This window comes from Chitinophaga silvisoli, assembly GCF_003412465.1.
In the GTDB taxonomy this organism is placed as follows: Bacteria; Bacteroidota; Bacteroidia; order Chitinophagales; family Chitinophagaceae; genus Chitinophaga; species Chitinophaga silvisoli.
This window is the reverse complement of record NZ_QTJV01000001.1, coordinates 403,700-519,042: the sequence shown is the minus strand read 5'-3', so window position 1 is coordinate 519,042 and position 115,343 is coordinate 403,700. Positions and strand designations below refer to the sequence as shown.

At 46.8% G+C, this 115,343-nt stretch carries 85 protein-coding genes (2 of these 85 running past the window's edge); 10 read left to right on the top strand and 75 right to left on the bottom strand.

Going from position 1 to position 115,343, the window contains the following annotated elements:
- The 30 genes from DXN04_RS02205 to DXN04_RS02060 all read right to left on the bottom strand — a co-directional run.
- Positions 1–1,086, bottom strand: partial view of a phenylacetate--CoA ligase family protein gene (locus DXN04_RS02205; protein WP_116851666.1) — the 5' portion only. Its footprint begins 207 nt before the window's first position; 1,086 of the gene's 1,293 nt are visible here — the first part of the coding sequence; its start codon is at positions 1,084–1,086; the stop codon falls past the left edge of the window.
- 12 nt (positions 1,087–1,098) lie between these two features.
- Complete coding sequence (gene acpS, locus DXN04_RS02200; RefSeq protein WP_116851665.1) at positions 1,099–1,476, bottom strand: holo-ACP synthase; 378 nt, start codon at positions 1,474–1,476, stop codon at positions 1,099–1,101.
- Complete coding sequence (locus DXN04_RS02195) at positions 1,473–3,155, bottom strand: C45 family peptidase (RefSeq protein WP_116851664.1); 1,683 nt, start codon at positions 3,153–3,155, stop codon at positions 1,473–1,475. Before DXN04_RS02195 ends, acpS begins: the two co-directional genes overlap by 4 nt.
- 12 nt (positions 3,156–3,167) lie before the next feature.
- The gene (locus DXN04_RS02190; protein ID WP_116851663.1) at positions 3,168–4,676 is read right to left on the bottom strand and encodes a phytoene desaturase family protein; all 1,509 of its coding nucleotides are present in this window, start codon (positions 4,674–4,676) and stop codon (positions 3,168–3,170) included.
- Positions 4,663–8,520, bottom strand: a complete 3,858-nt coding sequence (locus DXN04_RS02185) for a trifunctional MMPL family transporter/lysophospholipid acyltransferase/class I SAM-dependent methyltransferase (protein WP_116851662.1) — start codon at positions 8,518–8,520, stop codon at positions 4,663–4,665. Before DXN04_RS02185 ends, DXN04_RS02190 begins: the two co-directional genes overlap by 14 nt.
- 15 nt (positions 8,521–8,535) lie before the next feature.
- Positions 8,536–9,741 carry a DUF2062 domain-containing protein gene (locus DXN04_RS02180; protein ID WP_116851661.1) on the bottom strand — a complete coding sequence of 402 codons (1,206 nt, stop codon included), beginning with the start codon at positions 9,739–9,741 and terminating at the stop codon, positions 8,536–8,538.
- Complete coding sequence (locus tag DXN04_RS02175; protein ID WP_116851660.1) at positions 9,738–10,109, bottom strand: 3-hydroxyacyl-ACP dehydratase; 372 nt, start codon at positions 10,107–10,109, stop codon at positions 9,738–9,740. Before DXN04_RS02175 ends, DXN04_RS02180 begins: the two co-directional genes overlap by 4 nt.
- A complete protein-coding gene (locus tag DXN04_RS02170) occupies positions 10,109–10,729 on the bottom strand; it encodes a hypothetical protein (RefSeq protein WP_147319817.1) in 621 nt (206 codons plus the stop codon). The genes DXN04_RS02175 and DXN04_RS02170 overlap by 1 nt, the downstream gene beginning before the upstream one ends.
- Entirely contained in the window at positions 10,707–11,345 is a 639-nt protein-coding gene (locus DXN04_RS02165; protein WP_116851658.1) for an outer membrane lipoprotein carrier protein LolA, read from the bottom strand. Before DXN04_RS02165 ends, DXN04_RS02170 begins: the two co-directional genes overlap by 23 nt.
- Positions 11,338–12,099 carry a polysaccharide deacetylase family protein gene (locus tag DXN04_RS02160; RefSeq protein ID WP_116851657.1) on the bottom strand — a complete coding sequence of 254 codons (762 nt, stop codon included), beginning with the start codon at positions 12,097–12,099 and terminating at the stop codon, positions 11,338–11,340. The genes DXN04_RS02165 and DXN04_RS02160 overlap by 8 nt, the downstream gene beginning before the upstream one ends.
- Positions 12,093–13,112, bottom strand: coding sequence for a beta-ketoacyl synthase chain length factor (locus tag DXN04_RS02155; protein ID WP_116851656.1), 1,020 nt, complete (start codon positions 13,110–13,112; stop codon positions 12,093–12,095). The genes DXN04_RS02160 and DXN04_RS02155 overlap by 7 nt, the downstream gene beginning before the upstream one ends.
- A gap of 5 nt (positions 13,113–13,117) precedes the next feature.
- Positions 13,118–14,326: a beta-ketoacyl-[acyl-carrier-protein] synthase family protein gene (locus DXN04_RS02150; RefSeq protein WP_116851655.1), complete on the bottom strand. Its 1,209-nt coding sequence runs from the start codon at positions 14,324–14,326 to the stop codon at positions 13,118–13,120.
- A gap of 3 nt (positions 14,327–14,329) precedes the next feature.
- Positions 14,330–14,593, bottom strand: a complete 264-nt coding sequence (locus DXN04_RS02145) for a phosphopantetheine-binding protein (RefSeq protein WP_116851654.1) — start codon at positions 14,591–14,593, stop codon at positions 14,330–14,332.
- Between the two features lie 47 nt (positions 14,594–14,640).
- Positions 14,641–15,168 (bottom strand): hypothetical protein, encoded by a 528-nt coding sequence (locus DXN04_RS02140; RefSeq protein ID WP_199414970.1) that lies wholly within the window; start codon positions 15,166–15,168, stop codon positions 14,641–14,643.
- 56 nt (positions 15,169–15,224) lie between these two features.
- The gene (locus DXN04_RS02135; protein ID WP_116851653.1) at positions 15,225–16,472 is read right to left on the bottom strand and encodes an NAD(P)/FAD-dependent oxidoreductase; all 1,248 of its coding nucleotides are present in this window, start codon (positions 16,470–16,472) and stop codon (positions 15,225–15,227) included.
- The gene (locus DXN04_RS02130; RefSeq protein ID WP_116851652.1) at positions 16,469–17,536 is read right to left on the bottom strand and encodes a methyltransferase; all 1,068 of its coding nucleotides are present in this window, start codon (positions 17,534–17,536) and stop codon (positions 16,469–16,471) included. The genes DXN04_RS02135 and DXN04_RS02130 overlap by 4 nt, the downstream gene beginning before the upstream one ends.
- Positions 17,537–17,549: 13 nt before the next feature.
- The gene (locus DXN04_RS02125; RefSeq protein WP_116851651.1) at positions 17,550–18,653 is read right to left on the bottom strand and encodes a beta-ketoacyl-[acyl-carrier-protein] synthase family protein; all 1,104 of its coding nucleotides are present in this window, start codon (positions 18,651–18,653) and stop codon (positions 17,550–17,552) included.
- A gap of 23 nt (positions 18,654–18,676) precedes the next feature.
- Positions 18,677–19,102 (bottom strand): acyl-CoA thioesterase, encoded by a 426-nt coding sequence (locus DXN04_RS02120; RefSeq protein ID WP_116851650.1) that lies wholly within the window; start codon positions 19,100–19,102, stop codon positions 18,677–18,679.
- 16 nt (positions 19,103–19,118) lie between these two features.
- Positions 19,119–19,847, bottom strand: a complete 729-nt coding sequence (locus DXN04_RS02115) for a hypothetical protein (protein ID WP_116851649.1) — start codon at positions 19,845–19,847, stop codon at positions 19,119–19,121.
- A gap of 20 nt (positions 19,848–19,867) precedes the next feature.
- The gene (locus DXN04_RS02110) at positions 19,868–20,287 is read right to left on the bottom strand and encodes a 3-hydroxyacyl-ACP dehydratase (protein WP_116851648.1); all 420 of its coding nucleotides are present in this window, start codon (positions 20,285–20,287) and stop codon (positions 19,868–19,870) included.
- Positions 20,288–20,295: 8 nt separating this feature from the next.
- On the bottom strand, positions 20,296–21,186 hold the full coding sequence (locus DXN04_RS02105; RefSeq protein ID WP_116851647.1) for an LpxL/LpxP family acyltransferase: 891 nt from the start codon (positions 21,184–21,186) through the stop codon (positions 20,296–20,298).
- Entirely contained in the window at positions 21,186–21,443 is a 258-nt protein-coding gene (locus DXN04_RS02100; protein WP_116851646.1) for an acyl carrier protein, read from the bottom strand. Before DXN04_RS02100 ends, DXN04_RS02105 begins: the two co-directional genes overlap by 1 nt.
- 183 nt (positions 21,444–21,626) lie before the next feature.
- The gene (locus tag DXN04_RS02095) at positions 21,627–22,853 is read right to left on the bottom strand and encodes a beta-ketoacyl-[acyl-carrier-protein] synthase family protein (RefSeq protein WP_116851645.1); all 1,227 of its coding nucleotides are present in this window, start codon (positions 22,851–22,853) and stop codon (positions 21,627–21,629) included.
- Between the two features lie 135 nt (positions 22,854–22,988).
- Positions 22,989–23,717 carry a 3-oxoacyl-ACP reductase FabG gene (fabG, locus tag DXN04_RS02090; RefSeq protein ID WP_116851644.1) on the bottom strand — a complete coding sequence of 243 codons (729 nt, stop codon included), beginning with the start codon at positions 23,715–23,717 and terminating at the stop codon, positions 22,989–22,991.
- Between the two features lie 38 nt (positions 23,718–23,755).
- The gene (locus DXN04_RS02085; RefSeq protein WP_116851643.1) at positions 23,756–25,294 is read right to left on the bottom strand and encodes an HAL/PAL/TAL family ammonia-lyase; all 1,539 of its coding nucleotides are present in this window, start codon (positions 25,292–25,294) and stop codon (positions 23,756–23,758) included.
- A gap of 107 nt (positions 25,295–25,401) precedes the next feature.
- Entirely contained in the window at positions 25,402–26,691 is a 1,290-nt protein-coding gene (locus DXN04_RS02080) for a hemolysin family protein (RefSeq protein ID WP_116851642.1), read from the bottom strand.
- 23 nt (positions 26,692–26,714) lie between these two features.
- Complete coding sequence (locus DXN04_RS02075; RefSeq protein WP_116851641.1) at positions 26,715–27,446, bottom strand: ZIP family metal transporter; 732 nt, start codon at positions 27,444–27,446, stop codon at positions 26,715–26,717.
- Positions 27,443–28,021 carry a phosphatase PAP2 family protein gene (locus tag DXN04_RS02070; protein WP_116851640.1) on the bottom strand — a complete coding sequence of 193 codons (579 nt, stop codon included), beginning with the start codon at positions 28,019–28,021 and terminating at the stop codon, positions 27,443–27,445. Before DXN04_RS02070 ends, DXN04_RS02075 begins: the two co-directional genes overlap by 4 nt.
- Positions 28,022–28,023: 2 nt before the next feature.
- Entirely contained in the window at positions 28,024–28,797 is a 774-nt protein-coding gene (locus DXN04_RS02065) for a class I SAM-dependent methyltransferase (protein WP_233525504.1), read from the bottom strand.
- A gap of 66 nt (positions 28,798–28,863) precedes the next feature.
- Positions 28,864–30,894 carry an LTA synthase family protein gene (locus tag DXN04_RS02060; protein ID WP_116851639.1) on the bottom strand — a complete coding sequence of 677 codons (2,031 nt, stop codon included), beginning with the start codon at positions 30,892–30,894 and terminating at the stop codon, positions 28,864–28,866.
- A 368-nt stretch (positions 30,895–31,262) separates the two neighbouring features.
- Between DXN04_RS02060 and glmM the strand changes: the two genes are divergently transcribed.
- Together glmM and DXN04_RS02050 are read left to right on the top strand one after the other, a co-directional pair.
- The gene (glmM, locus tag DXN04_RS02055; protein ID WP_116852401.1) at positions 31,263–32,645 is read left to right on the top strand and encodes a phosphoglucosamine mutase; all 1,383 of its coding nucleotides are present in this window, start codon (positions 31,263–31,265) and stop codon (positions 32,643–32,645) included.
- A gap of 171 nt (positions 32,646–32,816) precedes the next feature.
- Positions 32,817–33,944 carry a cysteine desulfurase family protein gene (locus tag DXN04_RS02050; protein WP_116851638.1) on the top strand — a complete coding sequence of 376 codons (1,128 nt, stop codon included), beginning with the start codon at positions 32,817–32,819 and terminating at the stop codon, positions 33,942–33,944.
- Between the two features lie 40 nt (positions 33,945–33,984).
- On the opposite strand, the gene DXN04_RS02045 is transcribed toward DXN04_RS02050, so the two are convergent.
- The 4 genes from DXN04_RS02045 to DXN04_RS02030 form a co-directional block, all read right to left on the bottom strand.
- Positions 33,985–34,695 carry a LytR/AlgR family response regulator transcription factor gene (locus tag DXN04_RS02045; protein WP_116851637.1) on the bottom strand — a complete coding sequence of 237 codons (711 nt, stop codon included), beginning with the start codon at positions 34,693–34,695 and terminating at the stop codon, positions 33,985–33,987.
- Positions 34,670–35,884: a sensor histidine kinase gene (locus DXN04_RS02040; protein WP_116851636.1), complete on the bottom strand. Its 1,215-nt coding sequence runs from the start codon at positions 35,882–35,884 to the stop codon at positions 34,670–34,672. The genes DXN04_RS02045 and DXN04_RS02040 overlap by 26 nt, the downstream gene beginning before the upstream one ends.
- Before the next feature lie 230 nt (positions 35,885–36,114).
- Positions 36,115–36,495: a DUF4907 domain-containing protein gene (locus DXN04_RS02035; protein ID WP_158568811.1), complete on the bottom strand. Its 381-nt coding sequence runs from the start codon at positions 36,493–36,495 to the stop codon at positions 36,115–36,117.
- Positions 36,485–37,519, bottom strand: a complete 1,035-nt coding sequence (locus DXN04_RS02030) for a Kelch repeat-containing protein (protein ID WP_116851634.1) — start codon at positions 37,517–37,519, stop codon at positions 36,485–36,487. Before DXN04_RS02030 ends, DXN04_RS02035 begins: the two co-directional genes overlap by 11 nt.
- A gap of 251 nt (positions 37,520–37,770) precedes the next feature.
- Between DXN04_RS02030 and DXN04_RS02025 the strand changes: the two genes are divergently transcribed.
- Together DXN04_RS02025 and DXN04_RS02020 are read left to right on the top strand one after the other, a co-directional pair.
- A complete protein-coding gene (locus tag DXN04_RS02025) occupies positions 37,771–39,123 on the top strand; it encodes a DUF4270 family protein (RefSeq protein ID WP_116851633.1) in 1,353 nt (450 codons plus the stop codon).
- Positions 39,124–39,143: 20 nt separating this feature from the next.
- Positions 39,144–40,379 (top strand): hypothetical protein, encoded by a 1,236-nt coding sequence (locus DXN04_RS02020; RefSeq protein WP_158568809.1) that lies wholly within the window; start codon positions 39,144–39,146, stop codon positions 40,377–40,379.
- 111 nt (positions 40,380–40,490) lie between these two features.
- Here DXN04_RS02020 and DXN04_RS02015 read toward each other — a convergent pair whose 3' ends face one another.
- The gene (locus DXN04_RS02015) at positions 40,491–41,849 is read right to left on the bottom strand and encodes a GH1 family beta-glucosidase (RefSeq protein ID WP_116851631.1); all 1,359 of its coding nucleotides are present in this window, start codon (positions 41,847–41,849) and stop codon (positions 40,491–40,493) included.
- A 156-nt stretch (positions 41,850–42,005) separates the two neighbouring features.
- On the opposite strand from DXN04_RS02015, the gene DXN04_RS02010 reads away from it, so the two are divergent.
- Complete coding sequence (locus DXN04_RS02010) at positions 42,006–43,046, top strand: formylglycine-generating enzyme family protein (protein WP_116851630.1); 1,041 nt, start codon at positions 42,006–42,008, stop codon at positions 43,044–43,046.
- Between the two features lie 70 nt (positions 43,047–43,116).
- On the opposite strand, the gene DXN04_RS02005 is transcribed toward DXN04_RS02010, so the two are convergent.
- From DXN04_RS02005 to DXN04_RS01890, 24 genes are all read right to left on the bottom strand, one after another.
- Positions 43,117–44,619 carry a M56 family metallopeptidase gene (locus tag DXN04_RS02005; RefSeq protein ID WP_116851629.1) on the bottom strand — a complete coding sequence of 501 codons (1,503 nt, stop codon included), beginning with the start codon at positions 44,617–44,619 and terminating at the stop codon, positions 43,117–43,119.
- A 2-nt stretch (positions 44,620–44,621) separates the two neighbouring features.
- Positions 44,622–44,981 (bottom strand): BlaI/MecI/CopY family transcriptional regulator, encoded by a 360-nt coding sequence (locus tag DXN04_RS02000; RefSeq protein WP_116851628.1) that lies wholly within the window; start codon positions 44,979–44,981, stop codon positions 44,622–44,624.
- Positions 44,982–45,133: 152 nt separating this feature from the next.
- Entirely contained in the window at positions 45,134–46,273 is a 1,140-nt protein-coding gene (locus DXN04_RS01995; protein ID WP_116851627.1) for a TlpA disulfide reductase family protein, read from the bottom strand.
- A 119-nt stretch (positions 46,274–46,392) separates the two neighbouring features.
- Entirely contained in the window at positions 46,393–47,481 is a 1,089-nt protein-coding gene (locus tag DXN04_RS01990; protein WP_116851626.1) for a TlpA disulfide reductase family protein, read from the bottom strand.
- 24 nt (positions 47,482–47,505) lie between these two features.
- Positions 47,506–48,111: a bifunctional phosphoribosyl-AMP cyclohydrolase/phosphoribosyl-ATP diphosphatase HisIE gene (gene hisIE / locus DXN04_RS01985; protein ID WP_116851625.1), complete on the bottom strand. Its 606-nt coding sequence runs from the start codon at positions 48,109–48,111 to the stop codon at positions 47,506–47,508.
- 93 nt (positions 48,112–48,204) lie between these two features.
- A complete protein-coding gene (gene hisF, locus DXN04_RS01980) occupies positions 48,205–48,960 on the bottom strand; it encodes an imidazole glycerol phosphate synthase subunit HisF (RefSeq protein ID WP_116851624.1) in 756 nt (251 codons plus the stop codon).
- Positions 48,961–48,972: 12 nt separating this feature from the next.
- Positions 48,973–50,115 carry a 1-(5-phosphoribosyl)-5-[(5-phosphoribosylamino)methylideneamino]imidazole-4-carboxamide isomerase gene (hisA, locus tag DXN04_RS01975; RefSeq protein ID WP_116851623.1) on the bottom strand — a complete coding sequence of 381 codons (1,143 nt, stop codon included), beginning with the start codon at positions 50,113–50,115 and terminating at the stop codon, positions 48,973–48,975.
- Positions 50,116–50,118: 3 nt separating this feature from the next.
- A complete protein-coding gene (hisH, locus tag DXN04_RS01970) occupies positions 50,119–50,715 on the bottom strand; it encodes an imidazole glycerol phosphate synthase subunit HisH (protein ID WP_116851622.1) in 597 nt (198 codons plus the stop codon).
- 5 nt (positions 50,716–50,720) lie between these two features.
- Complete coding sequence (trpA, locus tag DXN04_RS01965) at positions 50,721–51,491, bottom strand: tryptophan synthase subunit alpha (RefSeq protein WP_116851621.1); 771 nt, start codon at positions 51,489–51,491, stop codon at positions 50,721–50,723.
- A 9-nt stretch (positions 51,492–51,500) separates the two neighbouring features.
- A complete protein-coding gene (trpB, locus tag DXN04_RS01960; protein ID WP_116851620.1) occupies positions 51,501–52,712 on the bottom strand; it encodes a tryptophan synthase subunit beta in 1,212 nt (403 codons plus the stop codon).
- Between the two features lie 21 nt (positions 52,713–52,733).
- On the bottom strand, positions 52,734–53,354 hold the full coding sequence (locus DXN04_RS01955; protein WP_233525503.1) for a phosphoribosylanthranilate isomerase: 621 nt from the start codon (positions 53,352–53,354) through the stop codon (positions 52,734–52,736).
- Complete coding sequence (gene trpC, locus DXN04_RS01950; RefSeq protein WP_116851619.1) at positions 53,355–54,155, bottom strand: indole-3-glycerol phosphate synthase TrpC; 801 nt, start codon at positions 54,153–54,155, stop codon at positions 53,355–53,357.
- Positions 54,152–55,147 (bottom strand): anthranilate phosphoribosyltransferase, encoded by a 996-nt coding sequence (gene trpD / locus DXN04_RS01945; protein ID WP_116851618.1) that lies wholly within the window; start codon positions 55,145–55,147, stop codon positions 54,152–54,154. Before trpD ends, trpC begins: the two co-directional genes overlap by 4 nt.
- A gap of 11 nt (positions 55,148–55,158) precedes the next feature.
- Positions 55,159–55,728: an anthranilate synthase component II gene (locus tag DXN04_RS01940; RefSeq protein ID WP_116851617.1), complete on the bottom strand. Its 570-nt coding sequence runs from the start codon at positions 55,726–55,728 to the stop codon at positions 55,159–55,161.
- 1 nt (position 55,729) lies between these two features.
- Positions 55,730–57,136 (bottom strand): anthranilate synthase component I family protein, encoded by a 1,407-nt coding sequence (locus DXN04_RS01935; RefSeq protein ID WP_116851616.1) that lies wholly within the window; start codon positions 57,134–57,136, stop codon positions 55,730–55,732.
- A gap of 366 nt (positions 57,137–57,502) precedes the next feature.
- On the bottom strand, positions 57,503–58,639 hold the full coding sequence (hisB, locus tag DXN04_RS01930) for a bifunctional histidinol-phosphatase/imidazoleglycerol-phosphate dehydratase HisB (protein WP_116851615.1): 1,137 nt from the start codon (positions 58,637–58,639) through the stop codon (positions 57,503–57,505).
- Positions 58,639–59,688 (bottom strand): histidinol-phosphate transaminase, encoded by a 1,050-nt coding sequence (gene hisC / locus DXN04_RS01925; RefSeq protein WP_116851614.1) that lies wholly within the window; start codon positions 59,686–59,688, stop codon positions 58,639–58,641. The genes hisB and hisC overlap by 1 nt, the downstream gene beginning before the upstream one ends.
- 14 nt (positions 59,689–59,702) lie before the next feature.
- The gene (hisD, locus tag DXN04_RS01920) at positions 59,703–60,977 is read right to left on the bottom strand and encodes a histidinol dehydrogenase (protein WP_116851613.1); all 1,275 of its coding nucleotides are present in this window, start codon (positions 60,975–60,977) and stop codon (positions 59,703–59,705) included.
- Between the two features lie 11 nt (positions 60,978–60,988).
- Positions 60,989–61,843, bottom strand: a complete 855-nt coding sequence (gene hisG, locus DXN04_RS01915; RefSeq protein WP_116851612.1) for an ATP phosphoribosyltransferase — start codon at positions 61,841–61,843, stop codon at positions 60,989–60,991.
- 466 nt (positions 61,844–62,309) lie between these two features.
- Positions 62,310–63,209 carry an IS3 family transposase gene (locus DXN04_RS01910; protein ID WP_116851611.1) on the bottom strand — a complete coding sequence of 300 codons (900 nt, stop codon included), beginning with the start codon at positions 63,207–63,209 and terminating at the stop codon, positions 62,310–62,312.
- Positions 63,206–63,601: a hypothetical protein gene (locus DXN04_RS01905; RefSeq protein ID WP_147319816.1), complete on the bottom strand. Its 396-nt coding sequence runs from the start codon at positions 63,599–63,601 to the stop codon at positions 63,206–63,208. The genes DXN04_RS01910 and DXN04_RS01905 overlap by 4 nt, the downstream gene beginning before the upstream one ends.
- Before the next feature lie 151 nt (positions 63,602–63,752).
- A complete protein-coding gene (gene bglX / locus DXN04_RS01900; RefSeq protein WP_116851609.1) occupies positions 63,753–66,041 on the bottom strand; it encodes a beta-glucosidase BglX in 2,289 nt (762 codons plus the stop codon).
- Positions 66,042–66,132: 91 nt separating this feature from the next.
- Positions 66,133–67,629, bottom strand: a complete 1,497-nt coding sequence (locus tag DXN04_RS01895) for an MGH1-like glycoside hydrolase domain-containing protein (protein WP_147319815.1) — start codon at positions 67,627–67,629, stop codon at positions 66,133–66,135.
- Positions 67,605–68,579 (bottom strand): pectinesterase family protein, encoded by a 975-nt coding sequence (locus tag DXN04_RS01890; RefSeq protein WP_116851607.1) that lies wholly within the window; start codon positions 68,577–68,579, stop codon positions 67,605–67,607. The genes DXN04_RS01895 and DXN04_RS01890 overlap by 25 nt, the downstream gene beginning before the upstream one ends.
- A gap of 137 nt (positions 68,580–68,716) precedes the next feature.
- On the opposite strand from DXN04_RS01890, the gene DXN04_RS01885 reads away from it, so the two are divergent.
- From DXN04_RS01885 to DXN04_RS01865, 5 genes are all read left to right on the top strand, one after another.
- The gene (locus DXN04_RS01885) at positions 68,717–69,280 is read left to right on the top strand and encodes an RNA polymerase sigma factor (RefSeq protein ID WP_158568807.1); all 564 of its coding nucleotides are present in this window, start codon (positions 68,717–68,719) and stop codon (positions 69,278–69,280) included.
- 127 nt (positions 69,281–69,407) lie between these two features.
- Complete coding sequence (locus DXN04_RS01880; protein ID WP_116851605.1) at positions 69,408–70,592, top strand: FecR family protein; 1,185 nt, start codon at positions 69,408–69,410, stop codon at positions 70,590–70,592.
- Positions 70,593–70,827: 235 nt separating this feature from the next.
- Positions 70,828–74,184 carry a SusC/RagA family TonB-linked outer membrane protein gene (locus DXN04_RS01875; RefSeq protein ID WP_158568804.1) on the top strand — a complete coding sequence of 1,119 codons (3,357 nt, stop codon included), beginning with the start codon at positions 70,828–70,830 and terminating at the stop codon, positions 74,182–74,184.
- A gap of 20 nt (positions 74,185–74,204) precedes the next feature.
- Complete coding sequence (locus DXN04_RS01870; protein WP_116851603.1) at positions 74,205–75,584, top strand: RagB/SusD family nutrient uptake outer membrane protein; 1,380 nt, start codon at positions 74,205–74,207, stop codon at positions 75,582–75,584.
- A gap of 24 nt (positions 75,585–75,608) precedes the next feature.
- Positions 75,609–78,170: a zinc-dependent metalloprotease gene (locus DXN04_RS01865; RefSeq protein WP_233525502.1), complete on the top strand. Its 2,562-nt coding sequence runs from the start codon at positions 75,609–75,611 to the stop codon at positions 78,168–78,170.
- A 98-nt stretch (positions 78,171–78,268) separates the two neighbouring features.
- Here DXN04_RS01865 and DXN04_RS01860 read toward each other — a convergent pair whose 3' ends face one another.
- The 16 genes from DXN04_RS01860 to DXN04_RS34495 all read right to left on the bottom strand — a co-directional run.
- Positions 78,269–79,750: a RagB/SusD family nutrient uptake outer membrane protein gene (locus tag DXN04_RS01860; protein ID WP_199414969.1), complete on the bottom strand. Its 1,482-nt coding sequence runs from the start codon at positions 79,748–79,750 to the stop codon at positions 78,269–78,271.
- A 24-nt stretch (positions 79,751–79,774) separates the two neighbouring features.
- Positions 79,775–82,864, bottom strand: coding sequence for a SusC/RagA family TonB-linked outer membrane protein (locus DXN04_RS01855; protein WP_116851601.1), 3,090 nt, complete (start codon positions 82,862–82,864; stop codon positions 79,775–79,777).
- A gap of 330 nt (positions 82,865–83,194) precedes the next feature.
- Positions 83,195–87,724 carry a family 78 glycoside hydrolase catalytic domain gene (locus tag DXN04_RS35330; RefSeq protein WP_233525501.1) on the bottom strand — a complete coding sequence of 1,510 codons (4,530 nt, stop codon included), beginning with the start codon at positions 87,722–87,724 and terminating at the stop codon, positions 83,195–83,197.
- Between the two features lies 1 nt (position 87,725).
- A complete protein-coding gene (locus DXN04_RS01840) occupies positions 87,726–91,691 on the bottom strand; it encodes a glycosyl hydrolase (RefSeq protein WP_116851600.1) in 3,966 nt (1,321 codons plus the stop codon).
- On the bottom strand, positions 91,684–92,571 hold the full coding sequence (locus tag DXN04_RS01835; protein WP_116851599.1) for a sugar phosphate isomerase/epimerase family protein: 888 nt from the start codon (positions 92,569–92,571) through the stop codon (positions 91,684–91,686). The genes DXN04_RS01840 and DXN04_RS01835 overlap by 8 nt, the downstream gene beginning before the upstream one ends.
- Positions 92,544–96,089, bottom strand: a complete 3,546-nt coding sequence (locus DXN04_RS01830; RefSeq protein WP_116851598.1) for a family 78 glycoside hydrolase catalytic domain — start codon at positions 96,087–96,089, stop codon at positions 92,544–92,546. Before DXN04_RS01830 ends, DXN04_RS01835 begins: the two co-directional genes overlap by 28 nt.
- Positions 96,089–97,834: an exo-alpha-sialidase gene (locus DXN04_RS01825; protein WP_116852397.1), complete on the bottom strand. Its 1,746-nt coding sequence runs from the start codon at positions 97,832–97,834 to the stop codon at positions 96,089–96,091. Before DXN04_RS01825 ends, DXN04_RS01830 begins: the two co-directional genes overlap by 1 nt.
- Before the next feature lie 10 nt (positions 97,835–97,844).
- Entirely contained in the window at positions 97,845–99,548 is a 1,704-nt protein-coding gene (locus tag DXN04_RS01820; protein ID WP_158568802.1) for a RagB/SusD family nutrient uptake outer membrane protein, read from the bottom strand.
- A gap of 10 nt (positions 99,549–99,558) precedes the next feature.
- The gene (locus DXN04_RS01815; protein ID WP_116851596.1) at positions 99,559–102,363 is read right to left on the bottom strand and encodes a SusC/RagA family TonB-linked outer membrane protein; all 2,805 of its coding nucleotides are present in this window, start codon (positions 102,361–102,363) and stop codon (positions 99,559–99,561) included.
- 4 nt (positions 102,364–102,367) lie between these two features.
- Positions 102,368–103,207, bottom strand: a complete 840-nt coding sequence (locus DXN04_RS01810) for a glycoside hydrolase family 43 protein (protein ID WP_233525500.1) — start codon at positions 103,205–103,207, stop codon at positions 102,368–102,370.
- Between the two features lie 124 nt (positions 103,208–103,331).
- Positions 103,332–104,666: a glycoside hydrolase family 140 protein gene (locus tag DXN04_RS01805; RefSeq protein ID WP_116851594.1), complete on the bottom strand. Its 1,335-nt coding sequence runs from the start codon at positions 104,664–104,666 to the stop codon at positions 103,332–103,334.
- A gap of 7 nt (positions 104,667–104,673) precedes the next feature.
- Positions 104,674–107,688, bottom strand: coding sequence for a DUF6298 domain-containing protein (locus DXN04_RS01800; RefSeq protein WP_116851593.1), 3,015 nt, complete (start codon positions 107,686–107,688; stop codon positions 104,674–104,676).
- Entirely contained in the window at positions 107,678–109,774 is a 2,097-nt protein-coding gene (locus DXN04_RS01795) for a DUF3826 domain-containing protein (RefSeq protein WP_116851592.1), read from the bottom strand. The genes DXN04_RS01800 and DXN04_RS01795 overlap by 11 nt, the downstream gene beginning before the upstream one ends.
- An 18-nt stretch (positions 109,775–109,792) precedes the next feature.
- A complete protein-coding gene (locus tag DXN04_RS01790) occupies positions 109,793–111,562 on the bottom strand; it encodes a RagB/SusD family nutrient uptake outer membrane protein (protein WP_116851591.1) in 1,770 nt (589 codons plus the stop codon).
- 11 nt (positions 111,563–111,573) lie between these two features.
- Positions 111,574–114,726, bottom strand: a complete 3,153-nt coding sequence (locus DXN04_RS01785) for a SusC/RagA family TonB-linked outer membrane protein (protein WP_116851590.1) — start codon at positions 114,724–114,726, stop codon at positions 111,574–111,576.
- Between the two features lie 611 nt (positions 114,727–115,337).
- Positions 115,338–115,343: the final stretch of a hypothetical protein gene (locus DXN04_RS34495; protein WP_147319814.1), read on the bottom strand. The gene runs 243 nt beyond the window's last position; 6 of the gene's 249 nt are visible here — the last part of the coding sequence; the start codon falls outside the window, past its right edge; it ends in the stop codon at positions 115,338–115,340.

Here is a 115,343-nt window from a genome sequence, read left to right as displayed (position 1 = left end):
GAATACTTCAACTACAAACTCCTTCACTTCTTCCATATCGTTCAGCAGGTCAAACAGTGCCGGTGGATACAGGGTAGTCCCCTTGTATTTGATCATCTGCTTACGGCGGCCTATTACTGGTGATAAGCGCCGCGTTTGACGGCCACAGGAGCAGGGTTCCTCAAAGTAGCGGCAAATATCTCCGGTTTTGTATCGCAGCAGAGGCATGCCTTCTACACCCAGGGTGGTAATGGTTACTTCGCCATCCTGGCCCGGGCCTACCGGCTGATTATTCTCATCCAGCAATTCCACATAGAGCAGTTCAGGATGATGATGACCACCATGGCCTGCATTGCATTCTGTAAACGCGGTTTGCATTTCTGTACTGGCATAGGTTGAATAGAGCCTGATATCCCATTGCTCCGTGATCTTCTTCCCCAATACATTGTAGGTGAAATCAGCATTACGGATGTTCTCTCCTATGCACACTGCTTTCTTCACAGAAGAGGCGTTGATGTCGATATGATGTTCTTTTGCAAATGCGATCAGCTTCACAATGAATGAAGGTACCGCTACAATAGTAGTGGGCTGAATCCGTTGAATATTTTCCCATTGCAGTGATGGTACACCGGGGCCTACACGCAGTACACCTGCGCCTAATTTGCGGATGCCGTTGTAATACGCCATGCCTGCCATGAACTGCCTGTCCAGCGTGAGCATCAGCTGGTAAATATCATTCTCCGTACCATCTGCACAACAAAAAGAAATGTATTCATTGTACGCCAGGCGATCCTGGTCTTTTTGTGTCAGTGCTATGATCACAGGTCTGCCCAGGGTACCGGAGGTAGTGGTATATTCTGCAATCTTGCTCTTATCCACACACAGGAATTCCCAGTTCTGCTGTTGCAGGTGCTCCTTGGTAACAGGAGGAATACGCCAGAGGTCATCCAGCGACTTCACGTCCGAAGGCTGTATGCCATGTTCGGCAAACCAATTCCGGTAAAAGGGTGAAAACTCCCGCAGGTAGCCCAGCAGGTGAAGAACTTCTTTTTCCTGAAATGCCCTGATGGAAGAAGAGGGCTGCAATTCTATGTTGGGTATATACATGGTATCAGGTTTTCAGACTTCAATGATCACTGTCGCAACTGCTGTGGTATTGATATGTGACAATGAAACCAAAATCTGTTTGATCTGTAGCTGTTCATAGCGGGAGCTGGCATTGCCGGTGAGCTGTAGCAACGGCTTGCCGTTTGCATCATTGGTGATCTCTATTTCATTGAAATGAACGCCACCGTGCATAAAGCCGGTGCCCAATGCCTTTAACAGGGCCTCCTTGGCTGCAAATCGGGCGGCATAGTGCTCTTCGCTATGGACCTGCTGCTCGCAATAGCTTATCTCCTGAGGGCTGAACACAAGCTCCTTAAAGCCATTTCCTTTGGCGATTTTGGCTGCTATGCGTGCCACATCAACGATATCTGTGCCTAAGCCGTAGATCATGATTTTTTATTACACAATTCTATTTGTTTCCGGATATGGACCTCTTCTGATTTGTTTGCAATCTCTTTGGTGAGCGCCACTTCATAAAAGCCTTTTGCCTCCTCAAAATTACCGTGTTTGAAAGCATAATCACCTGCTACTACATATGCATGGTAAAACTCAGGATCCAGTGCCGGTATCAGTTTTGGATCTACCGGAGCGCCTTCCTGTGCGGCCTGCTTTAAAGAACGATATGCTTTGAAGTTGATAAAGGCTTTCGTTTGGATAAATGGATCAGGAGCAATCATACGGCTGCTGTCGTATACCTCATGATCTGTCTGCAAACCATGCATGCTGAAAATGGAATCCAGGTTATAGCACACATACTCACCCAGCTGCCATGGTGCTGTCGAGATCCATACGAGTTTCTGCTTAGGTTCAAACACTACGGAGTGATGGGCGATGAACTGGTTGATGGCTTTCTCATTGCCTACCCCGATATCCCTGCCACGCAGACCGAAACGGTCACGCAGAATGTCTACCGTATTTTGAACCGTATTAGGACCTTTCTCCTTCAGCAATTCGGTCAGGCGCTCAAAGCGGTAACCGGAAGCTGTTTCCTCTCTTTGTTTGATATTCTCAGGAGTAGCTTTGAAGTTTTCCCCCTGGAAGTGATTTGTACAGGTAATGAAGTTCTTTTTAGGATCATACAGTTCCATACTGTCCGGTGTCTTTTCGATGATGGCGGCACGGTTATCAAAAGCAGAACCTATCAGGAAAGACTCAGATACGAACATCGTATGCTTCTTTGCAATAGCATAGGCTTCGTCGATGCTCCTGGCATATTGCAGGATCTCTCTTGCAACCAGGGAGACAGGCGTAGCTGAACCGGTAGGAATTTTACTCTTATCAGCATTGATTGTCACTGTCAGGCCTGCCTGGTTCATACCTGATGTACAGCCGGTAAAACCAGCCCAGGTTACGATCATGAAATTGAAACCTTTGTCAGGATGATAGAAGGCAATCACCTTATCTTCTGCAAACTTATCGCCTACATAGAAGTCGAAGTTGCGGCCTATGATCAGGTTACTATCGGCAGAGGCATCATTCCAGGTGGCGAAGGATGTACAACCTACCAGTGCCATATTCTGCAATGCGTGACCAATGTCGTGCGCTGCATGGTAGTTGAGCAGGCGCTCATAGTTTGTACCAATGAAATCATATTTATCGGAAGCGGAGAAAGAGATACCGTATATTTCTTCCTTGTTCTCTTCTTCAATATTATCAGCCAGGTTACGATTGAAGAAACCTACAAAGTAGCGCAGGAATTTGAGGTAGGACTGCGAAGGGATCATCTTTTTGATCTGATCCGTGAAGTTATCTTCCTGTCTTTTCACCAGTTCAGCAGAGAGCTTACCATAGATCACCCCTCTTTCGAAAGGTTTTCCCTCCACATACATTTCATACAGGCCGCTATTGCTCTTACGGAACCAGTTATTACCAATGGTATAGGCAGATGAATCCAGTTGTTTGCGCTCCAGTTTGAGTGCGCTCTTGTCTGCAATATCAGGCGGGTTGATATAACCTACACTTACCACATATATAATCAGCGCTATCAGCACCAATAAGATACCGCCAAAAATAAATAACAGCGCTCTTCCCAATTTGCGCCATCCGCTTCGTTTTTTCCCCTTGTTCATATTATAAATGACTTAACTCCTGTTTATCTCTTCTACGATTGTTTCTAAGTCGACCAGCCCGGCACAGGTCAGCACCGCGCTCATCGTTACACCCAAAATACCATGTAAGTTCAGGTTTTGGCCTGTAAGATACAAATTCGGCAGCCTGGTAGCTGCAGGAATCATAGACTTTAACGGATCTCTTGCATCTTTAACAATTCCATACATGCTCCCTTCCGGAATATTCAGGTAGTCCCGGTAGGTCAGGGGCGTAGCTACATACATGGAATGAATACAGCTACGCAGCTGCGGATATTGCTGAGAGACCATGTCCAGCAGCTTCTCCGCCTTTTCTTTCTTAAATTCCTGGTAACTGGCATCCCGCTCATGTGGCTTGTCGTCAGTATTGAAGGTATCATGCCATTGCGCCACATCTTCGTAACGCATATAGGTCATAATAGACAGATTATCAGCATACTGCTCCTTACCGGTACCTGCCGATACAAACATTGCGTAGGTCTGCGGCCAGTTGTCCGCGGTATAATTAATGCCATCCCATGCATTGGAAGTGGCATGATGATAAATGTTATGATTCAGGTAGGGAAATGATCCCGGTTTGAGTACCACATTGATCATAAAGGTACCGGGTGTATTTTCCAGGGAGTTAATGCGGCTCTTATACGCATTGCGGAGGCCTTCTCCCTTTACCATACCGATAGTACGTGCAGGGTGTAAACCGGAAATGAAATATTTACCACCTACTTCCTGTCCGTTTTCCAGTACGATATGATCTACCCGGCCTTCGGACTCTACGATCGCTTTTACCTCCATATTCCGGATAATATCGCCCCCCTGTGCACGGATCGTTTTGCTCAGGCTACGGGCTATAACAGATCCACCATCTACACATTTCCAGGCACTTTCTATATAACTATGCTGCACCAGGGCATGTACATACAGGGGTGTTCTGTCAGGGTAACCTGCATAGAGCATATTATTTCCTGCCAGTACATTCTGCAGGCGTTCGTTGCTCGTAATGCTACGCAGGTATGCCGAGACCTCCTCCCCCATCACGCTCTCCTTTTCCGAAGCACTTCCTAATCTCATATTAAAGAGTGGGAACTTGCCACAGATTTCTTCCAGTTTATCCACATAAGCATGCAGGGCTTCCTTTTCTTTTGGAAAATCTGCTAACAGTTGCTGAATAAAATTGTCCCGTCCCTGTGCCATCCTGTACACATGCTGCTCATTGCCGAAAGAGATCTGATCGAAACCATCCATCTCCATACGCAGCAGCTTCATGTTTTTTATTATTCCCAGGTAACGGAATACTTTGTGCAGGGTTTGTCCTTCTTCCAGGCCACCAATGTAGTGCACACCGGAATCAATTATAGCTTTGTCGCGCGAATATGTTTGCAAACAACCACCTATCTGCCTGTTTTTTTCGAATAAACAGACACGATAACCATACTTGCCGAGGATGGCTCCGCAAACTAAACTGCCCAGGCCACTACCGATAATTATGACATCATATTGCTGCATCTTCAGGGGGTAACTTTTTGATGATAAAAATAACATTCGAGGTATAACGCGTGTTATCAATTTTCTCCATCACCGCTCCATTAGCTGCCACAATGCGGGCAATTGCTGATGAGGAGAAGAAAGACAAGGGTTTATCTTTTGTCTTGTTGAACCCGAGCAGTTTGGTAGAAAAGAATTCTGTAAGACGGGTACCTTCATGTCTTTCCTTGAGGTCACTGTCTCCATCCCTTACTATGATCACGCCACCCGGTTCCAGTTGATGGATGCACGCTGACAATACTTTCTCCTGCTCGTCCGCTTGCAGGTAATGCAATACATCTGTGATGATAAATGCATCGTACTTGTCAAATGTATAATTGGTTACGTCTACGCATTCAAATGACAGCTGCTCCCCTTTCAGGTAGCCATGCTGTGCAGTGATAATTTTGTCTTCATCATAATCGATTCCCTTCACTATCCTGTCAGCTGACATCCAGTGAAGCATATAGCTCAGGAATCCATATCCACACCCTACATCCAGTATCCGGCCTTTCTTAGGCAACAGCTCTTCGAAAAGCTCATAGTTGCCTTCCAGTTTTGTTTTGATACGCATGTACCACTCTAATACCGGGCCTTTGTAGATATAGTTATAAATCATCTGTTCACGGTAATAAGCCGGCGTTTCAATCGTCTGCCGCAGGGCCTCATGCTCTGCCTTGAAGTAACGGCTGATCTCCTTGGTGCGGGCAGCATAACTACCTCCTGGTGCGATTCGGGGCAGGTACTTCACCGTGATTTGACCGTCCTTGAGCAGGAAGTCATTCTTGCTCATTGTATAACCTGTACCATGAATGATGATAGGTAAGATGTCCAGTCCTAATTGTTCTGCGATATAGAAAGCGCCCTTGTGGAAACGTTTCATTTTGCCATCAGGAGAACGGGTGCCTTCAGGATAAACTACGATGGAGTATCCATTGTCTACCTGCTCCTTCAGTTTTTCAATACTACCTTCTGCACCTTCAGCCACAGGATAGTAGTCCGCCATCCTCACCACTGCCCCAAATACAGGTGAGTTCCATACCCACTCACTGGTAAGCAGCACCACGTTTGGATGCAGCATGGTAGACACCAGGATATCGAGGAATGACTGGTGATTGCTGATGATAACTGCTGGTTTATCCAGCTTTTCACCCAGCGGATTGATGATTTTCTTTTTCACATTGCCCATGATGTAGAGCACAGACCATGTGTATTTTGACAGCAGGCGATGATACAAGCGCTTGCCTACTTTCCTGTTGAAAGGATTGATACGGAGCAGGAACCATCCTATCACCGTCATGAGCAGACATCCAAAGGTGAAGTAAGTAAAGGAGAATACAGACTTCAGCCAGCCATGTAATGTCCATGGAGCTCTGCCCTTACTCACCCTGTTTGTAATGAGCCAGTTGAAAAGAAATGGAATCAGTACCTGTGATACTAATACGACCGAACTGATACCAATGATAGAAATCAAAGCCAGAGACTTCAGGGAAGGATGCTTAGCAAAGATCATCACACCCAGGCCGATGATAGTCGTGATGGCAGACAGGAAGATGGAAGAACGGAATGAGGAAAGATTTTCTTCCTTTCCGGTCCTGTATCGCTGCAATAAACCATCCATGGTAAAGATGCTGTAGTCATCGCCCAAACCAAAGATGAATGTGCTGAGAATGATATTCACGATATTGAACCTGATCCCAAACAGCCCCATTATACCCAGGATCCACACCCAGCTGATAGCCATAGGAATAAAGGTGATGATGGTAAGTTCTATCCGGCCATATGAGAGTAATAATGCAAAAAATACAAGCAATGAAGTCATCCAGGCGATGCTGCTGAACTCACTTTGTAATACCACTACCAGGCGGTTCGTTACATATTGTTTATCGAGGATGGCGGTGTTTGGATCATGTTCCAGCTTTTCGTAGACAGTCTTCTTCTGTGCAGGGTCTACTTTCAGCAGGGTTACGAGCGATACTTTTCCATGCTTCTCCGTAATAAAATCGCCCAATGTTCCTGTACGCAAATTGTGTAAGGTAGCATCAGGGATGTGATCAAAGTCTTGTGTGAGCCACTGTGCAAAAGCATCGAAGGCAGCCGGTTTAAAACCTACCGCAGGTCCGTGCTGCTGCAGATATGTGATCACCTGTTGTTTTTTCTCAGGTGTCCAGTAGGCATTCCATCTTTGTATACGGCGCTGTTGTTCCTGGTTGGAAAGTAGCAATACATTCACCCCTGCATACTTCTTCACAGCTCCCTGTTGTTGCAACTGGTTGACCTTTGGCAGCAGTGCCTCACTACGTTGTAAAGCGGTTTCCAGATCAGGAGCTTCTGTGATTAAGTATACGGATTGTGCGGTGTAAGCATTCACTTTATTAAGGGTAGCTTCGGCCTCTTTCAGCTCTGGACGCATAAAGTTCATACGCATCATATCGCTTTCGAAAGCCACATTCTTCATGGTGAAGAAGAAGATGACTGTCAATACAAGAATCCCCCCTACCAGCCATTTATTCTGTTCCGGTTTGTATGTAGAGATCTTATCTAACCAGGTATCATGATGAACTGTTACATTTTCTTTTTTCCCTAATACTATCAGGTGGGGTAAGAAGATAAGGGAGAACAAGGCTGCACCAATCAGACTAAAGGCCGCAAAGATTCCCACATCCTGTAGTATAGGTGATTCTATAAACTGCAGGCAAAGGAAACCTCCAATGGTTGTAAAACTCCCGATCGTCATTGGTGTAGCCAGGTCATTGATCACCTCACGGATGTCAGGAAAGTGGCGATAATGATTGAATACGTGCAGGGAATAATTAATTGCAATGCCCAATACTACAGCCCCTACACCTAATGCTATACCGGAAATGCTGCCCTGTACCAGCCAGATGCATGTCAGAGAAAACAATCCCCCAAATACCACTGGCAGCATCAACAACAGGGCTGCTCTCTTTTTTCTGAAATACAGGGGAATCAATATCACGAATACTACAATCGTAATGCTCAGTGTCAGGATCAGATCTTTCTTTAACTGTATCGCATTGCCTGCTGACACAGCTGTACCACCAAAATAAGAAGCCGTTGTAAAGGAATGATGCTGCTGCAATGAATCGATCTGGGCCTGTAATTCATCCAGGAACACGGTGTTTTTTCCCGTTGCACTGGGAGGGAATTTCGGTGTAATGAACATGAGAATGTGCTGATGGTCTTTCGTCATGATATAACCATCATACAGCTCAAAGTGATCGTCGTACTGTAAGTGCTGCAGTTTTTTGATTCCTATCCATGACATACCGGTAGGATCCACAGCGATCACCTTTTTCACCACCAGGCCCGCTGGTGAGATCAGGGTATTGTAATTGTTTTGCAGTGACTGCTGTAAGCGATCTGGTGTGATGAGAGAATCTATGCGTTTGTAATCCTGCTCTTCCAGGAATACGGGCAAATGCTCCTGCATCACCTGCATCATATCCAGCACTGTACTATCCTGTACCTGTGCCTGGATTTGGTTCATCCAGGGTGCCAGTCTTGCTTTTGCATTATCTGCCAGCTCACCTGCAAATGCGGTAAGACTATCCGGTTGGGCAACAGCCGTACTATCTCTCTGTGAAATAGTGATGACCAGCTTATCAGCAAAGTGTGAATCGTTGAACACCTGCTGCAGCTTATCGAGGGTTTTATCCTGTGGCAGAATACGGGTAATATCCTCTTCCAGCCTGATTTGCCAGGCACCTGCGCCTACCAGTACGAAACTGAAGAGCATGCAGGCCCAGCACCATGCTTTGTGACGATCAAAGAAATTGTATATGCCGACGAATAATTTGCCCATACTGATTATACTTAACTAAATTGGCTGGTCTTGTTTGACAGGATCGTTCCTGAATATAGAGAGTAATGCATACACAATCAATGCTGCCAGCAAGCCAGCCACGATCGAAAGCGTAATGCTACCATAGAGGTATTGTTCAAAGTTCATCTTCACCGTTTCAAAACTCAGTTGCTTGCTGAAGTTGATGGTCATACTGCCATTCTTCATCCAGAACTTACCTGTTGCAAAACTGGCAAAGATGATAAAAGGAATCATAGGGGGTACGCTGATATTACATGCTATCAGCACCAGCGCCTTGTTCAGTTTCAATCTCGCTGCCAGCAGGTAAGCGCTCAGCAGCTGGAAACCCCATATAGGTACAATGCCCAGGAATACGCCCAGGCCGATGGCTGCCGCTTTCCTGGCATTGGATTCATTTCTATTCAGAATATGATCATTCCAGATACTCTTCCAATTTTCCCTTTTGAAGAGGTAAAGGATAAAGTCGCGTGGCTTGATATACAAAAAGGTGATCAGCACCAGTACCGTATTTAATACGCTGATACGGGAAAAATCGCGCAGGGGACGGAAATGAGATACTCTTTCATCTGCCGGCGGATAATACACCTTTACAGGTACTGAATCGATGCCGATGCCCTTCCAGGCACAGCGCACCATGACTTCTATTTCAAATTCATACTTTGTACACCAGAAGTGCATCCCCTTCATAGCATATACCGGATACAGCCGGTAACCGGATTGTGTATCCGGCATTTTCAGGCCTGTTTCCACATAGAACCAGAAGTTGGAAAACTTATTGGCAAATGTATTTTTGCCCGGCATGTTTTCCTGTTGCAGGTTACGTGCACCAATCACAATAGATTTAGGATGTGTGCTCACTTTTTCCAGCATAAGCGGCAGGTCAGCAGCAAAATGCTGCCCGTCAGCATCCATGGTGATCACATAGTCATATCCCTGCTGTACAGCGTATTTAAAGCCTCTGCGCAGGGCAATTCCTTTCCCTTTGTTAGGGGTATATTCAACCCGCTGAATATGCGGGAATTCATCAAGAATAGCAGCGGTATGATCCGTACTGCCATCATTCACCACGATTACATGATGGGTATAGGACAATACATCATCCAGCACGCTTTTAAGCGTACCGGCATTATTGTAGGTTGGGATCAGTACGGCTACTTTGAGTGCCGAAAACTGATCGTTATATGTTGGCTGTTCCGTCATGAAGCGGCTACGAATGTTCCCTGAAATTTCATAAATGTGAGCTCCTCAAACTTCAGCGAGGCTGTCACTTTAATATCTCCTTCCTGTTCCTTGTGCTGTATTGTCACGTCTATATGCGGATTCGCATTCGGATCGATCATATTCAGGAACTTCATCTGGCTGGCTTTCTTCAGCACCACTTTCTGCTGTAATTTTCCTTCCAGCAGCTCCTGCACGGTTTGCATCATGGTCACACCAGGTACCACAGGGCGACCAGGAAAGTGGCCTTCAAATACAGGATGCTGCGCATTCAGCACGATACGATAAGTGGCGCTGTCTGCAGCCTCCTGTAAGGTCTGTTCCAGTGTATATAATTTTCCTGCTAGCATTATTTCTGTACGCGTTGTAATGAAATATTAAATTTGAATCCCTGATGCCTGATCAGGATTGTATCCGGCACACCGTTTTTATAGTCTGTGAGCCAGGCCTTCACTACCGGTTTGCGGGATGATGATTTCTCCACTCTTTCCAGCTTTGTACAGGCAGTGTCGGTGATATAATAATTGTTGCCTTTGGCCGTAGGCACCACTACATAGCGCAATGCCCCCGCTTGTTTCACTGTCGCCTTTGACAGATCAGGATGTAATAATACCAGCTCAAAATCTCCCCTCAGTGTCTTCACCACAGCCTTTTTATCCATCTTATCCATCATGTAGTGCTTGATGAACTGACCATCTTTGGTGAACTCAAAGTCGAAGAACTTAAAGCCCATCTCATTGGCAAATACCACGCGCTGGCTGCTATCAGGCATTTGCTTGAAGAACAGCAAGCCACTCAGGTGATGCTTCATGACATCTACCTGTGTGCTGTACAGCGTATTGTCAAACTGTGGTCTGAACTGTGTAATACAGCCAGGATCGCCAGCCGTTTGTTGCAGCCCTTTATACACATTGGTACAGCTGGTCAGTATGCATAAGAGCAACAGGCTATTTAGCAGCAAAAGTCGCATCCGGTATATTTACATTCAGTTGTTTGTGCAGGAAGCTGATAGTGGTATTGTCGCCACCCGCTTCGTACATCTCAATCTTATTCACAGTCAGATCCTTTCTGTCTACCAGCAGTACGATGGTTTTGAAGTACTGGGACAACTGTTTGTTCACAGGTGTCATTTCCAGCAGGTAACCTGCAGCGTTTTCAAGGATGGTTGTTTTGAAATCTGCATTGTCAACTACATTGCCCTGTACGCAATCCACGGTGATTTTGTTGATCTGCTCGAACAGTTTGTTGCCTTTGGCAGATACATGACTTTCTTTCTGACTATCTTTGGTTTTGATGTCTTTGCCATTCATCACCAGCAGGTAGTACGATGGAGTTGTATACTCCATTCTTACCTTATTCTCTTTCTTGAACCAGAATTTGCCTTTGGACGTAATCTTGTCTGCCAGCATGCTCAGGTTCTTTTCCTGCACAAAATCACATTGTATAGACTGTGTCTGACGGGAGGCTGTAGCAAACTGCTGTTTGAACCCTGCCAGGTCTGCTACCGGTTTGTATCCCGGATGCTGCTGTGCATTTGCCTGCACCACACCACACATCATTATCAATGCTATTATCCATCTACGCATATGCGGGTATATTTAGTAATTGATCAATTCTTTTGATAGTATATCCCTGTTCACGAATTTGCGCGATCAATACCGGCAGTATTTCTACTGTGAGGGGTATTGAATCGTGCATAAGAATGACAGCTCCCGGTTTCAGACCAGCCATAATCCTGTTCATCAGTTCATCTGCCTGTTTGGCAACTGTATCCAGTGAACGGATATTCCAGCCTACAGCCGTGTATTTTCCTCTCTGCACGGCCCTGCGTACATTCGGATTTGTTACTCCGTAGGGAGGACGGAAAAGGCGGGGCTTTTTGCCTGTCACCTGTTCGATGGCGGTATCCACCTGTTGCAATTCGGCCAGCATCTTCTTTGCCGGAAACAGGTCGAACCAGAAGTGATGCGAAAAGCTGTGATTGCCGATCACATGTCCTTCTGCATCTATTCTTTTCAGCAGTGCTTCCTGTCCGGCAATCCTGTTGCCTATGCAAAAGAAAGCAGCAGGTGCATTTGCTTTGTGCAGGATGTCGAGTATTTGTGGGGTAAATTCCGTGAGAGGCCCATCGTCAAATGTAAGGGCCACTACTTTCTCAGCAGTATCAGCTGCACATACTGCTTTCAGGAAAAAGCCTGACCGGATCTGCATGGCACCCCAAACGAGCGCGCCTGAATAAGGAATGAACAACAATACAAATGCCCACCATGGCAATGACAGCCATAGAAACAGTGCAATAAGTGCGATCAGGGCGATATTTGTATTCCGGTGTGTCAGCATATAGATAAGAGAATCATCGAGTGATGCGAGGCATCATGATGATTATACAATAAGACCTTTTTAATCGCCGAGGGTGCATTTCCTTTAAATAACACGGCAGGTGTAACTTCCTGGCTGGCAATGATCCTGCCTGCCATCCAGGTACCAAATGCACTGGCAGTTGGATATTCTCCACACAGATGTTTAAACCGTGCCACAGGCAAAGAAGGAAACACATTATTCTCCACATGCTCATACCATGCATCCCCGGCAGGATCACCGTTACGGCCTGTGATCACCAGGTCTATATCTTCCTGGCTGCAATTGTATGCAGCAAGGAACCCCACGATATCAGCAGCTACTTCTTCATAAGAGCCCGGTTTGTATAATACAGATACACCTTTCAGTTTGGCAACGGCATTAGGCCCTTTTTCTGTGCTCAGCACAAAACAGGCAGCGCCTTCACCGGCAGCGGTATGTTTAAATAAATTGAAGCGGGAGAGGATATTGAAGCTGTGATTGGTCAGCTCATCCATCGCTCCTGCCAATATATTGGAGATCTTTCCTTCGCGCAGCTGCATGATGCTGTCGATGAGCGTATGCTCGAAGGAAAAACCTTTGTGTACAAAGGTATTGTTGTAAGCATGACATTCCAGGAGGAGGGCGATCTGTCCAGCCACAGTATTGTGGGTAGACTGGATAAATGCGGTGGGTGTCAGCATTTCCTCTTGCTGGTTGATCATCTTGGTAAGGAATACACCTGTATCATCCAGGCAACCATAAGCAGTGCCTGTGATGATGCCTTCCGGCTTTTGGATACCGGCTTCCCGGAGGCTCAGTTGTGCTGCGGCTACGCCCATTTTTATGACACGGCTCATCCTGCGGATCATCTTAATGTCGATCCATTGTTTGTAATCAGGTTCTGCCGCTTTGAGACGAATATTATCATAAAGCGGCGCTGCCGATGGCAAACGTCCTTCTACCGCTGTCTCCAGCGGTGATACACAACCCGTTCCATTTATATAAATGTTCATAGTTCTTAACTAATTTCCTTCGAAAAGACCAGGCTGGAACAGTTTCCGCCGAATCCAAAAGAGTTTGACATGACATTGTTGATCACATTGCCTTCAGAAAATGTCGTAACCGGCGAGAAGCTGAGTTCCTTCATCTGGTGGCTGAATTGAGCATTCGGATAGAGGTAGCCCTCTTTCACTGCCAGTGCAGCAAATACGGCTTCTATACCACCACTGGCACCCAGGGTGTGGCCGGTGAATGATTTGGTACTGCTTACCGGAGGTACTGCATTCCCGAATAAACGCTGGATGGCGGTACCTTCTGACAAATCATTGTTCAGCGTACCTGTACCGTGCAGGTTGATATAACTCATATCCTCAGGGCCGATACCTGCCATTTCCATGGCCTGCTGCATCGCCAGGTAGTTACCTATCCCATCTGGAGAGGAAGCTGTCTGGTGATAAGCATCATTGGCATTTGCGTAGCCGGTGAGCTTACACCAGGGCTTTATATCCATTTTCTGTGCAATGGCATCACTGACCATTACGATGTAGCCTGCCCCTTCTCCTAAGTTCAGACCAGTGCGGGTATCGTCGAAGGGACGGCAGGCCTGCTGATCCAGGATCATGAGCGTATTAAACCCATTGAGGGTGAAGCGGGTCAGGGCATCAGTTCCACCTGCGATCACTACATCTACCAGGTTGTTTCTGAGCAACCTGGCTCCATACATAATAGCGTTTGCAGAAGAGGAACAGGCAGTGCTGATAGTAGATACATGATGGCGGATGCCCAGTGCATCGGCTACCAGTTCAGTGATGCTGCCGCATTCGTGGTTGACTACATCGCGCAATCTGCCGGATTGATTGTCCTGCAGGTATTCGGCGAAGAAGTCTTCCGTCTTGTCCATACCACCTACAGTATTGGCAGAGACGAGACCTACCCGGTATTCACGGATATTGCCAAGTTGCGCACTTTCCCATGCCTCCTTTGCAGCCACAGCACTGAGGAGTGCAGTTCTGCTGATGTGAGCAGGGAGCCCTGACTTTGCAGCCAGTGTAGCATTGTCCGCTTTTACTTCTACTACCGGAAAGCTGTCGCGATGTGTGGAGGACAGGTATTGCATGGTGGCCATTCCCGGCTTCATTTGCCGGAAAGAGGTAATGCATTCACGCACATTGTTACCAATACCGCAAATGACACCGCCACCTAATACCCATACATCGTTTCCGCTCATGGCCTATTTATTTTGTTGCTGATGCGCTGTGATAAAATCGGCGATTGTACGCACAGAATGAAAGATTTCAGGCCCTTTCTCAGGGTTGGCAATACGGATCTGGTAATGCTGTTGCAGCAAAACAATCAGTTCCAGTGCATCGATGGAATCCAGGCCCAGGCCATCTTTAAACAGGGGCATATCGTCACCGATATCCTCCGGTTTTACTTCCTGCAGGTTCAGTTGCTCTACGATCTGGGCTTTGAGTGTAGCCATCAAATTTTCCATGATATTATTTTTTATAGGTCGTGACTACTATGAGCCACGGATAGAAATTATTTTTCAACCTGGTGAAGGATCACTTCGTACGCACTTCCCATCACCTCTACCCATCCACATAATACGGCGCTGACAGCTCCTTCATACAGTAACTGTCTGGTATACCCCATTATCAGCCCCTCATCATAAGTATCCGAAGTAAAGAATGCATTCTCACCTTTAAATCCATGACGGATGCTGATCTCCCCCATTACTATATTCGCCAGCGTGTATACAAACAACGCCGGACTGGGAAAGTCCTTAATAGAATCAAAATAGCGCAGGTCTGTATCCAGACTGGCGCTACGATTGGCTAAAACCAATCCTACCTGCTCAGGCGCATAGCCGGTAAACGGTCGGTGCTGTAAAAGGACTTCTGCCGCCAGCCATCCCAGCTTACTGAGATGATCCATCTTATGAAACTTGGGATACTGTCCCGAAAAATGATCATATGCCGCCCGCAAAAAGTCAGGCAAAGACTGATCTTCCGGTGTCTCCCAGATCACCTCATTGTTCCTGTAGATCCGGTTGTTCCGGATCACCACACTTCCAGTTATATTTAGCCCGGTGCTATCCAAGTTGTACTTCCTCCTCTTTGATCTTATCTATTAAATTCGTCAATCTTTTCCATCAGTTCAATGGTACGTGCCAGCCGTTGCAGCCCTTTCTCATGGTTTTGTACATATGGGTTAGTTTCATCCCATACATAACCCGCCAGTACAGAACAGATCTGGTTCTTCACATCTTCCTGGATATTCTTTGCAAAGAAAATTTTATCCAGCGTACCCTCATACCATGCCATCACATAAGAGCGGAAGGTATTCACTCCCTGCATAGTGGGTTGCATGTATTCCTTTTCCCAATCCACATCTTCGCCTTTCAGCTTGCGGATCACCAGCTTAGATGCTGTCTGTGCAGACACACAGGCCAGTGTGACCCCTGATGAGAAAATAGGATCCAGGAACTCTGTTACATTCCCCGTCAGCACAAAACCTTCTCCATAGAACTTATCTGTTGTTGCAGACCAGGACTCCAGTATCCGTGGCTCAAATACCAGTTCTACATCTTTGAAACGCTCCCTGGTATAAGGCTCGGCAGCCAGCATAGCACGGAACTGCTCTTCCGGCGTACCTGGAAATTCATTGTGGAATGAAGGATCACTCACGAAACCTACCGAAGTATTGCCGGAACTGAATGGAATAATCCAGATCCAGGTACCCGGTCTGTGTACCACCGCTGTAATTCGGTTCGGCTCATCGTATTGCAGCCTGTTTACATCCACTGTGTGGGCAAACAAAGCCTTGCGTGGTTGTAAATTAGAGCTTTTCTCCAGGTTGAAGAGGCGCGGAATCACTCTTCCATACCCACTCCCATCTACTATAAAACGGGCCTCAATCTCATACTGCTTACCACCCGCCTCTTCTACTGTGGTCACAGAATCAGTGCCATTGAATTCAATATTGGTTACAGTAGTATTGTAGCATACCGGTACTCCCATCTCCTCTACCGCATCTGCCAGTGCTTTATCAAAATCAGCCCTGGTTACCTGCCAGGTCCAGTCCCAGCCTTTTGTATATTGTTCTTTAAAAGTAAAATCACAGATCTTATCGCCCTTTACGAACTTGGCTCCAAACTTCTGCTGGAAACCTTTCGCAGTAATCGCATCGATGAACTTTGCTTCAGACAAAGCTTCCATGCTACGGGGCAACAGACTCTCCCCGATCACAAAACGGGGAAATTGTAATTTCTCGACGATCTTCACAGAATAACCTGCCTGCCTGATGATAGAAGCAGCAACAGTTCCGGAAGGGCCGGCTCCTATGACCAGCACGTCTACTTTTTCTCTCATTTTTGACACTTTAAGAGGGTATAATTTAAGCCCATTTCGTTATTTTCTTCTACGATACGCAGACCCGCATCAGCAATGCATTTGAAGAAGTCGTCCGTGTGGTACATCTGACTGTTTCCATTAGCCATAGCAGTAAAGTAAAGGCTGGTTTGCTGCAGGCTAAATGCTGCTGACTTAAAGCGCTGTCTGTTCCAGAATGGCTCCAGGATATAGATCGTACCGTTTTCAGTCAGTGCTTCGCGGCAACGCTTCAGGATAGATACAATCTGCTCTTCGGAGAAACAGTCAAGGAACTGGCTCATCCAGATTGCATCGAATCCCTGTGGGAAAGGCAGACTTTCATCCAGGATATTCGCTTCGTGGAAAGATACACGATCCGCTACCCCCTCATCTTTCATCTTTTGCGCTGCAATTTCAATTTCACCTGGCAGGTCAAACATCGTTACCCGAACATCTGCATCGTGCTTTGTACATGCCAGCGTCCATTTCCCGGTGTTACCGCCAATGTCAAGCAGGGTGCGGGGTTTATTTGCAAATACGATCTGCAGCGCCTGTGGAAAGGCCAGATCAGAATAATAATGGTCAAATTCGAACCAGCTCTTGCCAATTTCAGGTGGCAGCAATGGTAAACCCGGGTAAATGGTATCCCATGGACCCAGTTCTTTCAGACCCGCAGGACGGCCTTCCTGCAGACTTTCCTTCAGGTGGTTCATACCCAGGTAACAGATGTCCTGGGAGAAATCCATGTTGATGCGGGTCAGCCTGTCATGCTGAATAAAGTAACCTGTTTTTGTCAGGGAATACTTCTTCTGCTCACTCACAATCAGTAATTCCATACCCAAACCAGCCTCCAGTAATACACGTACAGCGTAACGGGACAGCTTTACGTGCGCTAGTACTTCTTCAATCGTCAGCCCTTCAGGACCACTATTGCTGATCACTTCCAGAATACCAAAATCACGCAATGCGCGGGTAGCCTGAAATGCGATCGGTGCGAATGCCAGTCTCAGTGCTGCTTCCTGTGCCTGTAGGGCTGTCTTTGTTTCTTTACTAAAAAGCTCCATGCTGTGTGTATATCTATTTAGAAAATACCATCGCAGCATTACACCCTCCAAATCCCGACACTGTTTTCAGGAAATGCTGCATTGGTTTGTAGGTTATCTGATTATTGATTAATACCGGCTGACTTACACCCAGTGTTTCGAATCCCAATGTTGGGATCACAGTATCCTGCTGTAGTGCCCGCATGCCGATAATTGCTTCTATCAGGCCGGCGGCACCCAGGGTATGTCCATAGTATCCTTTCAGGCTATTCACAGGCCTGTCCAACAAACCTGCGAGGTGCAAGGCTTTGGACTCCATCTCATCATTGTACATGGTAGCTGTACCATGTGCGGATACAAATCCAATATCCGATGGGGTTAGACCAGTTCCTTTCAGCGCCTGCCGCATCGCATAACCCAGTTCCGCACCTGTACGGCTGGGACCAGATATGTGATTGGCATCGTTTGTAACGGCACCTGCGCCGACACGAATGCCAGCTTCCCTTGTAGTCAGCAGTACTGTAGCTGCACCTTCGCCCAATGTCACGCCCTTGCGTTCTGCATCAAAAGGCCTGCAGGGCTCAGGACTCACTGCCTGGAATGACTGGAAACCGGACAATACAAACTTAGTCAGTACATCCGCTCCCGTTACAATTGCCTGATCATACCTGCCTGACAGCATCAGTCTTCTGGCGGTAAGGATTGCCAGCAAACCTGAGATACAGGCATTGCTGACCACAATCGGGTCAGCTGTATAACCAAAGTGAGTAGCTACCTTGCGGGCAGTGTGGAAGAGTTCCATCTCTGCCATTGCAGGATTTCCCTGTTCTTCCAGCAATTCGATATTCCCCTTGGTAGTGGATACGATGAATGCAGTACGCCCATCGTTGATATCAATGTTGCCCTGGTCCAGTACCTGCTGTACAGAACGAATCAGCATCTGTTCAAAACGTGTAAAGGCAGTCATATTCAGCTGTCCGGGTGCAAACATGGCAGCATGAAAAGGACCCGGCGCAAAAGCCGGATCATCATGCAGGCGAATACCGCTCTGCCCATTACATACCTGTGCAAAATTTTCAGCTGTTGTACTACCCAGCGGAGAAAAGATATTATCTGCCGCTACATACACATTCCTCATGTCCGCTCATTTTTATTTAACTGCTACAGCTGCCCATGCTCCCTTTTCCATTTCTCGAAAAAGGGAGGCAGGGTCAGTTGCAATGAATTTGTCTCTATATCGAGAAATACCTGCATGGAACTTCCGTCAGCCACCAGTTCACCGGTGGCAGCATTGTATAACTTATACTCAAACTTAAGTTTGGCTGCCCGGGTATTTACATAGGTAGTTTCTACAATAACGCGGTCGCCATAACGTAAAGAGCGCTTGTAATTACAATCCACCTTTACAACCGGCACCGAATAACCATGATTATATATATCGAGATAACGGAACCCATACTTTTCTCCAAAGGCTTCGCGGCCATCTTCAAAATAGCGTATGTAGTGACCATGCCATACTATTCCCAGCGGATCTGCTTCGTTAAACTTTACCAGTATATTGGCCTTTTCCGTTAGTGTCGGGTACATATATTCCTCTGTTTTATCACACCGCCTTCTTGCCTTTTTTGGCTTTCGGCTTTGCGGTATCCGCTTTTGGCGCTTCCGCTACCTTTTCTTCAGGAGCTGATGCAGCTGCTTTTGCCCAGTCCTTATATTTATCGGTACTTATTGTGTGCAGTACTTTGTAAACGGTATATGCCCAGTAGTTACGGAAACCGAAACCCTGTGCCTTACCGGTGATTTTTTCTGAATTCAGCACTTTCTTTGTGCCCAGGTCCAGGAGCACCGCATACATAGATGCTTCCTTATTGGTCTTGCTCATGCCTTCCATTACGAATACCAACCCGATACCTGACTTGCCGCTCAGGTTGTAGGTCTTTACATGTTTGGCCACGTCCTCAGCAGTCAATGTACCCAGATCGCTGACATTGTCAGTCTTCATACCGGCCACATTGGCATTGTCATTTACCTTATTTACCGCATCGGGATAATTGATAACAGGCGCTGTTCTTTTGAAAGAGCCGGTTACGTCATATTTCTTTGCTTCAGTAATGATGACAGAATTAATAGGTTCAAACTTTTCTTTGATCTCCGTCGGCGTAGCCGTTTCTCCCTGGATCTTCGTCAATGAAAAGTCTACACCCAGGTAAGTGAGTGGAGTAGATGTGTTGGCGAAAAACTCTTTTAATGATTGTGCATAACCGCTTATGCTTGCGCTACATAACAGGAACAATGTCAGCAGAAGAAAATGTTGTTTTCTAACATGCGTCATAAAGAATGGTTTTTAAGTGATTAGGGGTTTATAAATATTTTGAGCTCACATTGAGCCATCACTTTTCCGTTTAACTGAACTTTAGCAGCCACCATGGTAGCATTGAATACCTGGCTCACAATCTCCGTGGTAGTTTCGATGAAAGAGCCTGCAGGCGGGAACGCAAACACTTCAAAATCTTTTACCGCACCGATAAACCCGATGGGCACAGGCGTTTTTTCCTGTTGGGCTACATACCCCACTCTTGCTGCGGCAGTCTGTGCCATATTTTCCAGCAGTCCTGGTGATTTAAACACGCCTTCCTCTACAAACAAATTATCCGGCGCTATCTGCAGGCCGGTTCGCGTAATATTATCTTTTACTTCCAGGATGCCACTGATCATTACGATCGGCGCACGCTGAGGAATATATGCTGTAATGTCGTCTGTATGGATGAACATCGTGTTTATTAATTGTTTTTAGGCTGTTCCCAGAAATCGTAATAATTAAACCATTGCTCAGGATACTTCCTGACCATACCTTCCAGTTCCTGCACAAAGTCCTGTACAGCCAGCTCTACCCCCTGCCTGCGCCTGCCATGGTATTCACGGGGTGGCGTAGCATAGAGGTGGTAATGGGTATTTGTCTCCTTAAATGCAAAAACCAGTGATACCGGTACCCTGAAGGTGGCGGCCAGCAGAAATGGTCCTGCCGGAAAACTGGCTTCCTGCCCCATAAAGGTAGCATTCACTGTTTTATTGCCAGCCAGAAACCGGTCCGCATGCATGCATACCAGCTCCTGATTGCTCAGCGCTTCATTGATGGCGTAAATGTGCGACAAATCATCCTTAATTACAATGATATTCACATTACGCTCTCCCGTTATACTGGATAAGTACTTTTTGATTCTCTCGTGCTCACCGTCGAACATCACAATATTAATGCGGGTCTGCAACCTGGTAAACAGGTGTCCCGCTACCTCCCAGTTTCCCAGGTGGGCACTCAGCATGATACCGCCCTTACCGGCAGCGGTGATCTCCCTGAGGTATTGCTCCCCCTCGAACTCAAAGGTAAATTTATTAGACAATCCGGACATGACAATGACCTTATCGATCAGTACCTGTCCGAATACATAATAATTCCTGTACACACTCCACAATGACTGCCACCAGCCATAGCCTACCTTCGTATGAAAATATTGAAAAATAGGGCGGGATGAACTATAGGAAAACAAGAAATAATATGCGGCTACAAACCTTAATAAAATGTAGGCAGGCAATACGCCTCCATAACGTAATGTCCCAATAAAGATGCTGTACCCCAGTTTATTCCCTTTGGACTTTCCCTCCCAGGAAGCCATTATACCAGTTCTTTTTGTTTAAGACGATTGGCTACATAGTCATAAAAATCCTGGAAGGTAGCGATCCCCTGGAAATCTTCAGGGTTTACCTTGAAGCCGAAATTGTTTTCAATCACAACCACCAGGTCGATATAGTCCAGGCTATCCAGGTCCAGGGTAGCTTTCAGGTTAGCATCAGGCGTCAGGGATGCCAAATCCGCCTCAAATTCCTCCACGAGGAATGCATTCGTCGTTTGTATAATCTCTTTCTTATCCATAATCAAGTGTAAACTAACTCAGATATAGGTTGTGATGTTTAAAAAATTGGTTTGAAATAGTTCGCGTCACCTTATCGTCTTTAGTATTCCCTTATCTTTCTGTACCCTTCTTAATAGTTGTAAGTTGATCTTTGCCTCAAAGTTATAATAAATACTCTAAAGTGCTGACAGTTAACAACAAGCCTATTCATTATTCCACTTGCGGACTATCAGGGAGGAATTGGTTCCCCCAAATCCAAAAGAATTAGACAAAAATATATTAAAATCTTTATTAATGGTAGTACCGGCTATATTTAATCTGGCGGCTGCGCCGTCCGGGTTTTCCAGGTTTATATTGGGTGCTATGAAGCCATTTTGCATCATCAGCATTGAGTATACAATTTCGCTTGCACCTGCCATCCAGCACTCGTGCCCCGTCATTGATTTGGTGGAGCTTACATAAGGTCGGCTCTCCCCAAATACCTGGTCAATGGCCGCCGCTTCACTGGCATCACCGGCTATCGTACTGGTAGCATGCGCATTGATGTATTCCACATCCGATGGCTTTAAACCTGCATCTTTCAGGGCAATCTCCAGGGAACGTACCGGTCCTTCGATAGTCGGGTTAGAGATATGTGCACCATTGGAAGAGAATCCGTACCCGATCACCTCACCCAGGATAGTCGCGCCACGACGCTGTGCCGATTCCAGGCTTTCCAGGATCACCGTAGCCCCGCCCCCACTGGGTACCAGGCCATCCCTGTCTTTATCGAAGGGGCGGCTGGCCTTGGCAGGGTCATTTTCCCTTACTGAAAAGGCAGCGATACCGTCAAAGTTGCCCATTGAGTAAATATTGATCTCCTGTGCACCTCCACAGATCACACAGTCCTGCATACCATTGCGGATGAACATATAACCCAGCCCAATAGCATGGGAACCACTGGCACATGCCGCACTTACACTAAAGTTGATGCCCTTTAGCTTGAAGATGGTGGCCAGGTTCATATTGATCGTAGAGTTCATGGTCTGGAACACAGAACCGGAACCTACCAGCATGGTATCCTTTTTTTCCCGCATGATATCAGTTGCCTCTATCACCGGTTTGGAAGAACTATCGTTGCCAAACAGCAGCCCCACTTCCTTCTTTTCCAGGTAATCCTGGTCCAGGCCAGCCATCGCCAGGGCCTCGCGCGTACTCATATATGCAAACTCCGCCTGCTCCGGCATCATGAGCCGGGAACGTCGATCCAGCATACCCTTCAGATCCGGACGGTCTACATAACCAGTCAAACCTGAACGATACCCAAATTCTTTCCTGGCAGGATCCAGAATAATGCCAGACTTGCCTTTATATAACGAGTCTCTTACAGCTTCCAGGTTTTTTCCAATACAGGAATAAATACCCAATCCGGTAATCACTACTCTGTTCATGATAACATATTTTTAGAGAGGCCTGAGTGCGAAATTATAAAAGTAAACGGGGATTTAACCCGTTTTGCATGCAGGATGTAAGTGCGTGGGTGTGTGACAGTAAGGTGCATTGGTTTACAATGAATTATACTTTTATCAGGTGTACAGGCCACCATTGATGGACAGTACTTCACCTGTGATATAAGCAGACGCTTTACCAGCAAAAAATGCTACTGCTTCTGCTACTTCCTCTGGGGTTCCGAACCGCTTCATAGGTACCTGGGCAGCCAGTTCCTTTTCATTCAGCTCAGCTGTCATATCAGTTTTAATAAAACCGGGCGCTACCGCATTCACGGTTACACCCCGCTTGGCGATCTCCTGCGCCAGTGCCTTTGTAGCACCGATTACCCCTGCTTTGGCAGCGGAATAATTGGTCTGACCAGGCAATCCTTTGATACCTGACAGGGATACAATATTAATGATACGTCCATAACGTTTCAACAACATATTGTTCAATACCTGCTTGGTCACATAAAAGAACCCATCCAGGCTTGTGTTCAACACATTCCGCCATTGGTTGGAATTCATTGAAAACATCAGGTTATCTTCACGAATACCGGCATTGTTCACCAGTATCTCTATTTCTTTCTCTTTGTTGGCTTCTACCCAGGTTCCCAGTACAGCCTGTACTTCCTGTTCGTTGGCTACGTCAAACTTTAAAGATTCTCCGTCACTTCCCTTAGCACGTACCGCTTCCAGTGTTTCATTGGCGGCAGCTTCATTACCTTTATAGTTGACAATTACATAATAGCCCATCTCCGCCATCTTTACGCATATTGCTCTGCCTATCCCTCTTGAGCCACCTGTTATTAAAGCACATTTCATCCTTTAGTATTTTGGTTATTAAACCGGCTGGAAACCTTTTAAATCTTCACTTTTGGTTCGTGCTGCATCAGGTATTCCTTAATCCTTTTAGCATCCTTGTATTTCGGGCTGTCCTGGATAAATTTAGGGAAAATTGCCCTTACTTCCTGGTAGATCAGGTGTGAGAAGGATGACAGCTTATCCTGGCAATTCAGGTAATCTACTGCCTGCAGCATCGTCATCACCTGGATAGCCAGTACCTCAAAAGTGTTCTCTATTACCTTATGAGTCAGGAGCGCAGCATTCGTACCCATGCTCACAATATCCTGGTTATCATTGTTGTTAGGAATACTGTGCACATACATGGGGAAAGACAGGGTCTGGTTCTCCGCCACAGTAGAGGTAGCCGTGAACTGAATGCCCTGCATACCGAAGTTAAGACCCAGTTTACCCAGGTTCATAAACGGCGGGAACTTGTGATTGAGCTTGTCATTCATCAGGTAGTTCAGCTGCCTTTCGGAGAGCATTGACAATTTGGTGATTGCAATCTTCACCTTATCCATTTCCAGGGAGATATAATCACCATGGAAGTTACCCCCATGAAATACGTTCTGCTGGTGGTGATCCACTACCGGGTTGTCACTCACAGAGTTCAGTTCCTGCACCACGATCTGCTCAGCATGTGCCAGCGTATCGTATACCGGTCCCAGCACCTGTGGTACACAACGCAGGGAATAGTATTCCTGTACTTTATCTTTAAAGATCTCCTCTTCCAGCTCTTTGTAGAAGTGGTCGGGACGGTGCCTTACCATCTTACTGTCTTTCAGAATGTCGCGCATAGCGGCAGCCACTTTGTTCTGACCGGCATGTTTCTTTACGGCATTCAGTTCAGCACTGAGGTGGTCGTCAAATGCTTCCACGATCTCGTTGATCATAGAAGACAGGATCAGGCTCCATCCCAGCAATTTCTTTGCCTGGATAATGTTCACCAGACCAATACCTGTCATGGTAGAGGTACCATTGATCACTGCCAGCCCTTCACGTACATGCACGCCGATCGGCTTAATGCCGAGTGCTGCATATACTTCTGCCGTAGGCCGCAGCTCCCCTTCGTAGACTACCTCACCTTCGCCGATGAGTACCAGGGCCAGGTGAGCCAGCTGAACCAGGTCACCGCTTGCCCCTACGCCACCGTGCTCGTATACACAAGGAAAAACGTTTTTATTGATCAGGTCTTTCAGTAAAATCACCAGCTCAGGATGTACCCCTGAGTGTGCCTGCATGAAACTGCTAAGGCGGGCGATCATCAGACCTTTGGTCAGTACAGGATTCAGATAGTTGCCGGCTCCTGAGCTATGGCTGCGGATCAGGTTGTATTGCAGCTGGTGTGTATCACTCTCGCTGATACGGTATTGTGCCATCGGCCCAAAACCTGTATTGATACCATAGATCAGTTTCCTGGCGGAAAACTGCTGTAAGAATTTAAAATTCTCCTCTACCTGTTGTAAAGCCGCTGTATCAAGGGATAATTCCTCCCCATTAAACAAGATCCGGTGCACTTCTTCCAAAGAAAGCTCTTTACTTCCTAATACGACCATTGTAGTGTGTTAAATTAAATTATTTACTTATGTAAAAGAGTGAGCAAAATTAATAAATTCACTCAATTATCCCCCCTGGGAGTTAACTCAATTTTTTTGCATTCAGGTTAGCCTTCCTCCACTTCCGGCGATGGGGCTACTACTAGTACTTTATCAATTCTGTGGGCATCCATGTCTACTATTTCAAAGGTAAACCCTCTCCACTCAAACTTCTCCCCTACTTTTGGAATGTGCTCCTGGTGGTGCAGGATAAAGCCGGCCATAGTATCAAATTCCTGTTCGAATTCCGTCATCCAGCCCTCCTTGTCAAACTTGCTGAGGAAGTCGTAAAACGGAATCTGGGCATCTACCAGGTAGCTGCCATCTTCGCGCTGTACAATTTCCCAGTCATCGTCCTGCCCTGTTTCCGGCATGTCACCCACGATTGCCTCCAGGATATCGTTCAGGGTGATCATACCCAGGAAAGTACCGTATTCATCTACGATGAAGGCAGCACGGCTTTGGGTTTCCTTAAATTTCTCCAATACCTGATAAGCAGAGTTGTTCTCAGGAACAAACAGTGGCTTTCTCAGGATTGTGCTCAGGGAATAATTATTGGAAGCGGCAGCCATGTAGAGATCCTTAATTTTAATGATCCCTACTATATGATCTACCTGTCCTTCGCATACGGGGTACACGGAGTGGGGACTATCAAAGATTTTCTTCCTCACCACCTCCTTATCGTCATGGATATCCAGCCATTCAATGTCTGTACGGTGGGTCATGAGGGAGGTAATATTCCTGTCGCCAAGGTGAAACACACGCTCGATGATCTCCTGCTCAGTTTCTTCAATCGCATCTGATTCAGTAATCAGGGCTTTGATCTCTTCTTCAGTGAGGTTATTGTCTGATGGCTTTACATTGAAAATCTTTACCAGCAGGCTGGTAGAGGTGCCAAGCAGCCAGATAAATGGATAAGTGATTCTGGACAACAGGATCATAGGCCTTGCCACACTTTTGGCAATGCCTTCCGGACGCGCCATACCCACCCTTTTGGGCAGGAGCTCTCCCAATACCAATGTTACATAGGTCACTACCACCACGATGATGGTAATGGCAATGCCATTGCTGTAAGGGCTAAGCAGCGGTGATTTAGAGATAATGTCGACGAGTGTCGCTCTGAGAAATATACCGGATAGAAGTCCAATGGCAATACTTGTCAGGGTAATGCCTACCTGTACCGTGGACAAAAACCTGTCCTGATTGTTTGCAAGCTTTAATGCTGCTTTTGCTTTTTCATCCCCTTTATTGGCAAGGTATTCCAGCCTGGCCTTCCTCGAATATTCCATAGCTATTTCCGCCATGGAGAAGAGACCGTTCAGTAAAATAAGGATGAAGATAATGACGACGACTTCCATATTAAAAGCCTAAAAATAAAGAATTATTCAAATATTAAAGTAAGAAATGCTAAAAGGAGACCTGCCAATATGGCCAACACCTTGCGCTTGCTCAATTCATGATGGCGGGTACCACTCTCGTAGAAAATGGTAGTGGATATATGTAAAAACGCTCCGATCACCAACGCTACCAGGTAGACGATAATGTTCGTGATATACACGGAGTGACTACCCAAAACCGCTGCCAGTATAGCGGCGGCCGGAGTGACAGCCGAAAAGATAAGAAGAATGCGCCAAAGTTTCGCGCCATGCTGATGACTATGAATCATAACAGTGATCAATGTCATAGCCTCAGGCAGCTTATGCGCAGCCACCCCAATCACCAGCGAAGACAGGGCTGCTGGGTCTGCGAACTGAAAGCCCAGCGGGATACCCTCCATAAATGCATGTACGGAAAGTCCCAGCAATAGCGGGGTAATAGATACATGATCATGATCTCCCTGTGGCAAATGGGTATGACCATGCTCTGCACCATGAGATAATTGTTGCAAAGCCACCTGGAGGAAAAAGCCGGCTACGATGTAAATACCTGCCTGATGCCCCAGTTCATGATACACCTCCGGCACCAGGTGCAGGATGGTAATACCAAACAGGCAGGCACCGGACATAGCCAGTAGATAAATGGGCAGGTTGGGATTCGCCTTCCTGACCACCATCGGAATAATACCTCCACCTACTGTAGCGGCAAATATGATGATTAATAAAGCCCAGTTCATGTTGTTAGTTCAGGTTCCAGTCGGATACGGCGCTGGAAAAAGCTACCGCTCATAAATCCTAAAAATATCCCTAGTATAGCACCGCCGGCTACATCAAACGGATAATGCACCCCTACGTATACCTGGGCATAGCTGATAGCTATAGCCCAAACGAAAAACAGGGAAGCAAACCATTTGTTGATATGACGAAAAGTTAAAAAGCAAAATGTACCAAGCGCAAAATGATTCGCTGCATGGTTGGAAGTAAAGCTGCCACTCTGTGGACAATAACTCACCAGGATGCGTACCGTTCCGGCCAGATCAGGGTTACGGCAAGGCCTTACCCTGGAGAAAAAGTCCTTGATGTGCAGGCTACCCTGGTCTGCAAGACCAAAGGTGAGCAGGAAAAATGCAATCCACCAGAATCCCCGCCAGCCAAAATTGATGCTTACGAACACCAGGAGGAAGAGGTATAATGGTGCCCACATAAAAGGCTCCCTTAGCATGGGAATGAAGGCATCTGTCCATGGCGTATGCCATTGACCATTAATCAGGTTGAACAACTGATGGTCCAGGTGAAGCAATGCTTGTTTCATGTCTAAGGTTTTGTGGCAATAATGATCAGTCGGGGTGACAGTTGCTCATTGTAAGCATTGAAGTGATAGTCACCAAAGACCTCAGTTATTTGTAAACCCTGACGGGCGAACATTTCTTCGAAGTCGGCTAAAGTATAAGCGCATACGCTCTCTGTGAAGGTAGCACGCTGCATGCGGGCCCGATCCAGGATATTGATCTGCTTGTGGAAATGGCCGTCTACGAGCTCCCGCTGTATATCGAATACCACATCCCCCTTTTCCTTTAGCTCGCTGCTTACCAGGTGATTAGCCACGTAGGTACTGTTCAGGTAGTCCAATACGAGCTTGCCTCCCGGTTTAAGGGCGTTCCTGATGGTACGGAGTGCGTTGTCGTTTTCCCTTTGGGACTCGAAATAGCCGAAGCTGGTGAAGAAGTTGAAAACCAGGTCGAAGTAATTAACCCGGAATGGAAGGCGCATATCGTGCTGGAAAAAGCTCAGGTGATCGTTTTCCAATTTTTTGGCAATATTGATACTGTTGATAGACAGGTCGATGCCTGTAACAGTGTAACCCTTGTCCGCCAGGTAGCGGGAGTGCCGGCCACGCCCGCAGGCTACATCCAGCATGGTAGCGCTGGTGGGTGGTTGCAGGTATTCCAGCAACTTATCGATAAATGAGGCAGCTTCTTTATTATCCCTGTTATTGTACAACAGGTGATAATAGGGAGAATTGAACCAATCTTTGAACCACTGTTTTTGTACTTCCACGTCCGTATCGTTATATGCTTCTATTATCATAATCGGGAGTGCAAGATACTAAAATTTAACCGAGAGGGGGATGGCAAAGCCATCCCCCTCTGTTTGCTATTTTGCGTTTTGTTTCTTGTTATTAAACATCAGGTACCTCGTACTCTCATACATCGCCCTTGCCAGCTTGTCCAGTCCCTTTGCCGTATCCGGCAGTTCCTTTACCACGTTTTTCAGCGGGTCTTTGGACTTCAGGTCATATAGCGCCGGGGCCCCCGTCTTCATATTTATTTCGTACTGGTATTGATCCCCGATCACCGCCATGTGGGTCATCAGGTTCTTGGAATAAACACTGAGGGTATAACGGGTACTGATGGTAGAATCCAGCATATCCCTGCCCATCGTGTAGTTTTTTACCGGCATGCCTACCAGCTTTGCCATGGTCGGATATACGTCTACCAGGCTCACCGGGTAATTGATTACCCCTGGCTGCACAGTACCTGGCGCATAAATGAAACAGGTCGCATGTACACCACCACTTCCCAGTTCATATTCCGGTATCGGCATAAAGTGATAAGGGTTGAGGCTGCAGTTGTGATCGCCAAACATGATAAAGATAGTATTGTCCAGGTAGCCGTTTTTGCGCGCCTGGTCTATCAGGTGGCCCACATTATAATCTTCATAACGAAGGGCATTGAACTGATCGATAGATACAAAACCGGCCTCTTTGAACTTCGCCATATCTATATCCTTCTCAGTCACCTTTTTAAACCCTCCACCACCACTGGTAGTTGTATAAGGTGGATGGTTATCAGCCAGTTGAAGAAAAGCTATGAAAGGTTGCTTTCTGTCATTGGCATTTTTAAACAATTTATCTGCTTCATTTACCAGGTCATAGTCAGCAATCCCCCATACATCCGCCTTTGGTGCGCTGTACATTCCTTCTTCATACACTTTTACCCCTGCCACGTTGTTGGTAAACACCGCACGCACATTGGCCCAGTTTGTATTACCACCCAGCAGGTAGTACTTTTCGTATCCCTTGAACTGGTCCATGATCACCCTTTGATCCACCATCCGGGGATGGCGGCTTGCAGTTTGGGTCACCGTCACATCCGGTACACCGGTGGTCACTCCATATACAGTACGGGCAGTGCTGATAGCCGGTACATAGAAATGTTTGAAGAGGATCCCGCTGTCCGCCAGTGCCTTCATATTTGGCGTGGCCTGCATTGGGTTGCCGTACATACTGGTGATACAGGCACCTGTCGATTCCAACATCACCAGCACCACATTCATTTTCTTCTTCTCATCGGATCCAGGAATTTCCCGCTCAAAGTTCAGGTTTTCCACATCCGGGTGGTCGATACCCAGGTAATCCACAATTATCGGGTATAATTCTTTCGTTTTTTTCTCATCATAGGTGTCGGCCTGTACACTCAGGTTCGACACATAGTAGAGGAGCGGGTTCAGGCCCAGGCTGGTAATGCCATTGTCCCGGCTGAACATCGCCTGGCTCCAGCGCAGGGGAAAGTAAGCTACATTGCCATACATACCAGCAGCAAACAGGAGAATGAAGCCTACTGTCCAGCTGGTATAGCGCCCAGCCTTCAGGTATACCGGTGCTTCTTTCGAAAGGCGGCGGTACAAACCTTTGTACTGGCGGCTCATCAGCCACATGAAGAGGCCAACGGCAATCACCACTCTTACAATGGGATAAGTCTCCCAAAGCATGGTAGCATTATCTCCCCGCTCCCCGTCGGACAGGAAGCGCATTACTGATGGTTCGATCCTCAGCCCCAGGTAAGCATAATGCCCCAGGTCAAAGATGTATACCCATACCAACACGAAATAGGCAATAAACAGGTAAACAAACGTAAATCTCCTTATCCAGTTCTTTGTAAAGAAACCATTCCGCCAGATCAGGCCTATGATCAGCAATGGTGCCATGACATATAAAGTGAGACGCAGATCGAAACGCAGACCAAAATTCCAGGCTTTCGCGATGGCTCCACTGTCCTGAACGGTTGATTTAAAGAAGAAAAAATAGAAAATCAACCGAAACAACAGGGTGAATAGGTAAAGGAATATGGCCTGAACAATCACATACCGAATATACCTGGGTATATTCTTCCAAAATGATTTCATTGTAATGTGGTGCTATTTTAGTACTTGAGATTGTTTAAATTCTTAACAATAATTTAAACAGGGGGCAAATATACCAAATAATGAATGGGAAGCCTGATCATTAAGTTTAAAATCCCATTAAAAGGTAAGAACCAACTACATAAGTATTATAACCCTGCTGAGAATGCTAAAAAGGGCAAAATTGATGGAATATTACCTTATATATATAATATATAGGAGTGAAAAGAGAGAATTCTGCCATTTGATAAATGCAATTTTTGTACACTTTACAAAAATTACCAGTATATACACAAAGGCCTGGAAATATGGAATTTGTCATTTGAGAATTGGAACTTTATCTTTGCCCTTCTCTAATAAAATTGAAATTCGTGGCACTGATCAAATCGATTTCTGGTATTCGCGGAACCATCGGAGGAAAACCCGGCGAAGGGCTTTCTCCTCTTGATGTGGTAAAATTTACAGCAGCATTCGGGACCTGGCTCACACAACAATCTGACAACAGAAAAGTAGTTATTGGCCGTGACGGACGTATTTCCGGCGAAATGGTCAAGCAACTGGTTGTTGCTACCCTGAATGGATTAGGACTGGACGTGGTAGACCTCGACCTTTCCACTACCCCTACGGTAGAAATTGCGGTAAAACAGGAAAATGCAGCCGGAGGTATCATCCTGACTGCCAGCCATAATCCAAAGGAATGGAACGCCCTGAAGCTGCTGAACAGCGAAGGCGAATTCATCTCCGGCGAGGATGGTGCAGTGGTACTGGACCTTGCAGCCCGCGAAGACTTTACCTTTGCTGATGTCAACAAGCTGGGTACCTATGAAAGGAACGATACCTATATGCAGAAACATATAGATCTGGTCCTGAATTACCCGCTGGTAGACGTTGCGGCTATTAAAGCACGCAACTTTAAAGTAGTGGTGGATGCGGTAAACTCTACTGGCGCTACCTTCATCCCGGCTTTGCTGAAAGCCCTGGGCGTGGAGGATGTAACAGTATTGTTCGGTGAAGTGAATGGCCGGTTCAGTCACAACCCGGAACCCCTGCCGGAAAACCTGACTGCACTGAGCAACGAAGTAAACAAGTCACAGGCTGACCTCGGTATCGCCGTGGATCCGGATGTAGATCGTCTTTGCTTTGTTTGCGAAGATGGCAGCATGTTCGGTGAAGAATATACCCTGGTAGCAGTTGCTGACTATATCCTGAAACACAGGAAAGGTAACACCGTTTCCAACCTGTCTTCTACCCAGGCACTGAAAGATGTAACCCTGAAAGCCGGTGGCGAATATCACCCATCTGCCGTAGGTGAAGTGAACGTGGTAAGGAAGATGAAAGAGGTGAACGCTGTGATCGGTGGTGAAGGTAACGGTGGCATCATCGTTCCGGATCTGCACTATGGTCGCGATGCACTCATCGGTATAGGTTTGTTCCTGAGCCATGTGGCACAGATAAAAAAGAACCTGAAAGCTATCAGAAATAGTTATCCTGATTACTTCATTTCAAAGAATAAGATCGAGCTGGATAAGGGCGTGGATGTAAAAACCATCTTTGAAAAAATCAAGGGTAAGTATAAAAACCAGCCGGTAAATACCGAAGATGGTCTGAAAATCGAATTTGAGAAGGATTGGGTGCACCTGAGAACTTCTAACACTGAGCCGATTATCAGGATTTATTCTGAAAGTCAGAATGAAACCACTGCTGATAATATCGCTAAAAGAATCATGCAGGATATCAGAGAATTCATGCATTGATAATAGCGCTGCAGGCAGTTGCCGGCCGTCAAAAAAAAACGCTTTTGCCCTGGGGCAAAAGCGTTTTTTTTGGTACCTGCCCTTCAAGAAATTGGCACTATAATATTAAAAAAAGTAGGACATTTGTACCCGCCAACGGCGACTTATTAGATCAAAAACCACCTAACCACCTTGAACAGAATTTATTTTGACAACGCAGCGACCACGCCGCTTGACCAGGATGTGCTGGACGTGATGCTGCCTTTCATGACGGAAAAGTTTGGCAATCCTTCTTCCATCTATTCCTATGGCCGGGAGTCACGCCTCGCCATTGAGAACGCGCGCAAGTCCGTAGCCAAAATACTGAATGCCCATCCGGGAGAAATCTTCTTTACTTCAGGCGGCACGGAATCCAGTAATACCGCTATCAACGCAGCTATCCACAACCTCGGCTGCCGGCACATCATCAGTTCTGAAATAGAACACCATGCTACCCTCCACTCTGTCGAGCACCTGCATGTGCGCGACAATATCAAACTGAGCTTTGTCAAACTGCTCCCTAACGGACACGTAGACATGGAGCACCTCCGCGAACTGCTCGCTACTTCCAAAGAGCGTTGCCTGGTTACTTTAATGCATGCAAACAACGAGATCGGCAACCTGCTGGATCTGCATGCCGTAGGTAACCTCTGCAAGGAGTTTGATGCCATCTTCCATTCTGATACTGTACAGACTGTAGGTCACTACCCTTTTGACCTGCGCAATACCCCTGTTCACTTTATCAATGGTGCTGGTCACAAGTTCCATGGTCCAAAAGGCGTGGGCATCCTGTATATCAATGAGAATGTGAAGATCACCCCATTCATTCAGGGTGGTTCACAGGAGAGGAATATGAGAGCCGGTACAGAAAACCTGTATGGCATTGTAGGCTTTGCCAGGGCATTGGAACTGGCCACTACTCACCACGAAGAACATAAAGCATACATCAATGGTCTCCGTATGTATATGGCCGAAAAGCTGAAAGCTGAGATCCCGGGTGTAGATTTCAATGGTGATCTGTATGGTCGCAGCCTGTACACCGTGCTGAACGTGGGCTTCCCTAAAACGGAAAAGAGTGAAATGTTGCTGTTCAACCTGGATATCAATGGTATCTGTGCATCTGGCGGTAGTGCCTGTACATCCGGTGCGGATGCAGGTTCTCATGTGATCCGTGCCATTAGCAGCAATCCGAATATGATTGCGGTGAGGTTCTCTTTTAGTAAGAATAATACAAAAGAGGAAGTAGACCAGGTAGTCGCAAAACTGAAAGAAATCATCTAAATAAGAAGGCCGGGGTTGTTGCCCCGGCCTTTGAATTACTTTAACTATTTCTGTTGATCACATCATAGAACTTCTCCCTATAACCATCACTGATCGGGATACTCTGATTTGCGATCATCACCGTATTCTTCTCCACAGAATTAATCTTATTTAAAGATACCACGTAAGAGCGGTGTACCCGGATAAACTTGTCCGAAGGCAATCTTGTCTCAAACGACTTCAAACTCCGTAAAGTCAGTACCGGCTGGTAAGGTGTATAAATCTTCGTATAATCTTTCAGTGCTTCGATGAAGAGAATATCTTCCAGGTTGATCTTGATGATCTTATACTCTGTCTTGATGAAGATATAATCGTTCACATGGTTATTATTGTTATCATTATTCTTCTGCTGCGACATGGTCTTCAGCTCCAGCGCCTTGGTAGCTGCCCTCAGGAAGCGTTCGAATGGCACCGGCTTTAGCAGGTAATCCACCACTTCCAGGTCAAAGCCTTCCAGTGCATATTCTCCATACGCTGTTGTAAATACCACCATGGGCGGATACTTCAGCGACTTCATGAATTGTATACCCGTAATGTCAGGCATTTTAATATCCAGGAATAACAGGTCTACCCGCTCTTCCTGTAGAAAGCGTAATGCCTCAGCAGCATTTTCAAATGTAGCCACCAGCTGAAGAAAAGGTACTTTCTTCGCAAAGTCTGTTATAATTTCCAATGCCAGTGGTTCATCATCCACCGCTATACACCTGATCATTTTTCAGCTCGATTTTAAGATCAACAATAAATTGGTTTTCAGCTTCTGTTATTTCAAGCTCGTGGTCTTCAGTATAGAGTAATTCCAATCTCTTTCTTACGTTTTGTAAACCAATCCCACCTTTTTCGCCGACCCGCTGTTTGAAAACAGCATTTTCAACCACCAGTCGTACCTGGTTCCTCTCAATTGCTACGGCAATAGCTATGAAGGATGGCTCAGCATAACTGATACCGTGTTTAAATGCGTTCTCTACAAATGGGACCAGGAGCATGGGTTCAATACGCAATCCTGCCGGATTGCCCTGTACTGCGTAATCCACGACGATATCCTCAGGCAGCCTAAGTCTCTGAATATCAATATAGTCTTCCAGATATTGCAGTTCCTGTTGTAGCTGTACCTTGTCCTCATTGGACTCATAAATCATGTACCGCAGGATGGTCGAGAGCTTGATGATAGCATGCTCTGTCTGTGCGGAATGTTTATGCGCCAGTGAGTAGATAGTGTTTAGACAGTTAAAAAGGAAGTGAGGATTAATCTGGGACTTTAAAAATTTTAATTCAGCGTTTAAATTCTCCATTTTAAGAGCTTCCCGCTGTTGTTCAGACTTAAACCACTCCTGGGCAATCTTGATAAATCCACTCATAAAAAGCATGAGCAGGGCTGCAAAAACCGTTTTTCTCAATATCTCCGGAAACAAAACATAGTCTACAAAAGTTGGAATTTTCCCGTTTACATACCCGTCGTCAAATACCAGGGGAGGCCTTTCCCTGAAATCTACCCCGCCATGGGGACGGTCATGATAAAAATGGTACATAGGCGGCGGCATAAATTCATCCTGCCCTCCCTGCCCCGGCTGGTGCAAAGCAGCATCCTCCTTTGCATACAATTTCCAGAAGGCATATTCAGACACCGCCTGCTGCATTATCACAAAAAGCAATACCAGTACTACAAAAGACAGGTAGTAAACAATCTTTTTGACAGTGAAAAAGCGGGGAATGAGGAAATAAAAATTGAGGTAAAACACACCTATCAGAAAGAGGTTATCCACAATTTCGCGTGCGAAAAACCACGGATGCTGAATCCTGATCCTATAGATAAAAAAGGGAAAGAACAGGAAACAGGTCCATACTGCAATATGCAAACCGATATTGAACAGTTTGTTCCTATAGAGTTGTTTTAAATTTATCATGTGCCTAAAAGCGCGATAAACTTACACTCAATTCCTGTAAAATCTGCTAAGTGTGCTGAAAAGAATCGTTAAAATTTTGGGGATAGGGGTAGCCATGTGGCCAGATACAGTACTGCGGCCAGTATTAATATAAGTTTCCATAAGTATGCAAAACTGCTCTTTGCGGTCAGTTTGTGCTGTTTTTTAATGAAAACCGGCCTGCGGGACAAGCCGGTTTTCTTCAAAGGTGTTTATTCCACACCTGCAATATGCATATCCAGCAGTTCCTGGCGTGTGAGGTCCGGGAAACCTGTATGCTGGGTTCTCATCTTCTGAGCTAAATTCTCTCCAACCTTCAGTGCATCCTCCCTGGTCGCAAATGTCTTACGACCTAAGATCACCGGAATGAGTTCCTGATGGATCCGGGTTTTGGCTCCAATCTTAATGTCAAAGCCCCAACCACCGCCTTCTACCTGAAAAGGAACTACCGTAATGTCCTCTTCGGGCATTACGGTAGTATTTATAGTATCATTGCTTTTCAGTCTGTTTTCACCGCTATGGCCTTTCTTCTCCTGACAGGCAATAACTCCTGTAGCTAATAAAGCCACGATCGCTATCTGCTTAGTTGTCATTCGTATCGTTTTCTGCCTTTGGATCAAACTCACGGAGGTCATCCAGGCCAGAAGAGCTGTTAGCACCTGTGGCTACAAAACCTCTTCCTTTTACGGTGAAACCTACAGCACCTGTACGGCTGGTACCATCAAATGCAGTCTTCTCTTCCCAACGGTCAGATACCGGATCGTATTCCCAGGTGTTCTGTACAGTACCGGTAGCTAAGTAAGCTTTGTTATTGATAACGAAAGCAACCGCCTGTGAACGTGCGATGGTGGTATAATCATCATCGTAGGAATAGTCAGTAGCGTTTCTGATCTGGCTCTTTTCTCTCCAGGTATCAGTGCTTCTGTCATATACATACATATAATATGCACTGGTGCTACCTGAACCGATACCGGATACTACATATGCGCTATCGTTGATTACGAAAGAAACTGCGTTCTTTCTTTTATCCTTCAGGGAAGTAATCGCATCCCACTTGTTATTTTTAGGATCAAATCTGTAGAAGTCACCTACGATAGTGTTACCATCGCCAGTTACACCTGTACCTACATAACCACTATCACCAATTGCAAAACCAACTGCATAATAGCGTACTGACCCAGGGAAATCAGCTTTAGGCGACCAGGAATTGGCAGCCGGATCATAACACCAGGTATCATTCAGGGAATTGTGAGCACTGTCTTCACCAGTTACTACATAACCTTTACCAGCTGCTGCAAACGCAGAAGCACCAGTACGACCCAGGTTTCTGAAAGGATCTGTAGGATCCTGCAAAGACGCTACCACTGACCAGTTGTCCTTACTTGGATCATATTTATAGAATGTACTTAATTTCGCACCTTTGTGTGGTCCCCCAAAACCAGTTCCTACATACGCTGTATCACCAATTACGAAAGCCACAGCTTCATATCTTGCATCACCGGCATAGTCAGCCCTTTTAATCCAGTTACCCAGCTTTGTTGAATCATCGCTCGATGAACAGGAGGCTAACATCATTACGGCTGCTAAACCCAGAAAACATACATTTAAATAGCGCATAGATAATTTTTACTTTTTAATAGCTGCCAAAATTATCTGCCTTTGTTTTGGCGTAATCATCAAATAGACTATTCGGGTACTTTTGCCAGACGAATCAGTGAATTTTATCTACCAATAGGAATTTTAGCTTACTAAAAGGGCTACTACCCCAACAGTAATACAGAGACCTTCATTCAGCATTCGTCGATAAAATATGCCAATTGGCATATTAAATAAGCGGGAAGTTGGCGGTCTGTCTAAAATTGCGCTCCATGAATAAAAATATCCGTGCCAAAATGGCTTATAAATACCTGGTTTGTGCAATAATATTGGCAGGCGCAGCTGCTTGTGACAAGGAAGGCTTTAATTATAGTAATGAAGTTGAAACTAGTGGTACAGAGTACATCGTTACGGATACTATCACCATGAATGCGAGTACTGTTTACCTTGACTCCGTTCCTACTTCGAATCAGGGCGTGGTTCTCGTGGGTACCACTGTTGATCCTTACTTCGGTACCATCTCTTCCAGCTCCTATTTTAAGCTGAAAGCAGTGACCACCTCCACCAATATCGCCGATGAGGCTGTCTATGACTCCCTCGTACTGATGATCCATCCCAAGACTACTTATTATGGAGATACCACCAAGCCCCAGCACTTCGTAGTATACAAAGTGACCGATTATATCGAAAAGAACTTCGGTACCTCCTATTATTATAGTGGTATGTCATTTGCCACCGATCCAACACCTGTTGGTTCTATCCAGATCGCTCATATCCGCCCTACCCTGGATAGTGTTTATGACATCAAAATCGATGATGCTATTGGTAAAGACCTCTTTAACCGGGTCTACAATAAGCTTCCTTCCGTAACCAACCAGGACCAGTTTACAGAATGGTTTCCAGGATTGTGTATTAAACCGGGTGCTAATAGCCAGGTGATTAACTCACTCAGGGCAGACGACTCCCTGTCACTCCGCCTCTATTATCACGTAAGTGGAAATACTTACGACTGGAAATCTGTGGATTTTCCCATGTATGATGCCTCCTCCCAGTTCAACCATGTGGACTTTACCCGTCCTAGCGGTTCTCCACTGGCTGGCCTTACACCAAACTCTGACCTGAGTACCAATAAGGTCCTGGCTGAGAATGCAAATAATGTCACTTATGTACAGCCATTGACCAACGTAGTGACAAGAATTGACTTCCCTTACCTGAAACAATTTAACCAGACGGCTAAATTCTGGAAAATCATGCGGGCTACCCTGACTGTCAAACCAGTCAGAGCCACCTATCTGTATCCTTTCGAATTGCCGGCTAAACTGACACTGGTAAGCCTGAATGCAGGTAATTCAGTCACTGACTCCATTACAAATCCAAGTACCGGTGCCGTACAAACAGGCAACCTGGTGACAGATTATGTATACAACACCGGCACAGAATATACATACGATATAACCAACTATGTAATCAACCAGATTGGAGCAACAGATGCTACAACCAGGGGATTAGGTCTGATGACCCCAGGGTCAACCGGCCTTTCTAACTTCGATCGTCTCGTACTGGGTGGACCTAACCACAATGTGAACCCGATCGAGTTTAAAATATATTATCTGCTGTATAAATAATGCAAGCTAGAACAGACTACATGAAGCGAATAAAATATACAACAGGCCTATGCGGCTTAATGATGCTTTTGATGGGAACAAGGGCACTGGCACAGCATGGCATTAACTCCCTTTACTCGGCATACGCCATCGGCGATCTGGAAGAAAGGGATTATACACGAAACTTTGGAGTAGGTAGCAGTGGTGTTGCCCGCCGCTCAGATTACTTTCTGAACGAGCTGAACCCCGCCTCTTATTCCGCTATCCCACGGCAGCACTTTATGTTCGACGTATCCCTCAGGGGTCAGATCGTGGGATATAAAAATAACAGCAGTCTTAATCAAACTGCAGGCGACCTCTCCATCAGGCGCCTTGCTATCGGTTTTAAAGCCAATAACCGCTGGGGTATCAGTGCCGGATTCGCTCCGTACAGCTCCGTGAATTATAAATTACTCTCCACCACTTACCTGGATGGCAGTGGCCAGACCACGACCACGACCGGCGATGGAGGTATCAACAAAGGTTATATCACCAACTCAGTAAGACTGACCAAGAACTTCTCTGTTGGTGTAGCTACCAACTTCCTGTTCGGACCTATCAACACACTTGAAAACGTAGGTGGTGATACCATCTCCACCAAGCTGCAACGCTACGCTTTCAATGTGAACTTCAATACAGGTATCCAATATACCGGTAGAATCGGTTCCAAATGGGTATTAGGCCTGGGTGCTACCTATCGCTTCAAGACCAACATGAAGTTCAATAAGAAACTCATTATACAGAACAGCAGCGAAACTACCGTTTACTCATACGACCTGGAAGACGAGAAATACACCTTACCAGAAATGTATACAGGTGGTATCTCTATAAGCAACGGTACACTGACCTGGCTGGCTGACTGGAAACGCCAGATGTGGAGCCAGTACGGACAAAGCGGTACCCACTACAAACTCGTAGATGCCGACCGCTACTCTACAGGCCTGGAATATGCTTTCAGACGTACCTATGGCGATATGCGCGTAGAAGGTGTCGTAGTACAGGCAGGTTTTGCCTATAACAATTCCTACCTCCAGCTCTATGGCCAGCAGATGAAAGATGTATCAGGTAGCGCAGGTATCTCCATCCCAAGCAAAAGCGGCGCTATCCGTTACTACATCGGGCTGGAAGCAGGACAGCGTGGTACGCTGAACAGTGGCTTGATTAAGGAAACGTATATGAATGCGGTATTCCACTTCTCACTGAGAGATATCTGGTTCATCCGCAGAACTTACGATTGATCGCAAGACAAATGGTTTGATATTATTAAGGTCGTTCCTGATGGAACGACCTTTTTTTTTACGATAATGAGCTTCTATAAATTTGTCAGGCAAACCATGAATGCCGGTATTTTATTTATCGTGTAGAAATTCCCGGAACCACAATCCCGAATCCTTCAAAGTACGCACCTGCGTTTCGAGATCTACATGCGCCAGTCCAAACCGGGCACGATATCCCTCCGCCCACTCAAAATTGTCCGTAAGCGTCCATACAAAATAACCATCCAGCGGCACCCCTTCATTTTTAGCTTTCAAAATCGCTTCCAGGTAGGTTACAAAGTAGTTGATCCTGTCAGCATCGTGAATACGGCCCTCCGTCAGTACATCGTTGAACGCAGCCCCGTTTTCCGTCACGATCAGCCTGGGGATATTCTTATAGGCTGCAAACTGTTTCAGAATACCATACATCCCCTCTCCGCTTATCTCCCACCCCAGCGCTGTCACCGGTACCTTGCGGACCCGTGGCTTCACCTCCGACACGCCTACGACAGGCATAAACGGATTGCGACGTATGACCAGCGGGAAATAATTCTGCACGCCTATAAAATCATAGTCGAAGGAAAGCGCATCACGATCCCGCCAGAGGGCATAACGGCGCTCAATTTTGCCCAGCAATGGGAAGTCCTCCACCGGATACCCCAAACCTAAGATCGGCTCCAGGAAGGTCCGGTTAAATAAAGCATCTGCCTTGCGGGCAGCCTGAATATCGCCGGGACTTTGTGTATTGGGTAAGATATAGGAACAGGACAATGCAATGCCGATATTTGCACCTTTGACCATTTCACGGATGACCCTGGCCCCTGCAGCCTGCGCCAGCAAAGCATGGTGTACCGCCGGGAAGAAATAAGATAAACCAAACCTGCCCGGGGCGTGTACCCCTAACATATAGCCCAGTGAAGTAAAGCCAAATGGCTCATTCATCACAATCCAGTTCTTTACCTTCTTCCCATAAGCCTCCACACAGATACGTACATATTCCTCGAACGCAAAAACTACCCCCCTGTGACACCAGCCACCCTTGTGTTCCAGTGCCAATGGCAGGTCCCAGTGATACAGGGTCACCCAGGGCTCCATGTCCAGTTCTATGCAGGCATCTATAATGCGGTGATAAAAGTCTATACCAGCCTGGTTCACAGCCCCTGTACCCTTCGGAAGGATCCGGGGCCAGGCTATGGAAAAACGAAATACTTTGAACCCCATGGATTTGGCGAGGAGAATGTCATCCCGGTACCTGTTGTAGAAATCGGTCGTGACCTGTGCATGGGTGCCGTCTTTGATTTTGCCTTTGCGGGACGTAAATTCATCCCAGATGGAAGCGCCCTTTCCGTCATGATCATGTGCGCCTTCATTCTGAAATGCAGAAATAGTGACCCCCCAGAGGAAATGCTCTCCAAAATCGCGGCGGTGGAATGGTGCTGAGAATTGTTCCATATGTTAAGCTGATGCAGTTTACAACAGTTTCAGCAGACAGGTGATTATTTTAATGTTAATTTTTAATATATGTAAGGAGTTTAAAAAAGGAAAAATGAAAGGTTCCCTGCTGCCGCAGGCCTGCATTTTTAGGAAATAATTCCGAACTTGTGAGATATGTTTCGTTATATGCCACTCTACCTGCTGGCAGGAGCCGTTTCGCTCAATGCCTGCCAAAGCAGTGAAAAGAAAATCCCCGGCAAAGACAGTGTGCTGGTGGCTACAACGGCGGATACCGCCAACCATATGATATTGATACCCGGAGGCACCTTTATAATGGGTGCCAATGATGCAGATGCCCGCCGCGATGAGCAACCCAGACATAGCGTGACTGTCGACAGCTTCTATATAGATGAGCATGAAGTGACCAACGCAGAGTTTGCCCGCTTCGTCGAAGCGACCGGGTACCTCACTACTGCCGAGAAACCAATCAGCAAGGAAGAGCTAATGCAGCAACTACCTCCGGGTTCTCCTGAGCCGGATAGCAGTATGCTCTTACCCGGTGCGCTGGTGTTTACACCCCCTAATCATGCCGTGCCCCTGGACGATGTATCCCAATGGTGGACGTTTATACAGGGTGCCAGCTGGCGGCATCCACAAGGTCCGGGCAGTGAGATTACCGGTAAGGAAAACCTGCCGGTAGTACAGGTGTCATGGGATGATGCACAGGCTTATGCCCGCTGGGCAGGTAAACGCCTCCCTACAGAAGCCGAATGGGAATTTGCTGCCAGAGGCGGATTGAACGACCAGCCCTATACCTGGGGCAGTGATCCTATCACCTCAGGCAAGCCAAAAGCCAATACCTGGAACGGCAATTTCCCTTATCAGAATACCGGAACAGATGGTTTTACCGGATTAGCTCCTGTAAGGTCTTTTCCGGCTAACGGCTATGGCCTCTACGATATGGCTGGCAATGTATGGGAATGGGTAGCTGACTGGTATGATGTGGACTACTACAAGCATGCAGATCATGCACACAATCCTACAGGTCCCCAAAAAGGCTATGATCCCGATGATCCATCAGTAGCGAAACATACCATCAGGGGTGGTTCTTTTATGTGTACCGATCAGTATTGCTCAGGCTATAGGGTCACAGCAAGAATGAAATCATCACCGGAATCAGGGTTGGAGAATCTTGGTTTCAGGTGTGTAAGATAACAGCTCATTAAGAAGAAAGCCTCCCGTTAAAAGGAGGCTTTCTTTTTTCTATGTAATGCGCTGCTTTTTATTAATGCACTGCTTTTTTATCATCCCTTGTTATCATCATTACCTGTTTCCCCTCTATTTTCATCACTGTATTTGCTTTCTCCTGTTTTGCAGGATCGTCAGGACCTTCATAATCTTTTGTGTATATAAACATGATCCCTGATTTCCGGGCTTCCTCTCCATATTGCGCCGGAACGCCGTCACCTTTAAAAACCATTACTGATTTTATATTTTTTGCCTCAGATTCATCAGGGATGGTCTTCCCCTTGTATACGTTATTCACATAAACCTCCGGCTGCCCTGTTGATGCCTGCATACCTGCAGATGGTCGCAGGATGATCATTGGCATTGAATCTGCCGGATTTGGGGGTGGCGGTGGAGGAGGTGGCGCAGGCGCTGTTATTGTTTTTGCATTGGGTGCAGGAGCCGGCGGTGGTGGTGGTGGTGGCGGTGTTTTGGCATCTTTAGGTGCTTTTGCAGCCTTTGGCGCTTTAGGCGGCGGCGGCGGTGGTACCTGTTTACCATCGGGCACTGTATGCATCATAGGTGCATCAGGTGCCGGTGGTGGCGGCGGTGGTGCCTCTTTGCCATCAGGCACTACCTTTGCCAGTGGTGAAGCAGGTGCCGGTGTCACTGTCGTATCTGCCCGCAATGCCTTCTTTACCCTTACAGTAATAGCGGCACGGGTATAATTCATCGAAACAAGCGCAATAATCATCAGGCTCCCCAAAACGATGTACCTGACCAGGTTATATTTTGATGACCTTTGCTTATTCATCATCATAATCCTTTGTTTTAAGTGTGAAAAATTGAAATTGTTTGCGATGGCCGTCGCATATGGGATCCCACTTACTTTTAAAAGACTGTATTGATAAGCTTTAATGTCTGTACCCTGGCGCAGCATGTACCTGTCGGTAATGAACTCAAGGTTTTCCCTGATTGCAATGCTGATGAGCCATGCACCTGGGTTAAACCAATAGAAGATCTTGTTCAGTTCACCCAACAGTACATCCAGCGTATGCCATTGTCTGACATGGACCTGCTCATGCCGCATGATGGCGGAAAGTTCCGCAGGACTATGCATGCCAGGATTGATATATATATTATGCAGGAATGAAAATGGTTGTAATGACTGGTCGGTAACCCTCACTTTCTGGTCAAAGAGCTTGTCTTTGCTGGTGCTCTTATGCAATACCCAGAGAGAGCCGAGTTGCATGAGCAAACGAAGGCTCATAACAATCACACCAGCCCAGAATACATAAATAAGGACAACATTGATCCAGGAGGTAGCAGGCTGGCGCAGGTCATTGAAGTTAATTACGTAGCCCATAGCCGCCCCGCTAAATGGACGGTTGTGCCTGAAAATAGTTTCCGGCCTGATGAACGGGCAAACAGTGGCACAAACTATAGCCAGCAGGAGAAAGGCACGGTTTAAAGTATAGAAGGTAAGGCGACGCAACCCGAAGCGGTAAGCCAGGTAGAATAACGTGAGGGCTATATTAGCCTTGAGCAGAAAGAGCAACATAACTATTGATTTTTCTCGATCATTTTTACGATTTCTTTGAGTTCTTCGGGACTGATCTTTTTCTCTTTGGCAAAAAAGGTGACCAGGTTTTTATAGGAGTTCTCAAAGTAGTCCTTAACGAATCCACTCATGAACTTTTGCTTATACTCATTCTCAGGAATGATGGGTTGATATTCATACACATTACCGATCTTTCGGCTTTGGAGGTATCCCTTCTTTTCCAGGTTTTTGACCGTGGATGCAAGGGTGGTGTATGGGGGCTGAGGAGCCGGATGCACTTCCAGGAAGTCTTTTACAAATCCGCCGGATGTTTTCCAGATGGCAAGCATGGCGATCTCCTCCTGTTGAGTTAGTTTTTCCATAACTACGATTGTTTCGTAAATCTACGAAAGTTTCGTAAAAGACCAAATTTAATTTTAAAAATGCGAAAAGGGGGGATTTTGCCTTTGGCAAAATCCCCCCTTTTCGCGGGTATGTTTTGGCGGTGGCACAAGCCGCTGCCAAAACATACAGCTTATTTAATGACTTCTTCGAGCTTCTTCTCCAACGCATCCCCTCTCAAATTCTTCGCTATGATCACCCCCTTCGGATCCAACAACAAATTCTGAGGAATCGCCATAATCCCATACTGCGTAGCTACCTCATTCTTCCAGCCCTTCAAATCACTCACATGCATCCATGGTAAATTGTCGGCCTGCACAGCAGCCAGCCACTTATCCTTCTTATCATCCAGGCTCACTCCTAATATATCAAATCCTTTGTCTTTAAACCTGCTGTAAGCCTTCACCACATTCGGATTCTCCGCCCTGCAGGGTCCACACCAACTCGCCCAGAAATCAACCAACACATACTTACCCTTATAAGATGCCAAACTAATCATCTTACCATCAGCATCAGGCTGACTAAACTCCATCGCCGGCTGACCAATCGCTGTCTTGCGGGCTGACTCCAGTCTTGTTGCAAATTCTTTTCCGGAAGGACTATTGCGCACTGTCTTACTCAGCTTATTATAGATAGGCGTAATCTCGGTCGGATTTATTTCATAACCAGCATACTGGTTTAGTACAAACAATGCTATCGGGGAACTACTATGGTCTTTGAGGTACTCACCCAGGATCTTATTCTGCTTAGCTTCCAGCTCATCAAATTTAGGTTCCAGCTTCTTCATCCCCTCTTCATCCTTCGCCATGTATAACTGACGATTCTGCAGCTTCAGTTCCTGGATCTGACTATTCACATCTTTCAGGTTCTCATTCAGCTCCTTAAAATCGTCGTTCGCTTTGGACCCCGTCACTGTCGCCTTGCTGATAGAATCCTGTACTGTCACATTCATCTTTCCTTTATCCAGGAATACGGTCAGATAATCTTTCTTCACCGGTCCTGTCAGCTCCGGTGCCGACGGATCCTGCACCTTCAGCAACAGAAAGGCAATCATTGGCTCCTCCAGGTTACCTGTGAAGGAGAACTTACCATCTTTTACTTCTGAACTATCCACTTTATCCATCCTGGAATTGCGGATGCTCAAATAAACTTTAGCTGGCTTCTGGAGGTGCGCGACAGTTCCCTCAATGGTGTAGGGTTGCTCATTTTTCTTGTCCTGCGCAACCAGGACCACGGGCGACAAAAGCGCCGCGGCCAGTATTATTGACTTCATTAGTTTCTGATTTTAAAACAAAAATCCCGATTACCATCAGGATAAGCAAAGGGATTGTGATAAACGGCCTAAAAACGCCAAAAGCCCGCAGAGCGGGCTTCAGCATATATTTTTTCTACTTATTTCAATATTTGGGCAAGTTTTGCTTCCAGTGCCGGCCCTCTCAGGTTGCGGGCTATGATTCGACCCTTTGGATCTATCAGCAGGTTTGCCGGAATGCCCTGGATACCGTACAACTGGGCTGCTTCATTCCCCCATCCCTTCAGATCTGATACCTGTGTCCAGTTCAGATTATCGTGCTGAATGGCATTTACCCAGGCACTTTTTTCTTTATCGAGCGATACACCCAGGATGGTGAAGTTCTTGTCTTTAAACTTGTTATAAGCTTTTACCACATTCGGGTTCTCCTGGCGGCAGGGCCCGCACCAACTGGCCCAGAAATCCACCAACACATATTTACCTCTGAAAGAAGACAGTTTTACCTTGTTTCCATTCACATCTTCCTGCTCAAAGTCATCAGCTTCAACCACTTCGGTTTCACCTTTTTTATCACGGAGGTACCTGCTGGCAGACTTACCATATTTGGTCTCTTTCAGGCTGGCATCGAGAGAAGTAAACAGGGAATCAAATTCTTCCACCGTCAGGCGGCTACGCAACTCATTCATCAACACCCATATACTGGCTATTTCCTTTGGATGCGCTTTTACCAGCTTCTTCCCGGTGAATGCCACTTCATCGCTGAATTGACCAGCTTTATCACGAAAAGCCTGCTTCGCAGCCTCATCATCAGGAGCAATACGCTGGGCTTCCGCATTCAGTTCTCCCGCACGTTTCAACAGGGGAGCAAAGGCCTTCTGGTACTCCTGCATTGCTTTGTCGTCCGCACTGCCCTTCATAGAAGTGGCAATCGGGAAGTCCGCAGCAGTGAGTACATAAGAGGTCTTCTCCTTACCTGTTACAAATAACAGGGGATTGTTTACAGATTCCAGTACCAGGGCATTTACCGCTGGCGCTTTGCTGGCATCAGTATTAAAGGAAAATTTGCCGTCATCTTTCAGGACGAGGGAATCCTTTGGATTGTTGTCATCATCACTGAAGAGGTAAAGCTTTTTGCCCTCCGCTCCCTTCAGGGAACCGGACACCTGCTGTGCAGAGATGGAAAGTGAGCATAGTACGCCTGTGGCGCAGATAACAGTAAGTCTTTTCACGCCCTAATATATGAAATATTTGTGTTACTTATGTCTTTGCTGCAATACTCCCAGTACGTCAGACAGTTGGTAGCCTTTGGCACTGAGCAGTACCAGGTAATGGAAAAGCAGGTCTGCTGACTCGTTCAGGAACAGTTCTTCACTGTCGTCCTTGGCTTCGATCACCACTTCTACCGCTTCTTCCCCTACCTTCTGGGCAATCTTGTTGATCCCCTTAGCAAAGAGTTTGGAAGTATACGAGCTGTCAGATGGATTGTTCTTACGCTCAGTGATGACATTTTCCAGTTTGGACAGGAAATCGTTGGAGATATTTTTCTCGTCCCAGCAGGTGTCTGCACCTGTGTGACATACTACACCCGCAGGATTTACCTTGATAAGGAGGGTATCGTTGTCGCAGTCTACCCGCAGGTCTACCAGCGTGAGAAAGTTACCACTTTCCTCTCCTTTTGTCCACAGCCTTTGTTTGGAACGGCTGAAGAAGGTCACTTTACCTTCCTGCAGGGTTTTGTCCAGGGATTCCTGGTTCATGTAGCCCAGCATCAGAACTTTGTGGGTAGCGGCATCCTGAATGATGGCCGGTACCAGTCCGTCTGCTGATTTTTGAAAGTCTATCTGCTTGTAGTTATACATTTGGTGCGCTCTTTAATTGCTTAAGCAGTGCAAAAGTAGCAGTTTTATTGTGAGTTTAAAACCGGGGGATTCGCCTTCGGCAAACACAACAAATTAAAACCTGATATTTACACCCTTTTGATACAAATAGGTCTTCAACTCAGGAATCTCAATTTCCTTGTAGTGGAAGATACTTGCCGCCAGTGCCGCATCGGCCTGTGCATTTTCAAATACATCCATAAAATGGTCCATGGTACCCGCACCACCAGAGGCAATTACCGGTACATTCAGGTTTTGTGACAGCTTGCCGGTGATGTCCAGTGCAAAACCCTGCTTGGTCCCATCATTATTCATAGAAGTGAGCAAAATTTCGCCTGCTCCCCTGGATACTGCTTCCTTTGCCCAGTCATAACATTTCACATCCGTTTTTACCCGGCCGCCATTCAGGTATACATACCAATCCCCGTCTTCAAAACGGGTATCGATCGCCAGTACCACACACTGGCTGCCAAATTCCCTTGCCAGCTCATCCACCAGCTCAGGACGCTTGAAAGCAGAGGTATTTACAGAGATCTTATCAGCACCATTCTGCAGCAATACACTCACATCGCCTACTGATGAAATGCCACCTCCTACTGTAAACGGGATATTCACATGTCTGGCAATCTGTCTTACCAGTTCTGACAGGGTCTTACGACGCTCGTTGGTAGCAGTGATGTCCAGGAATACCAGTTCATCCGCTCCCTGTTGCGCATACAGGGCACCCAATTCAATCGGATCCCCCGCGTCGCGGATATTTTCGAAGTTCACCCCTTTTACTGTACGGCCATCTTTGATGTCCAGACAAGGTATGATACGTTTTGTCAACATGGCTTGTGTTGTTTACTTCATTAATTTTTTCAACTCTTCCATTGAGATCTTTCCCTCGTAGATCGCTTTCCCTACGATCACACCATTGCAACCGGCTTCCTGCAGTGCATAGATATCATCGATATTGCTTACACCACCACTGGCTATAAAGTCAATGCCCGGGAAGCGCTCCAGGATCTTTTTGTACAGGGGAATGGAAGGCCCCTGCAGCAACCCGTCTTTCGCGATATCCGTACAGAAGATGTGGTGTACACCTTCCCTGATATTGGATGCAAGAAAATCGTAGATGGAGAGCTCCGTTGTTTCCAGCCAGCCGCCTACTGCAATCTTTTCTTCCTTTACATCTGCACCCAGGAAAATCTTGCCGGCACCATACTGCCTGACCCAGCTAAAGAACAGCTGTGGTTCCTTTACAGCAATGGAACCAATTGTAGCGAGGGCTGCACCGTTTTCAAATACAATACGGAGGTCATCTTCTTTCTTGATACCTCCTCCAAAATCTACTACCAGGTTGGTATGACCTGCAATTGCTTCCAGCACTTTCCAGTTTACCACGCTGCCTTTCTTAGCCCCATCCAGGTCTACCAGGTGCAGGCGGGTCACGCCAATGCTTTCAAACTCTTTCGCTACCTCCAGCGGATGTTCATTATACACTTTTTTCTGTGCATAATCTCCCTGTGTGAGGCGCACACATTTACCATCAATTATATCGATTGCCGGAATCACGCTGAATTGCTGTGCGGATGTCTGACCCAGTTCAATTTTCATCTTTCGAAATGTATTATTTCCTTTTTTAAAAGGCGCACTATCATATACATAGCCTCTCTTTTCGTAGAAGCCAAAAGCTGAATCACGGGCATCGCACCACAGTAATGAAATGCGCTCCCTGCGGCAGAAGTCTTCTACATGAGATAAGAGTATGCTGCCATATCCCTTTCCCTGGCAGGCCGGAGCTATGGCCAGTTTGCGGAAGCGGGCACCTGCACGCTCTATGAACAGGGATATGACACCTACCAGTGCAGATTGTTCAAACAACCCAAAGTGCAGGCCATCGTCATCACCTTCCACCTTCACGGCTTCCAGCGACTGATCAGGATACAGCACATCCCTGCGCAGGCTGAGTGTATCGACTGTATTAATTCTTCTTACCTGCATGGGCTATTGGATCTTCAGGAAGTTTTCCAGGATTTGCTGACCTGCGTCTGCAGACTTTTCCGGGTGAAACTGTACTGCATAAAAATTATCTTTCTGCAATGCACTGCTGTAGTTGATCACATAGTTTGTAGTGGCTACGGTATCAGCACTCAGGGCTGCATAATAACTGTGTACAAAGTACATGTAACTGTTCTCCCGCACATGCTCAAAGATAGCGCTGTACAATCCTGTAATATTGTTCCAGCCAATCTGTGGGATCTTCAGCAGGTTATCTACCGGGGACTGGAATTTCTTTACCTCCACATCAAAGATGCCCAGGCAGGGAGTATCGTTTTCTTCTGAATGCTTGCACATCAGCTGCATACCCAGGCAAATGCCCAGGGTAGGCTGTTTAAGGTCCTTAATAAGTAAGTCGAGCTTTCTTTCTTTCAGATAGTTCATGGCGGTGCTCGCCTCTCCTACCCCGGGAAAGATCACCCTGTCTGCAGCACGGATTTCCTCCGGGTTATCTGTCACTACACCTTCCACACCAATGCGGTCGAGTGCATATAAAACAGAGCGGATATTGCCGGCGTTGTACTTGATGATTACCGTTTTCATAAAAACTATTTTACGCTGCTGATAAAGTCTTTGACAGCAGTGTCGATGTTGGTCGCATTTTCGATAGCGCGGATAAAGGCAGTACCTATGATAGCACCATTGCTGTGCGCACAGGCCGCCGCAAAGGTAGCTTTATCTTTGACACCAAACCCGATCAATACCGGGTTCTTTAACTGCAACTTTTCAAGTTTTTCAAAATAAGCCTGCTGGTGGCCCATATTCTTGTCTGTACCAGTGGTAGAGGAAGAAGATACGGCGTAAATAAATCCTTTGCTCAGGCTGTCGATCTTTCGGATGCGTGCTTCGCTCGTTTCTGGTGTCACCAGGAAAATCAGGTGCAGACCGTAGTGTTCGAAGATCGCTTTATATTCATTTTCGTACTCGTCCATAGGCAGGTCAGGCAAAATCAGGCCATCTACCCCTACTTCTGCACATTTCTGGCAGAAAGCCTCAATACCGTACAGCAATACAGGGTTCAGGTATCCCATCAGGATTACAGGTACGGAAATGTCCTTTCGAAAGCCTTTCAGTTGCTCAAACAATACACGCAATCCCATCCCATTTTTGATAGCACGGGTACTGCTCTCCTGGATCACCGGGCCGTCCGCCAAAGGATCGGAGAATGGCATACCCAGTTCTATCAGGTCCGCCCCATGCTGCTGCAGCGCCTTCATCACCGGCAGGGTATCATTCAATTCCGGGAAACCCGCTGTACAGTATATATTGAGAATGCCTGTTTTCTTACTGGCAAATAACTGGTCTATACGATTGCTCATAAAATAAATTTATTTATTGGGCAGATTACGAATGAATGTTTCCATATCCTTATCACCACGACCGCTCAGACATACTACTACTACGTCTGTTGGCTTGAAAGGAATTTCACCCAGTTTAGCCAGTGCGTGAGAAGATTCCAGTGCAGGGATGATGCCTTCCAGTCTTGTCAGCTCATACGCTGCCGCCAGGGCTTCATCATCAGTAGCAGCCAGGAAAGTACCACGGCCGGTCTCATACAAATGTGCATGCAATGGACCGATGCCCGGGTAATCCAGCCCTGCGGAAATAGAATATGGTTCAGTGATCTGTCCGTCGTCTGTCTGCATCAGCAGGGTTTTGGCAGCGTGGATGATCCCCAGTTTGCCCAGTTGCGTTGTGGCGGCGGAGTGTCCGGAATGTACTCCTTTACCTGCAGCTTCCACCGCAATGATCTTTACATCCGGCTCGTTCAGGAAGTGGTAATAAGTACCGGCGGCATTGCTACCACCACCTATACAGGCCACTACATAATTTGGATTCGGATTGCCTGTTTTTTCCTCCAGCTGCTTGCGGATCTCTTCGCTGATCACAGATTGGAAACGGGTCACCATATCAGGATATGGGTGAGGACCTGCAGCAGTACCCAGAATGTAATGGGTGTTTACAGGATTGTTAATCCAGTCACGGATCGCTTCGTTACACGCATCTTTCAAGGTCTGACTACCACTGGTAGCTGCAACCACCGTAGCACCCAGCATCTTCATACGTGCCACGTTCGGTGCCTGACGCTGAATGTCGATAGCTCCCATGTAGATCACGCATTCCATATTCATCAGGGCACATACAGTAGCAGTCGCTACCCCGTGCTGACCTGCACCTGTTTCAGCAATGATGCGGGTTTTGCCCAGGCGCTTTGCCAGCAGGATCTGCCCGATCGTATTGTTTACCTTGTGTGCACCGGTATGGTTCAGGTCTTCCCTTTTCAGGTAGATCTGTGCACCATACTTTTCAGACAGGCGTTTTGCAAAATATAATGGAGAAGGACGGCCTACATAATCACGCAACAGCTGTTCAAACTCCTGCTGAAAGCTGGGCTCACGCAGGATTTCCAGGTATCGGTTCTGTAATTCCTCTACGTTGGGATAGAGCATCTCCGGTACGTAGGCACCGCCAAAGCGGCCGTAGAAGCCTCTTTCATCTACATGATAGGGTAAGCCTAACGTATTTTCAGCGATCTTCATGCTTGATTATTTTAAATAAGTTTATAAAATTCTGGTAGAGAACTGCTGTACTTTCACCATATCTTTCACACCTGGTGCAGTCTCAAATTTACTGTTCACATCAGCTGCAAACAATGCCGGGTGTTCAAATGCCAGCAGGTCATCCAGCTGCTCAGGGCCAATGCCACCGCTGAGGAAGAAAGGATGATCGTAAGGATAAGTGTTTAGCAGGTCCCAGTTAAACAACTTGCCTGTACCTCCATAAGCCTTGCCGGCAGCGGTGTCGAACAGGAAGTAATTTGTAACAGGTACAAACTCCTCCAGTGTCGCCCAGTCTATCTCCACACCGATCCTGAAAGCCCTGATCACCGGTACCAGCGACTGCAAAGCCGCACAGTAGGCAGGATCTTCGTCGCCATGCAACTGTACCAGGTGCAGACCATAACTGCTGATGAGTTGCTTTACCTGCTCCAGCGGTGCATTTACAAACACACCTACTTTCAGAATGCCCTTGGTTTCCCGCACGGTACGGGCATCCAGTTTATTGCCTACAAAGCGGGGCGATTTTTCATAAAAGATAAAGCCGGCATAGTGTACACCCAGTTCGACCAGTTTTTCCAGGTCTTCCTTTCTGGTGATCCCGCATACTTTTAATTGCATCATTTATCCTTTCAGTTTTCCGGACAGCTCCGTTACAAAGTTTTCAAATGCCCTTGCAGGATTTTCTGTCTTCATGAAGTGCTCGCCGATGAGGAAACCGTTGAAGCCGGCTTTCTTCAGCGTCACAATATTATCCGTGTTGCTGATACCGCTCTCCGCTACCTTGCATTTGCCGGCAGGGATCTGGGGTGCCAGTTCACAGCTACGGTTAAAATCAACCTTGAAAGTAGTGAGGTCACGGTTGTTAACCCCTACGTTCTGAATATGATCCGTTACCTTGTCCAGCTGATCGCCGCTGTGTACTTCCAGCAATACTTCCAGGCCCAGGTTGTGAGCAAAGGCTGCTAACCGGGCTACTTCCTCTTTGGTCAGGCATTCTGCGATGAGCAGGATCACATCCGCACCGATTGCCTTTGCTTCCAGGATCTGGTATTCATCGATCACAAAATCCTTTCTCAGCACAGGAATATTATTCACTGCACGCGCCTGTACCAAATCGTCTGAGCTGCCCCCAAAGAACTGCTCATCTGTCAATACTGACAAGCCTGAAGCACCATAGCGGGTATAAGCCATCGTCACATCCTGTACGGTTGCAGTGCCATTGATCAGCCCTTTGGAAGGAGACTTCCTCTTGAATTCTGCAATAATGCCTGTTTTCTCAGGGTTGAGCAGAAAGGTGGATAATGACAAAGGCTCCCTTTTGAAAGCCGATGAATGTTCCAGCTCCGCTACCGGGCGTTGCTGTTTACGGGCGGCTACTTCCACATGTTTATGTGCGACTATTTCAGTAAGGATATTTTTCATGACTGCAAACTTATCAACTTCTTGAACGAATTGTGTGCGGCTCCTGATTCCAGTGACTCAACAGCTGCCAGGAAACATTCTTCATAGGTTGGGTACTTGCCCAGCGTATGCAGGCCCATAGCGGCATTCGCCATTACTACTGCATTCTGTGCCCAGGTACCTTCGCCTTTTAAAATTTTCATAAAGATTTTGGCGGCTTCTTCAATAGAGTTGCCTCCGTAAATATCTTCAGGGAACACCTTGCGCTTACCCAACTGCTCGGGTGTCCAGTCCTTCTCACCTTTGTTGGTGATGACACGGGTATCTGAGGTCAGCGAAATCTCATCGTAACCATCGAGGCTATGCACAATTGCATATTGCTTGTCGGTCTGCTGGAAGAGGTAGTTATACACGCGGGCCAGTTCCAGGCTATATACCCCTATCAGCTGGTGTTGTGCAAAAGCCGGGTTTACCAATGGTCCGAGTACGTTGAAGAAAGTGCGTATACCCAGCTGTCGGCGTACCCCGGCTACATTTTTCAATGCAGGGTGGAACAGTGGTGCGTGCAGGAAACATACCCCGGATTCTTCCAGTTCTGTACGCAGCTTTGCATCGTCGTTCTTGAATTTATAACCGGCAGTCTCCATCAGGTTAGATGCACCGCTGATCGTAGATACGCCTACGTTACCATGCTTGGCCACCCTGCCACCTGCGCCCGCTACGATAAAGCAGGAAAGGGTACTGATGTTAAAAGAGTTTTTGCCGTCGCCACCTGTACCTACGATGTCCAGTACATCGTAGCCATTCAGGTTGACAGGGATGCACAGTTCCAGCAGGGCATCGCGGAAGCCGAGCAGTTCCTCTACAGTGATGCTGCGCATGAGGTAGACTGTCATGAAAGCAGCCAGTTCGCTTTCATTGTACATCCCCTTGGAAATACCCATCAGGATTTCCTTGGCTGCGCTGCGGGTGAATGTTTTATGTTCAAAAAGGTAATTCAGTATCTTTTTCATAATCCCGGGATTTATGCATTTAACCAGTTACGGATGATCTTTTCCCCTTCCGGTGTGAGTACACTTTCAGGGTGGAACTGTACGCCGCTCACATCATATTGCTGATGCTGCAGGGCCATGATGTAGCCATTATCGTCTTTTGCAGTAACGGTAAGGCCCGATGGCAATGTTTGCTCATCTACTACCCAGGAGTGGTATCGGCCAACTTCGAGTTGGTCAGGGAGGCCGTTGAACAATCTGCCTTCCCTGCTGATGATGTTTACAGGAGTCGCTACCCCGTGATAGACATCTTTCAGGTTGATCAGGCTGGCACCGAAGGCTTCGCCAATGGCCTGCTGGCCAAGGCATACGCCGAAGATGGATTTGGTCGCTGCATACTCCTTAATCAGGGGCAGCAGCAGTCCTGCTTCTTCCGGGATACCAGGTCCGGGAGAGAGGATGATCTTGTCGTAGTCTTTTACTTTTTCCAATGGAATTTCATCATTACGGAATACACTGACTTTGCCGTTGATGATCTTTTCTACCAGGTGTACCAGGTTGTATGTAAAAGAGTCGTAATTATCAAACACAAGAATGTTCATGTCAGATTTTTTGTGCCAGCAGAATGGCCTGTTTTAATGCATTCAGTTTATTGTTCACTTCATCTTTCTCCGATTCAGCCACGGACTTTGCTACTACACCGGCACCTGCCTGGTAATACAGGGTGTTGCCTTTGCTCATAATGCTGCGGATCATGATAGCATGGTTAAAGTCGCCGTTGAAGCCTACGGAACCAATACATCCGCCATAGAAACCCCGCTGAGTGGGCTCATACTCATCTATGATCTGCATGGCCCTATATTTCGGTGCGCCGGACAATGTACCTGCAGGGAAGGTTGCTGCCAGCAGGGAGAAAGGATTGCCTTTCTGTACCTTGCCGGATACCTCGCTGACCAGGTGAATGACGTGTGAGTAATATTGGATATTGCGGTAGGAGTCTACTGCTACATCTGTAGCCAGGCGGCTCAGATCATTGCGTGCCAGGTCTACCAGCATCACATGTTCTGCATTTTCTTTCGGATCTTCCAGCAGTAATTTTGCCAGTCTGCGATCTTCCTCATCATTGCCGGTACGGCGGAAAGTGCCTGCTATCGGGTGAATGGTGGCTTTGCCATCTTTGATGATGAGCTGGGCTTCGGGAGAAGAACCCATTAATTTATAATCGCCGTAATCGAAAAAGAAGAGATAAGGGGAAGGGTTGATGGAGCGGAGTGCACGGTAAACGTTGAATTCGTCGCCTTTGAAGGATTGGTTGAAAGCGCGGGATAATACTACCTGGAAAACATCGCCCCGGAAGCAGTGTTGTTTACCTTTTTCAACGATTTCCATGTACTGCTCATCGGTCAAATTGCTCTGCTCATCCCCGGTAGCGGTGAAGGAGTAGCTGGGTACGTCCTTGGATCGGATCAGGGATTCTATTAGTTCGAAGTCGCTGTCCAGGCCATCTACACTGTTTTCGCAGAGGTATAACTCATCTTTGAAGTGGTTGATGACGATCACGTATTGGTAGAATCGATAGCGCATCAAAGGAATCGTGTTCCCGTTCGCTTTATTCTTATTGAATTCTATTGTTTCGAAAAATTGTACGGAATCGAAAGTGCTGTATCCGAATAAGCTGTGTACAACGGGTAGAACAGGTTTGTCTACAAAAGAGAAGTTGCCGAGGAACTTCTGGAGCTCGTCGAGCACGCTTTGCCGGCTTTTGAGCTGTTTCCTTTCCGGTGGAAGGTTTGGATACTTAAATTCAAAGTCGGTGGTGCTGGTGACTTCGATACCTGCGATCGGTTTGATACAGATAAAGGAATAGCTGTTCTCACTGGCACGGTAGTCGGTACTTTCCAGTAGTACGGAGCCAGGGAACCGGTCACGAAGACGCAGGTAGATGCCCACAGGGGTAAATACATCTGCCAGCATTTGCTTTGATCTTGATTTTACTTGAATACTACCCATTTGATTTTGATTAGGTCTAAAAACGAAGAAGGCCCGCTGTGTAACAGCGAGCCTTCGAATTATATACGATCACTACGGATCATGGCACTGTAACACCTTATCAGGAACTGATAGTGTGCCAACGCCAATGATTGTTTGTAATGAATGTTGTCATGATTTGTTTGTTTGTTTGCTTATTTGCGAAACAAATATCTGGTGAATTTTTCAGAATTACAAATCTTACAGTAGTTTTTTTTCTGTCTCGCCGGTGGTCTTCGGCCTTCGGCCGAAAACCACCGGCTCGGGGGCGATTGATGGTCCGGCTATCGCCGGACCATCAATTGCGACATTAATTACAGCTCCGGAGTATCAAAACCCGATAAAATATTACAGCAGACCTTTTGTACTTGGCAACTGCATATTGGACGGATTTCGTTTCACCGCCATCTTAATCGCCTTTGCAAACACCTTGAAGATCGCCTCTATCTTATGATGCTCATTCTCCCCTTCCGCCTTGATATTCAGATTTGACTTAGAAGCATCTGAAAACGATTTAAAGAAATGGAAGAACATCTCCGTCGGCATCTCTCCTATCTTCTCCCTATTGAACTTCGCATCCCACACAATCCAGTTCCGCCCGCCAAAATCAATCGCCGCCTGTGCCAGACAATCATCCATCGGTAAGCAATAACCATAACGCTCTATACCTCTTTTATCCCCCAGGCCCTGTGCTACCGCCTCGCCCAATGCAATCCCCACATCCTCAATAGTATGATGCTCATCTATATGCAAATCACCCTTCGCCTTAATAGTCAGATCAATACTACCATGACGCGCTATCTGGTCCAGCATATGATCAAAGAAACCTAAGCCGGTCTCAATATCTGCTTTGCCGGTACCATCCAGGTTTAGTTCGATGTGGATATCAGTCTCCTTGGTAGTACGTGTATGAGATACTTTACGCAATCCCAGTTTCAGGAACTCGTAGATCTTCTCCCAATCTGTAGACTCCAATGCAATCACTGATTCCAGCGCCTTCGCATCCGCACTCACTTCCGCACCCCCTAAACCAGTACCTTCATTCATCCAGATCGCCTTTGCTCCCAGGTTCTTGGCCAGCTGTACATCTGTAATACGATCCCCGATTACGAATGAATTAGCCAGGTCATAATCAGCAGTAAAATACTGCGTCAGCATACCCACACCCGGTTTACGCGTAGGCGCATTTTCGTGAGGAAAGCTGCGGTCTATATGATAAGCTTTGAAAAATACCCCTTCATTTTCAAAAGCACGTACAATGAAGTTCTGTGAAGGCCAGAAGGTATCTTCAGGGAAACTGCCGGTGCCTAAACCATCCTGGTTCGTCACCATCACCAGTTCAAAATCAAGTTCAGCCGCTATACGCGTCAGCCAGGTAAAGACCTTCGGATAAAATTCAATCTTATCCAATGAATCAATCTGGTAAGTAGGCGGCACCTCTTTGATCAAAGTACCATCGCGATCTATGAAGAGAACTCTTTTCATTATTTAAAATCGTTTATAGCTTTTACCAATGTCACATTCTCTTCCGGTGTTCCTACTGTGATACGCAGGCATCCGCCACACAATTCTACCTTAGAGCGGTCACGCACAATGATGCCCTGCTCTACCAGGCTATTATAAATACCTTTTGCATCTGTCGTCTTCGCCAGCAGGAAGTTGGCATCACTGGGATATACATACTCCACCTGCGGCAGTGCCTCCAGTGAAGCAGCGAGTTTATCTCTTTCTACTACCGCATCTTTAATCCATTCATTCACCTGAACGATATTGTTCAGCGCTTCCAGTACCAGGTCCTGTGCAGACTGGTTGATATTGTATGGCGCTTTCACTTTGTTCAGTACATTGATGATCTCCTCCCCTGCAAACGCCATTCCCACGCGCAGCGCCGCGAGTCCCCATGCTTTGGAGAGTGTCTGCATCACTACGAGATTAGGATATTCCGTCAGTTCAGAGATAAAGGTCTTCTGACGCGCATAGTTGATATATGCTTCATCTATGACTACGATGCCATCAAAATTGTTCAGGATCATTTCGATGTCCGAACGGTCTATAGAGTTGCCAGTCGGATTGTTTGGAGAACAAATGAAAATCAGTTTCGTATTCTCATCCACAGCTTCCTGCAATGCCGGCATATCCAGCTGGAAAGTATCCGGTGTGAGCGATACTTTACGCACGATTACATCATTGATATTCGCACTTACTTCATACATACCATAGGTAGGCGGAAACAGTACTACATTGTCAATACCCGGACGGCAGAAGGAACGATAGAGTACATCGATCACTTCGTCACTTCCGTTACCCAGGAAGATATTCTGTGGGGGTACACCCTTGATCTCGGCCAGTTTGTATTTCACTTTCCACTGCATGGGATCAGGATAACGGTTGTACTTCACCGGCAATGGTGAGCCATAACTGTTTTCATTGGCATCCAGGAAAATGGATGCTTCGCCTTTGAACTCATCTCTCGCTGTAGAATAAGGAACGAGGCGTTTTATATTGTCGCGTAATAAGCTATTTAAATCGAACATACGATAAGATTAAATTATTTCAGACGGAGGGTCACCGCATTCTTGTGTGCATCCAGCCCTTCTGCTGCGGCCATGATTTCGATGGTACTACCTATATGCTGCAAACCTTCTTTGGTAAGGCGCTGGTAGGTAATTTTTTTCACGAAGCTATCCAGCGATACGCCACTGTAAGCAGTAGCATAACCATTGGTAGGCAGGGTATGGTTCGTACCGGAAGCATAGTCGCCCGCACTTTCAGGAGAGTAATTACCCAGGAATACAGAACCGGCATTGATCACAGCATCTGCAATCGTGATATCGTCTTTGCAGGCTACGATCAGGTGCTCAGGTGCATAAGCATTCAGCAGGTCCATCGCTTCTTCGTTGTCCCGTACCAGTATGATACGGCTGTTTTCCAGCGCCTTTGCAGCGATGTCTTTGCGTGGCAGCGTTGCCAGTTGTGCAGCTACCTGTTCCTGTACGCCTTTGATGATATCAGGGGTGGTGGTCACCAGCAATACCTGGCTGTCAGGACCGTGTTCTGCCTGTGACAGCAGATCAGCTGCTACGAAAGCAGGCACACAGGTCTCATCTGCCAGCACGGCTACTTCCGAAGGGCCCGCAGGCATATCGATCGCCACACCATCTTTGTTGATGAGTTGTTTCGCACAGGTTACGTACTGGTTGCCCGGTCCAAAGATCTTGTGTACACGGGGTACACTCTCAGTTCCGTAAGCCATGGCAGCTATCGCCTGTACGCCACCGATCTTGTATACACGATCCAGCCCTACCTGCTCGGCGGCATACAGCACCGCGGGGTGAACCTCACCTTTTGCATTGGAAGGGGTGCAGAGAATGATTTCCTTACATCCTGCTATCACAGCCGGGATGCCCAGCATGAGGATGGTGGAAAACAGTGGTGCGGAACCACCCGGAATATATAATCCGACTTTCTCTATCGCTACAGGTTTGCGCCAGCATTGTACACCGGGCATGGTTTCAATCACCTTGCCTGATTCCTGCTGTGCTTTGTGGAAGACTTCTATATTATGCTTAGCCTGTAAGATGGCTTTTTTCAGTGCGGGATCAAGGCTGGCTGCTGCCTGTGCAAACTCCGCCGGACTTACTGCCAGGGCATCCAGCTGTACCTTATCAAATTGCTGCGCATATTTGCGCACGGCTGCATCTCCATTCTGTCGTACATCCGCAAGGATGTTGCCTACACTGGTTTCCAATGCAGTGTTGTCAAATACCGGGCGGCGCAGCAGCTCCGGCCATTGTGAACGTTCTGGATATTCGAATACCAACATTGTCAGTAATATTAAATGATCATCTTTTCAATTGGAACTACCAGTATACCCTGGGCACCTGCTTCTTTCAGGCTTTCAATGATATCCCAGAAATCATTTTCGTTCAGCACTGAGTGAACAGAGCTCCAGCCTTCTTCTGCCAGTGGCAGTACGGTAGGACTCTTCATACCTGGCAGGAGGGAGATGATTTCCTTTAATTTATCATTAGGTGCATTCAGCAGGATGTATTTGTTGTTCTTTGCTTTCTTCACCGCCTGGATGCGGAACTGCAACTTGCGAAGAATGGCTTCCTGCTCCGTGGTAAGACTGCTGTTGGAGATCAGCACTGCCTCAGATTTCAGGATCACTTCTACTTCTTTCAGACCATTCATAAACAGGGTGGAACCACTGCTTACCAGGTCGCAGATAGCGTCTGCCAGACCGATGCCGGGAGCGATTTCCACGGAACCACTGATTTCATGAATATCTGCAGTCAGACCATGTTCCTTCAGGAACTTCTCCAGGATCACAGGATAGCTGGTAGCAATACGCAGCTTGTCCATGTCTTTTACACCATTGTACTCCACTGATTTGGAAACAGCGAGAGAAAGACGGCATTTGCCAAAACCCAGCTTCTCTACTGTTCTTACAGGGCGGTTCTTTTCCAGTACCACATTCTCACCAACGATACCCAGGTCGGCTACGCCATCTTCCACGTATTGCGGAATATCATCATCGCGCAGGAAGAATACTTCCAGCGGGAAGTTACTGGCTTCTGTTTTCAGCTTATTAACACCATTGTTGATGTCGATACCGCATTCTTTCAACAGCTTGATGGAATCGTCGTGTAAACGTCCTGATTTCTGAATGGCAATTCTCAGTTTCATGTTCTTGTTAATGTTCCGTGAAAACAAAAAAGGGGCTTACCGGTCGGTAAGCCCCTGATGATGTTCTAATATCCTGATAGTACATATTATCATCCCAGCCTACCTGCGTGGTAAGAAATGATGGTGATGATGTGTATGTACGTTTGCGTTCATGTTTGATTTGAATAATGATGCGAAGGTAGGAACTATTTATTTAAATAAAATTAAATTTTTAAGACGGGTTTTGAATGGTTTCTAATAATAGGCTAATAATAGAAGTTTCCCGGCAATGATCCGCTAATAAGCCGCAGGTAACCCGCCTCTTTTAGAATGCGGGTTATAGGCGGAATATATGCGGGTTATCTGCGGGTTATCTGCGGAATATCTCCCTTTTCCAGGCAAAATGTCTTAGTACAGAAAAACCTTACAGTTGACGTATTGTATGCAGAATTAGCTTTACAGGTTGGAGCTTGGTTCAGCGAGCGCTTTACAGGTGTAAATTACTCATTACTTTGTTTCTTTTCTTCCATTTTGAGGACAAAGCGCCCTTTTTGGTGTGTGCCTCATTGGGTGTCAGGTAGTTACAACTCATGTGCGGTCTGACACGGTTATAATAATCAATGGCCTTGCTAACGGCATTAAGCGCCTCTCCGTAGGTCTTAAAGATCCTTTTCAGCCGAAATTCATGTTTTAGAATACCATTCACCCGCTCAGCCACTGCGTTATCGTAGGGACTTCCTGATTCTGTCATAGAAATACTGATTTGGTGGTGCTGAAGTAATTCTACATAATCGTTACAGGCGTACTGGATGCCGCGGTCTGAATGATGTATTAAATTTTGAGCTGCCGATCCTAACGACTTAATTGCCTTGTTTAGTGCGATTATAGAGCCCTGAACTTTAAGCCGTTGACTTAAATGATACCCTACTATCTTTTTTGAGTAGGCATCTGTAACGACAGAAAGGTAGTTAAAACCTTGTTCGGTACGCAGATACGTGATATCACTCACCCATAATTGACCAGCACTGCTAAGATGAAGACCTGCTGTAAGATTAGGCCATTTGCGATAAGGATGGTTGGAATCTGTTGTACGGGTGTAGCGACTTTTACGCTTAGGAAGCATTAACTGATGAGTATACAGCAATTTTAAAAAGCGCGGACGCCCTATGCCAATATGATGCTGCAACAGAATGGGTTGGAGCAGTTTGTGTAGCTTGACAGCACCTCCTTCCCATAACTCACGGTGTTGTTTTATCAGATCGACAATAAAGGCTTCCTCTAACTGCTGATTCCCATTGTGCCAGCCGTGCTCATAAAAAGCTTGCCTGGTCTTTCCAAACAGCCTGCAAATCCGCTCCAGTCCAACAACCGGATGATTCGTTTTCATTTGTTGGGCTGTTTGGAACCAGACTTTTTTATCAGATCGATTCCCAACTCCTTTTGGGCATTTGCGATCAATAATTCAAGGGCTTCCACCTTTAAAAGCGCCTCTTTTAATTGCTTATCTTTCTCTTTGTCAGCAGCATCTTTTTGCGATACCGAAGATGGCGCTACAGGGGTAACAGCTGGCGCTACCGGCGGATTTTCAACAACTGGCAACCGATCCAGGCTATAGTACTTTTCGTACCATCTAACCATACTTCTGGCAACAGCTGCATTCCTGAGCGCATATTTCTCTGCCAATTGACCATAGCTTTGTGCTCCGCTCAGATATTCCCGGGCGACAGTGATTTTCAGGCTGTCTGCATAGATCGGGGGTGGTCCTGCTTTTCTTTTCATGTTAGTAAATTTAATCAGATCATAATTAACCCACAACATGTAAAGTCAATTCTGAATCGATACAAAAATTCACCAAAAATTCTCCGAAACTAAAAAGGCCGGCTGTTATAGCCGGCCTTTTTAAGGATTTAATTATACCTATAGGTATTTATTAAGGTACTAATGCGAAGTCTGCGGACTGCGTATCGCGGCTGTTGCCACCTACGAATACAGAGAAATCACCTGGTTCAGCCACATATTTCAGGTCTGAATTGTAGAATTTCAGGTCTTGAACGCTCAGTTCAAAGGTCACTGTCCGTGTCTCTCCTTTCTTCAGGGAGATCTTTTTGAAGTTTTTCAGCTCCTTTACCGGGCGGGTTACGCTTGCCACCTTGTCACGGATGTACAGCTGTACCACCTCTTCACCATCATAATTACCGCTGTTGGTCACTGCTACGCTTACTTTCACGTTGCCGCCTGCAGATGCTTTGAGCTGGGTTTTGTCCAGCTGTACAGGACCGTAAGTGAAATGAGTATAGCTCAGGCCATAACCAAATGGATACAGCGGCTCGTTAGTAATATCCAGGTATTTAGAAGAATACTTGTTATTTGGATCTTCAGGACGACCGGTATTCTTGTGATTGTAATAGATTGGAATCTGGCCTACACTGCGGGGAAAGGTCATAGTCAGCTTACCAGCCGGGTTGTAATCACCAAACAGTACGTCCGCAATGGAATTACCTGCTTCTGTACCCAGGAACCATGTTTCCACGATAGCGGGAATGTGGGCATCTTCCCATTCCAGTGTGAGCGGACGGCCATTCATCAGCACCAGTACCACTGGTTTGCCGGTGGCGTATACAGCTCTCAGCAGTTTTTCCTGGTTTTCAGGAATGCTGATATTGGAACGGCTGGCAGCTTCACCACTCATACCGTAAGATTCTCCCAGTGCCAGTACTACGATATCTGATTTCTGCGCCAGTGCTACCGCATCCGCCAGCATCCCTGCGCTGTTGGCAGTATCTTCGTCTGTCAGTTTCGCTTTCTGTAATGCTCTTTTCAGCAGGGTTGTATCGTTGGTGTAATGTGCACCACGCAGGTAAGTAACATTGCCTGCACCACCCAGTTTCTGTTTGATACCTTCCAGCAGGGTTACTGATTTGGTATAATCACCGGCAGCAGACCAGTTACCGATCATATCACGTTTGCTGTCTGCCAAAGGTCCGATCAGGGCAATTTTAGCCTCTTTTTTCAGTGGCAGTAACTCGTTCTGGTTTTTCAGCAGTACAATAGAACGGGCACCGATTTCGCGTGCAGCAGCACGGGTTTCAGGTGTCAGGATCTCTTTTGCAGGCCTGCTGTTGTCACAATATAAATAAGGGTCTTTAAAGAGGCCCAGGTCATACTTAGCGGAAAGGATACGGTATACACAGGTATCGATCTGCGCAACGGTGAGCTTTTTATCGGCTACCAGTTTTGCCAGTTGCCTGGTATATACACTACCCTGCATATCCATGTCTACCCCTGCTTTCAGCGCCAGTTCGCCCACTCTATATTCATCGCCTACACCATGTGCCATCATTTCATTGATCGCGGTGTAATCCGTTACTACAAAGCCTTTGAAACCCCACTGTTTACGGAGCAGGTCTGTCATCAGCCATTTGTTGCCGGTAGCAGGAATACCGTCTACTTCGTTGAAGGAAGTCATTACAGTAGCTACACCCGCATCAACGGCCGCTTTGTAAGGCGGCAGGTAGTACTCATACATTTTCTGGCGGCCCATGTCTACAGTATTGTAGTCACGACCAGCTTCCACAGCGCCATAGAGTGCGAAGTGTTTTACGCAGGCCAGGATAGTGTTGTTCAGAGAAAGGTCGGTACCCTGGTAGCCTTTTACTTTGGCTTTGGCTACCTGTACACCATACCAGGTGTCTTCACCTACCCCTTCGGCTACACGGCCCCAACGGGGATCACGTGCAATGTCGACCATGGGGGAATACGTCCATTGCAGACCATCCGCGCTGGCTTCTACAGCAGCAATGCGGGCGCTCTTCTCCATAAGAGCCAGGTCCCAGGTACAAGCCTCTCCCAATGGAATAGGGAAGATGGTCTTGTGGCCATGAATCACATCATATCCGAATAATAAAGGAATTTTAAGACGGGTCTTCATTGCCAGGTCCTGTAACTGACGGGTATACTGAGGTGTGTAAGCATTGAAGATGGAGCCACAACGACCTTCTTCAATGTCTTTTTTGTATCCCGCATTCATGAACGGGCCGGTAACGTCCATTTCGCTGGTGAGCAGGTTCAGCTGCCCGATTTTTTCTTCCAGCGTCATTTTTTTGATCAGGTTATTAATAAACGCCTGTTTACCATTCTGATTATTCTTCGTTTGTGCACTTACACCGCCTGCTAAGCTGAGCGCTAGCAAGCCGGCAAGAATTCGTTTACGGCTGTTCATAACATGTGTGTTTTTATTCGTATCAGAGTGGCGAAGATACAAAAATGAAAATGGTCTTTATCATGATAAAAGTTAGGATTGTAGCTTTTGCTTATAAAGTAAGCATTACAGCCTTTAATTTTTTTCCATGATATTTTTCCACATTATCCACATATATGTAAAATCCTTTCTTTTTATAATTCCAGCTGACGGTGATCATATGCCCATGATAGGGAATATCTGATAATTGGAACCATTTCCAGGGTACCATTGGATCAATCGTCACTTTGTTATCAAGTGACGGACGAATGCCCACCAGGTCATTGATCACAAGATCACAGAAACCTGAGTGGTTATAATAGCTGCTTCTTGGATTATCCCCTTTTAGCCAATAACCGTTCTTTTCATCCTGGTACTCTCCCAGGTAGGGTTCGCCGTTTTTCTGGTGGGAACGGGCATAGGTCTGCAATAGGTCATAATAAACAGCCGGTGTCATACCGCCTTTATGCTTATAATCACGCAGCAGGTTGGATAATGCCTTCAGGGTTTGGGTAGTGGCGAAAGGCCATAGTGCACCATCCCACTCACACCCGCCTGTACCATGACTGCGAAAGGCCGGATGCCTTCTTTCGGCCGTAGTGATGCCCCAGGGTGCATTAAATCCTGCTGTATCTATCAATTGTTGCCATGCATGGGCATACCTGGGCTGATCGTCGGGTAAATTAAAATACCAGGGGATAAAGCCAATTTCTTCACGGGCATCTGACAAACCTCCTTTTGCCAGGCGTACTTTAAAAAATGCTGCTTTACTATCCCACATGCTATCTACTGCCAGCGATTTGATGTTGCCGGCCTCAGATGTATATTTTCTATAAAGATTCTCATTTCCGGCCAGCTTTGCCATTTGGGCCATTGCCACCGCATTGCCATACATATAACTGTTGATGGTAGGCCGGATATTCTTTTCCTTCCTGCCGCCACTGATCGACTCTTCCATCCCGTCTTTTACGTCGAACTGCCAGAATAATCCACCAGGCAGGCGCTTTTCCTTTTCCCACAGCTGGAAATCAGCGTCCATGTAGGGAAGTAACTTTACAGCCATTGCGGTATCCCCGCTTACCTTGATTCTTTCTAACACCGCCCATTCTGCCCAGCTGCTGAACTGGTGGAACTTCGGTGTCTTTTGTTGTGCATCGGCTATAAACCAATACCTGATGTCCTGGTTGATATATTGTGTATCTCTCAGCCACCTGCCTTCATTGATGTGATGGCCCAGGGCACAACTCAGTGCATTGTACCTGCCCGCATGTTTTACCGGCAGAATAAACTCGGTAAAGATAAAGCCATCCGGGGTTTCCTTCAGGTGCTTCCTGAAAGTCCACCAGCGATAATAGTAGATCTTCTCAATGATACTATCCGGGCATTGCAGCAAAGGAATGTTCTTATTGAGCCATTCATAAGCCTGTGCGTTATTCACATAGTTCTGCACGGTCTCGCTATCTGCAGCATTGAACCGGCTTACATAATCGCTTAGCGTTCGCTGGCTATATCCCTTTATTCCTAAAAGAGAGAAAAGTATAAAAATTAAAGTAGCACGGTTGGATCCCACCCTTTCAGAATTTTAGTGATTGTAATAGCTTCCGCTTCCTGCCTGGTAAGTTGTTTGGACCAGCTTACCCGCTGACTGGTACCCGCGCCGGGGCCATTATTGTCATATTCCCGGTATCTTGCGGTCTGTTCATTTTCTGCCTTATCCCAGTTATGCCAGCCCACAGGCAGGATGTGTTTACCCAATGTGCAATCCATGAATAAGGTAGCAGCATAAGGTCGCCATGGCCGCCCCAGGTACACCTTTGTAGCAGTATCGGCAGCCAGCAGGTTGCAATGCATAAATACAAATCCATAGGGTTGATTGGCGGTCGTGGAAGCGGCCGTGATATAGGAATTCCGGATACTGAAAATGGTACAATCTTTAAACACCGCAGTAGCTGCGCCAAAAATGAAATCGGTCGTGCCTTCTATATAACAGCTGTCATAAAACTGCCGGCTGTCTTCCTTACCTGCATATAGGGTGTCCTGGTTGCCCAATAATCTGCAATGCAGGAATTTACAACGGTCTCCCTCCACATGCAGTGCTACTCCCTGCCCCACCTGGCCAGCTGCATTTACAATTGTCAGGTTCCGGAGCACCACATCATTGCCCTGAACCAATACGGTATAAGAAGTAAAGGTGCCGAACTTGTCTCTTCCATTACTGTCCCTGCCCCCGGGATATGGCTTTCCTGAAAAGTCGCTGTTAGTGATAACTGTGCTGTCGAGAGATTCACCAATTAGTGTGATGCCTGTCTTCCAGGAGGGGATCACCAGCTTCTCATGATAAGTTCCTTTTTTAATAAAAATGGTGACTCTCCAATACTGAAAATCCCGCACGGCATTTACCGCATCCTGGATACTGGAAAAGTCGCCTGAGCCATCATGGGCTACTACTAGCAATTTCTTCTCCTGCGCAGGGAGGGAAAAGCTGGCAAAGAGCAGGCATAAATGAATAAGATATTTCATAACCGGAATTTAGAGCAGGCGGAAGCTATAAAAATCATCTTATAACACGAAGGTTTATTTACGCAATCGTTACCGGAAATAATACAGTCTTTTATGTAATTTTATCGTCGATGCACCATCAGGATGACATAGTACTAGTGAACAAGTTGGCGAGCAATGATGAAGTAGCCTTTGAAGCTCTCTTCCATAAGTATAAAGATAAATTATATTCATTCCTCCTGCACCTTGGCAACTCACCTACAGCTGCTGAAGACGTTCTACAGGACGTGTTCATGAAGTTGTGGACGCGCCGTGCTCAACTGGGTGAAATCGACAATTTCAATGCATATTTGTTCCGCATGGCTGCCAATCAGGCCATTAACCTGATGCGCAGGCAGAGCCGCGAAATAAAGATCCTCGATGAGTTGCAATTGTATACCATCGACGAAAACGGTACCGCCCAGGCTATGTCGGAAAAAGAAGTGCAGGAAGTACTGGCGAAGGCGCTGGCTTCCCTGCCACAACAACAATATAAAGTATTTATGCTCAGCCGTGAACACGGGCTGAAATACGAAGAAATAGCTGCTGAGATGGGGATCTCTGCCGCGACCGTACGCAACCATATGGTACAGGCACTAAAAAAGATCAGGACTTACCTGGAGTCCTCACATATTATCAGCATTATTTATCTGTACATACTTTTAGCAGAGAAGATTAAATAAGCATTGTTCCTTAGAACTCCCTCTTTTTAAAAAAAGTTAAATTTTTTTTCGGATCGACTAGACCGAAAGTTTCAGTTGTTTGTCTTATACGTAAGGGGACGAACTTTTTATAAAGAAAATCAGCCAAATGTCGATTGACAGGATCACAGCATTATTGGACAAATTAACATCCGGCACCTGCACCTGGCAGGAGAAAAAAGAGCTATTCACGCTCATAGAGGGCGTGGATGATCCGCAGCTAAAAGCTGTGCTGGAAGCTGCATGGCTAAAATATAATGAGCCAGTTCATAACCTATCCGACGCCACTTCAAGAGTCATTCTCAACAACATTCTGAAAAGAGAAGAGCCAACAAGAGTCCTATCTATCCGTAAGTGGCGCGTTGCGGCTGTAGCGGCCGCAGCTGCGCTCCTCATCGGCATCAGCATTTACAAATTTACCGGGTCTCATTCCACTACACAGCCATCTATTGCCATCGCATCAGACATTAAAGCCCCTGCTACCCACAAAGCCACCATCACATTATCCAATGGACAACAGGTGCAGGCAGACAGTATTGCCAACGGGCAATTGGTCATGCAGGGTCAGACTAAAGTAATGAGATTAGCCAACGGAGAAATCGTTTATCAATCACAGGGACAACACGAAGAAATTTTACTCAATACGCTTACAAATCCAAAAGGAAGTCAGGTTACTTCTATCACCTTATCTGATGGTAGCCGGGTATGGCTCAATGCGGGTACCTCCCTCACCTATCCTGTTGCCTTTTCAGGCAAGGAAAGAAAGGTGACTGTAGCAGGGGAAGCCTATTTTGAAGTAGCACCTGCCGGCGACCACAAAATTCCTTTTTTAGTAAATATTAAAACCAACCAAAGAGATAGCAGTCTTGTTACTGTGCTGGGTACGCATTTTAATATCAAAGCTTATGAAGATGAGGCAGACACGAGAGTTACACTTTTACAAGGTAGCGTACAGGTAGACCATCTGCAGCAAGGCCTCCGGATTGTGCCCGGACAACAGGCCAGATATGCAGCAGGCAAACAGATCCAGGTCAGCATGGCTACCTCAGTTGATGAGGTGGTAGCATGGAAAGAAGGATTATTTGCCTACCAGAACAGCAGTATTGCACAGGTTTTACGGGATGTAGCCCGCTGGTACGACATAGATGTCGTATATACCGGTAACAAAGTACCTGATGACACCTTTACAGGTGAAATACCGCGTACTGCTACACTGACTGAGCTTTTACAAATATTACAGATGAGCCGGGTTCATTTCCGCCTGGAAGGCAGACAGCTTACTGTACTTAATTAATCATACACCACCTTATACCAGGATCATGTGACTGGATACGAAAACGCCCCGAATGGGGGTTCGGGGCGCGAATTGTCTTGAGTCACTTATCATAAATAGTCAAGCCAGACTAACTTATTTTTTTACCGTCTGAACGGAGTCCATCCGGGATGACTCAAATCCAGCCAAATCTATGCTGTTAAATGCAAACGGCAAAACATTGCCGTGTCTGTTATCAACCAAACTACTGTTGATTATGAAATTCACAGTCGTATTTGTATTGGCCGCTTGTTTACAGGTTAAGGCCAGCACGTATGCTCAGAACGTGTCATTGAATGTTCGAAACGCTTCCCTGGAGCTGGTATTTAAAGAATTTAAGAAGCAAACAGGTTACAATTTTTTTTACAATGATGCGATGGTCCGTACAGGTATCCCTGTAAGCGTAGACCTGAAATCTATGCCGCTGGAAGAAGCAATGAAGCAGGCGCTCTTAAATCAGCCGCTCACCTTTTCTATCGTGAACAAAACTGTGGTACTGAAGGATAAGCTCACGCAGCCTGACTTCACCACATTGCCTGCACCGCCTGAAGATCTTCATGGCCGTGTCATGGATTCCCTGGGCATTCCGCTGATTGGTGCCACCGTTCGTATCAAAGGGACGAAAGAAGTGGTGATCACTGACGGCAACGGTAACTTCGTTATCAAAAACGTTGACGATAACCAGCGCCTGATCGTTTCCTTCACAGGTTATGTAACCAAAGAATTACCTGTAAAAGAAGGCAGGGACAGGGTGTATGCAATCAGGCTGTCACGCTCAAACAATCCGCTGGATGAAGTACAGGTGATTGCTTATGGTACCAATACCAGGCGTTTTAACGTAGGTAATGTTTCCACCGTATCTTCCGCAGATATCAAAAATTCAGGTGCGACCAATATTACAAATGCCCTTAATGGTCGTGTGCCTGGGATGGAAATAAACGTATTTAGCGGTGTACCCGGTGCCAGACAAACCTGGCAGTTACGCGGACAAAATACGCTGTCCAGCTCTGCAAGTGCTATTGTGTACGATCAGCCCCTCATTATCGTAGATGGAATTCCGTTGCCTGCACAGAACAATGACATCTCCATGTTGCTGAGCAGCTTCAACTCCGGTGGTAATGCCAGTGGTTTCAGTACATTGAATGGTTTGAATCCTCTGGATATCGAAAGTATCAGTGTATTGAAAGATGCAGATGCGACCTCCATATATGGTTCACAGGGTGCGAATGGTGTAGTGGTGATCACCACCAAAAAAGGAAAGCCTGGCAGAAACAGGGTGAATGTAAGCGTGGTAACCGGTCCCAGCCTGATGGCACGTAAACTGGATATGATGAATACACAGCAATACCTCCGTATCCGTCATCAAGCCATCACCATGGATAGTATTACCTCCTTCCCTTCAGATCAGAGTTATTTCAAAGATCTGTTTGTTTATGATACGACTAAATATACAGACTTTGCCAGCAAATATTATGGTGGTACAGCCAACAGTACTGATGCTCACCTGAGCATGTCAGGAGGTGCCGGAAATAGCACCTATATGGTTGCTGCCGGTTATACCAGACAGGGTTATAATTTGCCGGGCAACTTTTACGATAAACGTTATACCCTGCATAGTGCATTGAGCACGCATTCCAGCAATAACAAGATCAGGGCTGATTTCGGCAGTGATGTGTCTTACGAAGATAATAACTCTTCAGGAAGTACTACCCTGGGCCAGGCACTGATGACCGTTCCTGATCATCCGGATATGCTGGATGCAAATGGTAACCTGGTGTGGACGTATAAGGGAATGGATGTAAGTTCTGATCAATTACTGGCGGAGTTAAAAAAACCATACCAGGTCAACAGTTACCTGTTCAACAATTATCTCCGTTTAACTTATGAGATCATTCCCGGGTTGAGCGTTGCTGCAAATGCGGGTTGGGGCCTGAACATGACCAAGCAGTATAGTGCCACCCCAAAAGCTGCTGCGAACCCGGCAAATAATCCCGATGCGAGTGCCAACTTTGGCCGGAGCAATGACCAGACAATCAACCTGGAACCACAGGTAGACTACAGAAAGACCATCGGAGACGGTGAACTGTCTGTCCTGGCAGGTGGTACCTACAAAAAGGTAACACGCGACTATTCAGAGCAATTAGGCACTGGTTATACGGATGATGGTTTATTGGGAACTATTATGGCTGCAACAGGTATCAGTGTATCAGATGGTGCAAGTGTTTCCAAATATGTAGCGGGATTTGGCCGTATCAATTATACCTATAAGGAAAAGTACATTCTGAACCTGACCGGTCGCCGCGATGGTTCCAGCAACTTTGGACCTGGCCGCCGTTTCGGCAACTTTGGAGCCGTTGGTGCAGGCTGGATCATCTCTGAAGAACCATTTATGAAACCCTTGAATAAGGTACTGAGCTTTGCAAAGATTTCAGGTAACTATGGTACGAATGGTTCTGATGGCGTAGCTCCTTATAAATACCAGCCATTCTGGAAAGTAGGGTCTACAACAGCTACACAGACTTTTGATGGTACCCGTCCGTATACAGCTAACAATCTTTACAATCCGGACTATAGCTGGGCTTCCAAACGCTCTATCAACCTTGGCCTGGACCTCGGATTTATAGACGATAAGATCCTGATGAATTTGGCTTATTACCGTGCCAGAACAGGTAACCAGCTCACTGGTTATACACTGCCTACACAGGTTGGTTTTAGCAATGTAGTGATGAACATGGATGCTACGCTGCAGAATGCAGGCCTGGAATTATCCATTACGACCCGCACTATCACGAGGAAGGATTTCAAATGGGTAACCTCTTTTAATATTTCCGGCAACAGGAATAAACTGATTTCCTTCCCTGGCTTAGCAACATCTGCTTATTCAGCTACTTATGCTATCGGGAAATCTACTTCCATGATCTATGGATTTAAATATGCCGGTATCAATGATACAACCGGTGTATTCCAGTATTATAAGGCGAATGGCACCATTACTTCTGCACCGGCTACGTCCAATATTGCAAAGGGTGGGGATATGCAGCCAATTGCCAATGCACAGACAGATTTCTTTGGTGGTCTGAACAACAATTTCACCTATAAGAACTGGAGCCTGAGCCTGCTCTTCAAATTCTCCAGGGCTATGGCCAAGAACTACCTGGCAGGTCTCAGTTATGCATCTCCCTTACCAGGTGGACAGGTTAACCTGCCATCATTCATGCAGGATATGTTCTGGACTAAACCAGGTGATAATGCAAAATTAATGCGCCTGACCACAGGCTATTATGGTGCAGCCAGGAACGGACAGCTGGCGCAACGCTATGGTAGTTACTTCACCAGTTCCGATGCGGTGTATAGCAACAACACTTACCTGCGTCTGAAAAGCCTCATGCTGGCTTATTCACTGCCGGAAAAAACTGTAAGGAAAATGGGTATTCAGTCTTGTTCTTTCAACATCAATGCACAGAACCTGTTTACGATTACCAACTATAAGTTTGGTGATCCTGAAATGCCGGGTATGCTTTATACAGTACCTATGCAGTTGATCATAACCGGTGGTTTCAACCTGGAGTTCTAATTGTTTAAAATGTATTTATCATGAAGAAAAATCGTTCTATATATATGATTGCGGCGGCAGCGCTGTTCGCAATGTCCTGTAATAAGCTGGTGGATATTCCTGCTCATCCGATTGATCAGATTTCAGAAAGCACCGTTTTTAGTGACAGTTCAGGTATCATCTCAGCGGTAGCAGGTGTCTATTCCAACTTCAAAGCAAACTCCGCCGGCGGTTCGCTCGGTGCTACAATGGTAACGGTTAATACCGGCCAGGCTGCCGATGAACTGACCTATGCCTATAGCTCCACTTATGTGAACAATGCCTACCTGGGAGATGATGGTTCTGCACTTACTTTGTGGAATTCAGCATATTCCAATCTTTACCAGATGAATGCCTGTATAGCTGGTATTGGTGGTACTTCTGCTATCAGCGATTCCCTGAAAAGAGCATTGGTTGCGGAGATGAAATTTGACCGTGCCTTTTATTACTTCCAGATGGTAAACCTGTTTGGTGGTGTACCTTTAATTACAAGTACTGACTACAACAAGACAGCACAACAGGGAAGAGCATCTGTAGATGAAGTGTACCAGTTGATCCAGGCCGATCTGGCAGAAGCCCGCGCCGTACTGAAGGAAGATTATCCGTCCACTGCAGGCACGAAATTCCGTCCAAACCTGTACACAGCGATGGCACTTTCTGCCAAGGTATTCTTATACCGCCAGCAATGGGATAGTGCAGCGCTGATGGTGAACCAGATTTTAGCCTCCGGTAATTATGCACTGGCCACTACACCATCCACTGTCTTTTTACAATCCAGTGATGAAGTGATCTGGAATCTTCCCGGTAGTAATGTAAGTACTTCCAACTTCCAGACAGGAGAAGGTTATACCTTGCTGCCATCCTCTATTTACTCTGCTCCTGCTTACCAGGTAAATCGTATCCTGGTAAATGCATACGAAGCAAATGACCTTCGCAAGGCAAGCTGGATCACTCAAACTACATTATACGGGTCCACCTACAATTATCCTTCAAAATACAAGAACAGGGTATTGAATGCTCCAACAACAGAAGCCTATGTAATGTTCCGCCTTGCGGATATGTACCTGGTACTGGCAGAAGCGCAGGCACACCTGGGTAACTATTCAGATGCGATCACGAATCTGAATACCGTAAGGTCAAGAGCTGGTCTGGGTGGCTACGAAGGCACTAACGACGACCTGCTGGCTGCCATCTACCACGAACGCCAGGTGGAAATGGCCTTCGAATGGGGCAACCGCTGGTATGACCTGAAACGTACCGGTAGGATCGACGCAGTACTGGGTGCAGAAAAATCTAACTGGAAACCTACTGCTGCATTAATGCCCATCCCGGCTACGCAGATTCAGGCAAATCCGAATCTTATTCAGAATGACGGTTACTAATAAATAACAAAACTCAAACAAATCATGCTACAACGCCAACGCCCAACAGTAGCCATCGCCATAGGAATTTCTCTTATGGCGGTGACCACTGTTCATGGTCAGATCTTTAGACACAAGAAGAAACAAGAGTCCACCACACAGAAAAGCGCCAACCCTTCTGACTCAACAAAGAAATCAGGTCCATCACCTGTAAAGCCGTACAAAGAAGTAATCACAGCCGATATGAAGTCAAGCAAAGGCTTCATCACTGTACACCAGAAAGAAGAAAAGTATTTCTTCGAAGTGCCTAACAAAATGATGGGCAGGGATATCCTGATCGTGAGCCGTGTATCCAAAGCATCTGCCGAGATGCGCAATGGTAGCTCAGGCTACGCCGGCGACCAGATTGGTGAAACCGTTTTCAGGTTCGAACTGGGCCCTTCTAAAAAATTATTATTACGCCGTATTTCTTTCAGGGAATATAGCGAAGACAGCACCCAGGCAATGTTTGCCAGCGTTCAAAAGAACAATGTGCAGGCTATTGCCATGGCATGGCCTATCGCCGCTTATGCACCGGATTCAAGTGGTGTGGTATTCGATGCGACTGAATTTGTAAACAGCGACAACGAAGTTTTATACTTCCAGAACAAGAAATTCAAAGACAGGGCCGGTATGGGGTCACAGGTGAATGAGCGCAGCTTTATCGATTATGTACGTGCTTTCAATTCAAATGTAGAAGTACATGCAGTAAAGACTTACAGTGCTGGTCTCAATCCTACCTCCTCTTCTTATACCGTAGAACTGAACTCCTCTATGGTACTGCTGCCTGAAAAGCCGATGAAACCAAGAGCGATGGATGGCCGTGTAGGTTACTTCGCTGTAGGTCATATTGACTACGATGCAGATCCACAGGGTGTAAAAGAACAGATCTATGTGAAACGCTGGAGATTGGAACCTAAGCCTGCAGATGTGGAAAAGTATAAACGTGGTGAACTGGTAGAACCAGCTAAACCAATTGTCTACTACATAGATCCTACCACGCCTAAGAAATGGGTGCCCTACCTGATCCAGGGTGTAAACGACTGGCAGAAAGCCTTCGAAAAGATCGGTTTCAAAAATGCAGTATATGCACGCATCGCTCCTACCAAAGAAGAGGATAGCACCTGGAGCATCGACGATGCTACCCACTCTGCTATCATCTACCGTCCTTCTGTGATTGCCAATGCCATGGGCCCAAGCGTATCTGACCCCCGCAGTGGTGAGATCATCGAGAGCCACATCTTCTGGTACCACAACGTAATGAGCCTGCTGCAACGCTGGTATATGGCACAATGTGGTGCTGTTGATCCCCGTGCGCTGAACAATGAACTGCCAGATTCCCTGATGGGTCAGCTCATCCGCTTCGTATCTTCTCACGAAGTAGGTCATACACTGGGTCTGCTGCACAACTTTGGTTCCAGCTCCACTGTACCTGTTGAAAAACTGCGTGACAAGGAATGGGTAGAAGCACATGGCCACACGCCTTCTATCATGGACTACGCACGTTTCAACTACGTAGCACAGCCTGAAGATCATATTGGTGAAGCAGGATTATTCCCACGTATTAATGACTACGACTTCTGGGCCATTAAGTGGGGATATGATATGCACAATGAATATAAAACTGCTGCTGAAGAAAAATCCGCCTTATCCAAAATGGTCAGCGATAGCCTGGCTGCAAACCACCGCCTGTACTTCGGTAGCGAAGTTAACTTCACGGATGGCCGTTGTCAGAGCGAAGACCTGGGTGACGATGCTGTGAAAGCCGGTGAATATGGTATCAAAAATCTGAAAAGATTAATGCCGGGTGTACTGAGCTGGGCTGGTAAAAAAGGGGAAGACTTTGATAAACCAATGGCACAGATCCAAACCCTGTACAGCCAATACTCAAGGTACCTTGTTCATGCAATGGGCTATATCGGTAGTGTGTATGTAACTGAAAACATGGTAGGCGATGCTGCAAAGAGCAATGTTGAACCAGCGCCATATGAGAAGCAAAAAGCAGCCATGGCATTCATTAACAAGCAATTGTTTGAAACGCCAACCTGGTTGAACAGCGATCTGATAGAAAGAACTACGCTGAACTTTGCTACTGAGGTCAACGATGTACAACGCGACATCCTGGAGTATATCCTGACCCGTGGCCGTTTCAGCCGCCTTTTATGGTCAGAGCAGGTATATGCTGCCAACAAGCATGTGAAAGTGTATACACTGACTGAGATGTTAGATGATCTGAACAAAGGCATCTTTACCGAAGCGTATGCAGGTAAGAATGTAGATATGTACCGTCGTGCTTTGCAGAAATCATATGTGGGCAGACTGATGCAGCAGGTGTATGCAAATATGGGCACAGAAAACATCAGTGACCAGATCCAGCCGTTTGGTTACAACTTTGACAAGTCCGACGAAAGAGCACTTGTAAAAGAAGCCATGATGACAGTACTGGAACTTTCTAAGAAACAGGCGGCAAATGCAGGTCTGGATAAGCTGACCAGAATGCACTATAATGATATCGTGACGAGGATCAATGCGCAGTTAGCTGCAGAAAAACAAGGATTGATAAAGTAAAGATAGAATGAACGCAACCCCAACCTATCCCTGGAAACCCTATCTAAAAAAAACGCCTGCTTGCGCAGGCGTTTTTTTGTTTGAATAAACGGGAGAATTTATTTCCATTCGTCGTTCTGTGTCAGGTTTTTATTCGCATCCAGTTCATTCTGTGGCAATGGCCAGATGTAATACTTCGTGGTGAAGGTCACACCCTGGATATTGGGCTTGCTGGTCGCATCTACAAATACATTGTTGTCCAGGTCATACATCATGTGTGTACGCTGAATATCGAAATAAGCTTTGTCTTCGAATGCCAGTTCATGATAACGCTCCTTCCACACCTGCTGGCGAAAATCCTCTTTCGTCAAACCTGACAATGGTGCCAGATTAGCCCTTTTGCGGATGGCATTGATCTGTGCATACGCCTTGTCTGTAGGACCACTTACTTCGTTGCTGGCCTCTGCATAGATCAGCATGATTTCAGGCAGGCGGAACAGTGTCCAGTTCTCATCGGAATTAGCATCGCCCGTAACAGGATTGGCTGCCTCTTCCAGCCAGTATTTATAGAGTGCATATTCACCGAAATCTCTGCCATTGTAATTGGTAAAGAAGAATTGCTTTTCTTCTGTACGCTTATCACCTGTTTCGTAAGAGGCTACAAATTGATTGTATGGCATGAGTGCCCCATATTCATCGCCGAACTTAGAGATGCCTATTTTCTCAGGAATGATTAAGCGGGCAATATTGTTCGCTACAATGCTTCCGGAATACTGTACCTGCATAATGAACTCTGAACCGTTCTTATGCGCCCTGTCGTGCAGGTAGAGGTAGTTGTCAAACAGTGCATAGCCACCACCCTCTATTACTTCGGCAGCTTTGTCGGCAGCCAGCTGGTAGTAAGGCGTACCTTTCTGCAATGGATACCCGGCCATAGTCAGGTATACGCTGGACAGCAGGGATTTTGCCGCCATAACAGAAGCACGGCCTGTAGCATCGGTGGTAGGCATGGAAGAGGACTCCGCGGCCTGCAGGTCTTTCACAATCTGATCATACACTTCAGCAGCAGGTGTGCGGGCAGGATACAGCAAAGGGCTGTTTGCATCCACGGCTTCCAGCACCAGGGGTACATCCCCATACAATCTTACCAGCTGGTAATAGTAGAAAGCACGCAGGAAATATAATTGTCCCATCAGGTTGCTCTTCTGGGCATCGTCCATGCTCACATCGGGAATATGCTGGATGGCCACATTACAGTTGGCAATACCATTATAGAACCCTTTCCATACTGACATGAATACAGGGTCACTGCTACCGGCCGTATGCTTGATCATGCTACTGTTATATGTACTCTGGCCCAGCGTCTTCGCATGGCCTACCAGCATCTCCATAGAGATCCAGGGTGTTTCACCATAACCATCGCCGTTCTGGAATACCCTTAGTTGTTCATATGCGCCATCTACGGCAGACTGTGCCTGGCCGGCATTTTTATAATACTTATCGATCGTAAGGGAAGATGGGTTTTGTTCTTCCAGGAATTTACTACAGCCAGTCATTCCCATCAGGGAGAGGCTTAATAATATAATTATACTGCGGTTCATAAAATGCATTTAAAAGGTCAGTGATTAGAAAGTTACATTCAGTCCCAGCAGGAAAGTTCTTGCCTTGGGATAGTCGTGGAACTGCATCCCCTGTGCGAAGGTGTCATCCCATGTAGTCGTTTCCGGATCATAGCCTGTGTATTTGGTAATGAGGAAGAAGTTCTGTGCAGCCACATATACACGGGCATTACCTATACCCATCTTCTTGCAGGTAGCTGGTGCCAGGTTATAACCAAAGGAAATGTTCTTGCCTCTGAGGAAGGAACCATCTTCCACCTTATGATTATCCAGCTTGCTGGTGTAGCCGGCAGCAGTAGGCCTGATCTGTGCAATAGGTGTATTCTGGTGCTCAGGTGTCCAGGCATTCAGCACAGTTGAAAAGCTGTTTGCAATACCGGTTCTGTCTTCAGAAGAGTGCTCTGACAGTTTGAACACATCATTACCATAAGAATATTGTAGTTCCAGTACGAAGTCAAATTGCCTGTAACGGAGGCTGTTGGATATAGTACCATACCAGTCAGGAATACCTTTACCAATGATGGTACGGTCCTGGCTATTGATCTGGCCATCGCCGTTCATGTCTTTGAACTTCAGGTCACCTGGTTTCGCACCATACTTGGCAGCCTGGGTTTCTTCAGCTGTACTCCAGGTACCTTCACGCACATAACCATAGAAAGAGCTTACTGATTCACCCACACGAAGGATGTTGGTATAATCCAGGAAGTTCGGGTTCATGTAAATGTCTTCATTGTTGCTACCCAGTGCTGTAATTTTGTTTTTCAGTGTAGAGAAGTTGAGCGTAGTATTCCAGGAGAAATTCTTCCGGTCAATGTTCACCGTATTCACACTGAATTCAAAACCTGAGTTCTGCAGGCTACCGATATTACGGGTCAGCGTAGCATAACCGCTGGAAGCGGGTACTGGTGCATCGAGCAGCAGGTCTTTGGTATTCTTTTTATAATAGTCTGCTGCGATGTTCAAACGGCTGTTGAAGAGGGAGAGGTCAAAGCCCACATCGACCTGCCGGGTCTTTTCCCATTTCAGGTCAGGATTTGCCATTGTGCTGATCACGGTACCTGCCGCGCGGGTAGCGTTGAAGATCAGGGTATTGGAAGTCATGTTTGACAGGGACTTGTACTGACCGATTTCAGAGTTACCTGTCAGACCATAACTGGCACGCAGTTTCAGGTTATTGACCGTTGGATTATCTTTCAGGAAAGGCTCCTCAGACACACGCCAGCCCACTGCTGCAGATGGGAAGAAAGCAAATTTATTGTCCGCACCAAAACGGGAACTACCATCATAACGACCTGTGAAAGTGAACAGGTAACGATCTTTGTATGTATAGTTCGCCCTGGCGAAGAAAGATGCCATTGCCCATGAATAAGCCTCGGAAGAAGGTGTATTCACGGTTGCAGCAGAACCCAGGTTATTCCACTCGTAATAGTCATCGCTCAGGCTTTGTACCTGAATTACATCTTTCAGGTAGTTCAGTTTCTGGATTTCCTGACCTACGGTTGCACTGATGCGATGATCTTTACCGATGGCCTTATCGTAGGTGAAGTGGTTTTCCCATTGGTAGAATGTAGTATGATAAGAAGTGATTTCAGCAAAGTTCTTACCATATTCATTAGCCAGGTTGGAGAGGGTACTGTTGAAATACGGATCGTATTCATCACGTACGTTGGCACCAAAAGTACTGGTAAAGGTCAGATCCTTGTACAGTTTAATATTGGCATATACGTTACCGTTAAATACGTTGTTATTATACAGGCGTTTGTCTTCGTAGATCTGGGACAATGGGTTGTCGCCCGATTCCATGCCTTCATAATCACCTCTCTTACCATAAGTGCCATCAGGGTATTTATACGGAACGATTGGAATCATTTCTATCATCTGGCGGGTGACGTTATTTCCACCTACAGTTGCATCCTGTCTCTTTTCTTTGTTGACAACATAACCTATGGTACCACCTACTTTGAGCCAGTCGTTCATTTGCCTGTCAATAGTAGCGCGGGCCGTATATCTTTTTGCATAAGAATTTTTAATCACCCCCTGTTCATCATTGTAGCCCATGTATAAACCATAAGTAGATTTTTCATCGCCACCTGCAAAAGACAGGTTGTGCCCCTGGCTGATAGCGGTACGGGTTACAGCATCCTGCCAGTCTACATCGTAGAGTGGATTCAGGTTCTCGTCGAAGAGGGTACCGATATATTGTGCACGTTTCACTTTAGGATCTTTGTAGGCACCATTTGCGAAACCGGTCGGATCGTATTTGGCAGCATTCGCATAAGCCAGGTCTTCAGTAGCCAGGAACTCTTTTGAGTTCAGCACATCCTGCTTGCGTGTCATTTTACCTACACTTACATAGCCATTATAGCTCACTACACCGCCTTTCTTATTCCCTTTTTTAGTAGTGATCATGATTACACCATTCGCACCACGGGTACCATAGATAGCGGTAGCAGATGCATCTTTGAGGATGTCCATACTCTCGATATCATTCGGATTGATGGTAGAGATATCAGAAGGATATACGATACCATCTACTACATACAGGGGATCGTTGGTAGCCTTGATAGAACCAAAACCACGTATACGAACGCTGGTTCGGCCACCCGGGCGGCCTGAGTTAGTGTTTACATTTACACCGGCTACTTTACCTGACATGGCTTGTTGCAGTGTGAGGGATGGTCTTTCCATCAGCTCGTCAGCATTCACACTACCCACACTACCGGTAAGGTCTGTACGCTTGGTAGTACCATAACCGACTACTACCACTTCGTTCAGATCACTTGCAGAAGAAGTGAGTACAATATTAAGGTTTGTCTGATCCCCTACAGGTACCTCTTTTGTTTCCATGCCTACATAGCGTACTACCAGTACGGCACTGGAATTAGGTACTGCGATAGTGAATTGTCCTTTTTCATCTGTGTATGCACCCGTGGTGGTACCTTTTACCTGCACAGATACATTTGTGAGTGGTCCTTCCTTGCCTGAGACCTGCCCTGTGACCTTCCTTTGCTGGGCCAACAGGGTATGGAAGTGCAGCATCGTTAACAGGAATAGCAGTCCTGTACAACGCATGAAATGGTTGTTTCTTTTCATCATGGAACTATTTAGTATGTGATCTGATTACTCTTTTATGGACATATTATACCGCCCTGGACATGGTTAAGTGCCCAAGGGTCAATAAGTAAATCGTTTTAGTTTAGTTAAACAAAGATGGTTGCTACGTTTCTTTTTTTGGTTTGGTTACAATAAAGTTTTAAGTGAAAAAAATAACAAATGGTTTAATCAATAAATGACACACTGGATTAAACAATAAATGCCATAACGTGATCTTGTATTACACAAGGTTGAGTAACAAATCTAAAAATTTTTTATCAACGTGCGCTATCTTTTTATATTTTTTTTAACAAGGGAGGAATCACTGCAGGATTAGTTAACTGAAAATACGTATGCTCCGGAGCTTATTCTTACAGTAGCTCTGCCATTTTCGTAATGTGCAGGCTTAATTAATTTACCATTTTCAGTAATGGTTTGAGTGGGTGCAGCGGGGATTTTTATACTTGCATTTGTATGAGGCGGAATGTTTACATGTAAGGTAAAATGTTGATTCTTTAATTCCCATTCGCTGAGGATGGTACCAGCAGGAATGTGATAAGTCGCTTTTACATAGGTAATATCGCCCACTATTTCGGGCCTGATAATGATATTGCGGAAGGCGACAGAATTTTCAGCTTGCTGAATGCCGGCCAGGCCGTTGTAGAACCATTCCATGATATGGCCGAGCATGAGATGATTGTTGGAAACCTCAGCCAGTGCGGGCCAGGATTCAGTGAGTGCTGTGGCTCCTTTGGCCAGCTGGTAACCATAGCCAGGCACATCGTTTCGGCAATTCATATTGTAGATCAGTTGGGATGCGCCACCTTCCTGCAGGGCTTGTACGAGGAAGTGAAAACCGATATCACCGGCAGTGAGTTTGTTATTGTTGGTAGTGATGCTATCCACCAGGTTTTTGAATACCGCAGTTTTATATGCTTCCTCTACGAGGCCGGTGCATAATGGCATGGCCATAGCCGTTTGACTGCCGGTAGCGTAAAGGCAGGTTTGTTTGTTAAAGAATTTACTATTGAAGGCGAGTTTAATTTTGCCGGCCTGCTGGCGGTAAGCATCCGCATCTTTCTTTTTCAGGATGGCTGCCATGTCAGCGAGGAGTTTGCAATCGTAGTAATAGATAGCAGTGGCAGTAAGCTCTTTCGGTGTCAGCTGTGCTGCGCCGGGGCGGGCGGGGCCATAGTCGAACCAGTCACCCAAACCGTAGGATAAGATCTGATCATTTGACCTGCTTTCCAAATAAGCAACATAACGCTGCATCATAGGATAGGCTGTCTCCATGGTAGCTGTATCACCATACCACTTGTAGAGCAGCCATGGCAGGATCACACAGGCACTCCCCCATTCGGGGGAATCCCGAAAACCAAACCCATTATCATCGAAGAAAACAAATTCCGGTGCAATGTCTGGCACGAGACCTCCTGCAGTTTGCGCATCGATCATGTCATTGACTATCTTCTGGTATAGCAGGCGGATGTCGTAGTTGAACTGAATTGAATTCCCCATCAGGTAATCCTGTTCCAGCCAGCCCAGTTTCTCGCGGTGCGGGCAGTCGGTCGCTACACTTTGGAGATTGCTTTTAATGGCCCATTTGATCAGGTCATAGATCTGGTTGAATAAAGGATTGGAGCAGGTAAAGCTGCCATTTTCAGGAGAAGAATTCCGGTTGTGCAATAATTTGAGATCAATAATCTGATCAGGACCCGCGCCTTCTACCTGCACATAGCGAAAACCATAGTAGCTAAAACGCGGTTGCCATTCCTCCACCCCATCGCCTTTCAGCGTATAACTGTAGTAATAAGGTCTACCTGTAGCCCCTTGGTTGGCAAGGCCGGCGGATGTCAATAATTCAGCGGGAATGAGTTTGACTGTCTGGCCTTTGTGTCCTTTTATTTTTAATGAAACAATGCCGGAAGCATTCTGACCGAAATCGTAGACATTGTTATGAATAGATTTGACAGGGATAGATTCAGCCAGGACAACGGGAAAATCTTTCTCTTCTTCCAGTTTGCCAGCGGGCGCTTTTACCAGCAAGGCATTTCGCCAGCCCTGATCATCGAATCCCGGGCTGTCCCAGCCATCCTGTTCCAGGCGGGCATCATAATCTTCGCCACCGTAAATGCTGGTAAAGGTAATAGGTGATGGCGCTGTTTTCCAGCTCTGATCAGAGGCGATGCTGGCGGTAGTACCATCTGTATAGCTGAGTTGTAACTCACAGTACATCTTTGGGTAGCCGAAGGCCGTAAGCAGCTTGTGGTATCTTTCTTTGTTGATATAGTAAAAACCATTGCCTACGATGACACCGATTACGTTCTCACCGTTTTTCAGGCAGGCAGTCACATCATAGGTGTTGTAGAAAACCCGCTTGTCATAGTTGGTCCAGCCGGGAGCCAGGAAATGTTTGCCGGGCTTTTTGCCGTTGATACTGCATTCATAATGACCCAGGCCGGTAATAATGAGCCGGGCGCTTTTTATGGGCCTGGTAATAGTAAAGCTTTTGCGGAATAAGGGTGTGACGGTTCTTTGTTGTGCCTTGCTTTTATCCTCCGGCAGTCCCGGCACCAGTCTTAAACTATCCGGCATTTCTTCATAGCCGATCCATTGTGGAGCACTTGCTTTATTGAGCGTGATTTCAGCAGCCTGCAGGTTGGGACTGCTGGCAATGAGACGAATGGCACCGGGTGTTTTCCCGGCCTTAATGATCACCAGGGCACGACCATGAAAGGCTTTTCTTTGGGAAGCCTGGTTACTTTCCAGGCTACGCGGATCAGCATTACCCACACCGACAATGGTAGCGGGCCCTTCCAGTTTAAAATGGATCAGCGAGGTATCATCAGGGTTGCGGTGACCGTCGCTGTCCAGGAGTTGGACAGTGACATAGGCAAGATCCTGGTTATTAGGAGCGAGTTCCAGGGTATCGGCCTGTAGTTGTAACTTAACAGCAGGACCGGTAGTGCGCAGCGAGATGCTTTTCTTCCCGGCTACAGCGGTCAGGGTACCCTTTGTATAAGGCACCTGCCAGCTGGCGCTATGATCTTTTACTGCCTTTTTACCCAGTGATTTTCTATTGAGGAATAATTCTACCTGTTCGTAAGAACTGTATGCCACTACTTCCAGGGGCTTACCTTCATTCCCCTGCCAGTTCCAGCTATCGGTTACATCCTGCCATTCCCAGCGGCTCCATACTTCCTTTTCAGGGTTAATGGCGTAAGTTGGCTGAGGGGGGTGCACAAAGAGTGATAACTGGTCCGGCATCCAGAGCGCATCGCGGTAATAAGATTGCGGCCGCTTCCAGCCACAGATATCTATGTCGCCACAATAAGCCAGGTTCCAGGGATAGAAACCCTGATGCTGCATATAGCCGAGCCAACCAATGCTGGCTTCGCCTATATAGTCGAATGCCGTCCAGACAAAATCGCCGATCACCCAGGGATGTTTGATTACCCCCTCCCAGTAGGCACCTGCATCCAGGGGGAAAGATTCCGTAGCCATGATTACCCGGTTAGGCACCCGGGCATGATCAGGTTCGTACTTATCCAGTGCATAATTATAACCTGATACATCGAGGGCAGAGAGGAAAGTATCTTTATCCGGCGCAATCCCGTTTACCCCACAGGTAATAAGTCGGGTACTGTCCAGCTGTAAGACGTAATCACGCAGGGTATGTGCTACGGCAGCCACCTCCGGTTTTTCCCGGTGAGGGATTTCATTACCAATGCTCCACATGATCACAGAAGGGTGGTTACGATCCCGGTTTACCATGCTTTCGATATCGCGCTGCCACCAGTCGTTGAAGAACACATGGTAGTCTTCGGGGTTTTTAGGGTCTTTCCAGGTGTCAAATGCCTCGTCGACCACTAACATACCTAGCCGGTCGCAAGCGTCTAAAAAAGCCGGAGAAGGGGGATTATGGGCACAACGGATGGCATTGTATCCACTTGCTTTCAGTAAGGCGACTTTTCGTTCTTCTGCACGGTCGTAAGCTTTGGCTCCCAAGGGACCATTGTCATGGTGCACACAGCCCCCTTTTAGTTTGAGAGGAAGGCCATTCAGGCGGGCACCGTTGACAGCATCGACGGTAAAACTGCGGATACCGAAGAGGGTGCTGACTGTATCATCACCGATAATAGTGACAGCTTTATAGAGATTGGGAGTGTCTACTGACCAGAGGGCAGGTTTGGTAATCTGAACCTGCTGGCTGACAGCACTGGCTACCAATACTCCTTTGGGGTTATAAATACTGGTGGCACCCGGTTTATCGGTTTTAATATTGACTATTGCTGCGGTCCTGTTTACAACAGGGGTGCTTATCGCAATCCTGTATTGATGGCTTTTTAACCATACATGCCTGTAAATGCCTGACCCTGCATACCAGCGGCTATTTTCCCCTTCATTTCGCACAAGTACAGCAAGTACATTTTCCTTCCCGAAATTTACCTTATCAGTGATATCATAACTGAAAGAAGTATAACCATATGGGTGTTTACCCAGTTTCTTTCCATTGAGCCAGATGGTAGCATTCATGTAGACCCCATCAAATTGCAGGATGATGGGTTTCTTATTTGCCTGCATTGTAAAATGCTTGCGATACCAGCCCGTACCACCGGTTGTAAAACCACCACTTACCTGGCTGATTGCGCCCTGGCTAAATGGTGAATTTGTACCCGGCAGGTCTTCTATACTCCAGTCATGCGGCAGGTCTACTTTTCTCCATTCTTTATCATTGAATGCAGGATTTTCTGCACCCTGTGCGTTGCCCCTGTAAAACAGCCAGTCATTGTCAAATAACTGTTGTGCATTCACCTGACAAGTGATAGTCATTAATATGCTGATGACGATAATCCGGATCATATTAGTAATTCAATTTGCTTTTCCCTTTATCAACAGAAGTGGCTACCGCAATCCCTCTATGCCCTGCCTTGTCTACCGCACAATAATAGTGATACACGACTCCATTCCATTTCACCACAAAAGATTTATGTGCAAAGAGGTTATCATATGGTGCTGATGACTGAATGAGGTCTTCGCCTTTCCAGTCTGTCCAGTGCACCAGGTCCCGGGAGCAGGCAAAACGGTTGAAGGCCTCTTTGGGTTTGTCTTTCCAGAAAGCACCGTAGTAAAACATGACATACAGGCTATCCATTTGTTGTATCACCGCATCACCTGTAATACCTGTGTAATGATCCAGTATTGGATCGCTACTCCAGCGTGACCAGTGCTCCATATCGTCAGATACCGCCATGCCGATTCGTTCCTTACCTCTCTTTGGGTTCAGACTATCGCCTTTTGCATTGTAATACATGATAAATGAATGACCTGTCAGTTTCTTTTCATCGCGGATAACGGAGCTCTTATAAATGGTATTATTTTCCCACCAGCCGGCATCGGCATCTGTTGCTTTCAGCACGGGTTGTGCTAATCTTTTCCATTCGTGGGCTTGGGTAATATCTTTATCTGTATAAGCGATTCCAATGGACAACAAGCCCGCTTCATAGCCTTTGCTTACACCACCAAAGTAAGATAACCAATGTTTTCCATTGTAGGTAGTCCATTCATAATTTCCTCCCCATTTGTAATCCTGTAGCGCGGTATAGCCAGCTTTCTGGTTGGCATCCCAGGTACTGCTGTCTGAAAAGGACATTATTTTCCCAAGGGTTTCCCAGTTCAGGAGGTCCTTACTTTTTGCCAACCAGGTTTCGTAGCCACGACCGTCGAAGACGATGTAGACCATGTACCATTGGTTGTTTTTCCGGAAGATACCGGGACAATCCATTTTCAATGTGTCATGCGCAGGTACCATCACAAGACCATATTTGAAAGGAGTCTTCACCTCATTATATACACGTTCCATTATGGAGTCCGCTACCTGGTAATCGGTAAGCAGTTTTACAGGACCTAACAGACCGGCGGGTAGTAAATGATCACCGGCCTGCCTGTCAGGAAAAATAGTGTAAGTAGACTTTGGCTGCGTTCTGTCACCGATTATCCGGTTGGCCCAGGTATTGGTTACTGCAATGTCGATCTTATTAAGACCCGGGCGTACGGCTTTGGAGATATCCACCCGGTAAGGCGGGGTCCAGATGATGCCACAATCGATATCGTTGACTTTTACAGCTGCAATGTTGGCCACATTTCCTATATCGAGCAGGATAGCGGATGGAGGATGTTCCAAATATACATCCTGGATGTAATGCGCTGTGCCGGAAAAGTACCTGATTTTGTCTGATGCATGTTGACTCCAATCCGTAAGTTTTTCAAACAATACAGTATCATTATCCGCAAAACTTACCTTCCAGGGATTGTCCAGTGTTTTGAATGGTGCATAGTTCGTTTGTTTATGCACATGCTCCACCGGCTTGTCTGTGAATAAAACAAAAACAGAACCGTTTGGAGGGAGGGATAAGGCCAGCGCTGTTCGCGTTCCTTTGGCCTCCCAGGATTCCGCCTGGATATAAGTATCGTTTACAGCATCATACAATACCGGCACCTTATTTTGCACCCTAAAAGATACCTGTAAGTGACGTTCTTTATCCTGTTGATTAGAAATAAAATAAATTTCTTTATCAGGCGCGGAGCGATGTGTCCAGGCAATACCCTCTTCTCCTGAAATGAAATCAGGAGGAAGATTGACCTGCCTTAAAGTATCAGTAAGTTTAAGGGAGATAGGGTACCTCGCACTATCACCTGCCTGATTGTAAGAATCGTATGCATAACCATGCAGGGGATCTATCCAGTCTTCTGCTTTTGAGATATTAGCACCGGCAGTCACACCAGCCGGCATTTCCCTTGTAGGTTCGCCTACATTCGCCAGTCTTCTTTTCTCTCTTTGAACAGTACTATCACCAAACAGCGTAGGCAATAAAGGCACCAGGCGTTCTGGTAACACAGCTCTTTTAGGCAGGTTATCACCTGTATACACACCAATATCCACAACAGGTTTGCCCTGCTGTAATAAGTTTTGGCAACGGGTCACATAATCCACCATTCCTGATACATAAGGCCACCAGGTCTGATCTCTCTGGAAATAAAGGCCGATTCCATTCAGGGTCATACCCGGCTTCTTGTCCATCCAGGGGTTATGTGCAAATACATGGAAGACCAGCTTATTGATACCTAATGCGAAGTTGCGATCTATAGTCGTTTTCAACATGCCCGGATATTCGTCCCAGTTATTCCTCAATTCTGTAAACGCTTCTGCCTGGATTATTTGCTTGCCATACACATGTGCACCTGAAATGGCATCCAGCATATCGTTCAGCTTATCGTGGGTCGGACTGCGCAACCAGAATTCTCCCATCGGGTAGTCCACTGCATGATAATGCGCCATGCCATCGGCAGTGATCATGGGCGCTGTACTTTCTGCACTGAAAGCGACTCCATTTTTATGGGCCAATGCGCCTAAAGTATCGTAAAAATTAACCTGGATTAAGTTGTTGATTGTACGCCGGATATCAAGTAAGAATTGTTCTGATGCAGGCCCGCTTTTCACAGGGATCCCTGCCATCGCGGGCAACCATTTAAGCAGATCGTAGCCATGTTGCTTTTTGAAAGCATCTCTGAATACCGACGACCAGTTCTGACTACCACATTCCCAGCTATCCACGTGCAATACACTTAGTCTGGCCCGTTTCAGCGCTTCCCCATACCAGTGATCAAACTGTAAACGTACTGCTGCAGGATTGAACTTATCACATTCCAACCCTGTACCCGCACCTCCTGTTACATTTTTATGTCCTGTGGAGGTATGTCCTATTCTCAGGATGGTCCAGTCACCTGCAGGCGCTTTCCATTGCAGATGCCCTTTTGCATCTGTTCTGGCTGTCAGGTCAATAACCTGCTCCTGGGGCACGGCCAGGTCTGTATTGGTAATAGTCTGGCTGATACGCCAGACTGCACCACTTTTTCCTTCATACTGATCAATGCGCGGCTGATTGGATAAATGAATGCCTGTGATCTTCAGACTTTGTTTCCATTTAGCATTATCCAGGTCTTCCGCACCGGGCGCTGAGCCGGCCTTGTTATAATCAAAGCGGAAATAGCGGGCGGTAGTAGTGGGAATAGACCAGGTATGATCCGCGTCTGCGTCCAGCCATCCATGACGCGGAGCCTCCATCTGCAACACATCATGGAAGTTTATTCCATCGTCACTTACAGAAAGCTTCAGTCGCTGCGCCTGGTAGTTATTGCCACGGATCGTGATAGAGCGGCAGGTAAATGGTGCAGCATAAGTATATTGAATCCAGCAGGGATCTGTGCTCTTTATATTTTCTTTGTTCGCTTTGCTGGCCAGTATTTGTGCATTTACACCAGGCAGGCTTGTGGTGACTACCGGTATGGCATTATCTTCTTTGATAAAGGGGAAAGCCAGGATAGCAATATCTTTGTAATATCCTTCGTTCGTAGCTGGCTGGGGCAGGATACCATTGAAATGTCCATTTACCTCCGTACTTGTCCACACTACTTTCTGCATACTGAGCGCTGGTGTAATCCAGGGGCCACCACCTACTGCAAAGCCATCACAGAAATGCATGCCTAATTGTAAACCCAGGCTATCTGCCTGCCGGGAAGCATAGTGCACCAGGTCCCACCAGGCAGGTGTGAGCTGTTCAGCTACAGGCGTATACGTAGTTTTGCCATTAACTGGCATCAGGTAAGCACCGCCCAGCCCCGCTTCTTTCATGGCGACCAGGTCTGCATGAATTCCCTCCCGGGATACCGCTGCATACATCCAGTACCAGAACACCCATGGTTTAGTGTTTTGCTGGGCGTATAAAGTTGTGCTCAATAATAAAAAGAAACAAATAAAGATCCTACGCATGGAATATTGATTTCAGATAAGCAGCATTCGCGCTAAAGTTCTTTTTTACATTCTTCGGATCGTTCGCATCGCGGGAACGCTCTATGACCAGCCAGCCACTCCAGCCCATATCGTCCAGTGTTTTCTTTACTGCTGGCATATTGATTTTAGGATCGTTCTCCAGCCATACCCCATCAGTATTGGTGCAATGAATCTGGCAGATCCGTTGCCTGCCAAGCGTGTTTAACTCCTGCTCTAAGTCTCTGCCTTCTTTGATTGCATTGGAGAAGTTGAAATAACTCCGGATATGTTTAGAATTGATTTCGTCTAAGAGCTTTACTTCTTCTGCAGCCGACAATGCAGTTTCTATACCGATGATCACCCCGGCTTTCTTTGCTTTGGCACCGGCTTCTTTAAGTCGCTGCACTATCTGTGGGCGTAATTCGGGGTGCTGTATCAAATCACCTTTTACACCAAGTGGCAGGAAAGCGATCTTTACCTTCATAGCTACCATAGTATCTATACAATCCTGGACCAGGCCTGGTGTCTCGGTTCTTTCAGCAAAGGACTGTGCATAGAATCCGGACATGGCAATAGAGCTGATCGCTACATTCAGTTCTTTTGCCTTGTCCAGGAATTGCTGCCGGGTGGCAGCATCCCTGAGTTTATTGTCGAATGCAGGGCGGTCTCCCAGTCCACCCATATCGAGTTCCAGGCCATCAGCACCTATATCTTTGGTCAGCTGGAAAGCGCCCAGTTTCTGGCGTTTCAGGATCATCCAGTCACATACAGCAATGCGGTAACGTGGTTCCTTCCACATGCCTGCGAGTGAACGGGGCATTAAAACGCCTGCGGTGAGGAGCGCCGATTGTGCTATAAACCTGCGTCTGCTGTTTTCCATATATCGTTATTGATGGGTGTAAGTTCCAACTGCCGGGGATCAATCTTCACATACCTGATCCTTTGCCGTCGCCATGTGTATACAATGTGAATATATCCGTCGGCGGACTGAATGACTGCGGGGTAAGAGTATTGACTCACAGGAGAGTCTTCGAGTACCAGGGCGGCGGACCAGTGTACACCATCCTGGCTGAGTGATACATTCAGTGGTGTACGCTTGCCCTTGCCAGCGCCTTTTGGTGTACTGACATGGTTATATACAATCAGTTGACGACCGTCCTGCAGGGTGACGGCATCTGTGCCGGAGTTATTATTAGGTAACTCACTGAGTGAAAGCGGCGACCAGGTTTTACCGCTATCCAGTGACCATGATTGCACGATATTGCCGCCCTTATTCCGGCAAAGGATTTGCATTTTCCCATACCCATATTGCAGGATACTGGGTTGAATTGCATTGATGGTACTGTCTTTTTGCAAGGGACCGATCTTTGTCCAGGTCTTGCCGGTATCGGTAGTCACTTCAAAGTGGATATTCCATCCATGGCCCTCTGTACTGGAGGGACACAGGAGTTTTCCACCGGGCAGCAGGATTGGTTTATTCTTCACCGGGCCGATGAAGCCATCAGGCAACTGTCTTGCAGACGACCAGCTGATGCCGCCGTCTTTAGACGTTTTCAGGTATCCCTTCCAGCCGCCTACATTTGGTCCTACTTTGTAGAAGAGTAATAAATCTCCTCCCGGCATCCGGAACAATACAGGGTTCCAGCAGGCATAGCGCAGGGTGTCGTTTTGTATACCATTTGCAACTTCTACAGGGGCTGTCCATTTACCGTTCAGCTGACGGCTTACCCAGATGCCCACATCAGGATTCCTTTCTTTGGTACCGCCAAACCAGGCAGCTACCAGACCATTACTGGTCTCCGCGATGGTAGCCGCATGTGATTCAGGAAATGGAGCTGTACTGAAGATGTCTTCATCTACCAGGATTCCCTTCTTCCAGCGATCAGCCTGTGGTATATGTAAAGAATAATTACCTGAGCCTAATTCATATGTACTATCCTTGCCGGGTATACAGATAGTAGCTGTCGTATTTGGAGGAATAGTAATTTGCCAGTCAAAAGCATCCGTCGTTTTCTTCCAGTGTGAACGGATAAGACCATACATGGATTGATAACTGGCATTGACTTCTTCCAGGCCCGGCACAGGTTGCGGTTTCATGAGGATGTGCTTAAACCCGTTTTCACTTTTGATGCCTGCCAGGCTCTGATAAAACCATACAATTAAATCGCCCAATAGCATGATGTGGTTCTGGGAGTTCATGTTTGGTTTTGCCTTGTCTCCGTTCCATAATTCCCAGATAGTGGTAGCACCCTGGTTAATCATGTATCCCCAGCCGGGGTAATCCCGGTCAGCAGCAATTAAATAAGCCAGATCCGGACGACCATTTTCTGTAAGGGTACGCATCAGGAATTGGGTACCGATCACTCCTGTGGAAAGATGATCACCATTCCGGTGAATGGTATCCACTATGTTCTTAAAGACCTGTTGCCGCTCGCTCTCAGGTACTATATTGAAGTACAGGGGCAGCAGATTTGCGGTGAGGCTTTCTTTATTTTGAAAATGTTGATTGAATGATGCCTTTACCTGCGCAGCCTGTTGTGCAAATACATCCTGATCAGTTTTATCATGCAGGATCCCTGCATAAGTATGCATGACGGTCAGCAGGTGATAATACATCGCTGTAGCTATCAACTTGCCGTCAGTAGGCCGGGGTGCGCACCAGTCGCCATACTTATCTTTTGTCATGATGCCATCTATGTAATACTTATCGCGCATGTAGGTAAGCCAGCGTTTCATAGCCGGGTAATGTTTACGCATTGGCATCTCATCTCCAAATTGATTGTAGATATAACCGGCAATAAGGATATAAGCAGCCGGCCAGGTCATATTATCTGAATAATAACGCCAGTAGGCTGGTGCTACATCAGGAATTGCACCGGTTTCAAGTTGTGCATCTGCTATATCATCCAGCCATTTTGCATACAGCTTACTATTGTCAAAGATGAAGCTCTCGCCCAGGGCACCGGTTGCCCTATCTCCCAGCCAGGGCATTCTTTCATTGCGTTGTGGACAGTCTACAGGCATGCCTTTATAATTGGAGCGAATGCCCCACACGGCATTTTTATAAATCTGGTTGAGCGTAGGATCAGAAGTTTCAAAGGTACCGATGGTACTAAGATCATCATTGATCACCTGCCCTTCTATTTCTTCGGGCAGCATGCCGCTGATTTCCACGTAGCGGAAACCATGGTAAACGAAAGCAGGATGCCATGTTTCAATGCCATCGCCTTTGAGGGTGTAGCTATCAGTTACCTTTGCATCACGCAGGTTTTCAACATACAGGCTACCATCTTTTTGCAGGCTTTCTGCAAAGCGTAGGATCACCTGCCGGCCACGCTGACCTTTTACTTTAATTTGTAACCAGCCTGCAAAGTTCTGCCCCATATCCACGATCCATTTATCTTTTAAGGGCTTTATTGACACAGGCTTTAAAATACCGGTAATACGCTGCGGCTCATTAAGCTGGGCTACGAGTTTGCCACCGGGTGCTGGTACCAGGTCCACAGGCTGCCAGTTCTTTAATACTTCTTTTCTTGCGTCATATTCTTCCCCATCATATTCATTATTCGTACGGATAGGCCCATCGGCTGTCAGCCGCCAGCTTTTATCACTGGCAATGATTTGCCTCTTCCCGTTCTCATATTCCAGTTCCAGTTGCAGTAATAAGCGGGGATACCCAAAGGTATTGATCTTGGCAGGCTTGTAGTTTTGCCGCATGGTGAAATACCGGCCGTTGCCAAGCGTTACATCAATGACATTCGATCCTTTTCGTACCAGGCTGCTCACATCGTAAGTATTATATCTCACCGTTTTCCGGTAATCAGTAGGTGCCTGGGCCAGGACCTGTGTACCAATACGGGCACCATTGATGAAGCCTTCGTATAACCCAGGACCTGCAATATATAAGGTAGCTTTTTTGATCAGCTGCTGAGTAGCAAATTCCTTCCTGTAATAGCGGGCGGAAAGCCTTGAAAACTGTGTATGTGCACTATCCCAGGCAAAGGAAGTATCCACCCCGATCCATTTCGCTTTCCAGTCATCAGGGCGTAGTAAGCCCATACTCCAGTGAGCAGCTTTACTCCATTCACTTTCTCCTTTATTTGTCCAGACCTTAACTTTCCAGTAGCAATCCTGCCGGCTTTTCAGTGCTTTACCCTGGTAGGCCAGCTGGATTGACTGTTCGCTTTCTACCTTTCCTGAGTTCCAGAGATCGCCTTCATTCTTAGCTAATTTGTCTGGAGTGGAAGCCACCAGGACCTGGTAAGCCGTTTGCATCACCTGCTGCTCCGGGCTGTTAATTTCCCAGCTCAGCCTGGGTTGTGCGACATCTATACCAACAGGGTTCTCCAGCGTTTCACAACGCAGATGGAACAATACTATCAGGAACAATGCATGCATTACAATACTTTCGTTTTAAGTGATTGGATTTGATAAATAGCAGTTTCCGGCGCTACCCTGTTGCCATCCGGCAGGTCTGTATCCACATCCGCAGGGGTGTCTGCATCCGGGAAGTGACGGGGCTCCCCGGTGCGGAATACAATCCTGGCCACCGCATCAATTGGTGCAAAGCTCAGGCTCGTCAATACATCTTTTCCATTTACATTGACTGTGTAAAAACGATTGCTGGTATTGACGGTGAGACGGATATGATAGACTGAATCAGCTGCATACTTCATGAAGTTTTTATAGCGGGCACCGGCCTTGGCTTTCAGTGTACTGTCGGCATCGAAGATAAGCCGGATGCCGGGTATGCCTTTTTTATCCACCAATTCGAATTGCAGCTGACCATGATTATGCTGTTTGGGCGTGACGGTGAATGAAACTTCCAGTTGTGAAGCAGGCGTGATCACTTTTTCTGCTTTTGCATAATCGAAAGGATCTTTATCTGCAAGTGTAAGCTGATCCCCTTTGATCGTGACAGGAGCCCAAAGCGGACTGTATGTATTCCATTCATCTGAGGCATCAGTTGTAACCGGTACAGGGATGCTGGCAACCCAGATATCTTCTTTGTTCATACTATAGGTCACCCATACCTTACCATCCGCTGGGGTACCATTACCTTCTTCTATACCACGTACATATTGCGGGCCGTAGGATTTATAATTACCTCCGTAGCGCATGGGGGCCACTTCTCCGTTTACTAACAATAAGTTCCTGTAGTCGAGACCATCATCGCTCACAGATACTGCCAGGGGCCATCTGTATTCGGACGGGTTGTATACAGTCACATAGCGACCGTCGGAAGTACGCTGTCCCCAGATCTTTGCATTGCTGTTCACAAAACCCGGCGCGCGGGCTACGGCAGACCATGTTTTACCTTCATCTTTGCTGATTGCAGAGAGTGCATTCTTCCACAATCCAACCACATCATGATCAGGAAGATGGTAGTAACAGAATGCCTTATAATTTTTTTGCAGGGGGATTAAGGGATCATCTCTGTCAGCTTCTTCATTCCACTGCATCATCATGAGTGGGGTAGCCATCAGCTCATCGCAGGCGGCGATAAAAGCCTTGTCTTTGCTGCCTGTATAAAAGGGATAAGAAGTATTGCCTGCATTCCAGGCTTTGTTGTAATGCAGGAAATAGATAGGGCCATACTTACCATCCGGCAGAATTTCTCTAACTACGCGGCCTATTCCTTTGCCATCATTAGGGTCATCTTTTGCATCCAGGCAAATACCGTAGTAGCCGAGTACCAGCAGGTGATTGCTTTTGGATATATAGAACCCCATACGCTGGTGCATGACTGCGTAGAGATTACGAGCGACCCTGGGATGGCCTTCTTTTGAAGTGCCATCCGGGATCTTATAGGGTGGAAAGATAACCAATGGTTCCGACCAGGTTTCTCCGTCCCGGGAAGTCAGGAGCAGCGTACGACCCGGAGGCACGCTTTCGCCGATACTATCGCTCAGGTATTCCAGGTAAAACTGTTTATTCCAATATGCGAGCATGGGAGCATGGTTGTAAGTCCAGCCACCATTGCTACGGTTAGCCCGCATCACCTGTATGTTGTGCACACCTGTAGCGGCCTGTAACTGTCCGTGGTGGTAATCGACATTCACCAGTGTGCTCCCGGAATAATGCACTTTGTCCTGCGCCAGCACAGTTGTTGTACACAATAAAATCGCGATCAGTATCCTCATAATATTCTGTTTAGTAACCTGGGTTCTGTCCAAATTCAGCGCCGTTCGACAATGCATCTATCTGCGTTTGTGGTACTGGCCGCAGGCGATGGAATTCCTGTACCTGTGTTACATCAGGATTGTAGGTATGAATACGTGCTACCAGTTTACCGGTACGCTTCAGGTCGAACCAGCGGATGTGTTCACCGGCCAGTTCCCGCGCTCTTTCATCGAGGATGAAATCCAGGGTGATATCACTGGCACTCACCTGCATAGCAGCGGTGTAATCGACGGGCGTTTTCTTCGCAGCCCTTGTTCTCAACACATTGATGTAAGCAGCAGCGGCATTGTTATCGCCTAGCTGTAAAGCGGCTTCTGCCCCGATCAGGTACATCTCGGCCAGGCGGATCACCAGGATATCCAGGAAACCTGGTTGAGCATTGGCAGCCGAACGGGTAACAGGATCCATGAACTTCTTCAGGGCCACATAGTCATTCCCTACCCTGATCGTACCATTTGCATTGTACACACTATCCCTGTCAATCACCAGGTAAGGACGGGTACGCTTGTCAGCTACGGTATGTTTGGTGATGTACATGGCAGTATCTACACCTACCACCATGGTACGACCTATCAGCGATGGATCTTTTCCATAGTTCTTTACATCTGTCTCCGTCCATGTATAAGCTTTGTTGCAGATCCAGACTGTCTGGAAGGAGCCATCGAACCGACTGTCTTTCTCATCGTCAAAGAAATCAAGCAGGGCGCGTGTCGGCATGAAGTAACGTGTACCATCCCTGCCATAATCCATACTTTGCTGCAAGCCGGGTTTTGAACTGTAGGTTGTCAGGAACCACATGTGCAAGCGGTTTGCATTCGCATCGTAATCCAGTGTATAGGTCAGCGAATTGCTGATAGTATACAATGCTTCCTTATTCTGCTTGTTATTTTTAGGATTGAAGACATCTGCATAGTTATCCCACAGGGATACGCCAAATTCAGCTTTGCGGGTAATAATTTCGTCTACTGCAGCCCTGGCTTTTTTAAAGTACTCCTGCTGTTCGCTACCGGTGTAATAGTAGGCACAGGACAGGTAGGCACGGGCCAGCATAGCCAGCGCCGACTTCTGCGTAGCCCTGCTGTATTCTGAGCCATAGCTTACAGGCAGGTGCCTGGCAGCATATTCCAGGTCAGTAAGTATGAGTTTATAAAACTCTTTTATATCACTGCGGGTAGCTGTTGTAAGCGCACTGTTTGTTTCTGTTGTAGACAGGATCACACCACCCCATTGCTCTGCCACATGCCAGTAGTAAAATGCGCGGAGGTAACGCAATTCGCCTTCCCGCTGATTGCGCATCACAGTATCAGTAAAGCCGGCATTGCCTATACGGTTGATCCCCGCATTGCAGATATTGATAGCCGTGTACATGTTCTTCCAGGTAGTAATATTGGGATTCCCTTTGCTGGGAATAAAATTCTCATAGCGCATCAGTTCATTCGCATAATTGGCACGCTGTGAGTTGAACCAGAGGTCTGTGCCCATCTCGCCCATCCATTCACCATTGTCTTTGCCATACCAGGCACGTTGTTCTGAATAAGCGGAATTCACTACTGACACAAAGCCTTCAGGGCTGGACCAGATCGCATCGGCAGTAATACCCGAAGGATTGTATTCATCGAGGCTACAGGCGTTAATACCTGCAAGCATGATTATGATGAGAAAATAGTTTTTCATTTGATTGGGTTTAGAAATCCACATTTAATCCTACTACTACCTGTTTGTTCAGCGGAGATGATTCCGCACCACCTCTTTCAGGATCGTAATAATTGAACAGGTGACTGCGCGCTTTGGTGAAGATATTTGAAGCAGTAGCATAGATGCGCAGGTGCTCTATGTTCATACGGCTACTTACTGCAGGTGGCAATGTGTATCCCAGTGTGACATTTTTCAGCTTGAAATAAGAACCATCTATATAGAGCAGGGATTGGTAAGCTGCATAGTCGCCGAACTTAGCACCTTTCTTAGGTCGGGGATAATCGTTCGTTGGATTTTCGGGTGTCCAGTAATTGGGGAATGCAGGGCCGCCGCCTTCACCACTGGGATTGTAACGCCCCAGGAATTCACCATAGGCCATTTGTCCCCAGCGGGCAAAAAGGAAGATTCCCAGGTCAAAGGCACGATATGTAAATGTATGCTGGAAACCGAGTGACCACTTAGGCACCGGGGAACCTAAATAAGCGCGGTCATTGTCGTTAATGATACTATCATGATTCAGGTCCGCCACCTTGATGGTACCGGGTTTAAAAGGTGTTCCTCCCATTCTCAGCATAGCTGCTTTGTCCGCCTCCTCTGTCTGCCAGATGCCCAGCTTCTGATATGTATAGAAAGACTTGACAGGATGACCCAGCAAGAGGGAATTCGTTTCCTTATCAATCATATCTTTATCGCCTACCAGGCTGCTGATCCTCTCCCTGTTTGTAGTGAAAGTGAGGGTGGATGTCCATTTAAAGCTCTGCTGTGCGATATTCACGGTAGTCAGTGCGAGCTCTATTCCTTTGTTGTTCGTAGAACCGATATTCTGGTATACGGACGATACCCCTGTGGATACCGGCAATGTTCTTAGCAGCAGGAGTTTGGTGGTTTTGGTATTGTAGGCATCGATGCTGGCGCTGATGCGGCTGTTGAAGAAGGCCAGATCCACACCTACGTTCGTGGTGGCAGAGAGTTCCCAACCGAGGCTGGTATTCCCGATGACTGCATTGAAAGTATAACCGGGGGCAGGCACCTCTCCGAAAGAAATATTGTTGGCTTGTGTGAGACCAGATTGCGTACCATATTCAGCAATACCTGAGTTACCGGCTACCCCGTAGGTGACTCTCAGCTTCAGGTCATCGAGATGCCGCAGGTTACGCATGAATGCTTCATCACTTATTCTCCATCCTGCAGATACAGAAGGGAATCCGGCCCATTTATGCCCTGCTGCCAGGCGGGAAGCCCCGTCTACCCTTTCGCTGAGTTGCAGCAGGTAGCGGCCTTTATAGCTATAGTTGATCCTGCCTGCAAATGACATGGTAGCGGATCCTTTGTAAGTAGATTTAATGGTCCGGCTGGTGCTCTCTGTTGCATTTAAGTTATAAAACAATTGTGTGCCCAGCACCTGTTTGATGCCAGCTGCATTGCTGGTATCGGCATCCTTGTGGGTATAGCTGCTTAGTGCTGTGACGGTGATAGCATGTTCACCTTTGTTCAGGTTATAAGTGAGTACGTTGTCCCAGTTGTAGAAGCGGGTATTACCATTGGTCACTTCTGAATAACTGGTGCCATCGCTTGCCCTGTTCAGGGAAGTGGCAGCCTGGAAGATGCCTGCCCTGTTAAAGCTGATAAAGGTGCCCAGGTTGGAGCGGAAGCTCAGTCCTTTGACAGGTGTGAGATCCAGGTAGCCGTTCATGAACACCGTCGTACCGATGGTCTGATCTGTGGCTACAGTCGGGCCCCTGTCGTCTGTGAGCGGGGAAAGGGTATTCGTATTGCCGGCTACGGGGTAGATGTTCACATTACCATTTGCATCGTAAGGTACACCCAGTGGCGTGGTAGACAGCGCTACGCTCATGGGGTCCTTGCGTTTATTAAGTGTGGAATAATTGATCTGGCTCTGGATCCCGGCTTTTGCAAAGCGTGAGATCTCCTGGTCCAGGTTGAGTCGTACAGAATAACGGGTCAGGTTCGTATACTTCAGGGCACCATTCTCTTTGTAGTACCCGAAAGACATAAAGGCTTTCGTTTTGTCGGTACCGCCACTGACGGATACGGAATGACTTTGCTGGGTACTGTTGTGCAGCAGGAGGTCTACCCAATTGACCCATTGCCCTTTTTGAATGGCATCGTATTCGCCTGCATTGGCAAAGATAGTGGCATCATCAGGCAGGATTTCTCCGGGATTGAGACTGGCCCTCCAGGCCTCCCTTCTGAGTTGTAAATAGCTTTCACCGAGGCGTGGCGGCGGGTATTGGGTATATCCGTTAGCACCATAGTAACCGTTGTAGGAAACTTTTGTTTTACCAGGCTTTCCTTTTTTGGTAGTGATGATCACCACGCCGTTTGCTCCCTGCGAACCGTAGATGGCAGTGGCAGAGGCATCTTTTAATACTTCCACGCTTTCGATGTCCGAAGGGTTCAGGTAGGCCATGCTGCCTCCCTGTAATCCATCAATGATGTACAGGGGGCCGTTACTGCCGGCAATGGAGCGGGTGCCCCTGATCAGTACTTCGGCGCCGGAGCCGGGGGTTCCATTGGTACGGGTGATGTCCATACCGGGTACCCGCCCCTGCAGGGACTCCAGCGGATTTGCTACAGGCGCCTGCATGATCACGTCTTTTTTGACGGTGTATACAGCGCCTGTAAGATCTCTTTTTTTGACAACACCATACCCGATTATAACGGTTTCATTCAGGTCGCGCACCTTCATAGAATCAGGCGGGTGATGTGTGGTGTCCTGTGCGTAAGTAGCCGCACAACAAATGGTCAGAAGGATAGTGAGGGATGCTCGCATTTTATTAGGTTTGGGCTAAAAGTCTTTTCAGGACCTTTTTTTTGGTTGTGAATATGGTGCCGTGTTTATGGCCGGCTGGCAGTGAGACTTTGGCTGAGATATCGGTAAAACTTCTGAAATCGATTGTTTTTGTGGCACCGTAACGGTGCATGCCGTAGTTATCGTAATAAATAAGCCATTCCCTGCCTACTTTGGCAACAGATGGCCCTTCAGTCAGCTTATCTGTAAAAGGAGCTGAAAAGGTCTGAAAAGGGCCAATAGCGTGATCGCTGAAAGCTACCTTAAGATCCCGCTCAGGACGGGTATTATCTTTTACCACCAACACGTACCTGTGATTGCCTGTTTTGACTACTGTGCCATCTATGACACTATAACCGGGGTCGAAAAACAGTTTTGCAGGAGAGAAGCTTACGAAATCACGGGTAGTGGTATAATACAGGCGATGGTTATTATGCTCTTCTTCGGCACCTTTGGGAAAACGATTTGGAACTGTGGTACTCCAGATGATGAGGAACTGCCTGTTTTCATCATCATAACAGAGCTCGGGAGCCCAGACATTAACGGCGGTGGGTTCATGTTCCATGACGGGGATATAGCGTTCTTCTGACCAGTGGATCAGGTCTTTGGAGCTGGCATAGCCAAAGCCCCGGTCACCTTTCCAGGCGCTGGTCCATACAAGGTGGAATGTACCGTCAGGGCCCTGCTGTATGCTGGGATCACGCATGATCTTCCCTCCTGCTGTGGGTGTGAGGAATGATCCGGGAATATCTGTCCAGTGATAACCATCGTAGCTATACAGCAAATGAAGGCCATCCTGGCCGGGCTCCCGGAAAGATGTGAACATATACACATCTTTTCCGGAGTGGCAGGCAATACAGCATATAAGCAAAAAGTAAAAAGCTCGCATAACAAGTGGAATCGTATTTATCGGCAAGGCTTGCAGCCAGCCTGAAAAAAACTTACGTGGGTTAAGACCTGTCTATAACTAATACCCAGTCATTCCCTTCTTCTTCCTTTCCTGGCGGGTCAAACACTTTTACACCTTTGTTTGGGAATGTACCGATCCTGGTACTTACGCCTGTGCGTGGATCATACCAGGAAGCTTTGATATAGCTGGCTTCTATTTTGCCTAACTGCGCAGGGATACTGCGGCCGGTAGCAGTGTAATAGAGCGCATAGGTGGTGCCTTTTGTAGCGATGATGCGCTGGTGTTTGCTACCGGTATCCTTTGCCAGCAATGACTGATCAGGCACCCTGTCAAAGTAGGAACGACCGGTCAGCAGCTGCTTTAAATATTTCATCTGTGAAGCACCGGGAGCATGCAGTGCATCGGTATATACTTCTCTAACACCATAGACACCTTTTTCTTTTGCCTTATGAAATTGCATCACTGCACTATGGCCGTAGGTAAAACCTGCCCCACCGGCAAATACAGACCAGTAGGCATAACGACGCACATCTTTATCTGTCCAGAATGGCTCCTTCGGATCATGTAATCCCTGTGGAATACCTTCGTAAGAAGGTTCCCCATCCAATACAGGCTTTGCAGGCGTACGTTTGTAATCTGCCTGTATATACCTGAAATTGTCTTCTCCGTATTTCCTGGCTGTGGTATCCTGGTTATAACGCTGGTGGCCGGACTGGAACATATTGAAGTCGAGCCAGGCAGCATTGTGAAACCAGTCTGATGACTGCGTACGGCCCCTTGGGTGAAAGGTCATAAGGTGTACAGCGTCTTCCCGGTGCAGGGTATTGCCGATGGCATTCCATACGGCAGCAGAGTCACTGCCTTTGATATCACCGCCATTGAGCCAGATGATATTCTTCTTATTGTGAAAACGGGTAGCCAGGAAGTGTGCATAAGCCGTGGCAGCGGCGGAAGATACCTTTCCTTCTTTGACAGCGCCCCCCCATACAGGTACCAATGCCATGTAGAGTCCCCTGGCAGCAGCTTTGTCCACAACACTTTCTACGAAATCGAAGTATTGCTGCTGCGGTTGGGAAAGGTTGCTTTTCAGCAAGGCGGAATCTCCTTTTTGATTCACGGCAGCCAGTTTTGGGAGCAGCATGGCCTGGATTACATTGAATCCTTTTTCCTGCCGGTCATCCAGGTATTGATCTACCTCTGATTCATTCAGGTTAGTGAAGAGTAACCAACCGGTATCGCCTAACCAGAAGAAAGGCTGGCCATCGGATGTCTGAAAAAAGTGCCCGTCTTTTGAAATCTTCAGGGGCAGGGTTTTACTTTGCCCGAAGCTGAGGAACGGGAAGAATAATACGATAAACAGTGTATTCCATTTCATACTTAAACTATTTGCGACTTATCCATAACACAGCGGGAGACTGTTGCGGGTTATGGAATTTAAAGCTACTGATCTTTTTTTTACTGATCAGATGTCCATCCCGGGCATCTATCCAGCGAGCCATGCCCTTTACACCGGCATCTACTGAGATTTCTGTACCTGCATTACAGTAAATGATGTATTCGTTTCCTTCATTCCGGAGCGCCATTACACCGGGCAGATCCACAGGTTGCATACCCGCAGCCGCTGCCAGGAAGCCGGGTACATCCACTACAGGAATTGCCGGCAGCGAACCGCCTGCCATGAAGACCGCCCATCCGAAGCGGTCGTAGCTGTCTGCTGAATAGATAACGGCTTTGTCAGGATATTTATCCCTGTATTCACGCACTGCCCTGTATACCATTTCTTCACTCGTTTTCTTTGGTTTCAGCAGGCGTGCATGCTGCCGGGGAGCCAGGCTCTGGCCACCCTGGGGTGCGTATGCCTTACCATCCTGCTGATAGTGCCAGTACCGTATGTCAATCAGGTCGATTACATGTGAGTAAACCGGGTTTTGAAGAATACTATCCTGCACATCTTTTGTTGTACTGAGACCTATTATATTGGAATTTGGATGTGCTTTCTTATATGATTCGATGGTATTGATCCAGAATTGTACAAAGTGCAGCGGCCCTGTAAACTCCGCGCCGACCAGTTGTATCACATTGCTGTTTGCACTGAAATTCTCCAGGCACTGGCGGATATAAGCCTGGTGCAATGCACGGCGTACCGGATGCGTGGTGTCGTAGAACTGTGCCGCCATGAAGATGCGCTTGCCGCCTGCATAAGGCGGAGGCTCAGGGAAACCAGTGTTATTCACATTGTTTGCAGGCCGCCAGGGGAAATCTGCATAGTGTGCACCTGCTTCGATGATATTGTGCTGAAAGTAGTTTTCATGAATCAGGAGCCTGCCTTTGGAAGCAAATTCGCGTAAACGGTTCCAGTACCAGGTGTTGTACCTGCTTACATCATATTTGCTCAGGCCATCCCAGGCAGTACCTTCACCACTGCGTGCGAATGGCTGCTCATAGAATGGCGGCCAAACATCACCATCTATACGCAATACCCGCTCATGGTCGTCTCTCCTTCTTTCATACCAGAGACCATAGTTATGATCAAAGGCTACGATATTCTTTTTCTCCATCCACTTTACCACACTATCTATATCATCGGTAAAACCGGTACCGGTGCGGCCGGGAACAAAACGGGTCAAGGCAGGTACTGCCTCTTTTATATCTTCAGGACGGATGCCACCACGCCACCAGGGCTCTTCATGACGACCACCGGTCAGCAATGCTGTATTGCTTACTATTTTCCCATGCTGAATGTGAATAAGCGATTCCGCATGCACCTTGCTTTCTTCTTTTTTGATCGCCACTACCTTAATGCCTTGTGTATTCACTACTACAGGCTTTTGTTTCGCAATCCATTCCTGCAATGTCAGTGCCGGCTCCTTTGATTGTGCAATCAGTGCTGCCGCCTGCTGCGGAGATGGGCTGCTGGATGCTTCGGACGTAGCAGGCATCAACAGTGCCCTGTCCGACACATCCTTACCCAAACGATCTGCCAGCTGTGCATAATACAAACTGCGCGGATTGATATATTCATTTGAATTATTCCAGTATCCATTGCCCTGGAACTGTGCCCAGGCACCGAATGACCAGTTCATAGCTCCTGGCGGTGCAGGACAAATAATTTTTGCAGCCGTACATTGCCACAGCATACTATTGGCTGCAGACCAGCCAGCACCTTGCGCATCCTGCCCCCTGTCAGGGAAACCCAGTGCCTGACCTGTCACCTGCACATTGTCCAGCAACACACCGGAAGCCCAGCTATCCAGGGTTCCACTATAGCTAAAAGGCATCCAGGATTCACATTGCACAAAGGCATTCGGACCCGCCGCACAATATCCTACACCAAAATCATGGTAACCGTATTGTGCATAAATACGCTGGAAAAGGGTTTGCTGTCCGGCAGTAAAAAAGGTATTCCTGCGCTGGCCACCTGTTTCACTCACAGGTGCTAAGGAAATACAATCTTCTACAGTGATCCTGCCTGCGGTCTCCCAGATGGCGACTGCCGAACCGGCAAAATGTTCGAATGAGACCTGTCTGATCCAGCTGTCTGTCGCATTTTCAATGGTAATACCCGTCCAGCGATGCTCTTCATCTTTGGGTCGTTTTTCATCTACGGCAGACACACAACGAAGGTTTTCCACACCCACATGTGTAATCTGCCCAGGCCACTGATAAGCCGTAATAGTAGAGATACCATAGCTTGTATCCAGCGCCGTGGTCAATGGGGCATCCAGCGTTAACTGGTCGCCATGTACCGCCAGCACCTTGCGATCCCAGTGAATTACACGATCTCCGGGCTTCCAGCCTAAAGCGGTAATACCACCTCCAAAATGCTCCATGCCTAATTGTGTGATCCAGGCTTTTGTACAGGGCCGGGTGATTTCTACCCTGTCTCCCACCTTAAAATCCGCCTGTGCTACGGTAATAGTCGTAGCATTGACAGGCACATAAGCATCGATGATATTTACAGTCCTGCTATACTGTTTGTCATGCACACCCGTTATGCGGATGAGTGTTGCACGGTCTGTACCTGCCCCCAGCAGGATAGTCTCCGGGCCACTCCCTCTCAGCACCACATTACTGCCACTGATGCGCAATGTGCCTGCTACCTGGTAAGTACCTTTGTTTAATACAACCGCACCTCCACCTGTAGCAGCTACCTGATCCAATGCTGCTTGTATGTCACCACCCACAGGAACTACTATACGTGCAGGCAGATCAGGAATCGTACTATCTCCTGCCAGGTATCCACAATAAGAATAGTCAGGTATACGATTGCCTAAGGCATCTGGAGTATACTCCAGATGCCCTTCTTTATTAACCGTTACCGGTGGCTGTTGCTTTTGTTGTGCCCCGGCTGTGAGTGACAGGCCACAGGCCAGGGTCCATAATAGTTTATTTTTCATTCCTACGTTTCTTCCAGTCTGCTTCTGCTTTTTTCATATCAATACCGGATGCTGATAAGTAGTTATTGATCCTTCCTTTGTACTTGCCGAACACGGCATGTTTTTGTTCTGAAGTACCTGCATCCATTGCGTGTTCACGGGCTTCTGCCAGCCAGGTCATGATCTGTTGCCGTTGTGCTGCTGTCAGGTCAGGGAGCATATCCAGATAAGCACTGTAAGTAACAGGCAGGATGCTGTAAGTCATACCGTCCTTTACTTTAGTCACCTGTTCCGCTGTTAATACGGAAGAGAGTTTTGAGAGATACCGCTGGTGCAGCTCATGCATGAGTGCTGTATCTTTTTTAGCCTCGTTGTCTTTGATATCCACATATTGCTGTGCGATGATCGCCTGTACCTGGTCATTCTTTGCCGGCTCTTCGATGCCCAGGGTGGATACAATCTTTGCTACACGTTCATTGATGATCATGGCATACGGCTTCTTATCACCTTTGATATCATTGAGGAAATCCTCGATGTTGGTGTAGCCGTCACCATTCTTATCTTTCGCAGCATCGCCGGCATCTTTTGGATTCAGACCATGCTTGGTTTCCCATTCATCCGGCATACCATCACCATCGGAATCCTTGTAGGGTTTGCCCTTATATTCAGGGTATCCGCCTACCTGTGCAATGTCGTAAATGATACCTTGCTTGTAGGAATCAGGTGCCAGTCTGCGCTTGATATATTCACTCCCAATTTTAGATTCGGTGTTTTCTTTGTATTGAATCTTGCCGGTACGCACCTGTTCAATCACTCTTTTATCCACAGGATCGCGCACTGGCAGGGTAGCACCTGCATTGTCCAGTACATACTGATATGCATCGTTCGCAGAGAGGATGGTCATCTTAGGCATCGGAGCCGGATGCTCTACTTTCATATCTGCCATATACTGGCCCGCATTACCCAGGTCTTCTACCTGCACACCTCCATCCCAGTTGTTTTTGGTAATGTTGTCATAGCCTTCCATGATATTACCGCTTACATAGGTTCTGCCAAACTGTTGGTATTTCAGTTTGCTACGGCCTGATTCCGGCTTGATAATACGATGACCTACATTCTCATCCCGTGGCGTGATAGGCCCCGGCTTGAAGTAGTTATTGATGATGTTGAATTGTGAACGGTAATCGCCACCATCTACGGTACGGTGTTTCCAGTTGAATACAACGTTATTCACAAAGTTGAACACACTGAACCAGCCCACTGAAGGGTTACGTCCAGCATTGCAGGCCCAGAGGTTACGGATGAAAGCGCAGTTTTCCCCGCCCAGTGTACTACCAAAGGCATGGTTGTAAGTATCCAATGCTTCTGATGAAATACAGTTTTGAATAGTAATGTTGATGGTGGGAAGTTTTTCTTCAGGGTAACCTTCTCCCGGGTTGTACATATGACGGTACAGGGAGATGTTTTCATCCAGTCCCCAGCTGGCAGAGCAATGGTCGATGATGATGTTGCCGATAGGATTTCCTCCCAGTGCATCGTCACGGCGACCTACGCTTGTTTCGCCCCTGCGGAAGCGCATGTAGCGGATCACCACATCATGTGTATCGATCCAGAAGCTTTCTCCTGCGACACAAACACCATCGCCTGGCGCTGTCTGACCAGCGATAGTAATATAAGGTGCCCGAAGGATAATGGGGGTCTTCAAACGGATGATACCGGCTACATTGAATACAACGGTACGTGCACCACCCTGTTCACAGGCTTCGCGCAGCGTACCGGGTCCATCGTCGGCCAGACTTGTCACAACGTATACTTTCCCGCCACGACCGCCAAAGGTATATGCACCACCGCCTTCAGCTCCGGGGAAGGCGGGGATGCCGGCCTGCGGCAGATCGGTAGGCCGGGAAGCATAAGGTATATATGGTTTGCCATTGCGTGCTTCCTGGGTCACGATGGGCAATGCTTTTTCCCACATTTCGTCAGCGTGCTTTTTAGCACCTTCCAGCATGGAATCACTTACATGCTGTACAGCCTTTGGTATGGTTGGATATTGAGCAAATGCATGATGCCCCAGACACATTGCTGCCAGTATGAAATACTTTTTCATCGGTTATTTAATTTCAGATTATTCGTAAGGATTAAAGGTGCCGCTGTTCCATCCTTGCGTCTGTTCCAGCGATGGGTTCCGTTGTATATTAGATGTAGGTATACCATAAAAATAATAATAAGAAGGATAATTTATAGCCTGCTGTGTATCCAGGTAATCAACTACCGGATTAAAGTAAGTCGTGTAGTCAGTTCCATTGATGTCCAGCTTATCGCGCAGCATGATACCTTCGCCATCCGTTTTTTCCAGGATGGCTACTGTGTAAGGTGCCTTGATGCCCAGTTTAAGGATCCTTCTTTTCTTACCATTCAGCTGATCAAATACTTTATTACGACGCATGTCGTCGTAACGCTTACCTTCAAAAGCCAGTTCTATGCGGCGCTCATTCAGGATTACTGTACGCAGGTCTGCCTGTGACAAACCCGTTTTCAAGCCGTACATATTGTCTGTACCCGGATTGATGCCAGCTCTTTTACGAAGAGCAATCAGCATATCGTATGCTTCCTGGCTACGACCGGTTGCATTCGCACATTCTGCAAGATTGAGCATTACTTCTCCCAGGCGCAGTTCTATCCAGTCAGTTTTGCCCTGCTTGGTATTATCCTTAATTGTAGCTGTATTACAATTTTTGCGGCAATAGAAACCTGTAACACAAGGCTTATTTTTATCGTCCGTCATACCAACATAGTTCCATTGTCTGCGATTTGTTTTATTACTCAGTGGCCAGGTACAGCCATTGTAAGCAATGGTCGCATCAAAGCGCGGATCACGGTTTTTCCAGTAGTATACGGCATCATAACCGGATGCAGCGTCGGTGATAGGCAAACCGTCTTTGGTGGGATATAACTCTACCAGGTCCAGTGTAGGCTGGTAAGAGCCGCCACCGCCATTGGATTCTGAATACGGACGGGCCACATCATCAAATGTACTTGCCTTGTTAGCTCCATCAAATGAACGCAACATGATGACTTCTTTATTACCAGCGCCTTCATCCAGCCAGATATTGGCATAAGAAGAATACAGTGCACAACCATCTATCAGCAGGGTGTCGTATGCATTCCTGTTTGCCTGGTATGCACGCTCCCAGCGGGACTGGTCATTGTCTGGATTAAACTGCGGGCTGGCCCAATATAAAAGCATGCGGCCCTTGATACCTAATGCAGCTCCCCTGGTAATGCGGCCCCTGTCAGCACTTCCCCAGCTGGCAGGACAATTAGTTGCCTTATCAAAGTCTCTCGCGATGGAGTCTATACATTCAGAAGTTTTATTTCTCTTCACAAACAGATCTTCTGTGATCCAATCCTGTGGATGATCCAGGTAGGGTACCCCACCATATAACTTTACCAGCTGGAAGTAGATCCAGCCGCGCAGAAAGTATGCCTGGGATTTGATCTTTGTTTTTGTATCTGTATCCAGGGTTCCCTTTTCAATCTCGGTGAGCAGGATATTGATCTTGCGGATGTAGGCCCAGGCATTGGCAGATGCATTGCCACCATAGAAGTCGTTGATATTGTCGACTGACAGTGTACCATACCATAACTTGGCATCACCGCCATTATAGTCGTCCGCCAGGTCATGGATAGCAGTCGGCAATGTACCGGCCCCCTGCAGGTTCGGCCAGGTAGGCATAGCCAGGTCATAGAGCCTGTTCAGGTACAATGTAGCTGTAGATTCATTATCCCAGGTAACCTCATCAATACCTGACAAGTCTGTTTTGTCCAGGATTTTGGAGCAGGAGCAAAGCCCCAGTAGCAGGAGGATGTATATATAGTTGATCTTACTTTGCATACTTGTTGATTTTACAAACTCAGGTTCAGGCCGAAGGTATATGTACGAAGTGCCGGATAGTCTATCGCCAGATTTGTAGCCGGATCTTTATAAGGCTGATGGTTGATCAGCACCCACAGGTTAGAACCAGTGATGAACATCCGCAGTTCAGGGATCTTCCATTTTGCAGACAACTCTTTAGGCAGGCTGTAGGACAATTGTGCATTGTTCACACGCATGGCGGTTGCACTACGCACCCAGAAATCGGAGATTTCGCTGATGAGCGGAGAGTTGATGAGCGGATATTTTGCATTAGGATTATCGGGTGACCAGGAGTCTTTCCAGATGCCGAGTGCGCGGGCATTTTCGGTTGGAGGCGTTCTTGCTGTTTTATCATATGCTTCGTAGCCACCTACCTGCAGACTGATATTGAAACTCAGCTTCAGGTCTCTCCAGCCTGCACCCAGGTTGAAGCCCAGCCCGAAGATGCTGCTGCTTCTTGGTGCGATGCGGGTCTTATCGTTTGCATCTATCTTACCATCGCCATTGATGTCTTCGTAATTCATATAACCAGCTATGAGCGGGTTACCATCGATGGTCCATCCCGGGTGTGACAGCAGAAAGTCTTCTGCTTCTTTTTGCGTACGAACAATGCCTGTGGATTTATAACCTTCCATACCATTGTCCGTTCTGCGGCCTATTGGATTCTTCCAGGCAGTATCGCCGGCACCATAGTATTTACGGATGACTTTATTATCGCTTACCCCGAAGTTGATGGATGCGAAATATTTGAAATCTTTATTGATCGTACCATTATAACCAAGGCCAGCTTCCAGTCCCCATGATTTCAGCCTGCCATAGTTCTGATCTGAAATGGCAACACCAAAAGTGGTGGGCACAGTACTGGTAGGCTGTTGCAACATATCGTAGTTGTAACGGTGCCACAGGTCTATCGCAAAGTTGAATTTTGAATTGAAGAAGGTACCATCAAAGCCCAGGTTTTTGTAAAGGGCCTTTTCCCAGGTGATGTGTTCATTGGGCACATCATTGTTACTCAAACCGCTGGTATAGGTGCTGCCAAAGAGCATCCCTGTCGTTTGGGTATATCTTTCTTTGTATTGATAATTCCTTACCGCATCATTACCTGTTAAACCTACCTGGAAGCGAATCTTCAGGTCGTCGATGAACTTCACGCCGCGATGGAACCAGTCTTCCTGGGAGATTCTCCAGCCTAATGCGACAGAGGGGAAATAACCCCAGCGGGAATTTTTGGGGAAGTTAGGCGAAGCATCTGCGCGGAAAGTAGCTTCCAGCAGGTACTTTTCAGAGAAGCCATAGTTCAGGCGGCCCAGGTAACTCACACGACCGGTTTCGCCTGCAGAACCACCGTTGTCATACAATGATTTATCCTGGCTGAAGGCAAACAGTTCATCAATACCGGGAATAACCACTGTTTCGCGGCGGGTATTGAATGCATCATTCTGTGATTCCCCCTGTTCGGCTACAAGCAATAAGTTGATATCGTGCTTACCAAATGTGCGGGCGTAAGTCATCATTTCATCCAGCTGGTAGTTGGATGAACCGCCATAATTTTCCAGCATCACGTTCCCGTTTTTGATGAATGTAGTAGCGTTGGTAGCTGTGGTCTGATTGGTAAAGATCACGTTCTGGGAAGTCACGTGTACACCTTCCCTGACAAAGTTGTAGAGGTAGTAAGGTACATAGTATTCCTTCCCGAAATCAGTGCGGGTATTGCGTCCGTATTGTACACGGAAGGACAGGCCTTTGATGGCTGGCAGTTTATAATCCAGGGCAGCATTGATGGTCTGGCCCTGTGATTTGGTTCTGGCATAACTACCTGTTTTCACCAGTTCTGAGGGGCTCCAGCCGGGTACGGAGGAATACACGGGTTTACCGTCTATATACATGGGCACCCATCCTGGTGTGAGCAGCAGTGCACTCACGGTTGCGCTCATCTGGTCTGATTGCTCAGTAGTGCCGGAAGCAACTGTTTTAGGCGTAGGCCTGTTTACAATAGTGTTGTCTGTAGCAAAGGAGATGGTAGCTGTCAGGTTATCCACAATTTTAGCATTGATACCCAGGCGCACTCCGTATTTGTTGCTATACAGATCTCCTACGTTCCCATCCTCTTTATAGTAGTTGGCACCGGTGAAGAAGGTTACTCTCTCACTACCACCGCTTACATTGATAGTATGGCGGGTAAGGTGTGATTTTTTCCAGACATCGTCAATCCAGTTGTAGTTGTGGGATCTGAGATAACTCAGCTCATCGTCGGTGTAATATTTTGCAGTGTTAACATCTTTGAGGCTGGTGTACTTGTTATTCAGCATCGTAGCATGGTCAAAGCTATTGAGCATTTCAGGAATGTAGGTGGCATTGGAAAGGCCGTAAGAACCAGCATAGCTGATACGAGGCTTACCGGGTTTCCCCATTTTTGTTTTTACCAGTACTACACCGTTTGCACCTCGGGCTCCATAGATGGAAGCAGCGGCATCTTTGAGGAAGGAAATGCTTTCCACCATGGTTGCATCCAGGTTATCAAAGTCTGCTTTTGTCATCTGGAAACCGTCTATTACATAGAGCGGATCGGTAGATGAACCGGTGGCAGCCCAGGTGACAGGGTTCCGAATGGTGAGTGTAGTCGTGGAGCCCGGGCGGCCGGATGACTGGTTGATAGATACGCCTGGCACCCTGTTTTGAAGGGCAGTAGCCAGGTTGGCTACAGGCAGATCTTCTACTTCGGCCGTATTCACCACAGCAACAGAGCCCAGTACATTTGCACGCTTTTGCGTACCATAACCAATGATCACGGTTTCATTCAGGGACTTTATGTCTTTTTCCAGGAAAGCATCAATCGTCTCCTGTTTGTTGACAGCAATTTCCTGTGTGATGTAACCGATGAGGGAGATGACGATGGTAGAATTTTCATGGACTTTTAAAGTATAGGATCCATTGGGAGTGGTAGTTGTTCCTTTGTTACCTACTTTAACACGAACCGTAACTCCTGGAAGTCCGGATCTTTCATCAGCGTCATAAATTTTCCCTTTTAAGATGATTTCTTTTGCCGGTGCAGCAGGTGTGGTAATCTGCTGGGCAAAGGCCGTGGAACATAGCAATAGCAATCCTGTTATCCTGATCAGGATACATGGTAGATTTTTAAACATTGCCCGTATTATTTAAGGCATATACAATGAGGGATAGTCAGCACATGGTGGTATGCCTGTAGCAGGCATACGGCCCTACAATTTTAATGGGTGGTGTTCCCTGTTTTTATCCCTTGTGAGAAATTAAAATCCCTGTACAGCGCTGCCGTACTACGATTTTGTGGAAGTAATATTCAACAATGAGAACCTTACCCTGAGATGGTGATATTCATACTTTTTCATACCTGATGGAATTTTATACAAATTTTCAAATTAGATAGCAGGGCGCGGGCTGCCATTGGTTTATGGGCCAGTCTACAGTAAAAAAACGCCGCTCATAATCATGGAAATTACACAAACTGCAGGTGTATCTTCGGTGTCTTACTGACACTAATAGATGCCAAGCTACAGAAAAGTTTAGGCAAAAGAATGGATCAGGGGATTTTTATTTACGCAATCGTTGCCGGAAATGATCAGTGGAGAATTCGCTTCGCGTAGAAGCACGAAGAAACCGACGTATAAAAAGCCTTCGGGGAATTGGGCGGTACCATCAGGCACTCAAAATAAAAGAGCGTGTACCTGTGATACACGCTCTTTGTCTGGCGGCGAAGCTGCCTGGATAAGGCAGCGTATCACTC

Bases quoted from the DNA above. Each gene is read 5' to 3' on its own strand.
- acpS (WP_116851665.1), bottom strand. From the start codon at position 1,476: ATGATCTACGGCTTAGGCACAGATATCGTTGATGTGGCACGCATAGCA.
- trpD (WP_116851618.1), bottom strand. From the start codon at position 55,147: ATGAAAAAGATACTGAATTACCTTTTTGAACATAAAACATTCACCCGC.
- DXN04_RS02185 (WP_116851662.1), bottom strand. From the start codon at position 8,520: ATGGGCAAATTATTCGTCGGCATATACAATTTCTTTGATCGTCACAAA.
- DXN04_RS01795 (WP_116851592.1), bottom strand. From the start codon at position 109,774: ATGAAAAAGTATTTCATACTGGCAGCAATGTGTCTGGGGCATCATGCA.
- DXN04_RS02165 (WP_116851658.1), bottom strand. From the start codon at position 11,345: ATGCGTAGATGGATAATAGCATTGATAATGATGTGTGGTGTGGTGCAG.
- DXN04_RS01860 (WP_199414969.1), bottom strand. From the start codon at position 79,750: ATGAACCGCAGTATAATTATATTATTAAGCCTCTCCCTGATGGGAATG.
- bglX (WP_116851609.1), bottom strand. From the start codon at position 66,041: ATGAACAGCCGTAAACGAATTCTTGCCGGCTTGCTAGCGCTCAGCTTA.
- DXN04_RS02175 (WP_116851660.1), bottom strand. From the start codon at position 10,109: ATGCTAGCAGGAAAATTATATACACTGGAACAGACCTTACAGGAGGCT.
- trpA (WP_116851621.1), bottom strand. From the start codon at position 51,491: ATGAGCAATCGTATAGACCAGTTATTTGCCAGTAAGAAAACAGGCATT.
- hisIE (WP_116851625.1), bottom strand. From the start codon at position 48,111: ATGTATAACTACAAGCAGATAGACTTTCAAAAATCAGCAGACGGACTG.
- DXN04_RS02005 (WP_116851629.1), bottom strand. From the start codon at position 44,619: ATGTTGCTCTTTCTGCTCAAGGCTAATATAGCCCTCACGTTATTCTAC.
- hisH (WP_116851622.1), bottom strand. From the start codon at position 50,715: ATGAAAACGGTAATCATCAAGTACAACGCCGGCAATATCCGCTCTGTT.
- DXN04_RS01810 (WP_233525500.1), bottom strand. From the start codon at position 103,207: ATGTTCACATCTTTCCGGGAGCCCGGCCAGGATGGCCTTCATTTGCTG.
- DXN04_RS02000 (WP_116851628.1), bottom strand. From the start codon at position 44,981: ATGGAAAAACTAACTCAACAGGAGGAGATCGCCATGCTTGCCATCTGG.
- DXN04_RS01805 (WP_116851594.1), bottom strand. From the start codon at position 104,666: ATGAAATGGAATACACTGTTTATCGTATTATTCTTCCCGTTCCTCAGC.
- DXN04_RS02080 (WP_116851642.1), bottom strand. From the start codon at position 26,691: ATGGAAGTCGTCGTCATTATCTTCATCCTTATTTTACTGAACGGTCTC.
- DXN04_RS02015 (WP_116851631.1), bottom strand. From the start codon at position 41,849: ATGGAACAATTCTCAGCACCATTCCACCGCCGCGATTTTGGAGAGCAT.
- DXN04_RS02100 (WP_116851646.1), bottom strand. From the start codon at position 21,443: ATGGATAAGAAAGAGATTATACAAACGACGAATGCATTCCTCGTGGAG.
- DXN04_RS01890 (WP_116851607.1), bottom strand. From the start codon at position 68,579: ATGAAATATCTTATTCATTTATGCCTGCTCTTTGCCAGCTTTTCCCTC.
- trpC (WP_116851619.1), bottom strand. From the start codon at position 54,155: ATGAAAAATATCCTTACTGAAATAGTCGCACATAAACATGTGGAAGTA.
- DXN04_RS01815 (WP_116851596.1), bottom strand. From the start codon at position 102,363: ATGCGAGCATCCCTCACTATCCTTCTGACCATTTGTTGTGCGGCTACT.
- DXN04_RS02145 (WP_116851654.1), bottom strand. From the start codon at position 14,593: ATGGAAAATTTGATGGCTACACTCAAAGCCCAGATCGTAGAGCAACTG.
- DXN04_RS01790 (WP_116851591.1), bottom strand. From the start codon at position 111,562: ATGCAAAGTAAGATCAACTATATATACATCCTCCTGCTACTGGGGCTT.
- DXN04_RS01865 (WP_233525502.1), top strand. From the start codon at position 75,609: ATGCTACAACGCCAACGCCCAACAGTAGCCATCGCCATAGGAATTTCT.
- DXN04_RS02030 (WP_116851634.1), bottom strand. From the start codon at position 37,519: ATGCGCTATTTAAATGTATGTTTTCTGGGTTTAGCAGCCGTAATGATG.
- DXN04_RS01855 (WP_116851601.1), bottom strand. From the start codon at position 82,864: ATGATGAAAAGAAACAACCATTTCATGCGTTGTACAGGACTGCTATTC.
- DXN04_RS02025 (WP_116851633.1), top strand. From the start codon at position 37,771: ATGAATAAAAATATCCGTGCCAAAATGGCTTATAAATACCTGGTTTGT.
- DXN04_RS02170 (WP_147319817.1), bottom strand. From the start codon at position 10,729: ATGCGACTTTTGCTGCTAAATAGCCTGTTGCTCTTATGCATACTGACC.
- DXN04_RS01820 (WP_158568802.1), bottom strand. From the start codon at position 99,548: ATGAAAAACTATTTTCTCATCATAATCATGCTTGCAGGTATTAACGCC.
- DXN04_RS02130 (WP_116851652.1), bottom strand. From the start codon at position 17,536: ATGGAGCTTTTTAGTAAAGAAACAAAGACAGCCCTACAGGCACAGGAA.
- DXN04_RS02120 (WP_116851650.1), bottom strand. From the start codon at position 19,102: ATGTACCCGACACTAACGGAAAAGGCCAATATACTGGTAAAGTTTAAC.
- DXN04_RS02010 (WP_116851630.1), top strand. From the start codon at position 42,006: ATGTTTCGTTATATGCCACTCTACCTGCTGGCAGGAGCCGTTTCGCTC.
- DXN04_RS02045 (WP_116851637.1), bottom strand. From the start codon at position 34,695: ATGATCAGGTGTATAGCGGTGGATGATGAACCACTGGCATTGGAAATT.
- DXN04_RS02070 (WP_116851640.1), bottom strand. From the start codon at position 28,021: ATGAAACAAGCATTGCTTCACCTGGACCATCAGTTGTTCAACCTGATT.
- hisF (WP_116851624.1), bottom strand. From the start codon at position 48,960: ATGTTGACAAAACGTATCATACCTTGTCTGGACATCAAAGATGGCCGT.
- hisG (WP_116851612.1), bottom strand. From the start codon at position 61,843: ATGAAACTGAGAATTGCCATTCAGAAATCAGGACGTTTACACGACGAT.
- DXN04_RS01940 (WP_116851617.1), bottom strand. From the start codon at position 55,728: ATGAACATTCTTGTGTTTGATAATTACGACTCTTTTACATACAACCTG.
- DXN04_RS01955 (WP_233525503.1), bottom strand. From the start codon at position 53,354: ATGATGCAATTAAAAGTATGCGGGATCACCAGAAAGGAAGACCTGGAA.
- DXN04_RS01875 (WP_158568804.1), top strand. From the start codon at position 70,828: ATGAAATTCACAGTCGTATTTGTATTGGCCGCTTGTTTACAGGTTAAG.
- DXN04_RS02085 (WP_116851643.1), bottom strand. From the start codon at position 25,294: ATGGTCGTATTAGGAAGTAAAGAGCTTTCTTTGGAAGAAGTGCACCGG.
- hisC (WP_116851614.1), bottom strand. From the start codon at position 59,688: ATGTTCGATTTAAATAGCTTATTACGCGACAATATAAAACGCCTCGTT.
- DXN04_RS02135 (WP_116851653.1), bottom strand. From the start codon at position 16,472: ATGAGAGAAAAAGTAGACGTGCTGGTCATAGGAGCCGGCCCTTCCGGA.
- DXN04_RS02095 (WP_116851645.1), bottom strand. From the start codon at position 22,853: ATGAACAGAGTAGTGATTACCGGATTGGGTATTTATTCCTGTATTGGA.
- DXN04_RS02020 (WP_158568809.1), top strand. From the start codon at position 39,144: ATGAAGCGAATAAAATATACAACAGGCCTATGCGGCTTAATGATGCTT.
- DXN04_RS01905 (WP_147319816.1), bottom strand. From the start codon at position 63,601: ATGAAAAGAAAAGCAGGACCACCCCCGATCTATGCAGACAGCCTGAAA.
- hisD (WP_116851613.1), bottom strand. From the start codon at position 60,977: ATGTTGGTATTCGAATATCCAGAACGTTCACAATGGCCGGAGCTGCTG.
- DXN04_RS01800 (WP_116851593.1), bottom strand. From the start codon at position 107,688: ATGAAAAATAAACTATTATGGACCCTGGCCTGTGGCCTGTCACTCACA.
- hisB (WP_116851615.1), bottom strand. From the start codon at position 58,639: ATGAAAAGAGTTCTCTTCATAGATCGCGATGGTACTTTGATCAAAGAG.
- DXN04_RS02075 (WP_116851641.1), bottom strand. From the start codon at position 27,446: ATGAACTGGGCTTTATTAATCATCATATTTGCCGCTACAGTAGGTGGA.
- DXN04_RS02195 (WP_116851664.1), bottom strand. From the start codon at position 3,155: ATGAACAAGGGGAAAAAACGAAGCGGATGGCGCAAATTGGGAAGAGCG.
- DXN04_RS01910 (WP_116851611.1), bottom strand. From the start codon at position 63,209: ATGAAAACGAATCATCCGGTTGTTGGACTGGAGCGGATTTGCAGGCTG.
- DXN04_RS01825 (WP_116852397.1), bottom strand. From the start codon at position 97,834: ATGAGGATACTGATCGCGATTTTATTGTGTACAACAACTGTGCTGGCG.
- DXN04_RS01880 (WP_116851605.1), top strand. From the start codon at position 69,408: ATGTCGATTGACAGGATCACAGCATTATTGGACAAATTAACATCCGGC.
- DXN04_RS02125 (WP_116851651.1), bottom strand. From the start codon at position 18,653: ATGAGGAATGTGTATGTAGCGGCAGATAATATCTTTTCTCCGCTGGGT.
- trpB (WP_116851620.1), bottom strand. From the start codon at position 52,712: ATGAAGATCGCTGAAAATACGTTAGGCTTACCCTATCATGTAGATGAA.
- DXN04_RS02035 (WP_158568811.1), bottom strand. From the start codon at position 36,495: ATGACAACTAAGCAGATAGCGATCGTGGCTTTATTAGCTACAGGAGTT.
- DXN04_RS02110 (WP_116851648.1), bottom strand. From the start codon at position 20,287: ATGTTCATCCATACAGACGACATTACAGCATATATTCCTCAGCGTGCG.
- DXN04_RS02105 (WP_116851647.1), bottom strand. From the start codon at position 21,186: ATGGCTTCCTGGGAGGGAAAGTCCAAAGGGAATAAACTGGGGTACAGC.
- DXN04_RS01835 (WP_116851599.1), bottom strand. From the start codon at position 92,571: ATGGAAAACAGCAGACGCAGGTTTATAGCACAATCGGCGCTCCTCACC.
- DXN04_RS35330 (WP_233525501.1), bottom strand. From the start codon at position 87,724: ATGATCCGGATTATCGTCATCAGCATATTAATGACTATCACTTGTCAG.
- fabG (WP_116851644.1), bottom strand. From the start codon at position 23,717: ATGAAATGTGCTTTAATAACAGGTGGCTCAAGAGGGATAGGCAGAGCA.
- DXN04_RS01870 (WP_116851603.1), top strand. From the start codon at position 74,205: ATGAAGAAAAATCGTTCTATATATATGATTGCGGCGGCAGCGCTGTTC.
- DXN04_RS01935 (WP_116851616.1), bottom strand. From the start codon at position 57,136: ATGGGTAGTATTCAAGTAAAATCAAGATCAAAGCAAATGCTGGCAGAT.
- DXN04_RS02160 (WP_116851657.1), bottom strand. From the start codon at position 12,099: ATGCTGACACACCGGAATACAAATATCGCCCTGATCGCACTTATTGCA.
- DXN04_RS02040 (WP_116851636.1), bottom strand. From the start codon at position 35,884: ATGATAAATTTAAAACAACTCTATAGGAACAAACTGTTCAATATCGGT.
- DXN04_RS02180 (WP_116851661.1), bottom strand. From the start codon at position 9,741: ATGACGGAACAGCCAACATATAACGATCAGTTTTCGGCACTCAAAGTA.
- DXN04_RS02115 (WP_116851649.1), bottom strand. From the start codon at position 19,847: ATGACGCATGTTAGAAAACAACATTTTCTTCTGCTGACATTGTTCCTG.
- DXN04_RS02150 (WP_116851655.1), bottom strand. From the start codon at position 14,326: ATGAGCGGAAACGATGTATGGGTATTAGGTGGCGGTGTCATTTGCGGT.
- DXN04_RS02060 (WP_116851639.1), bottom strand. From the start codon at position 30,894: ATGAAATCATTTTGGAAGAATATACCCAGGTATATTCGGTATGTGATT.
- DXN04_RS02190 (WP_116851663.1), bottom strand. From the start codon at position 4,676: ATGCAGCAATATGATGTCATAATTATCGGTAGTGGCCTGGGCAGTTTA.
- DXN04_RS01995 (WP_116851627.1), bottom strand. From the start codon at position 46,273: ATGAAGTCAATAATACTGGCCGCGGCGCTTTTGTCGCCCGTGGTCCTG.
- DXN04_RS02155 (WP_116851656.1), bottom strand. From the start codon at position 13,112: ATGAACATTTATATAAATGGAACGGGTTGTGTATCACCGCTGGAGACA.
- DXN04_RS01840 (WP_116851600.1), bottom strand. From the start codon at position 91,691: ATGCGTAGGATCTTTATTTGTTTCTTTTTATTATTGAGCACAACTTTA.
- hisA (WP_116851623.1), bottom strand. From the start codon at position 50,115: ATGCAGGTAAGAAGAATTAATACAGTCGATACACTCAGCCTGCGCAGG.
- DXN04_RS01830 (WP_116851598.1), bottom strand. From the start codon at position 96,089: ATGCATGCATTGTTCCTGATAGTATTGTTCCATCTGCGTTGTGAAACG.
- DXN04_RS02065 (WP_233525504.1), bottom strand. From the start codon at position 28,797: ATGATAATAGAAGCATATAACGATACGGACGTGGAAGTACAAAAACAG.
- DXN04_RS01785 (WP_116851590.1), bottom strand. From the start codon at position 114,726: ATGTTTAAAAATCTACCATGTATCCTGATCAGGATAACAGGATTGCTA.